This window comes from Pseudoxanthobacter soli DSM 19599 (genome assembly GCF_900148505.1).
GTDB lineage: Bacteria > Pseudomonadota > Alphaproteobacteria > Rhizobiales > Segnochrobactraceae > Pseudoxanthobacter > Pseudoxanthobacter soli.
Window position 1 is genome coordinate 57,672 of record NZ_FRXO01000004.1, and the last position, 114,144, is coordinate 171,815.

Annotated in this window: 100 protein-coding genes (2 of these 100 running past the window's edge); 46 read left to right on the forward strand and 54 right to left on the reverse strand. The window is 66.6% G+C overall.

Features of this window, described 5'->3' with window-relative positions; translation table 11 throughout:
* The 4 genes in view from BUF17_RS10565 to BUF17_RS10580 are tightly spaced (at most 17 nt apart) and all read left to right on the forward strand, a layout consistent with a single transcriptional unit that may run on beyond the window.
* On the forward strand, window positions 1-603 hold the 3' portion of the coding sequence (locus BUF17_RS10565) for a sugar ABC transporter ATP-binding protein (RefSeq protein ID WP_073628458.1). It extends 951 nt beyond the left edge of the window; 603 of the gene's 1,554 nt are visible here — the last part of the coding sequence; its start codon lies off the left edge, out of view; its stop codon occupies window positions 601-603.
* Window positions 603-1,577: an ABC transporter permease gene (locus tag BUF17_RS10570; protein WP_139282494.1), complete on the forward strand. Its 975-nt coding sequence runs from the start codon at window positions 603-605 to the stop codon at window positions 1,575-1,577. The genes BUF17_RS10565 and BUF17_RS10570 overlap by 1 nt, the downstream gene beginning before the upstream one ends.
* Window positions 1,578-1,588: 11 nt before the next feature.
* Window positions 1,589-2,602: an ABC transporter permease gene (locus BUF17_RS10575; RefSeq protein WP_073628462.1), complete on the forward strand. Its 1,014-nt coding sequence runs from the start codon at window positions 1,589-1,591 to the stop codon at window positions 2,600-2,602.
* 17 nt (window positions 2,603-2,619) lie between these two features.
* Window positions 2,620-4,101 (forward strand): NAD-dependent succinate-semialdehyde dehydrogenase, encoded by a 1,482-nt coding sequence (locus BUF17_RS10580; protein ID WP_139282519.1) that lies wholly within the window; start codon window positions 2,620-2,622, stop codon window positions 4,099-4,101.
* A 182-nt stretch (window positions 4,102-4,283) separates the two neighbouring features.
* Here BUF17_RS10580 and BUF17_RS10585 read toward each other — a convergent pair whose 3' ends face one another.
* From BUF17_RS10585 to BUF17_RS10625, 9 genes are all read right to left on the reverse strand, one after another.
* Complete coding sequence (locus BUF17_RS10585) at window positions 4,284-5,159, reverse strand: N-acyl homoserine lactonase family protein (RefSeq protein WP_073628464.1); 876 nt, start codon at window positions 5,157-5,159, stop codon at window positions 4,284-4,286.
* Window positions 5,131-5,634, reverse strand: a complete 504-nt coding sequence (locus tag BUF17_RS10590; RefSeq protein ID WP_139282495.1) for a hypothetical protein — start codon at window positions 5,632-5,634, stop codon at window positions 5,131-5,133. Before BUF17_RS10590 ends, BUF17_RS10585 begins: the two co-directional genes overlap by 29 nt.
* The gene (locus tag BUF17_RS10595; protein WP_073628468.1) at window positions 5,631-7,277 is read right to left on the reverse strand and encodes a GMC family oxidoreductase; all 1,647 of its coding nucleotides are present in this window, start codon (window positions 7,275-7,277) and stop codon (window positions 5,631-5,633) included. The genes BUF17_RS10590 and BUF17_RS10595 overlap by 4 nt, the downstream gene beginning before the upstream one ends.
* A 233-nt stretch (window positions 7,278-7,510) precedes the next feature.
* Window positions 7,511-8,566 (reverse strand): NAD(P)-dependent alcohol dehydrogenase, encoded by a 1,056-nt coding sequence (locus tag BUF17_RS10600; RefSeq protein ID WP_073628470.1) that lies wholly within the window; start codon window positions 8,564-8,566, stop codon window positions 7,511-7,513.
* A gap of 911 nt (window positions 8,567-9,477) precedes the next feature.
* Complete coding sequence (locus BUF17_RS10605; protein ID WP_073628472.1) at window positions 9,478-10,524, reverse strand: LacI family DNA-binding transcriptional regulator; 1,047 nt, start codon at window positions 10,522-10,524, stop codon at window positions 9,478-9,480.
* Between the two features lie 14 nt (window positions 10,525-10,538).
* Complete coding sequence (locus BUF17_RS10610; RefSeq protein ID WP_073629214.1) at window positions 10,539-11,348, reverse strand: ABC transporter permease; 810 nt, start codon at window positions 11,346-11,348, stop codon at window positions 10,539-10,541.
* A gap of 38 nt (window positions 11,349-11,386) precedes the next feature.
* A complete protein-coding gene (locus BUF17_RS10615; RefSeq protein WP_073628474.1) occupies window positions 11,387-12,211 on the reverse strand; it encodes an ABC transporter permease in 825 nt (274 codons plus the stop codon).
* A 201-nt stretch (window positions 12,212-12,412) separates the two neighbouring features.
* On the reverse strand, window positions 12,413-13,573 hold the full coding sequence (locus BUF17_RS10620; protein WP_084564463.1) for an ABC transporter substrate-binding protein: 1,161 nt from the start codon (window positions 13,571-13,573) through the stop codon (window positions 12,413-12,415).
* 59 nt (window positions 13,574-13,632) lie between these two features.
* Window positions 13,633-15,117: an ABC transporter ATP-binding protein gene (locus BUF17_RS10625; RefSeq protein WP_342185937.1), complete on the reverse strand. Its 1,485-nt coding sequence runs from the start codon at window positions 15,115-15,117 to the stop codon at window positions 13,633-13,635.
* Here BUF17_RS10625 and BUF17_RS10630 point away from each other — a divergent pair.
* Window positions 15,085-16,338 (forward strand): NAD(P)/FAD-dependent oxidoreductase, encoded by a 1,254-nt coding sequence (locus BUF17_RS10630; protein ID WP_139282496.1) that lies wholly within the window; start codon window positions 15,085-15,087, stop codon window positions 16,336-16,338. The two genes, BUF17_RS10625 and BUF17_RS10630, sit on opposite strands and share 33 nt — an antisense overlap.
* Before the next feature lie 72 nt (window positions 16,339-16,410).
* Here BUF17_RS10630 and BUF17_RS10635 read toward each other — a convergent pair whose 3' ends face one another.
* Window positions 16,411-16,839: a VOC family protein gene (locus BUF17_RS10635; RefSeq protein ID WP_073628480.1), complete on the reverse strand. Its 429-nt coding sequence runs from the start codon at window positions 16,837-16,839 to the stop codon at window positions 16,411-16,413.
* 147 nt (window positions 16,840-16,986) lie between these two features.
* Between BUF17_RS10635 and BUF17_RS10640 the strand changes: the two genes are divergently transcribed.
* The gene (locus BUF17_RS10640) at window positions 16,987-17,892 is read left to right on the forward strand and encodes a LysR substrate-binding domain-containing protein (RefSeq protein ID WP_073628482.1); all 906 of its coding nucleotides are present in this window, start codon (window positions 16,987-16,989) and stop codon (window positions 17,890-17,892) included.
* A gap of 97 nt (window positions 17,893-17,989) precedes the next feature.
* Here the strand turns inward: BUF17_RS10640 and BUF17_RS10645 are convergent, their stop codons facing one another.
* The 5 genes from BUF17_RS10645 to BUF17_RS10665 all read right to left on the reverse strand — a co-directional run bounded on the left by BUF17_RS10645 (window position 17,990) and on the right by BUF17_RS10665 (window position 23,397).
* Window positions 17,990-18,868, reverse strand: a complete 879-nt coding sequence (locus BUF17_RS10645) for a carbohydrate ABC transporter permease (protein WP_073628484.1) — start codon at window positions 18,866-18,868, stop codon at window positions 17,990-17,992.
* A 123-nt stretch (window positions 18,869-18,991) separates the two neighbouring features.
* Window positions 18,992-20,269: an extracellular solute-binding protein gene (locus tag BUF17_RS10650; RefSeq protein ID WP_073628486.1), complete on the reverse strand. Its 1,278-nt coding sequence runs from the start codon at window positions 20,267-20,269 to the stop codon at window positions 18,992-18,994.
* 73 nt (window positions 20,270-20,342) lie between these two features.
* On the reverse strand, window positions 20,343-21,140 hold the full coding sequence (locus tag BUF17_RS10655) for a carbohydrate ABC transporter permease (protein WP_073628488.1): 798 nt from the start codon (window positions 21,138-21,140) through the stop codon (window positions 20,343-20,345).
* A 22-nt stretch (window positions 21,141-21,162) separates the two neighbouring features.
* A complete protein-coding gene (locus tag BUF17_RS10660) occupies window positions 21,163-22,296 on the reverse strand; it encodes an ABC transporter ATP-binding protein (protein ID WP_073628490.1) in 1,134 nt (377 codons plus the stop codon).
* Window positions 22,297-22,596: 300 nt separating this feature from the next.
* The gene (locus BUF17_RS10665; RefSeq protein ID WP_073628492.1) at window positions 22,597-23,397 is read right to left on the reverse strand and encodes an SDR family NAD(P)-dependent oxidoreductase; all 801 of its coding nucleotides are present in this window, start codon (window positions 23,395-23,397) and stop codon (window positions 22,597-22,599) included.
* Window positions 23,398-23,543: 146 nt separating this feature from the next.
* Between BUF17_RS10665 and BUF17_RS10670 the strand changes: the two genes are divergently transcribed.
* The 4 genes from BUF17_RS10670 to BUF17_RS10685 all read left to right on the forward strand — a co-directional run bounded on the left by BUF17_RS10670 (window position 23,544) and on the right by BUF17_RS10685 (window position 27,544).
* Window positions 23,544-24,395: a DeoR/GlpR family DNA-binding transcription regulator gene (locus BUF17_RS10670; RefSeq protein WP_073628494.1), complete on the forward strand. Its 852-nt coding sequence runs from the start codon at window positions 23,544-23,546 to the stop codon at window positions 24,393-24,395.
* A gap of 77 nt (window positions 24,396-24,472) precedes the next feature.
* Entirely contained in the window at window positions 24,473-25,273 is an 801-nt protein-coding gene (locus BUF17_RS10675) for a BtpA/SgcQ family protein (protein ID WP_073628496.1), read from the forward strand.
* Window positions 25,274-25,301: 28 nt separating this feature from the next.
* Window positions 25,302-26,807 (forward strand): FGGY-family carbohydrate kinase, encoded by a 1,506-nt coding sequence (locus BUF17_RS10680; protein ID WP_073628498.1) that lies wholly within the window; start codon window positions 25,302-25,304, stop codon window positions 26,805-26,807.
* Complete coding sequence (locus BUF17_RS10685; protein ID WP_084564465.1) at window positions 26,804-27,544, forward strand: HAD family hydrolase; 741 nt, start codon at window positions 26,804-26,806, stop codon at window positions 27,542-27,544. The genes BUF17_RS10680 and BUF17_RS10685 overlap by 4 nt, the downstream gene beginning before the upstream one ends.
* 34 nt (window positions 27,545-27,578) lie before the next feature.
* Here the strand turns inward: BUF17_RS10685 and BUF17_RS10690 are convergent, their stop codons facing one another.
* Window positions 27,579-27,767 (reverse strand): DUF3008 family protein, encoded by a 189-nt coding sequence (locus BUF17_RS10690; RefSeq protein WP_073628500.1) that lies wholly within the window; start codon window positions 27,765-27,767, stop codon window positions 27,579-27,581.
* Window positions 27,768-28,055: 288 nt separating this feature from the next.
* On the opposite strand from BUF17_RS10690, the gene BUF17_RS10695 reads away from it, so the two are divergent.
* A complete protein-coding gene (locus BUF17_RS10695; protein WP_073628502.1) occupies window positions 28,056-28,730 on the forward strand; it encodes an HAD family hydrolase in 675 nt (224 codons plus the stop codon).
* 28 nt (window positions 28,731-28,758) lie between these two features.
* Here BUF17_RS10695 and BUF17_RS10700 read toward each other — a convergent pair whose 3' ends face one another.
* Both BUF17_RS10700 and BUF17_RS10705 read right to left on the reverse strand, forming a co-directional pair.
* Window positions 28,759-29,538: a phosphodiesterase gene (locus BUF17_RS10700; RefSeq protein ID WP_073628504.1), complete on the reverse strand. Its 780-nt coding sequence runs from the start codon at window positions 29,536-29,538 to the stop codon at window positions 28,759-28,761.
* 22 nt (window positions 29,539-29,560) lie between these two features.
* Entirely contained in the window at window positions 29,561-30,400 is an 840-nt protein-coding gene (locus tag BUF17_RS10705) for an inositol monophosphatase family protein (protein WP_073628506.1), read from the reverse strand.
* 477 nt (window positions 30,401-30,877) lie between these two features.
* On the opposite strand from BUF17_RS10705, the gene BUF17_RS10710 reads away from it, so the two are divergent.
* Window positions 30,878-31,531, forward strand: a complete 654-nt coding sequence (locus BUF17_RS10710) for an SH3 domain-containing protein (protein WP_073628508.1) — start codon at window positions 30,878-30,880, stop codon at window positions 31,529-31,531.
* Between the two features lie 132 nt (window positions 31,532-31,663).
* On the opposite strand, the gene BUF17_RS10715 is transcribed toward BUF17_RS10710, so the two are convergent.
* The 3 genes from BUF17_RS10715 to BUF17_RS10725 all read right to left on the reverse strand — a co-directional run bounded on the left by BUF17_RS10715 (window position 31,664) and on the right by BUF17_RS10725 (window position 34,440).
* Window positions 31,664-32,044, reverse strand: coding sequence for a rhodanese-like domain-containing protein (locus BUF17_RS10715; RefSeq protein ID WP_073628510.1), 381 nt, complete (start codon window positions 32,042-32,044; stop codon window positions 31,664-31,666).
* A 120-nt stretch (window positions 32,045-32,164) separates the two neighbouring features.
* Window positions 32,165-33,391: an MFS transporter gene (locus tag BUF17_RS10720; protein ID WP_073629217.1), complete on the reverse strand. Its 1,227-nt coding sequence runs from the start codon at window positions 33,389-33,391 to the stop codon at window positions 32,165-32,167.
* Window positions 33,392-33,525: 134 nt separating this feature from the next.
* Window positions 33,526-34,440 (reverse strand): LysR family transcriptional regulator, encoded by a 915-nt coding sequence (locus BUF17_RS10725; protein ID WP_073628512.1) that lies wholly within the window; start codon window positions 34,438-34,440, stop codon window positions 33,526-33,528.
* 177 nt (window positions 34,441-34,617) lie between these two features.
* On the opposite strand from BUF17_RS10725, the gene BUF17_RS10730 reads away from it, so the two are divergent.
* On the forward strand, window positions 34,618-35,793 hold the full coding sequence (locus BUF17_RS10730) for a TDT family transporter (RefSeq protein WP_073628514.1): 1,176 nt from the start codon (window positions 34,618-34,620) through the stop codon (window positions 35,791-35,793).
* Between the two features lie 67 nt (window positions 35,794-35,860).
* On the opposite strand, the gene BUF17_RS10735 is transcribed toward BUF17_RS10730, so the two are convergent.
* Window positions 35,861-36,460, reverse strand: coding sequence for a nitroreductase family protein (locus BUF17_RS10735; protein WP_073628516.1), 600 nt, complete (start codon window positions 36,458-36,460; stop codon window positions 35,861-35,863).
* Between the two features lie 278 nt (window positions 36,461-36,738).
* Here BUF17_RS10735 and BUF17_RS10740 point away from each other — a divergent pair, with 278 nt between their 5' ends.
* From BUF17_RS10740 to zwf, 5 genes are all read left to right on the forward strand, one after another.
* Window positions 36,739-37,611: a DUF6502 family protein gene (locus BUF17_RS10740; RefSeq protein WP_073628518.1), complete on the forward strand. Its 873-nt coding sequence runs from the start codon at window positions 36,739-36,741 to the stop codon at window positions 37,609-37,611.
* Window positions 37,608-38,864 carry a DUF5666 domain-containing protein gene (locus tag BUF17_RS10745; protein ID WP_073628520.1) on the forward strand — a complete coding sequence of 419 codons (1,257 nt, stop codon included), beginning with the start codon at window positions 37,608-37,610 and terminating at the stop codon, window positions 38,862-38,864. The genes BUF17_RS10740 and BUF17_RS10745 overlap by 4 nt, the downstream gene beginning before the upstream one ends.
* 31 nt (window positions 38,865-38,895) lie before the next feature.
* Window positions 38,896-39,336 (forward strand): MaoC family dehydratase, encoded by a 441-nt coding sequence (locus BUF17_RS10750; protein ID WP_073628522.1) that lies wholly within the window; start codon window positions 38,896-38,898, stop codon window positions 39,334-39,336.
* Window positions 39,337-39,552: 216 nt separating this feature from the next.
* A complete protein-coding gene (locus tag BUF17_RS10755) occupies window positions 39,553-43,329 on the forward strand; it encodes a PAS domain S-box protein (RefSeq protein WP_073628524.1) in 3,777 nt (1,258 codons plus the stop codon).
* An 89-nt stretch (window positions 43,330-43,418) separates the two neighbouring features.
* Window positions 43,419-44,978 (forward strand): glucose-6-phosphate dehydrogenase, encoded by a 1,560-nt coding sequence (zwf, locus tag BUF17_RS10760; RefSeq protein ID WP_073628526.1) that lies wholly within the window; start codon window positions 43,419-43,421, stop codon window positions 44,976-44,978.
* A 75-nt stretch (window positions 44,979-45,053) separates the two neighbouring features.
* On the opposite strand, the gene BUF17_RS10765 is transcribed toward zwf, so the two are convergent.
* Together BUF17_RS10765 and BUF17_RS10770 are read right to left on the reverse strand one after the other, a co-directional pair.
* A complete protein-coding gene (locus BUF17_RS10765) occupies window positions 45,054-47,120 on the reverse strand; it encodes a M3 family metallopeptidase (RefSeq protein ID WP_073628528.1) in 2,067 nt (688 codons plus the stop codon).
* A gap of 195 nt (window positions 47,121-47,315) precedes the next feature.
* Window positions 47,316-48,689, reverse strand: a complete 1,374-nt coding sequence (locus tag BUF17_RS10770) for a C2 family cysteine protease (protein ID WP_073628530.1) — start codon at window positions 48,687-48,689, stop codon at window positions 47,316-47,318.
* 424 nt (window positions 48,690-49,113) lie between these two features.
* Here BUF17_RS10770 and BUF17_RS10775 point away from each other — a divergent pair, with 424 nt between their 5' ends.
* Complete coding sequence (locus BUF17_RS10775) at window positions 49,114-49,848, forward strand: SDR family oxidoreductase (RefSeq protein ID WP_073628532.1); 735 nt, start codon at window positions 49,114-49,116, stop codon at window positions 49,846-49,848.
* A gap of 73 nt (window positions 49,849-49,921) precedes the next feature.
* Window positions 49,922-50,764 carry a fumarylacetoacetate hydrolase family protein gene (locus BUF17_RS10780; RefSeq protein ID WP_073628534.1) on the forward strand — a complete coding sequence of 281 codons (843 nt, stop codon included), beginning with the start codon at window positions 49,922-49,924 and terminating at the stop codon, window positions 50,762-50,764.
* A 153-nt stretch (window positions 50,765-50,917) separates the two neighbouring features.
* Here BUF17_RS10780 and BUF17_RS10785 read toward each other — a convergent pair whose 3' ends face one another.
* The 6 genes from BUF17_RS10785 to BUF17_RS10810 form a co-directional block, all read right to left on the reverse strand.
* Window positions 50,918-51,511, reverse strand: a complete 594-nt coding sequence (locus tag BUF17_RS10785) for a copper chaperone PCu(A)C (protein ID WP_073628536.1) — start codon at window positions 51,509-51,511, stop codon at window positions 50,918-50,920.
* 166 nt (window positions 51,512-51,677) lie between these two features.
* A complete protein-coding gene (locus tag BUF17_RS10790) occupies window positions 51,678-52,091 on the reverse strand; it encodes a hypothetical protein (protein ID WP_073628538.1) in 414 nt (137 codons plus the stop codon).
* A 137-nt stretch (window positions 52,092-52,228) separates the two neighbouring features.
* Window positions 52,229-53,161 carry a putative B6 ABC transporter permease subunit 1 gene (locus BUF17_RS10795; protein WP_073629218.1) on the reverse strand — a complete coding sequence of 311 codons (933 nt, stop codon included), beginning with the start codon at window positions 53,159-53,161 and terminating at the stop codon, window positions 52,229-52,231.
* 2 nt (window positions 53,162-53,163) lie between these two features.
* Entirely contained in the window at window positions 53,164-54,276 is a 1,113-nt protein-coding gene (locus BUF17_RS10800; protein ID WP_084564469.1) for a putative B6 ABC transporter permease subunit 2, read from the reverse strand.
* Window positions 54,276-55,811: a putative B6 ABC transporter ATP-binding protein gene (locus tag BUF17_RS10805; protein WP_073628540.1), complete on the reverse strand. Its 1,536-nt coding sequence runs from the start codon at window positions 55,809-55,811 to the stop codon at window positions 54,276-54,278. The genes BUF17_RS10800 and BUF17_RS10805 overlap by 1 nt, the downstream gene beginning before the upstream one ends.
* Window positions 55,808-56,863, reverse strand: coding sequence for a putative B6 ABC transporter substrate-binding protein (locus BUF17_RS10810; RefSeq protein ID WP_244530852.1), 1,056 nt, complete (start codon window positions 56,861-56,863; stop codon window positions 55,808-55,810). Before BUF17_RS10810 ends, BUF17_RS10805 begins: the two co-directional genes overlap by 4 nt.
* A gap of 131 nt (window positions 56,864-56,994) precedes the next feature.
* Between BUF17_RS10810 and BUF17_RS10815 the strand changes: the two genes are divergently transcribed.
* Complete coding sequence (locus BUF17_RS10815; protein ID WP_139282497.1) at window positions 56,995-57,465, forward strand: hypothetical protein; 471 nt, start codon at window positions 56,995-56,997, stop codon at window positions 57,463-57,465.
* A 90-nt stretch (window positions 57,466-57,555) separates the two neighbouring features.
* Here BUF17_RS10815 and BUF17_RS10820 read toward each other — a convergent pair whose 3' ends face one another.
* The 7 genes from BUF17_RS10820 to rutA all read right to left on the reverse strand — a co-directional run bounded on the left by BUF17_RS10820 (window position 57,556) and on the right by rutA (window position 64,821).
* Window positions 57,556-58,605, reverse strand: coding sequence for an enoyl-CoA hydratase/isomerase family protein (locus tag BUF17_RS10820; protein ID WP_073628544.1), 1,050 nt, complete (start codon window positions 58,603-58,605; stop codon window positions 57,556-57,558).
* Window positions 58,606-58,642: 37 nt separating this feature from the next.
* Window positions 58,643-60,865, reverse strand: a complete 2,223-nt coding sequence (locus BUF17_RS10825) for a mechanosensitive ion channel family protein (RefSeq protein ID WP_084564473.1) — start codon at window positions 60,863-60,865, stop codon at window positions 58,643-58,645.
* 75 nt (window positions 60,866-60,940) lie between these two features.
* Window positions 60,941-61,465 carry a flavin reductase gene (locus BUF17_RS10830; protein WP_073628546.1) on the reverse strand — a complete coding sequence of 175 codons (525 nt, stop codon included), beginning with the start codon at window positions 61,463-61,465 and terminating at the stop codon, window positions 60,941-60,943.
* An 86-nt stretch (window positions 61,466-61,551) separates the two neighbouring features.
* Window positions 61,552-62,379, reverse strand: a complete 828-nt coding sequence (gene rutD / locus BUF17_RS10835) for a pyrimidine utilization protein D (RefSeq protein WP_073628548.1) — start codon at window positions 62,377-62,379, stop codon at window positions 61,552-61,554.
* A gap of 150 nt (window positions 62,380-62,529) precedes the next feature.
* Window positions 62,530-62,922, reverse strand: a complete 393-nt coding sequence (gene rutC / locus BUF17_RS10840; protein WP_073628550.1) for a pyrimidine utilization protein C — start codon at window positions 62,920-62,922, stop codon at window positions 62,530-62,532.
* Window positions 62,923-62,965: 43 nt separating this feature from the next.
* Entirely contained in the window at window positions 62,966-63,730 is a 765-nt protein-coding gene (gene rutB / locus BUF17_RS10845; protein ID WP_073628552.1) for a pyrimidine utilization protein B, read from the reverse strand.
* A complete protein-coding gene (gene rutA, locus BUF17_RS10850; RefSeq protein WP_073629221.1) occupies window positions 63,730-64,821 on the reverse strand; it encodes a pyrimidine utilization protein A in 1,092 nt (363 codons plus the stop codon). The genes rutB and rutA overlap by 1 nt, the downstream gene beginning before the upstream one ends.
* A gap of 391 nt (window positions 64,822-65,212) precedes the next feature.
* Here rutA and BUF17_RS10855 point away from each other — a divergent pair, with 391 nt between their 5' ends.
* The 4 genes from BUF17_RS10855 to cysN all read left to right on the forward strand — a co-directional run bounded on the left by BUF17_RS10855 (window position 65,213) and on the right by cysN (window position 71,387).
* Entirely contained in the window at window positions 65,213-67,384 is a 2,172-nt protein-coding gene (locus BUF17_RS10855) for a malate synthase G (RefSeq protein WP_073628554.1), read from the forward strand.
* 273 nt (window positions 67,385-67,657) lie between these two features.
* Window positions 67,658-68,503 (forward strand): 3'(2'),5'-bisphosphate nucleotidase CysQ, encoded by an 846-nt coding sequence (gene cysQ / locus BUF17_RS10860; RefSeq protein WP_073628556.1) that lies wholly within the window; start codon window positions 67,658-67,660, stop codon window positions 68,501-68,503.
* Window positions 68,504-68,571: 68 nt separating this feature from the next.
* Window positions 68,572-69,480 (forward strand): sulfate adenylyltransferase subunit CysD, encoded by a 909-nt coding sequence (cysD, locus tag BUF17_RS10865; protein WP_175563682.1) that lies wholly within the window; start codon window positions 68,572-68,574, stop codon window positions 69,478-69,480.
* Window positions 69,480-71,387 carry a sulfate adenylyltransferase subunit CysN gene (cysN, locus tag BUF17_RS10870; RefSeq protein WP_073628558.1) on the forward strand — a complete coding sequence of 636 codons (1,908 nt, stop codon included), beginning with the start codon at window positions 69,480-69,482 and terminating at the stop codon, window positions 71,385-71,387. Before cysD ends, cysN begins: the two co-directional genes overlap by 1 nt.
* A gap of 69 nt (window positions 71,388-71,456) precedes the next feature.
* Here cysN and hutG read toward each other — a convergent pair whose 3' ends face one another.
* From hutG to hutC, 4 genes are all read right to left on the reverse strand, one after another.
* Complete coding sequence (gene hutG, locus BUF17_RS10875; protein ID WP_073628560.1) at window positions 71,457-72,257, reverse strand: N-formylglutamate deformylase; 801 nt, start codon at window positions 72,255-72,257, stop codon at window positions 71,457-71,459.
* Window positions 72,258-72,382: 125 nt separating this feature from the next.
* Window positions 72,383-72,994, reverse strand: coding sequence for a HutD/Ves family protein (locus tag BUF17_RS10880; protein WP_073628562.1), 612 nt, complete (start codon window positions 72,992-72,994; stop codon window positions 72,383-72,385).
* On the reverse strand, window positions 72,991-74,664 hold the full coding sequence (gene hutU, locus BUF17_RS10885; RefSeq protein ID WP_073628564.1) for a urocanate hydratase: 1,674 nt from the start codon (window positions 74,662-74,664) through the stop codon (window positions 72,991-72,993). Before hutU ends, BUF17_RS10880 begins: the two co-directional genes overlap by 4 nt.
* A gap of 91 nt (window positions 74,665-74,755) precedes the next feature.
* Window positions 74,756-75,499, reverse strand: coding sequence for a histidine utilization transcriptional repressor HutC (gene hutC, locus BUF17_RS10890; RefSeq protein WP_073628566.1), 744 nt, complete (start codon window positions 75,497-75,499; stop codon window positions 74,756-74,758).
* Window positions 75,500-75,606: 107 nt separating this feature from the next.
* Between hutC and hutF the strand changes: the two genes are divergently transcribed.
* The 9 genes from hutF (at window position 75,607) to solA (ending at window position 86,084) form a co-directional block, all read left to right on the forward strand.
* Window positions 75,607-76,986 carry a formimidoylglutamate deiminase gene (gene hutF, locus BUF17_RS10895; RefSeq protein WP_073628568.1) on the forward strand — a complete coding sequence of 460 codons (1,380 nt, stop codon included), beginning with the start codon at window positions 75,607-75,609 and terminating at the stop codon, window positions 76,984-76,986.
* A gap of 145 nt (window positions 76,987-77,131) precedes the next feature.
* Window positions 77,132-77,983 carry a transporter substrate-binding domain-containing protein gene (locus BUF17_RS10900; protein WP_084564475.1) on the forward strand — a complete coding sequence of 284 codons (852 nt, stop codon included), beginning with the start codon at window positions 77,132-77,134 and terminating at the stop codon, window positions 77,981-77,983.
* Window positions 77,984-78,141: 158 nt separating this feature from the next.
* Window positions 78,142-78,864 (forward strand): ABC transporter permease, encoded by a 723-nt coding sequence (locus BUF17_RS10905; RefSeq protein ID WP_073628570.1) that lies wholly within the window; start codon window positions 78,142-78,144, stop codon window positions 78,862-78,864.
* Between the two features lie 2 nt (window positions 78,865-78,866).
* A complete protein-coding gene (locus BUF17_RS10910; RefSeq protein WP_073628572.1) occupies window positions 78,867-79,571 on the forward strand; it encodes an ABC transporter permease in 705 nt (234 codons plus the stop codon).
* Between the two features lie 26 nt (window positions 79,572-79,597).
* Window positions 79,598-80,368 (forward strand): ABC transporter ATP-binding protein, encoded by a 771-nt coding sequence (locus tag BUF17_RS10915; protein WP_073628574.1) that lies wholly within the window; start codon window positions 79,598-79,600, stop codon window positions 80,366-80,368.
* A gap of 57 nt (window positions 80,369-80,425) precedes the next feature.
* Entirely contained in the window at window positions 80,426-81,958 is a 1,533-nt protein-coding gene (locus BUF17_RS10920; protein ID WP_073628576.1) for an HAL/PAL/TAL family ammonia-lyase, read from the forward strand.
* Window positions 81,955-83,169, forward strand: coding sequence for an imidazolonepropionase (gene hutI / locus BUF17_RS10925; RefSeq protein WP_073628578.1), 1,215 nt, complete (start codon window positions 81,955-81,957; stop codon window positions 83,167-83,169). Before BUF17_RS10920 ends, hutI begins: the two co-directional genes overlap by 4 nt.
* Window positions 83,166-84,713, forward strand: coding sequence for a histidine ammonia-lyase (gene hutH / locus BUF17_RS10930; protein WP_073628580.1), 1,548 nt, complete (start codon window positions 83,166-83,168; stop codon window positions 84,711-84,713). Before hutI ends, hutH begins: the two co-directional genes overlap by 4 nt.
* Window positions 84,714-84,800: 87 nt before the next feature.
* Window positions 84,801-86,084 carry an N-methyl-L-tryptophan oxidase gene (solA, locus tag BUF17_RS10935; protein WP_073628582.1) on the forward strand — a complete coding sequence of 428 codons (1,284 nt, stop codon included), beginning with the start codon at window positions 84,801-84,803 and terminating at the stop codon, window positions 86,082-86,084.
* Here the strand turns inward: solA and BUF17_RS10940 are convergent.
* From BUF17_RS10940 to BUF17_RS10980, 9 genes are all read right to left on the reverse strand, one after another.
* Window positions 86,071-86,796 carry an SDR family oxidoreductase gene (locus tag BUF17_RS10940; protein WP_073628584.1) on the reverse strand — a complete coding sequence of 242 codons (726 nt, stop codon included), beginning with the start codon at window positions 86,794-86,796 and terminating at the stop codon, window positions 86,071-86,073. The two genes, solA and BUF17_RS10940, sit on opposite strands and share 14 nt — an antisense overlap.
* Window positions 86,797-86,806: 10 nt before the next feature.
* The gene (locus tag BUF17_RS10945; protein WP_073629224.1) at window positions 86,807-87,580 is read right to left on the reverse strand and encodes an SDR family NAD(P)-dependent oxidoreductase; all 774 of its coding nucleotides are present in this window, start codon (window positions 87,578-87,580) and stop codon (window positions 86,807-86,809) included.
* Window positions 87,581-87,714: 134 nt separating this feature from the next.
* Entirely contained in the window at window positions 87,715-88,782 is a 1,068-nt protein-coding gene (locus BUF17_RS10950; protein ID WP_073628586.1) for an ABC transporter ATP-binding protein, read from the reverse strand.
* A gap of 8 nt (window positions 88,783-88,790) precedes the next feature.
* Entirely contained in the window at window positions 88,791-89,828 is a 1,038-nt protein-coding gene (locus tag BUF17_RS10955; protein ID WP_073628588.1) for an NAD(P)-dependent alcohol dehydrogenase, read from the reverse strand.
* 11 nt (window positions 89,829-89,839) lie between these two features.
* Window positions 89,840-90,064, reverse strand: coding sequence for a DUF2160 family membrane protein (locus BUF17_RS10960; RefSeq protein ID WP_073628590.1), 225 nt, complete (start codon window positions 90,062-90,064; stop codon window positions 89,840-89,842).
* Window positions 90,065-90,069: 5 nt separating this feature from the next.
* The gene (locus tag BUF17_RS10965) at window positions 90,070-90,906 is read right to left on the reverse strand and encodes a carbohydrate ABC transporter permease (RefSeq protein ID WP_073628592.1); all 837 of its coding nucleotides are present in this window, start codon (window positions 90,904-90,906) and stop codon (window positions 90,070-90,072) included.
* Complete coding sequence (locus BUF17_RS10970; RefSeq protein ID WP_073628594.1) at window positions 90,906-91,787, reverse strand: carbohydrate ABC transporter permease; 882 nt, start codon at window positions 91,785-91,787, stop codon at window positions 90,906-90,908. Before BUF17_RS10970 ends, BUF17_RS10965 begins: the two co-directional genes overlap by 1 nt.
* Window positions 91,788-92,056: 269 nt before the next feature.
* Window positions 92,057-93,487 (reverse strand): ABC transporter substrate-binding protein, encoded by a 1,431-nt coding sequence (locus tag BUF17_RS10975; protein WP_073628596.1) that lies wholly within the window; start codon window positions 93,485-93,487, stop codon window positions 92,057-92,059.
* A gap of 378 nt (window positions 93,488-93,865) precedes the next feature.
* The gene (locus BUF17_RS10980; RefSeq protein ID WP_073628598.1) at window positions 93,866-94,786 is read right to left on the reverse strand and encodes an AraC family transcriptional regulator; all 921 of its coding nucleotides are present in this window, start codon (window positions 94,784-94,786) and stop codon (window positions 93,866-93,868) included.
* A 549-nt stretch (window positions 94,787-95,335) separates the two neighbouring features.
* Here BUF17_RS10980 and BUF17_RS10985 point away from each other — a divergent pair.
* On the forward strand, window positions 95,336-96,430 hold the full coding sequence (locus BUF17_RS10985; protein ID WP_073628600.1) for an alcohol dehydrogenase catalytic domain-containing protein: 1,095 nt from the start codon (window positions 95,336-95,338) through the stop codon (window positions 96,428-96,430).
* Window positions 96,431-96,608: 178 nt separating this feature from the next.
* Here BUF17_RS10985 and BUF17_RS10990 read toward each other — a convergent pair whose 3' ends face one another.
* Entirely contained in the window at window positions 96,609-96,932 is a 324-nt protein-coding gene (locus tag BUF17_RS10990) for a hypothetical protein (protein WP_073628602.1), read from the reverse strand.
* Window positions 96,933-97,285: 353 nt separating this feature from the next.
* On the opposite strand from BUF17_RS10990, the gene dps reads away from it, so the two are divergent.
* On the forward strand, window positions 97,286-97,774 hold the full coding sequence (gene dps, locus BUF17_RS10995) for a DNA starvation/stationary phase protection protein Dps (protein WP_073628604.1): 489 nt from the start codon (window positions 97,286-97,288) through the stop codon (window positions 97,772-97,774).
* Window positions 97,775-97,932: 158 nt separating this feature from the next.
* On the opposite strand, the gene mmsB is transcribed toward dps, so the two are convergent.
* The 3 genes from mmsB to chvE form a co-directional block, all read right to left on the reverse strand.
* Window positions 97,933-99,042 (reverse strand): multiple monosaccharide ABC transporter permease, encoded by a 1,110-nt coding sequence (gene mmsB, locus BUF17_RS11000; protein ID WP_244530866.1) that lies wholly within the window; start codon window positions 99,040-99,042, stop codon window positions 97,933-97,935.
* Between the two features lie 101 nt (window positions 99,043-99,143).
* On the reverse strand, window positions 99,144-100,679 hold the full coding sequence (mmsA, locus tag BUF17_RS11005; protein WP_073628606.1) for a multiple monosaccharide ABC transporter ATP-binding protein: 1,536 nt from the start codon (window positions 100,677-100,679) through the stop codon (window positions 99,144-99,146).
* Between the two features lie 239 nt (window positions 100,680-100,918).
* Window positions 100,919-101,938 carry a multiple monosaccharide ABC transporter substrate-binding protein gene (gene chvE, locus BUF17_RS11010; RefSeq protein ID WP_428977648.1) on the reverse strand — a complete coding sequence of 340 codons (1,020 nt, stop codon included), beginning with the start codon at window positions 101,936-101,938 and terminating at the stop codon, window positions 100,919-100,921.
* Window positions 101,939-102,363: 425 nt separating this feature from the next.
* Here chvE and BUF17_RS11015 point away from each other — a divergent pair, with 425 nt between their 5' ends.
* The 10 genes from BUF17_RS11015 to BUF17_RS11060 all read left to right on the forward strand — a co-directional run.
* Window positions 102,364-103,341, forward strand: coding sequence for a LysR family transcriptional regulator (locus BUF17_RS11015; protein WP_073628610.1), 978 nt, complete (start codon window positions 102,364-102,366; stop codon window positions 103,339-103,341).
* A 110-nt stretch (window positions 103,342-103,451) separates the two neighbouring features.
* Window positions 103,452-104,246, forward strand: coding sequence for a GntR family transcriptional regulator (locus tag BUF17_RS11020; protein ID WP_084564481.1), 795 nt, complete (start codon window positions 103,452-103,454; stop codon window positions 104,244-104,246).
* A 158-nt stretch (window positions 104,247-104,404) separates the two neighbouring features.
* Window positions 104,405-105,805, forward strand: a complete 1,401-nt coding sequence (locus BUF17_RS11025; RefSeq protein WP_073628612.1) for a transaminase — start codon at window positions 104,405-104,407, stop codon at window positions 105,803-105,805.
* On the forward strand, window positions 105,802-107,214 hold the full coding sequence (locus tag BUF17_RS11030; RefSeq protein ID WP_073628614.1) for a glutamine synthetase family protein: 1,413 nt from the start codon (window positions 105,802-105,804) through the stop codon (window positions 107,212-107,214). Before BUF17_RS11025 ends, BUF17_RS11030 begins: the two co-directional genes overlap by 4 nt.
* Window positions 107,215-107,350: 136 nt before the next feature.
* Complete coding sequence (locus BUF17_RS11035; protein ID WP_073628616.1) at window positions 107,351-108,376, forward strand: LacI family DNA-binding transcriptional regulator; 1,026 nt, start codon at window positions 107,351-107,353, stop codon at window positions 108,374-108,376.
* Between the two features lie 220 nt (window positions 108,377-108,596).
* On the forward strand, window positions 108,597-110,108 hold the full coding sequence (locus BUF17_RS11040; protein ID WP_073628618.1) for a sugar ABC transporter ATP-binding protein: 1,512 nt from the start codon (window positions 108,597-108,599) through the stop codon (window positions 110,106-110,108).
* Entirely contained in the window at window positions 110,105-111,103 is a 999-nt protein-coding gene (locus BUF17_RS11045; RefSeq protein WP_073628620.1) for an ABC transporter permease, read from the forward strand. Before BUF17_RS11040 ends, BUF17_RS11045 begins: the two co-directional genes overlap by 4 nt.
* A 149-nt stretch (window positions 111,104-111,252) precedes the next feature.
* Window positions 111,253-112,197: an ABC transporter substrate-binding protein gene (locus BUF17_RS11050; protein WP_073628622.1), complete on the forward strand. Its 945-nt coding sequence runs from the start codon at window positions 111,253-111,255 to the stop codon at window positions 112,195-112,197.
* A gap of 293 nt (window positions 112,198-112,490) precedes the next feature.
* Window positions 112,491-113,366, forward strand: coding sequence for a metal ABC transporter solute-binding protein, Zn/Mn family (locus BUF17_RS11055; RefSeq protein WP_210215434.1), 876 nt, complete (start codon window positions 112,491-112,493; stop codon window positions 113,364-113,366).
* Window positions 113,367-113,407: 41 nt separating this feature from the next.
* Window positions 113,408-114,144, forward strand: the 5' portion of a protein-coding gene (locus tag BUF17_RS11060; RefSeq protein WP_073628624.1) for a metal ABC transporter ATP-binding protein. 187 nt of this gene lie beyond the right edge of the window; 737 of the gene's 924 nt are visible here — the first part of the coding sequence; the start codon lies at window positions 113,408-113,410; the stop codon falls past the right edge of the window.

A 114,144-nucleotide genomic window follows, 5' to 3' on the forward strand; every position in this document is an offset into this window, starting at 1 on the left:
GCGGGTGACGGTGGACGCCAGCATGTCGTCGCCGGGCTCGCCGACGCTTCCGCCCAAGGCATCGCCTGGGTCTCCGGCGACCGCAAGCGCGAAGGCATCCTGCCGCAGCAATCCATCTTCGAGAATTTCGCCATCGGCGTCTATCACCGCCGGCTCAAGCCGTTCGGTGTCGTCGACAAGGCGGCAGCTCGCCGGCTCTTCGCACGCGAGATCCAGCGTCTGTCGATCAAGACAGGGCCGGTCATGAACCGGATCACGTCGCTCTCGGGCGGCAACCAGCAGAAGGTGCTGATCAGCCGGGCTTTCGCCAGCGATCCCCGCGTCATCGTCCTCAACGATCCGGCGCGCGGTGTCGACCTCAATACCAAGCGCGATCTCTATCGCGAACTGCAGACCTTTGCGGCGGCGGGTGGCGCCGTCGTCTACCTGTCGAGCGAGATCGAGGAATTCCTGGGCTTCGCTCACCGCGTCGACGTGTTCGTCCAGGGCTCGCTGTTCCGCTCCCTTTCGGGCGATGCAATCGGCGAGGATTCGGTGCTGTCCGCCATGTTCGGACAGGCCGCTGGCACGCACGTCGACATCGATGTTTCGGAGGCTGTCTGATGTCCCGTCCCGCGTCATCCATCGTGAAACTCGGGCCGCTGACCGTGCCGGTCTCGATGTTCGTCGTGCTCGTCGCGGCGGTCGCGATCCGCTCCCCCGGCCTCTACACCACCACCGGCTTCGCCAATGCCGTCCTGGTGGCGGCTCCGCTGATCCTCGCCACGCTGGCATTGACCCCGATCCTGATGGCCGGCCGCGGCGCGGTCGACCTTTCCGTCGGGCCGCTGCTCGGCTTCCTCAACGTCACGCTGATCGCCTGGCTCTCCGGCAACGGCATCACCAATCCGGTCGTGTTCTTCGCCTGGGCGCTCGGCATGGGCGCTGCATGGCAGGTGCTGCAGGCGCTCGTGATCATCCATGTGCGCGTCGCGCCGATCATCGTCTCGCTCGCCGGCTTTCTCACGCTCTCCGGCATCAATCTCCTGATCATGTCACGCCCGGGCGGCGTCGCGCCGGACTGGATGATGAGTTGGGGCGGCGGACTGCAATCGAGTGTGTTCTCGCCGATCTTCTTCCTTGTCGTCGCGGCTCTGGCGCTGTGGGCCGTGGTGTCGCGCACCGGTTTCCACACCCAGCTGCGCATGGTCGGCAGCGACGAGCGAATGGCCTATACCAGCGGCGTCCGGATCGATCTCGTCCGCCTGCTCGCCCACGTGCTCGGCGGCATCTTCGTCGGCCTCGCCGCCATCGCCTACACGGCGCTGATTTCCTCCGGCGATCCGACCCAGGGCTCCACCTACACGCTTCAGGCGGTGACAGCGGTCGTGCTTGGCGGCGCGAGCCTCTCGGGCGGCCGCGGCGGCGCGATCGGGTCTCTGCTCGGCGCGCTCAACATGTTCCTGATCTCCTACCTGCTCGGCACGTTCAATTTCGGCACGATGTCCGGCTTCGTGACGCAGATGGCGTTCGGCCTGATCCTGGTCGCCTCCCTGCTCGTCAACGTGTTCACCGCCGGCCGGCCGGCCACCGCCTGAGGGAGAGCGCAATGTCCATCGCAACCAATGCGGCCGCGGCGCCGCTCGGCCGGCGCGGCGCATCCCTCGACCGGGCGATCGTCATCGGCCTCGCGATGCTCGTGGTTCTGGTGCTTGCCGGCAGCCTGCTCGTGCCGGGCTTCCTGTCCGTGCAGAACACGCGCTCGATCCTGCTGCTCGCGGCGTTCCTCGGCATCGCCTCGCTCGGCCAGACGCTGGTGGCGCTGCTCGGCGCGCTCGATCTTTCGATCCCCTATGTCATCGGCGCGGCGAACATCCTGTTGCCGGCGATGATGGTGGCGGGTCTCCCGCCGGCGGCGGCGATCGCCGTTGTCGCGGCCCTCGGGCTCGCCTGCGGCATGGTCAACGGCCTGCTCAGCTATCGCCTCCAGGGTCAGGCGCTGATCATGTCGCTCGGCTTCGGCTTCGCCGTGGTCGGCGCAGCGCAGATCTGGACGTCGATCGGCTCGCAGTTCGGCGGCACCGTGTTCGCGCAGATCCCTGGCTGGCTACGCAACCTCGCCGCCTTCAACGGCACCACCTTCGGCCTACCGGTCCCGCCGGTCATTCCGATCTGGATCGGCATCGCCGTCATCGCGATCTGGGGCATGGGCAACACCTGGTTCGGCCGTGGCGTCTATGCGCTCGGCGGCAGCCGCGTGGCGGCGTCGCGACTGCAGATCTCGGAACTGCGCACCTGGGTGCTGGTTCATGGCATTTCCGGGCTGATGTCGGCGATCACGGGAATGCTCCTGCTCGGCTTTTCCGGCGGCGGCTTCGTCGGCGTCGGCGATCCCTACCTCTTCACGACGGTCGCGGCCGTGGTCATCGGCGGCACGTCGCTGCTCGGCGGTTCCGGTGGCTACGGCGCGACGGTGCTCGGTGTGCTGGTCCTCACCGTGCTGACCTCGCTGCTCGTCGGGCTCGGGTTGAGTTTCGCCGCCCAACAGGCCGTTATCGGGCTTACAATCGTGCCGATGGTCGCGATCTATGCCCGCGCCCCGCATATCCGTAATCAGATCTAAGGGACACCGCCGTGACTGTGCTCGCCACCCGATCCTTGCTCGACCGCCTGTCCGATCGCACTTTGCTGCGGGATCAGGCGTTCTACGGCGGTGAATGGCGCGATGCCGGAAACGGGGCGCAATTCGATGTCACCAATCCCTCGACCGGCGAAGTGTTGGCGCGCGTCGCCGATACCGGGCTTGAAGACATCCGCCGTGCGATCGATCTCGCGGAGGCGGCGCAGAAGGACTGGGCCGCGGCCACGGGCAAGGAACGCGCCGCAGTGCTGCGCCGCTTCTTCGATCTGGTGATGGCGAATATCGACGATCTCGCCGTGATCCTCACAGCGGAGATGGGAAAGCCGCTTTCCGAGGCGAGAGGCGAGATCGCCTATGGCGCGTCCTATCTCGAATGGTTCGGCGAGGAAGCCAAGCGCGTCTACGGCGATACCATTCCGGGTCACCAGCGCGACAAACGCATCGTCGTCGTGAAGCAGCCCGTTGGTGTCGTCGCGGCGATCACGCCCTGGAACTTCCCGTCCGCGATGCCGTGCCGCAAGTTCGCGCCGGCGCTCGCCGCCGGTTGTGCCATCGTGTTCAAGCCCGCGATGGAAACCCCGCTTTCGGCTCTGGCGCTGGCTCATCTCGGCGAGCAGGCCGGCCTGCCGAAGGGGGTTCTCAGCGTGCTGCCGACATCGCGGTCCCGCGTGTTCGGCGACGAGGTCTGCTCCAACCCGATCGTGAAGAAGCTGACCTTTACGGGCTCGACGGAGGTCGGCCGCACCCTGATGGCCCAGGGCGCGCAGAAGATCATGAAGCTCAGCCTGGAACTCGGCGGCAATGCCCCCTTCATCGTGTTCGATGACGCCGATCTGGACGAGGCGGTTCAGGGCGCCATGATCTCGAAGTTCCGCAACAACGGCCAGACCTGCGTCTGCGCCAATCGAATCTACGCGCAAGCCGGCATCTACGACGCCTTCATCGAGAAGCTGTCGGCCGCGGTCGAGACGCTCAAGGTCGGTGACGGCTTCGACCCCGACACCGCGCTTGGTCCGCTCATCAGCACGCGGGCGAAAGCCAAGCTCGACGACCATATCGCCGATGCGCTGTCGCTCGGCGCCGAGATCGTCGTCGGTGGCGAAGGCCATGAACTCGGTGGCACCTTCGTTCGTCCGACGGTGCTGAAGGGTGTGACCCCGGCCATGAAGGTGGCGCGGGAGGAGACGTTCGCGCCGCTTGCCCCTGTGTTCCGCTTCGAGACGGAAGAGCAGGTCGTCGCCATGGCCAACGATACCGAGTTCGGCCTCGCGGCCTATTTCTACGCCCGCGATATCGCGCAGGTCTGGCGCGTGGCGGAACAGCTCGAATACGGCATGGTCGGCATCAACACGGGCCTGATCTCGACGGAAGTTGCGCCGTTCGGCGGGGTGAAGCAGTCCGGATTCGGCCGCGAGGGTTCGAAATACGGCCTCGATGACTTCCTGTCGCTCAAATATCTCTGCATGGGCGGCGTGCGCTGAGCTTTGCTTCTCGGTCCGGATATCTGCTGTCCCGGACCGCCCGCCAATTCCCCGACTTGTGACTTCGCCGGCCGGACGACCATCCGGCGGGCCTTCCTGCATGTACCCGGAAAATGCAAACGCGGCGCAGCCGGGAAGGCCACGCCGCGCACATGTCGAGCGGGCCGAGGCCCGCGTTTCGATCAGATCCGGGTCGCCTCGCCTTCGGCCAGCGCCACCTCCACGATGTAATGCCCGCGCCCGGTAGTGCGGGACGGATAGACCTCCGCCATCGCGCCCTCGTGCGGGATCAGCACGCGCTTCATGTCGCCCGCGACCTCCTTCAGGATGCGATCCGTGGCGAAGATGATGGTGGTGTAGTTGCCGAAGGAAAGGCCGTTCGGCAGGATCTTCGGATCGCTGGGATCGCCGCCGTGGAAGTTCTCGAATCGGTAGATCAGGTCGCCGGTATAGACATAGCGGTCGTCGCTCGCGGCCTGTCCGTCGTTGCGGATGATGATGTACTGCGAGCCGACGGTATGGCTGTCGCGCACCAGACGGACGTCGATGCCCGGCAGCACGTTGTCCTGATCGCCGTCGATGCCGATCATGCGGCCCTCACGGGCAAGCTGGACCGCGTAGATGATGTCGCCGGGATCGGTCGCGCCCATCAGCCAGCGGAACTTGCGGTCCATGGCCATGACCTCGACCCAGCCGGCGAGTTCCGAGCTCTGGATCATGAACTTGGCGTTGGGGAACAGCTCAAGCCCGCCCATATGGTCGAAATGGGCATGAGAGAGGATCACGTAGTCGATCTCTTCCGGCGTCACGCCGACTTCCGCCAGCACGTCCCGGGGGCTCGCCCAGTTCGACACGTTGTAGCGCTCGACGAACTCCAGGCCGTGCGAGGCCGCGTTCAATCCGCAATCGAGCAGGATGGTATGCTCGCGGCTCTTCAGCAGCGTGTAGGCATAGGGCAGCTTCTCGACGCCGACATTATGGCGTCCGAAGATCAGCGAACTGGTCGCCGCATCGGGCACGCAGGCAAATTCAAGAATCCAGATCGAATAGTCCGACATGCGTTCCTCCCAGGTCGGTCGTGGTGGGTTCCTGCCGGTGCATCGCGCAGCAGGATCGTTTGAAATCGATGGTCTCGAAGCCCGGTAACGCCCGGGATGCGGCCTCCATGTCCGCCCACGCGGCGCGAAGCGGCGGCAGCGGATCGGGCGCGCCGAACCTTCCTGCACGCTCGGCGTCGGCAGCCGCGAAAGCGGCTTCGAGCCGGTCGATGGCACGGCTCAGGTGATGGTGGAAGTGAAGCGCGAGCCCGCTCGGCACGAGGCGGGCGTGGTGCTCCCGCGCCTCGGCGAGCCGGGCATGGGCCGCCTCCCGGCTCGGGAGGTCGAGCAGGTGGCGGGAGCGGCCGAGTTCGGCCGTGATCAGCAGCCCGGCAAGCCGCGTCGCCGCCTCCTGCGCCGCCTCGAAGGCGGGCTGGGCAGCGATCACGTACCGGCGGGACGCCTCGTCGTGGCGCAGCGAGACCATCGCGTTCACGCCGCGCGCGAGTCGGCCGAGGCGGCGCGGCCGAGGATCATGTCTGCGGCCTTTTCCGCGATCATCAGCGTCGAGGCATTGGTGTTTGCCGATGGCATGGACGGCATGATCGAGGCATCGGCAACCCGCAGCCCCTCGATGCCATGCACGCGAAGCTCATGGTCCACCACCGTGCCGGGCTGATCGGCCGGGCCCATCCGCGCCGTGCCGATCATGTGATAGACCGTCGTGCCTTTCTGCCGCGCGAAGGCCAGAAGTTCGTCGTCGCTCTCCAGATCGGGCGTCGGGGAGGTTTCGGCATCCATGTACTTCGCCAGCGGCGATGCCCGGAACAGCCGACGCGCGAGCCTCATGCCGCCGAGCAGGGAACGCCGGTCGGTTTCGTGGGTCAGGTAGTTCGGCTGGATCAGCGGCGGTTCGAACGGATCGCGGCTCTTGACGTGGGCGAAGCCGAGGCTCTCCGGCCGTTCCTGCCAGACGCCGAGGGTCAGGCCCGGGTGCTTGTCGAGAAGTCCGACCACGCCCTCGCGGAAGCTCGCCGGAGCGCAGGCGAATTCGAGATCGGGGCGGTCGAGCGAGGGGTCGGATTTCCAGAAGATGTGGACGAGCGACGGGCTGATGGCGAGCGGGCTCGGCAGACCGAGCAGCCAGCGCATCACCTGGATCGAGAGCGCCGGGCCCTGCACCAGGTTGTTGATCGTCTTGATGCCCTTGATCCGCGAGACCATCCGCACCGCGTAGTGGTCGCGCAGGTTGTTGCCGACCCCTGGCAACGCATGGCGCACGTCGATGCCGGCCCGCTGCAGCACGTCACCCGGCCCGATGCCGGACAGTTGCAGCAGCTTCGGCGTGTTGAGGGCTCCGGCCGCGATAATGACCTCGCTGCGCGCGGAGACGGACTTTCGCACCCCGCCACGGCCACCCTCGATATAGTCCACGCCCGCCGCGCGCCGGCCTTCGAACACGATGCCGGTTGTCTGGCAATTGGTGCGCACCGACACGTTCGGGCGCTTCATTGCCTTGGAGAGGAACGCGCGGGCGGCGCTGATCCGCTTGCCCCTGTGAATGGTGCGCTGGAAGTAGCCGGCGCCGTCCTGCCGTGCGGCGTTGTGGTCGGGATTGCGCGGAATGCCGATCGCGACCGCGGCTTCCACCAGCGCCTCGCTGACGGGGTGATGCCAGTCGAGGTCCGAGATCGGCAACTCTCCCGCGGTCCCGCGATAGCGGCTGTCCGGGGATCCAAGACGTCGCTCGGATCGCTTGAAATAGGGCAGTACATCCGCATAGGACCAGCCGGGATTGCCGGCCTTCGCCCAGTTGTCGTAGTCGACTGCCTGTCCGCGGACGTAGTTCAGGCCGTTGATCGAGCTTGATCCGCCGAGCACACGGCCCTGGGGCAGAGAGAACGAGCGGTTATCCACGCCCGGGCCGGGCTCGGAGACGAAGTTCCACGTCAGCGTCTTCGAATAGATGTTCTTGATATAGCCCGCGGGAATGTGGATCAGCGGGTTGGTGTCTTTCGGGCCCGCCTCCAGCACGCACACCGAATGACCGGCGGCGCTGATCCGCTCGGCCAGCACGCATCCCGCGGTTCCGGCCCCGACGATGATGTAGTCGAACTGTTCTTTTTGCGCGGCAGACATCACCACTGCCTCCTCCCTTATTCTTCTCCCATCGGCATAGCCGTAAACTGATTGTATGACAATCAGTTTTTATGACGCGGATTGGATGGTGGGAGAGGAGTGGCTCGCCGCCGATCTCCCGGGCAGCAGTGATCCCGGTAGGAACATAGGAGTCGGAGAGGGTGGCCGCAAAATACAAACGGGGCGGCGCACCGGATGCGCCGCCCCGCTCGAAGTCTTCGCGTGATGGAAGATCAGGCTGCCTGTTTCAGCGACTGCATGTCGATCACGAAGCGGTACTTCACGTCGCTCTTCAGCATGCGGGTATAGGCCGTTTCGATCTCCTGGATCGGAATGATCTCGATGTCGGAGGTGATGCCGTGCTTGCCGCAGAAATCGAGCATCTCCTGGGTTTCGGCGATACCGCCGATCAGCGAGCCCGAGAAGTTGCGGCGTTTCCAGACCAGGCTGAGCACATAGACCGGCAGCGGTTCTTCCGGCACGCCGACCTGCACCAGCGTGCCGTCGCGCTTGACGAGGCCGAGATAGAGATTGATGTCGTGCTTCGCGGCGACCGCGTCGATGATGAGGTCGAAGCTCTCCGCGTGCGCCGAAACGGCGTCTGGATCGGTCGAAAGCACCACCTCGTCGGCGCCGAGCCGCTTGCCGTCCTCCACCTTGCTCTTGGAGGTGGTGAACAGCACGACATGGGCACCCATGGCGTGGGCGAGCTTCACCGCCATATGGCCGAGGCCGCCGAGGCCGACAACCCCGATCTTCTTGCCGGGACCGGCGTTCCAGCGGCGGAGCGGCGAGTAGGTGGTGATGCCGGCGCAGAGCAGCGGTGCCGCGGCGGCGAGATCAAGGTTGTCGGGGACCTTCAGCACAAAGTCCTCCGTCACGACGATATGGTCGGAATAGCCGCCGAAGGTCATGCCGCCGCTGATCTTGTCGGGGCTGTTGTAGGTGCCGGTGAAGACGTTGTCGCAATATTGCTCGAGACCTTCGCGGCAGCTTGGGCAGGTGCGACAGGAAGCGACCATGCAGCCGACGGCCGCGATGTCGCCGACCTTGAAGCGGGACACCTCGCTGCCGACGGCCGAAACCCGGCCGATGATCTCATGGCCCGGCAGGGCCGGGTAGACGGTGTTCTTCCACTCGTTGCGCACGGTGTGCAGGTCGGAATGGCAGACGCCGCAATAGAGGATTTCGATGGCGACGTCGGACGGACCCGGATCGCGGCGCTCGAATGAGAACGGGGCAAGGGGCGTTTCGGCGGACGATGCCGCGTAACCAGTGCATGTGAACATCGCAATGTCCTCTCTTGAACGACCGGACCGTCGAGGCTCCGGACAGGTTTTATCGCCAGTGTGCGGCGCCGGCGCAATTTTCAGATCAGATGCTTCGTCTGATCGACAGGAAATCGCGCCGGATTCGGGCCTTTCCAGCACATCGTGAACATTCAGATCGCGTCGATCCGCTTTGTATCTGCTGAATGGCGGTCGTACGGTCAGCTTAGGAACTGCCGCCTCATCCAGCCTCCGCGCGGGCGGTGCCCGTTGGACGGACGCGGGATATCGCGAATGCGCGACGGCGCTCCGGCATCGCCGGCTGGAGCGCTTTCCAATCGGATGGACACATCCGGCCGACGGGAATCGCTCCAGACTCAATGGCCTCAGCATATCCTCGCCGTTCAGATGGGTTCGATCTGAATGGGATATGTTTGGCACCTGCTTTTGGCCGTAGATCCGCTGCGTCGCCGGGCTGACCGCATCGAAGCCGTCGTATGGAGCAAGGCCGTGCCATCGGCAACGCGGTCACCCTCATCCGAAGCGTGAGCAGAAAACAACAAATCCGAAGACTAGAGCGCTTTCCGATCTGATGGAGTCATCAGATCGACCAGAAATCGCTCCAGATTCAAAGGGTTGAGCATATCCTTGCCGTTCAGATCGGTTCAATCTGAACGGGATATGCTCTAGGTCTCGGTCGGAATGCCATAGACAAGACGATCCGGCCTCATGCTCCTTGCGAAGCTCCGGTCAAAGCGTTCCTGAATGGCGAGAAGATGTCTACTCTCGATGAGAGTGAAGAAAGCTGACTATGGGGAGTGTCAGCGGAATATCGCGTGACACGTCTATATTGCATGTAATACGGACGATTGTCAAGCTTGCTTGCGGTCGAGGGCACGGGCCGGCACACGCACCGCGGCCGGCGCGTGCCATCATGGCGTGCTCTTATCGTCCTCAAGCGGTTCCATGCTGTCGCGCACCACGAGTGGAGGCGCGATCGTTTCGATCGCCGGCGGCGCGTCCGGCGTCGACTGGCGTCGATCGATCAGCGCCATCGCACGGGCGGCCGTGGCCGCCGGGTCCTGGCGGAACGTGGTAAGTCGGTACGAATCCCACGCAGCCTCGGGGATGTCGTCGAAGCCGATCACCGCAAGGTCGCGCGGAATCTGCCGCCCGTAGCCAAGGCGGGCCGCGTCCATGACACCGAACGCGGTGAGATCGTTGACGCAGAACACGGCCTGCGGCGGCGGAGCACGCGAGAACAGCTGCCGCGCGGCGGCCTGCCCGCCGGCATAGTCCGCATCGCTGCCGTGTGCGACGACGATCTCCGTGCCGAGGAGGGTAGCTTCCTGCACGAACGCGCGTTCGCGCTCGGCCAGCGCCGGCGTTCCGGAGGCCGAGCCAGCGACAGCAAGGCGCTTCAGCCCGCGGCCGACGAACAGGCGCGCCGCGTGGCGGGCCGCGCCTTCGTTGTCGGTGCGAACGTGGTCGCAACCGGGATCGGAACGCCCGATGACGACGAGCGGCTGGCCGTTGCGCTGGGCCTGCTCCACGAACGAAGACGGTGGCGAGCCCGACAGCACGATGACCGCCTCGGCGCGATGGCCGAACAGTGTGCGGTGTGCGGCCTCCATCTCCGCTTCGCTGCGGCCCGTATTGATGACGACCGGAACGCTGCCACGGGCGATGGCGGCGGCGGTCAGCGCCGCCACGAGATGGGCGCGGAACCCGACTTCGGGGCCCGTCACGACGAGCCCGACGAGGCGGCTGCGGTTGGCGAGCAGGCCGCGAGCGAGGTCGTTGACCTGGTAGCCAAGCTCCTCGGCGGCGCGCATCACCTTCGCGCGGGTCTCGGCCGCGATGCTCGCGCCCGGCGTGAACGCTCGCGACACCGCCGAGCGCGACACGCCGGCGCGTTCAGCCACCTGCCTCGCGCTGGCGAAGCCCGGTCCTCCGGGCAGCGTGTCGTCATGGGTCATGGATGCCGCATTCTCTATTTGCCGACCTTCGACAGCACGTCGGCTTTCAGGAACCGCTCCACCACCAGCATGAAGGCGACGGAGGGAACGAGCAGAAGCAGGGCGGTTATCGAAGCGATCTGGTAGTTGCCGCCGCTGCTCGCCGAGTAGAGCAGCAACGGCAGGAGATTCACGTCCGGCGCGCCGACGAAGTAGCTGCCGGTGAATTCGTCGAGGGATTCGAGGAATACGAAGATCGCGCTCGCAAGCAGGCCTGGGGCGGCAAGCGGCAGGGTCACGTCCCGGAACGCCTGCAGTGCGGTTGCCCCTACCGAACGGGCAGCCTGTTCGAGTTCCGCATCGACGCTCGCGAACGCCGCCGTCGCAATCCAGACGGCATAGACAAGGCCGTGGGTGGTGTGGACGAGCACCACGCCCGGCACGGTGCCATTGAGCCCGACCTGATAGAACAGGCGCGCGATATTGACGTAGACGGGGAGATTGGGGAACGCCTGAGGAATGAGGAAGGCCAGCAGGATGACGCCTCGAAGCGACAGTTTCAGGCGCGCCAGCGCGAACCCGGCCGGAATGGCGAAGGCGAGCGACAGCGCGACCGTCAGGAGCGCGACGAAGATGCTGGTCGTCAGCGCGTCGATCGCGTTGCCGCGCGGCGCGAACACCCGCGCCCAATAGCTGAAGCCGTATTGCGCGGGCAGCGCATGAGGAAAATACCAGCGCTCGGCGACGGTCCACAGCACGAGGTTGACCAGCGGGCCGAACACCACGAAGGCGAGCAACCCCAGCACGACGCCGCGCGGCACCCACCAGAGATCGATCCGGGGCATGGCGTGGACGCTGGGCGAGGTCAGCGCCGAGAACATCGTCATCGCCGGTCCGCCACGCCCTGCCGGAGGTAGATGTAGGCAGCAACGCCGGTGATCGCGAGCGAGATCAGCCCGAGGGCATTGGCGACGCCGTAGTCGCGATAGGCGTTGATGCGGAACGCAATGTCGGCCGTGATCATGGTCGGCGACTGGGCGTTGATCATCAGTGGTACAGACAGCACCGACATCATGGTGACGAAGGACAGCACGAGCCCGACCATGAGCGTCGGGGCCGCCTGCGGAACCACGATCTCGAACAAGAGCCTCAGCCGCCGCGCGCCGAGATTGCGTGCTGCCTCAATGGTGGCGCGGTCGATGGAGGCCATCGCGCCCGCCACCATCAGCGCGACGAACGGTGTCTGCTTCCAGACGAAGGCGACGACGATGCCACGCCAGTCGAGCAGGCTTGTTGCCGACGCCGGGTCGAGCAGGCCGGTTGCGACCAGGGTGTTGTTCATCAGGCCGTTCTTGGCAAGGAAGGTGCGCAGCACCTGCGCCGTGACGATGAAGGGGATGAACATCGGCCAGCGGTAAATGAAACGCAGCATCGCCTGGGCCCGAGGGTTCCGGCCGAGCGTGAAATAACCACCGATTGCGATGGAGAAGATGCCGATCAGCGCAGTCGACAGGCCCACGATCACGACCGTGAAGATCATGTCATGGCTGTAGAGCGCGAAGGCCTTCACGAGATTATCGAAGCCGGGCCCCGCGGCCGTTTCGAACACCCCGACGATCGAAGCCGTCAGCGGCACCATGAAGAACAGCACGATCATGAGCAGCGCCGGTGCGACCAGCGCCAGGCCTGCCAGATGGGAACGGGTCATCGCTTCGGACTTTGCTTTCGGGAGCATGACGCTAGAGCATGACCCGTTCAGATCGACCCGATCTGAACGACAAGGATATGCTCAAGCTTTTGAATTTGGAGCGATTTCTTGTCGACCGGATGATTCCATCCGATTGGAAAGCGCTCTGAGCGGAGCCGCACGCGGGGCGCGGCTCCGTCTTGGCGGAAGGGCGTCGTGGCTTTACTGGGCGGCCTGCCGCTCGTAGGCTTCCAGGATCGCATTGTTGTACGGTGCGATCGGGAACGGCTTGCCGTACTTCGCGAGATCTTCGGGCGAGATGTCGGTGAACAGCTTGTTCCAGGTGGCCTCGTCGAGCTCCGGCTTGACGTATTTCGCATCGATGCCCGGATACCAGTTGAAGCGCTTCACGATGCCTTCGGCCTGCACCTTCGGGCTGGTGGCGAGCTCGACGAACTTGCGCGCCAATTCGCCGTTCGGCGCCTTGGCCGGGATCACATAGTGCATCGGCTGGCCGGGCATGCCGGGGGCGGGCAGCACCAGCTTCAGCTCCGGCGGCAGGCGGCCATCGGCTTTCCAGGAATAGAACATGTCGACCCAGACCGGCCCGATGGCGATCTCGCCGCGGCTCAGCATGTCGAGCGTGCCGGCGTTACCGGGCGTGAGCGTCGCGTTTTCGGTGAATGCGCGCAGGCTCTCGAATGCCTTGTCCCACGTCTTGGTCTCGGCCTCGTCGAACGGCCCGTTCATCAGCTTCTCGGCATCGCCGCCGCCGAAGGCATAGACCCAGCCCATGACGAAGCTGACGCCCGACGCGCCGCCCTTGATGCCGTTGTAGCCGAACTGCTTGGGATGGGCCTTGGCCCACTCCACCAGCTCGGCATAGCTCTTCGGCGGGTTCGGCACGAGCGCGGGATTGTAGGCGAAGGCGGTCTGGCTGTTGAACATCGGCATGACGTAGCCGTGGACGTTGGTCCCGAGCGCCATGTCGGCGTTCGACCGGGTCACGAGCTTGCCGGTGGAGATGTCGTCGCGGTACTTGGCGAGGTAGCCCTCCTTCACCATCGGCCCGACGAACTTCTCGTGTACCACCGCGACATCTGTGTCCCAGGTCTCGCTGCCGGCCTTGGACTGCGCCTCGAAGCGCTCGAGGATCTTCTGCGAGCCGGCATCGCCCGGGCCGGTGCCGACAACGCGCACGGTCGTCCCCGGGTTCTGCTGCTCGAACAGCGGGCCGAGATAGTCGTTGACGTAATCGACCATGTTCTGGTCGCCGGCCGTGATCACGGTGAGTTCCGCGGCGTCGGCATCGGATGCCGCAACGCCGAGGACGAGCGCGGAACAGAGCAGGCCCGTCGTCAGGTTGGCGATGAGCGTCTTCATCGATCGGTCTCCTGTGCGGAAGAACTTACGAGGCGATAGGGGGCGTCGGGGCCGCCCGTTCACGCGGCGGCCATGGGCCGGTGGCGGTTCGGCGGAGATGCGGCGCCTGAGGCGGCGAACAGAAACAGGTTCTCGGGCGGAACGAACACGCGCACCGTCTCTCCCGCGCTGAACGGCTGGGGCGCATCGACCTCGACGGCCTCGCCGCCGATCGCGATGCGATGCCGCCACGCGCCGCCGGGATAGCCGACCGAGAGGACGGTGCCGGTCAGTTGAAGGCCCTGCGCAGGCTGCTGCGTATGACCCGAAGTGGCGGCGAGCGCGGCCCCGCCGGCGCGGAAGCGCGCCTCGAGCGGCCCGTTGAGCGGTGCTCTGCCGGCAAGAGCGACGACGCTGGCGGGATTGGCCGCTCCCGGCTCGATCGTCACCAGGTCGGTCTCTGTCCGCCCGGATAGACGCACGCTGTTCTCCGCGCCCATGAAGGCGGCGACGAACGAGGATGCTGGCGCATTGTAGACCTGCTGCGGCGAACCCTGCTGGACGATGTTTCCACCGTCCAGGATCACGATGCGGTCGGCCATCGCCATGGCCTCTTCGCGATCGTGTGTGACATGGATCGCCGTTATGCCGAGCCGTTGCTGCAGCGCGCGGATCTCGCCGCGCAATTGCACGCGGATGCGCGCATCGAGGTTCGAAAGGGGCTCGTCCAGCAGCAGGATCTTCGGATCGATGGCAAGCGCCCGGCCAAGCGCCACGCGCTGGCGCTGCCCACCGGAGAGCGCCGCCGGCTTGCGCTCGCCGAGGCCGGCAAGGCCCAGCATGTCGAGCATCTCGTCGACCCGCCGGGTAATCTCCGCGCGGCTGCGTCCCCTCAGCTTCAGGCCGTAGCCGATGTTGCGCGCGACCGTCATGTGCGGCCACAGCGCATAGGACTGGAACACCATCGCCATCCCACGCCGGTCGGGGGAGAGTGCGGTCACATCCACGCCGCCGACCGAGATGCTTCCGGCGGTTGCCGGCGTGAAGCCGGCGATGGTGCGCAGCAGCGTCGTCTTCCCGCAGCCAGAGGCGCCGAGCAGCGCCACGAACTCGCCTTGCGCCACATCGAGATCAAGACCGTGGAGGATGCGCGTGGCTCCATATCCGGCGCTTACGGTTCGAAGATGCAGGAATGAGATCATGCGCACGTCCTTGCACAGCTGTGCAATCCGGTTCGGCGTACGCATAGGCGAGGCCGTTAACGGTTTGATGACGGGGACGGCCGCGCCGCCGCCCGGTCCGCCGATCGCGCCGGCCGTTGCTCGCGACCGCCTTGGTTTCTCTCCGAATCCTGTCTTTAGAGCGCTTTCCGACCTGACGGAATCGTCAGATCGACAAGAATTCGCTCCAGATTCAAAGGGTTGAGCATATCCTTGTCGTTCAGATCGGTTCGATCTGAACGGGATATGCTCTAGGGAGTAGATTGCAGCGCGGCGCAGTGAATGGCGCCGCCAGGTCTTCGGAGAGCGTTTATGGGCAACATCGTCATCGTCGGAAGCGGTCATGCCGGCTACCAGCTCGCGGCCGCCCTGCGTCATGCCGGCAACGACGACGCCGTTTTCCTCGTCGGCGACGAGCCGCATCTGCCCTACCAGCGGCCGCCGCTATCGAAGGACTATCTGAAGACCGCGATGAAGCCTGAGGACCTGCGCTTCTGGTCGGAAGAACAGTTCGCGGAAAAGGCGATCAAGCGCATCGCCGGCGTGGCGGTCACGGCGATCGATCGTGCCGCTGGTGCCGTGTCCCTTTCGAACGGCCATCGCCTCGGCTTTGATCGTCTGGTGCTTGCAACCGGCACGCGCAATCGCGTGCTTCCCGTGCCGGGCGGCGATCGCGCCGGAATCTACAGCCTGCGCACCGTCGACGATGCCGAGCGCATCCGCGCCGCTCTGGAGAACGCGACAAGCGCGGTCGTGATCGGCGGCGGATTCATCGGACTGGAGATCGCCGCCACCATCGCGGAACGCGGTGTGCCGGTCACGGTGGTCGAGGCCGCCGGCCGCGTCATGGGCCGGGTGGTCGGAGAGGCGGTCTCGCGCCATCATGAACGGGTGCTGGGCGCGCTCGGTGTCGGCTTCCGCTTCCATGCCAAGGTTGCCGGCATCCTCGGCCCGGAGAGCCTCGGCTCGACCGGAAGGGTGGAGGCCGTCCTGCTCGGCGACGGCGAGCGGCTGGAGGCGGACATCGTGATCGTCGGCATCGGGGTGTTGCCGAACCAGGAACTTGCGGTCGCATCGGACCTCGCGGCGGGCGATGGCATTTTGGTCGATGCCGGGCTTGCGACCGCCGATCCGCGAATCTTCGCCATCGGCGATGTGGCCCGTCACCCGAGCCTCTATGCCTCTGCCCCCGTCCGCATCGAATCCGTGCAGAATGCGACCGATCAGGCCCGGCTGGTGGCGGCCCGGCTCGCCGGCAAGCCGGCCGGAGCCTACGGCGCCGTGCCGTGGTTCTGGAGCCATCAGGGCAGCCTCAAGCTCCAGATCGCCGGGCTCGGCCATGAGGCCGACGAGACCGTGCTGCGGGGCCGTCCGGAAGACGGCGCCTTCTCGGCCTTCCGCTTCCGCGCAGGCAGGCTGGTGGCGGTGGAGAGCGTGGATCGTCCGACGGATCATATGGCGGCCCGCCGTCTTCTCGCCGGCGGAACGATGCTGACACCGGGGCAGGCGGCCGACGAGAGCTTCGATCTCAAGGCACTGGCGATGGCGCGGCCGCAAACCGGCTGAGACGAAAGAAGGGCGCGCCGGCGATGCCGGACGCGCCCTCCCGAACCGCCGCGGAGGGGGGAGCTGCAGCGGTCAGGTCGCGAAAAGCTGCGACATGTCCTTGAAGGCCTTGAATTCGAGCGCGTTGCCGGCGGGGTCGAGGAAGAACATCGTGGCCTGCTCGCCGACCTGCCCCTTGAAGCGGATATAGGGCTCGATCACGAACGAGATGCCGGCAGCCTTCAGGCGCTCGGCAAGCGCTTCCCAGTCGGCCATCTCCAGCACCACGCCGAAATGCGGCACCGGCACGTCGTGCCCGTCGACCGGATTGTGGTGTGCACCTTCGGCCCCCTCGGCCTTCGGCTTGTAATGCGCCACGATCTGGTGCCCGAACAGGTCGAAGTCGATCCAGGTATCGGCGCTGCGGCCTTCGGGGCAGCCGAGCACCGTGCCGTAGAAGTGCCGCGCAGCCGGAATGTCGTCGACAGGAAAGGCGATATGAAAAGGCGTGATCTTGGCCATGGTCCGTCCGGAAGGGGTTGCGTGCTCCATCTGGAGCCTTTCGAAAGAACCGGCTTTCGCCTCGCTTGACAATCGAGTTCCTCGCCGCGATCAATGAGTTGAAATCATGGTTCTCGCGCCCGCGAACAGGGCTGAAGGCCCGGATCATTGACGAAAACCCGCCTCCCGTCGCTGAACGCGGTGCGCACCTTCGCGGTGGCCGGCCGTCATCTCAATCTCACGTCGGCGGCGGCGGAACTGGGTGTCACCCAAGGCGCGGTCAGTCGGCTCGTCCAGGCGCTCGAGGCGGATCTCGGTGTCGAACTGTTTCGCCGCAGCGGCCGCTCGGTCGTGCTGACGGCCGAAGGCGCGCGCTATCATCGCGAAGTCGCGGCCGCACTCGCCCGGATCGAGGCGGCAAGCCGGGATCTGCGGGAGAACGCGGCCGGCGCCGGTCTCGTCATCAACGCGATCCCGACGCTGGCGATGCGCTGGCTCATTCCACGACTCGGCGGCTTCCAGGCGCTTCATCCCGAGATCCCGGTCGATGTCCGTGCGGGCGACGGAGCGGTTTCCTTCGCCGACGAACCGGCCGATCTCGTCATCCGTTTCGGTGCGCCGCCGTTCGCCGGGGCGGCGTGTGCGCGGCTGATGGAGGAGGAGATGAGCGTGGTGTGCAGCCCGGCGTTCCTCCGACGGCACGGCGATCTCCGCGCGCCGGCCGCGCTGCTGCGGCACCGGCTGCTGCAGCATTCGACACGTCCCTGGGCGTGGACGGATTATCTCGCCCGGCACCGGCTGGAACTTCCTGCGGACAGTCCATTGCCGTCGTTCGAGCACTTCTTCATGCTCTCCGAAGCGGCCGCGTCCGGGCTTGGCGTGGCGCTGCTGCCGACTTTCCTGATCCGGGAGGAACTTGCGAGCGGCCGCCTCGTCGAACCGCTCGCGGACCGTCTGCGGCCGGAGCAGGCCTATTATCTGCTGTGGCGGCCGGGCAGCGAGCGCCGCCGCCCGGTGCGCGTCTTCAAGACCTGGCTGCTGAAGCAGGCCGCGCAGGACGCCGAGACGACTTAGGTCCGACACATGGCCCCGTGTGTCGATCCGGTCTGAGCAGATGACGCTTAAGCTGGTGATCTTCCAGCGAGAGCCGCAATCTAGCGTGAGGGCCGGCTCAGGACTTGCGCTCGAGGAGTGCGAAGAAGGCGACCGTCATGCCGAGCACGATCACGAGCAGCACGAACGCCGCCGCGGCGCCTTCGTTGAGCGACAGGCCGAGGAAGGCGCGGCGATAGGCGAAGAAGCTCAGCACTTCCGTCGAGGTGCCGGGGCCGCCCTTGGTCAGCACGTAGGGCAGGTCGTAGGTGCGGAATTCGTTGATGAGCTGGATGATGACGGCGATCGCGGCCACGGGGCGCAGCATGGGCAGGGTGATGAACCAGAACTGCTGAAGGCTGGTGGCGCCGTCGACTTCCGCCGCTTCGTAGGGCTCGCGCGGCAGTGCCGCGAGGCCGGCGGCGAGGATCAGCACCACGAACGAGGTCTGCTGCCAGATGTCGATTCCGGCCATGGTCCAGAGCGCGAGATCGGCGTTGCCGAGCCAGTCGATCCGCGGCAGGCCGACGGTTTCCATCAGGTGATTGGCGATGCCGAGATTGGGCTGGAGCAGCATCCGCCAGATGAGCGCGACACTCACCGGAGACATCGCCATGGGAATGGTGAGAATGGCGAAATAGACCGGCTTCATCTTCATCGTCCGGTGCAGCATCAGCGCGATGCCGAGGCCGAACAGGAACTCGCCGGCGACTGTGATGACGGAATACTTCACCGTCAGCCAGAGCGAACCCCAGAACAGCGGGTCGCTCATCACGGTCGCGAAGTTGGCGAAGCCGACCAGCGGCTGAAGCTGAGGCTTCATCAGCGTCAGCGAAGAAATCGAGATCAGGCAGGCATAGACGAGCGGGAAGCCCATCACCACGGCGAGGGTCGCGAGGCCCGGCGCGGCGAACGACCAGCCGATGCGGCGGTCCCGGTCGATGGCAAGCCTGAACATGGTGCGGTCGTTCCGTCGATGAGGGCGATGAGGGCCGGCGCGCCCGCCAGGGGGGAAGAGGGCGGGCGCGCCGGTCTCCCGCGGTCGCTGGGTGACCGCGGAAGAACTCGGCCGAAGCCGGTTTTACTTGTTCAGGAGCTGGGTCAGGCCGTCCGCGGCTGCCTGGAGCGCGGCGTCCGGTTCGGCCTGGCCGCCGGCTGCGAGCGAAAGCTGGGTGCCGAGCACGTCCTCGTACTGCGCCGAATAGGCGAAGATCGGGAACGACTTGCCGGAAGCGACGACGTCGAGAGCCGTCTCATAGAACGGGTACTTCGCGAGAACCGCCGGGTCCTTGTAGACGTCCTCGCGCACCGGGGCATGGCCCTCGAGCGCGCGGGCGACCGAGACCTTCTTGCTCTGCACCCACTCGATGAATTTCCAGGCCGCTTCCTGGCTCTCCTCGGAGGTGTTCTTCGGGATGCCCCAGCCCCAGCCGCCGCTTTCGCCATGGCCACCCGGCATCACCGACAGCGCCAGCTTGCCGGCGACCGCCGGGCACTTTTCCTTGTTGTCGAGCTGCGGCAGCATCCACCAGTAGGTGACCATGCTGAACGCCTGCCCGCTGCACATCAGCCGCATGGTGTCGTCGAGGGTCGCCGACAGCGCGCCCTGCTGGGCGGCGTGCTGGATGTTGTCGACATAGAGGCCGAGTGCGGTCTTGCCGGCATCGCTGTCGAGAACCACCTTGCGGTCCGCGCCGAGATATTCGCCGCCGGCGGAGTAGAGATAGTTCGAGAACTCCATCGCGTTCGGGTCGCCGCGCTGGCCCTGCATCGCCGCGCCGTCGACGCCGCCGTGCTCCTTCATGAACTTCGCGACGGTCACGTAATCAGCCAGCGTCTCCGGCTTGGCGAGTTCCTTGCCGGTGGCGGCCTTGAAGGCTTCCTTGAGCTTCGGATCCGCGAGCAGATCCGTGCGGTAGATCATGCCCATGGAGTAATTGTACATCGGGATCAGCGGCAGCTGGTCCTTGGTGCGGCCGAGCAGGTCGAACATCGCGGGGATGAAGGGCTTCAGGTCGAAGCCGGACTTCTCGACGAACGGGGTCAGGTCGGCCAGCCAGCCGGCCGCCGGGAATTCGCCGGCCCACAGGAAGTCGACCTCGAGCAGGTTGTAGTAGCTCTCCGGCGCCACGAGCTGGGCGACCAGCTTGTCGTGCATGTCGCCGTAGCCGATCTTCTCGAACTCGACCTTGATGCCGGTTTCCTTCTCGAAGTCCGGCAGCATCTTCTCGATGATCTGCGTCTCCGGCACGTCCTCCATCAGGGCGTGGAGGGTGATCGTCTCGGCGAACGCCGGAGAACCGGCGGTCAGCATCGTCGCCCCCAGAAGGGCGGCAAGCGCGGTGCGGTGGAAGGCCATCACGTTCTCCTCTGGTTATCCGTCGGGCAGCCAGGCCCGTCGCCTGCAGTGTCGGCGGCCGTGTGTCGTCCCATTATTTGACGCTGCCGAAAGTAAGCCCCTGGACGATGAAGCGCTGGATGAAGCGCGATGCCACCACCAGGGGAAGGATTGCGAGCACCACGCCGGCCGAGACCTTGGCGATCTGCACGCCGTTCGAGGTCTGCAACGCCGCGAGCGCCACCGGAACCGTCGCCGTGCGCGGCCCCGTCAGCACCAGTGCGAACAGGAACTCGTTCCAGGAGAGGATGAAGCCGAGCACGCCGGCGGCGGCGATGCCGGGCAGCGAGACCGGCAGCACGATCCGCCAGAACGCGCCCCAGGGCGTTGCGCCGTCCGTCTGCGCGGCCCATTCCAGATCGACGGGAATGCCCTCGAAGAAGCCCATCAGGATCCAGGTGAGGAACGGCAGGTTGATCGCCGCGTAGGCGAGCGTCAGGCCCGGCACCGAATTCGTCAGCCCGAACACGCGGAACAGGGCGAAGGCGGGAAGCACGATGGCGACCGGCGGCAGCATCTGCGTCGCCAGCACCAGGAAGCGCGCGGTCCGCCCGCCGGTCTTGAAGCGGGCGAAGGCGTAGCCGGTCATCGCCGCGAACGGCAGCGCGACGATCACGGAACCGAGCGCCACGATCAGGCTGTTCAGGTAGTAGCTGCCGAACCGGTTGTTCGTGAACAGGTCGACATAGTTCTGCGTGGTGAACTGCGGCATCACCTCTGTCGAGTACGACATCGATTCCGGCACGAAGCTGGTGCGAAGCACCCAGAGCGGCGGCAGCAGCACCACGGCGCTGACGAGGATCAATCCGAGGTGGAGTCCGAAGCGCTTCATGGGTGCCGTCCGCCTCCTTCGCTCACTGCGCCGTCAGAGCAATCGCGGGGCGCGGCAGCACTTTGCCGCTCTCCGGGTCGAACAGGTGCATCGGCGCGAGATCGGCATAGAGCATCACCTTCGAACCGATCGGCGCGTGGAAATGGCGGCTCAGCCGGGCGGCGATCTCGACCGGCTTCTCCCCGCCGATCTGGCCGATGAGGATGTTCTCGACCCCGAGCGCCTCCATGGCGACGACGGTGAGCTCAAGCGGCTGCCAGGCCTGGTTCTGCCGCGCCTCGTGAAGGTCCTCCGGGCGCAGGCCGAAAATGATCGGTCTGCCGGCGGCGGAGCGGTAGGAAGCGGCGTGCTGGCCCGGGACCGGGAGCGTCGCGCCGTCGAGCACAACGGCAAGCGCGCCGTCGGCGTCGGCCGAGAGCGTCGCGGGCACGAGGTTCATCGGCGGGGTGGCGAGGAAACGGGCGACGAAGGTGTTCGCCGGGTTGGCATAGACGTCGAGCGGCCGTCCGACCTGCATCACCTCGCCATCGCGCATGATCACGATGCGGTCGCCCATCGTCATCGCCTCGACCTGGTCGTGGGTCACGTGAATGATGGTGCGTCCGAGCCGGCGGTGCAGCTTGACCAGTTCGAGGCGCATCTCCGCGCGCAGCTGCGCGTCGAGGTTCGACAGCGGCTCGTCCAGCAGGAAGGCTTCGGGTTCGCGGACGATCGCGCGACCGAGGGCGACGCGCTGGCGCTGGCCACCGGAAAGAGCGGCTGGCTTGCGGTCGAGATAGCTCGTCAGGCCGAGCAGGCCCGCGGCGTCGCGGATCTTGGCGTCGATCTCGCTTGCCGGGCTGCCACGCATCTTGAGACCGAACGCCATGTTCTGCCGCACCGTCATGTGCGGATAGAGAGCGTAGGACTGGAACACGACGGCGATGTTGCGGTCGCGCGGCGGAACGTGGGTCACGGGGCGGCCGCCGATGCGCAGTTCACCGGCGGTGACGCTTTCAAGGCCCGCGATCATGCGAAGCGTGGTCGACTTGCCGCAGCCCGACGGACCGAGGAAAATCACGAACTCGCCGTCGGCGATCGTCAGATCCACGTCGCGCACGCCATAGGCGCCGTTCGCGTACATCTTGGAAACGTGGTCGAGTTCGATCGACGCCATCGACAATCCCCGAAGCCGCTTCGATACGCGCGGCGGAAATGCAGTGTTCCGGCCCGTCCTGCCCCGCTCGTCCCAGCCGCTTCCGGGGGAAGCGGCGATGACGAACGATCCGGGGCGGCCCGCCCCGGCTTCGGCCCGTGCTCCGGTCCGGGCCGTTCGTTCGCCACGAGAGGGCGACCGGATGGCTGTCAGTGTATGTTCACAAAACCGAACATCGCAATACAAGAAATGATCGTTTTTGTTATTTCTTGGTTCGCGACAGGGTGAAATTTTGTGCGCCTGTGGATGGCGGCCTGCCGCTCAGGTCGTGTAGACGCCGCCGGTCACGTTCACGCCCTGGCCGGTCATGAAGCGGGCCGCGTCGGAGCACAGGAACACCACCACGTCGGCGACGTCCTCGGGCGTCTCCAGGCGTCCGAGCGGCGTCTGGGCGATGTAGTCGGAGATCACGCGCTCCGGCGTGACGCCGCGCAGCGTCGCCTCCCACTCCACTTCGCGTGATTGCATGCCGGTCTTCACGAAGCCGGGGCAAACCGCATTGACGCGGATTCCCTTGCTGGCGAGCTCGCGCGCGAACGCCTGCGTCCAGCCCAGCACGGCGAACTTCGAGGCCGAATAATGGGCGAGCAGCGGCGCGCCGATCTTCGCCGCCAGCGAGGCGGTGTTGACGATGACGCCCTTGCCTTCGGCCACGAAGTGCCGGCCGGCGATCTGATTCGCGAGGAAAATGCCGCGGGTGTTGACGTCGAAGTTGAAGTCCCACTCCTCGTCGGTCAGTTCCAGCGCATGCTGCATCGTCGAGACGCCGGCATTGGCGATCAGGATTTCGCAGCCGCCCATCAGTTTCAGAGCCTCGCCGAACGCGGCCTCGACGGACGCCCGCTTGCGCACGTCGACCTTCACCGCGACCGCGCCGCCGCCGATCTCCGCAGCCGTGCGGGCGGCCGCATCCTCGTCGATATCCGCGATCACGACGCGCACGCCCTGGCGCGCGAGTGCGGCGGAAATCGCCTTTCCGATGCCGACGGCGCCGCCGGTGACGAAGGCGCGGCGGCCGGCGAGGTCCGGGTGGAGAGCGGCGGAGGAGGCGATCGCGGTCATGGGTGTCTCCAAGGCTGAAGGTGCCAGAGGTATATCAACAAAAATCAACATATCAAACGTGATTCATGTTTGAATATGTTCGCATATCGACTATGGTCCAATCAGGCGGTCCCCACGCGGCCGTTCCGTCCAGAGGTGCCCACCGCATGCCTGCCGACGCTCATCCGGTCTCCGATTCGCCCGAAAAGGCGCCTGCAGGCGATCGCCAGCGCGTGCTCGGGCGGGTGCGCCACGAGCGCATCCTTGCGATGCTGCGCGAGGCGGGCTCCGTCACGGTCGGCGAGATCGCGGGCGAACTCGCGGTCTCGGACATGACGGTGCGCCGCGATCTCGTGGAACTGGAGAAGGCAGGCCAGCTCGAGCGCATCCACGGTGGCGCCATTGTCCGGCAGGGCGGCGCGGCGGTCGTGATGGACAGCGAGGAGCCGAGCTTCGCCGCGCGCCTGCGCCAGCGCCGCGAGGCGAAGGAACGGATCGCAGCGCTTGCAGCATCGATCGTCGGCAACCAGCGCACTATCGCGCTCGATGTCGGTACCACCACCTTCCTCCTGGCGGAGCGGCTGAAGGAGGCCCAGCACGCCAAGGTCTTCACCAACAGCCTGCGCATCGCCAACGTGCTGGCGGACGGTGGACCCGAGGTCTACGTGCCGGGCGGCCGGCTGCGCGGCGACGAGATGTCGATCTCGGGGCCGACCGCGCTCGCCCAGTTCGAGGCGCTGTGGTTCGACGTCGCCGTGCTCGGCGTTTCCGGCGTCACGGCCGCAGGGCTGTTCGACTATTCCTTCGAGGATACCGAGATGAAGCGGGTCTACCTGCGCCGCTCGGGCCTCAAGATCGTGCTGTGCGATGCTGCCAAGTTCCGGCGGATGTCGCTGGTGCAGGTTGCCGGCCTCGAAGACGTTTCGATGCTGATCACCGATGCGCCCCCGCCGCCTGACGTCGCCGCGGCTCTTGCCCAGGCGGGCGTGGAACTGCGCGTCGCTGCGTCCGAAAGCTGATCCCTTCCAAAAACGCCCGCGTCGCGGGCCGATCGCTCATGCCCCGGGTGTGGGGCGCTGTCGTCAGGAGTTGAAAGATGATTTTCGAGTTCTTCGGGTCGAAGAAGAAGGCCGTGATCGCAATGGCCCACATCGGCGCGCTGCCGGGCACGCCGCTCTATGACACGAAGGGCGGCATGTCGAAGCTCGTCGACGGCGTTCTCGCGGATGTCGAGAAGCTGCAGGCCGGCGGCGTCGATGCGATCATGTTCGGCAACGAGAACGACCGTCCCTACGTCTTCAAGGCGCCGGCGGAAGGCATCGCCGCCATGACCGCCGTCGTAGAGGCTGTGAAGCCCGCGCTCAAGGTCCCGTTCGGCGTCAACTATCTGTGGGATCCGACCGCCAGCGTCGCGATCGGCGCCTCCACCGGCGCGAAGTTCGTGCGTGAGATCTTCACCGGCCTGTTCGCGTCCGACATGGGCCTGTGGGAGCCGAACTGCGCCGCGGCCTCGCGCCTGCGCCGCAATCTCGGCCGCGAGGACATGAAGCTGCTCTTCAACATCAATGCCGAGTTTGCGCACTCGCTGGATCAGCGGCCGATCGAGCTGCGCGCCAAGAGCGCGGTGTTCTCCTCGCTCGCCGATGCGATCCTGGTGTCCGGCCCGATCACCGGCCAGCCGGCCGACCAGTCGCACCTGCGCAAGGTCGCCGAGACCGTGACCGACGTCCCGGTGTTCGCCAACACGGGCGTCAACATCGACAACGTGCGCGATGTGCTCTCGGTCGCCTCGGGCTGCGTGATCGGCACGCACTTCAAGGTCGACGGCAACACCTGGAACGCCGTGGACGCGGACCGGGTGAAGCGCTTCATGGATGTCGTGCACGGCCTGCGTTGAGGTCGGCGAACTCCCGCGGAATAGCGACATGACCTGTGTTCTCGGCCTCGATATCGGCACTACGTCCACCATCGGCATCCTGATCCGCCTGCCGGATCAGGTGCTCGGCATCGCGTCACGGCCCGTGCGGCTGTCGACGCCCCATGCCGGCTGGGCGGAGGAAGATCCGGCGGAGTGGTGGTCCAATGTCTGCGACATCAGCCGGGAGCTGATTGCAAAGGCGGGCATCGACGGCGCGGAGATCGCGGCGATCGGTGCGGCCGGAATGCTGCCGGCCGTCGTGCTGCTCGATGAAGAAGGGCGCGTGCTGCGCCCGAGCATCCAGCAGAGCGACGGCCGATGCGGCGCGGAAGTCGCCGAACTCCGCGCCGAATATGACGAGGCAGCCTTCATCGCGAAGGCCGGCAACGGCATCAACCAGCAGCTCGTCACCGCCAAGCTGCGCTGGATCGCCCGCCACGAGCCGGACGTGTTCGCCCGAATCGCGACGGTGTTCGGCTCCTACGACTACGTGAACTGGCGGTTGACCGGCGAACGGGCGGTCGAGCAGAACTGGGCGCTTGAAGCCGGCTTCGTCGATGTCGGCCGGGGCGTGATCGACGACGAACTCGTCGCGCTCGCCCGGGTGCCGCGCGGCGCCGTGCCGCGTAAGATCGCGTCCCACGAGATTCTCGGCCGCGTCACCACCGAGGCGGCTGCCGCCACCGGGCTTGCCGCCGGAACCCCCGTGGTCGGTGGCGCCGCGGACATGATCGCCTCCGCGCTCGGCGCCGGCGTGGTCTCGGCTGGCGATGTCCTCCTCAAGTTCGGCGGCGCGGTCGACATCCTGACCGCGACGGACAAGGTGCAGCCCGATCCGCGCCTCTATCTCGACTATCACCTGATTCCCGGCCTGTTCATGCCGAACGGCTGCATGTCCACCGGCGGTTCGGTTCTGAACTGGTTCGTTCGCACGCTCGCGGGCGGCGAGGCGGCGGCCGCCGCGGCGGCGGGTGTCGGCCTGCACCAGCATCTCGATCGGCTGGCGGCCGAGAAGCCGGCGGGCGCCGAAGGGCTGACGGTGCTGCCCTATTTCCTCGGCGAGAAGACGCCGCTTCACGACCCCGCCGCGCGCGGCGTGTTCGAGGGGCTGACGCTCTCGCACGATATCGGCCACCTGTGGCGGGCGCTGCTCGAAGCCTATGCCTATGCGATCGTGCATCACGTCGAGGTTCTGCGCGACATGGGACACCGGGCCGAGCGGTTCGTGGTGTCGGATGGCGGATCCGCAAGCCGGGTTTGGATGCAGATCGTCGCCGACGTCCTGCAGCAACCCGTGCAGCGCCTGACGGGGCACCCCGGATCGTGCCTAGGTGCCGCTTGGACCGCCGCCATCGGCGCCGGCCTCACCAACGACTGGTCCGCCGTGTCGCGGTTCGTCGAGTTCGGAGACCGCCTCGAACCCAATGCCGCCAACGAAGCGGCCTATTCTGCCGGCTATAGCTGCTTCCGCGATCTCTACTGCCGGCTCTACGCCCCGGAGGCGCAGCCATGACCGATCAGCCCTTCCTGCAGGACGACGGATTGCCGTCCGCGAGCGAAATCGGCGGAAGTGCCTTTTCGACGCGCTCGGCGTCGGTTTGCGCTGTTCGCGATCTCGGCATTGAGGCGATCGCCTGGGATATCGACGGCACGCTCGTCGACAGCGAACCGTTGCATCACGAGGCGCTTGTCGCCGTGTGTGCCGACCTCGGGGTCGATGTGTCCGATCTCTCCCCCGATGTGTTCCGCGGCGTGCACATGGTCGACGTCTGGGCTGCGCTGCTGCCGCGCATGCCGAAACACGCCACCATGGAAGGCTGGATCGCGGCGACGGTCGATTATTACGTCGCCGCCCGCCATCGACTGGCGGCGATCGAGGGTGCGGTCGAGACCATCGAGGCGCTGGCCGCGATGGGCATTCCGCAGGTCTGCGTCTCCAATTCGAACCGTGCCGTGGTCGATGCCAATATCGCCGCCCTCGGCATCGCGCCGGCGCTGCGTTTTTCCATCAGCCTCGACGATGTGGCCGCCGGCAAGCCCGATCCGGAACCCTATCTCACCGCCGCGGTCCGTCTCGGTCTGCATCCCTCGCAGGTTCTCGCGGTTGAAGACAGCCGCTCGGGCGCGATGTCCGCACGCGCAGCGGGATTGCGGCTCGCCGCCTTCATCCCCGGCGGTCTCGATGCCGGTGAAATCGGCGAGGCCGATCTCGTCGCCTCGCGAATCTCCCGCGTCCTCGACCTGTTCTGAGAGATCCTGAACCGTCCGCCTCGCCCGGCGGTGGTCAGGATTTCTTCGTCCGCGTCGGCTTTCCCTTGCGCGACGTGGATGCCATGTCGTGCAGTTCCTTTTCCGTCATCGATTTTTCCATGCTCCGCGACGCGCCCTTCAGGCTGCTTTCGGAGCGTTCGCCGCGCTTTGCGGCCAGGGCGGCGCCTGCCGCCTTCTGCTGGGCCTGCGATTTCGCCGGCATGTGATCTCTCCTTCCGGATCGAATGCGAGCCCCCGTCACCCGCGATTGGAACGGGCGGCGCCCTGAATGGTTGCATGATCGGGTCGCCCGCGGGCGTGTTCCCGCGCCGGCGAGTGCCGGTCATCGACGGTCACAGGCTCAAGCCGTTGAATCCGGCGCCCTTTGCTGTCTGTCGGCTCGTTCCATCCGGTCCGAAAGGGCTCTAATCTCGGACCGTGGCCGTCAAGCTGCCGCGCCGGCCGGACGAGGCGTCCGACGGACAAGAAATCGCTCAAGGGAGATCCAACGATGCGCGCCCAGTCGTCCTTCATCTTCGACCTCGATGGGACTCTCGTCGACAGCGTCTACCAGCACGTTCTCTCCTGGAAGGAAGCGCTGGACGAGGAGAACATCGATCTCGCAGTGTGGCGCATCCATCGAAAGATCGGCATGAGCGGAGGCCTGTTCACCAACCAGCTCCTGCGCGAAACCGGCTATGAACTCGACCCTGAGAAGATCGACCGGCTGCGGATACTCCATGCCCGGGCCTACACGCGCTATGGCCAGTCGGTCAGGCCGTTGCCCGGCGCGAAGGCGCTGCTCGCCGCGCTAACCGACAACGGCATTCCCTGGGCGATCGCGACGAGCGGGCGCATGGAGACCGCGGCCATCAATCTCGCGAGCCTCGGCATCGATCCAGACAAGGTGACGGTGATCACCCGCGACCTCGTCAAGTACGCCAAGCCCGAGCCGGACCTGTTCCTGGCGGCAGCGGATCGCCTCGGCATCCCCATCGAATCCTCGGTCGTGGTCGGCGACAGCATCTGGGACATGCTGGCGGCAGCCCGCTGCCGGGCCCTCGGTATCGGCCTGCTATGCGGCGGATATGGTGCCGCGGAACTGCAGGCGGCCCATGCCTATCGCGTGTTCGATGATCCGCAGGACCTGCTCGATCATCTCGACGAGGTTGGCGGCAGGCGCTGACGCCGGCCCATTCCCTGCGACGCCGGCATCACGAGCGCGGCGGCGGCAGCGGAAATTCCCGCATGTGCAACATGAGGCCGGCGGCGTCGATAACGGCGATGCCGTAGGCCGGCGCCTCGTAGGACACGCCTGCGCGTGCGCCCGTCATCTCCAGCCCCATCTGGTGGTTGGTTCCCCGCAGCACGCTGACGGGGATACCGTGCCACGACCCGAAGATCGGCCGGTGGACGTGGCCGGCGAACACATGCCGGACGCCTCCATGCGCCTTCAGGCGGTGCGCGAGCGCATCGGCGTCCGCTTCCGCCAACCGGCAGGCGTCGATGGCGGGGATGTGGACGGCGAACGGCGGATGGTGCAGGAAGACATATACCGTGCGCTCCGCAGCCTCCTCAAGACGGGCGTCGAGCCACGCGAGTCGGGCGGCACAGAGCCGGCCCCCGACATGGCCGGGATCGAGCGAGTCGAGGAAGATCAGCCGCCCCGTCGGCCAATCGAGCACGGACTGCACGAATCCGTTTTCATCGACCTCCGCATCCGGAAAGGCGCCGCGGAATGCCGGCCGATCGTCATGGTTGCCGAGCAGCAGCCGAACGGGAATGGGGAATGCCCGCAACCGCTCGGCGAGCGCCGCATAGGCCTCCGGTTGGCCGTCATTGGTGAGATCGCCTGTCAGCACGCAGACGGCGGCATCGGCATGGTGGCGGAGGATGTCGACAAGGCAGGCGTCGAGCCCCGCATAGGGATCGAGGCCTGCGACGGTCTCGCCCGGGCGGGCGAGATGCAGGTCGGTCACCTGGACGATCTTCATCGGAGCGCCTTTCCGCGATTCGTCAGGAAGACGGGGCGCTGGCCGCCAGCAGGGCTTCGAGCGGCTCGCGAACGTGGGGGGCGCCCGCCAGCAGCGGGGCGCGGTGCGTCGTCGCCGGGTCCTCGGGGAAGGCCGACGTCCAGCCGCCCGCCTCGCGGATCAGGCAAAGACCCGCGGCGCAGTCCCAAAGATTGATCGACTGTTCCTGATAGGCGATCAGACGCCCACAAGAGACGTGGGCCAGCGTCAGCGCGCCCGATCCGTTGCGCATGAACATCCCGCCTGCATCCAGCAGCGTGGTGATGAAGCCGCCGATGGCCGCGCCGGGAACCTTGTGATTGCCGCCGACGCCGACGAGCCCGGTGGAGATGTCGTAACGGCTGTCGACGGAGATCGCGCGACCGTTCAGCGTCACGCCCCGCCCGGCAAGGGCGGCGAACAGCTCGTCCGCGTTCGGATCGTAGATCAGCCCGAAAAGCGTGGTGCCGCCGGAGCACAGCGCGACGGAGACGCACCAGGTGGTCACGCCGTGCAGGAAGCAGCTCGTGCCGTCGATGGGGTCCACCACCCACACATAAGGCGCGTCGCCGGCAGCGAGGCCGTCTTCCTCGCCGAGGAAGCCGTCCTCGGGAAAGGCGGCGGCGACACGGGCGCGGATCAGGGCCTCGACCTCTCGGTCCGCGGACGTCGCCACGTCCTGGCCGTTGAACTTCACGTCGACCGATAGGGTCTCGATCTCGCCGAAGCGCACACGCGCCAGCCGGCCGGCCTCGGTGATGATGTCGCGCGCGGCGGCGAAACGGGCTTCGAGGGCGGGAAGGGCGGCTGTCACGAGGGACGCGGCCAGAGTGTGGGACGACATGGAGGTCTCCAGGGGGCCACCGGCCGGAATGCCGGCGTCTCGTCGAACGGTCTCGCCGCCGCCGGGGGAGGAGCAACGGCGCTAGGGCGCCGGCCCGCGACGGGGCGCCGCGGATCGGGTTTAGCGTTCGTTCTCGCCCGTGGAAAGCCGTTTCGGGCAAACCGTTGCCTGCTGGGTGTCCTGTCGTGCTGCTCGTGGAACATGGCTGGCAAACCCTGCCGCTGTTCGGGAAACACCTGCCTCACCGCCCTTTGGGGAAACGAACAGCGGCGAGCGGCGTTCTTCTGCCGGTCATCGGCCCGCGGGGCCTCAGGTCACGCCGCCGAAGGCCGATTTACGAACGGCTCACGCGGCCGTGATAGCAATGGCATTCCTTCATGCGTCGGCATGGCGGGCGCCGGCCGCTTTGATAACGAAGGCGGGAAATGCTGGCGCCTGGGGTCAACCCGGCGGCGGTGGCAGGCAAGGAGTTCTGGAATGTTGAATCTGCTCAGGAAATCCGTCCGGCTGGCGGGTGCGGCCATTGTGGCGATCAGCCTCGCCGGCGCGGTGGGCCTCATCTCCGCGCAGCCCTCGGCCGCAGCTTCGGCCGCGGTCGCCACCACCAACGTGAACCTCCGCGCGGGACCGGGTACGAACTATCCGGTCGTCACGTCGATGCCGCGCGGAGCGTCGCTTGCGGTCTATGGCTGCCTTGCAGGCTACACGTGGTGCGATGTGTCGTGGGGGCAGAGCCGCGGCTGGGTCGCCGCCAACTACGTTCAGGTGGTCTACCAGGGCCGCCCGGTCGTGCTCACGCCAGCCCTCGCGCCGGCCATCGGCCTCACGGTGGTCGCGTTCAATCAGGCCTACTGGAACACGTATTATGCCAACAGGCCGTGGTACGGCCAGTGGAACCGCTACTACGCTCCGCCGCGCGGCGGCTATCACGCGGGGGCCACGGGCTGCGTCCGCGGACCGAATGGCGCTGGTTGCGGTCATGCCGGAACGACGGTCGGGCCGAACGGCGGCTATCACAGCGGCCGGACGGGATGCGTGCGCGGTCCGAACGGCGGCGGTTGCGGTCACGTCGGCACCACGACCGGCCCGTGGGGCAACACCGTGACACGCGGCGGAGGCGTCCGTTACTGATCCGCGTCGGGCTTTGATGCCCGCGCATGATCCCGCGGAGCGCATCGCCAGTATGGAAGCATCAGGACCGCACCATGTCGCCGGTGCGGTCCTTCGCGTTCTGGGTTCCGACGGCGCGTCGGTAAAGCTCACTCAGGCGTCGGCCACCCTGTGCGCGGAGCCGTTCGCCGGATCGATGGAAATGTAGGGCAGGCCGGCGGCCCGCCACGCCATGAAGCCGCCGTCCATGTGGATCAGCGACGTGACGCCGAGCGCCGCACAGGCCTCCGCCACGGCGCGGGACCGCTTCCCCGACCCGCAATGCAGGACCACCGGCTTGTCGCCGGCCATCGGCAGGTCGGCCGCCGGTACGGAGGCCATCGGCGCAAGCAGCGCACCCTCGATGTGGCCCTGGACGTACTCGCCCGGTGTGCGCACGTCGATCAGGGTGATCTCGTGCCGGTCGAGCGCGGCCTTCACTTCTTCCGGCGCCCAGTTCTCCAGAACGGCCTCGCCGATTGTTTCAGAGTGCATTTGATCCATCTCCGGTCTGCTGAAGCCGCTCAGGTCGGCGCGACATGAGACGGCGGGATTATGTCGTGCTTGTGGGCGAGCGGCCTGCTTGATCGAGACCCGCCCGCGCGGAAGCAATCTCTAAATCGACTTCGGAGCCGCGCGGTGCCTCAGTCCCGCCACCAGCAGGAGCGGCACGAGGATGACCGCGACGGCGGGAAACACGAACAGATTGATGGTCTGCCAGCCCGCCGCATTGAGCAGCGTGCCCGACAGGAACGAGGCCGCCGCGACGGCCCCGAACATCAGGAAATCGTTGGCGCCCTGCACTTTGGCGCGCTCCTGCGGGGTGTGGCAGTCCGTGATCATCGCGGTCGCGCCGATGAAGCCGAAGTTCCAGCCGACGCCGAGCAGAACGAGCGACAGCCAGAACGCCGTCAGGTCGAGCCCGCCGAGCGCGACGATCGCCGCGGCCGCGATCAGGGCGAGCCCGGCGGCCGTCACGACCTCCTTGCCGAACCGGGCGATCAGCCGGCCGGTGAAGAAGCTCGGACCGAACATCGCCAGCACGTGCCACTGGATTCCGAGCGCGGCCTCGCCGACGCTGTGGCCGCAATCCACCATGGCGATGGGCGCGGCGGTCATGATGAACGTCATCAGCCCGTAGGAAACGATGCCGGCGGCAAGCGCCAGCAGGAAGCGCGGCGACCGCAGGATGACGCCGAGCGGGCGGCCGCCGCCCTGCCGAAGCACCGTGACCGGCGGCGTGCGCAGCATGGCGAGGATCGGCAGCGCCATCAGCGCGACGGCGGCCTGGCTCAGGAAACTGCCGGCGAACGGCAGGCCCGGCAGCATGTCACGGGTCCAGATCACGAGTTGCGGGCCGATCACCGCGGCAGCGAGGCCGCCGATCATCACCCGCGAGATCGCAACTCCGCGCATGTCGTGGGGAACCGCGTCTGCGGCGGCAAAGCGGTAGCTCTGAACGTAGGCCGCGTAGAAGCCCGCGACCATCGTGCCGATGCAGAACAGCCAGAACAGGCCGGCCACGATACCGCTTGCCGCCAGCAGGCCCGCCACGGCGCCGAACACCGCACCGAGAAGGTAGCCGTTCCGCCGGCCGAACCGCCGCATCACCAGAGCCGCCGGCAGCGTGCCGAGCGCAAGGCCGAGATTGAACAGGCTGACCGGCAGGGTCACCAGGGCCGCGCTCGGCGCCAGCATCTGGCCGACCAGGCCGCCGAGCGAAACCACGATGGAGGGACTTGCGCCGCCCAAGGCCTGCGCGGCCATCAGCACCCGAACGTTGCGGCGGCCAAGCCGGCCTTCGGCATCGACGGAGACGGGCCGGGCAGTGTCGTCGGTCATGATGAGGCCGTTGATTCCGAGGCGAACATCGCTCTCGATAGCGAAGCGGCGGGGATTGGGCAATACTGCAGGAAAGTCTCTGAAGTCGCTATAAAGAATAGATTTTGCCTATGCTGCCCCACGTTGGCCGAGAGCTATCCGGCTTTCTTCCGGCGGCGCTCGCCACCGCTCGGGGGCAGAAGTGCTGCCAGCAGGGCGCCGCCGGCGCGGCTTGGCTCGCGGTCGCGATGGTGCAGCACGTGGAAGGCGCGTGTGGGAAGCGGAAAGTCGACCGCCGCAATCAGGCCGGCTTCCAATCCAGCCGCCGCGACCGAACCGGAGATCGCCGCTGCCCCCGCACCGGCTTCCACTGCCGCCCGCACCGCCTCGTTCGACGGCAGTTCAAGCGCGACGGGCAGGCGTTCGGGCTCGATCCCCCGCGCCGCCAGGGCGGTCTCAAACGCGGAGCGCGTGCCCGAGCCCGATTCCCGCATCACCCAGGCGCTTTGCGGCAGATCTTCTGGTGCGATGGCCCGGCCGCTCGCCCACGGATGATCGGGGGCCACGATCACCACGAGCTGGTCGAGAGCGACCCTTCGCGCCACGAGCGCGGGATTGTCGACGGCTCCTTCGACGAAGCCGAGTTCGGCACTCCGGCTCTCGACGGCATCGGCCACCTCCGCCGTGTTGCCGACCTTCAGGTCGATCCGGATCTGGGGATGCTCCCGGCGAAACGCGACGAGGCGCGGCGGCAGCCAGTAGCCCGCGATCGTCTGGCTGGCGTGAAGGCTGATCGAGCCGCGTGCCAGCGCGCCGAAATCGCTCAGGACCTGCTCTGCCGCTTCCGCCCGTGCCAGCACCGCCCGGGCTTCGACCAGGAACGCGCGTCCGGTCTCCGTCAGCGCGATGCCGCGACCGACGCGGTCGAACAGGCGGGTATCGTGGCGGCTTTCCAGCGCGGCGATCGCATTGCTCGCCGCGGACTGCGCGAGGTTGAGTGCCCTCGCGGCGCGCGTGACATGCTGGCGTTCGGCCACGGCCACGAAAATTCGAAGCTGTTCCAGTGTCATGGCTGCTCCAGGGTCACGCCGCCGTTGCATCGGGACGCTAGCTTCTCCGTAGCGGAGGGCGGGCGCATGGCGCGGACAATCAATCTTAAAATCGGATTGTATAAACCGAAATCATATATTGGATAAATCGATTTCGCGGCGCTACTTTTCTGCCAGTCAAGTCAAGGGGTCACGACAATGGGTTACGACAGAGGCGCTGCGCTGCCGGGGCTGGGTGCACGGCTCGGCCTGCGAATGCGCGAAACGATCCGCCAGTTCACGCCGAACTGGTTCACGGTCACCATGGGAACGGGTGTTCTCGCGCTGGCGCTCAATCAGTTCCCGTTCGCATTCACCGGCCAGCACGAGATCGGCCGTGCGCTTTGGATGCTGGATATCTGCCTGTTCGTGCTGTTCAGCCTGCTCTACGCCGCCCGCTGGATTATCTTCTTCGATGGCGCCCGGCGCATCTTCGGCCACTCGGTGGTGTCGATGTTCTTCGGTGCGATCCCGATGGGTCTCGCGACCATCATCAACGGCTTCCTCGCCTTCGGCATCCCCATGTGGGGCGAAGGGGTCGTGCCGGTCGCGCTCGGGCTCTGGTGGCTGGACGTGGCGATGGCCGTCGCGTGCGGCGTGCTCATCCCCTACATGATGTTCACGCGCCAGGAGCATTCCATCGGCAAGATGACCGCGGTGTGGCTGCTGCCGGTGGTCGCCGCCGAGGTCGCCGCGGTGAGCGGTGCCCAGCTCCTGCCTCATCTCGCGGGAGAAGAGGCCTTCCGGACGCTGGTGCTGAGCTACGTTCTTTGGGCGTTCTCGGTGCCGCTCGCCATGAGCATCCTGGTGATCCTCGTGCTTCGCCTCGCTCTGCACAAGCTGCCGAGCCGGGACATGGCGGCTTCGGGCTGGCTGGCGCTCGGCCCCATCGGCACCGGTGCTCTCGGGCTCGTGCTGCTCGGCAGCAATTCCGGCCCGGTATTCGCCGCGGCCGGTCTGCCGGAGGTCGGTACCGTCGCCCTCGGCATCGGCATCGTCGGCGGCATCATGCTGTGGGGATACGGTGTGTGGTGGCTGCTGCTCGCCGTGCTCAAGACCGCCCGCTACGTTCGCGAGGGCATGCCGTTCAACATCGGCTGGTGGGGCTTCACCTTCCCGCTCGGCGTCTACTCGCTCGCCACGCTGGCGCTTGGCCGGGCGACCCACCTCGACGCCTTCGCCGCGATCGGCGCCGGCCTCATCGTCTGCCTCGCGGCTTTCTGGGTGACGGTCGCGGTGCGCACCCTCCACGGTGCATGGCTCGGCTACCTGTTCGTCTCGCCCTGCCTGCTGACGACGAGTTCCGATACCCGCGTTGAAGCGGACTTCGTCTGACAACGAAAAACGGCGGCGCACCCCCTCAGGATGCGCCGCCCTTCGTTCGTTTGTTCGTCCGCCCGGTTCAGGCCGCCGGGAAGCTGCCCTCGAAGGCGATCTCGGAGAGCGGCTTGCGCGGGCTCGGCTGCTCGCGGGCCTGCAGGCCTTCTGGCAGGATCGACTTGTCGCCGAGCTTGCCGATCGCGACCGCCGCTTCGATCCGGTAGACCTCGGGAATGGCAAGGTCCGCGTGGGCCTTGTCGAAGTCGACGCCCGTCATCGCGTGGACGTGCCAGCCCGACTTGACGGCCTGGTGCGCCAGGGCAGACCACGCGGCACCCGCATCGAACGAGTGGCTGTAGGACGGCGTGTCGTGATCGGCGCCCGGCGTGCGGACCATGGAGCTCGACAGCACGACGACGAGCGCGGATGCGTTCTTGGCCCAGCTCTGGTTGAACGGGTTGAGCACGCCGAGCACCTTGTCCCAGAACGGCGTGCCGCGGCGGGCGTAGATGAACCGCCAGGGCTGGATGTTGAAAGCCGAGGGCGCCCAGCGGGCGGCCTCGAGCAGCGTCAGCAGCTCTTCCTCGGAAATCTCGGCGCCCGACATGGCACGCGGCGACCAGCGCTCGAGAAAGACCGTATCGATCGGGTGGTCCGCTTGCCGCGAGTTGGCGTATGTCATCTGGAACTCCGGGTTCGCGCCTTCGACCGCGAGGGAGGCCGGGCCGGGCAGGCGCTGCGATGTGACGGTTCGGCAACGGGCGGGCGCGGCTCGGGGGGCGCACACGCTCATCGCGGACGGAACGTCCGCTGCCGTGCGGACTTTTGCCGAGGCCCGGCCGGTTGTCCATAGCCTTCGCCGTTGCGAACCGGGAACAGTGCGTCGCCGTCTGGCCGCAACTCGCCGGGTACGATTTTGTGGGATTGTCTCCCACATGCCTGGTCCGCTATGCTTGAGTCATGTCCGGACCGCCGTCGACAGAACCGTCTTCGCCACCGCCCGATGCGTCGAGGCTGCATGCGCCCCTGGCGCGCGTGCTGCGTCCGCTCGTGCGTCTGATGATCCGAAGCGGCGTCACCTTCCCGGCGCTCGTCGACCTGTTGCGCGAACTCTATGTGAACGTCGCCGAATACGACTTCGCGCTGCCGGGAAAGGAACAGACCGACAGCCGCGTGAGCCTGCTGACGGGCATTCACCGCAAGGAGGTGCGCCGCCTGCGCGGCGCCGGCGCGCCGGTGCAGACCGTGCCGACGAGCCTGTCGCGGACGAGCCGCATCATCGCGCGCTGGCTCGCGGAGCCGGGCTATATCGATGCCGCCGGCCATCCCCTGCCGCTCCCGCGGACCGCGCCGGAAGGCCAGCCGTCGTTCGATGCCCTGGTGTCTGCGGTCACGCGGGATGTGCGCCCCCGCGCGGTCCTGGACGAGTGGCTCGACAGCAAGATCGTCGTGCTCGATGACGAGGAGCGCATCGTGCTCACCGAGGCGGCCTTCATCCCCCGCGGTGATGACGACCGGAAGCTGCATTATTTCAGCCGCAACCTCCACGACCACGCCGAAGCGGCCGTCAGCAACATCCTCAGCCCGCAGCCCCGCTTCATGGAGCGCTCGGTGCATTACGACAGGCTTTCGGCGCCGCTGGCACGCGATCTCGCCGCCCGCTCGCGGGCGCTGGCGATGGAGGCATTGCAGGCCGCCAACCGCGAGGCCCATGCCGCCTGCCAGAGCGACCCAGGCGGCAGCAGCCGCTGGAATTTCGGCGTCTATGTCTATGTCGAGGATGGCGAGGCGGCGCCGCCGCCGGAGCCCGGCCATCGAGAGGTGGAACCGTGAGCGGCCGTTTGACATGGACCCGCAGGGGGCTGCTGCGCGCGCTCGGCAGTGCCGCGCTCGCCATCCCCGCACTTGCGCAGGCCGCGTCCGGCCCGCGCGCGTCAGGCGCGGCCCTTCCCTCCGGCGGCGACGAGGATCGCGGCATCGGCGGCACCGGCATTGTCGGCACGATCCAGAAATTCGGCAGCATTTTCGTCAACGATGTCCGTGTCGCCTATCCGAAGGACGCCGCGGTCACCATCGACGGTCTTGCCACAGACACCGCAGCGCTTCGTATCGGTCAGGTCGTGCATCTCGTCGCCAGTCCCACCGGTACCGGACTGGACACGACGAGGATCGCGATCGTCAGCGAAGTCGTCGGCCCGATCGAAGAGGTGACGGCGCAGGGCCTCGTCGTCCTCGGCCAGCGGGTGGACACGACCCGGGTGGAGAACCGTCATGGAGCATGGCGTGTCGGGGAGCGCGTCGCCGTCAGCGGCCTGCGTATGCCCGGCGGAACCATTGCTGCGACATTGCTGGCTCGCCCCGCGGGCCGGACGGATCTCGTTCGCGGCCTCCTCTCGGTCGACGGGCGGGCGAACCGCATCGGGGGCCTCGATCTTCTCGGACTCCCCGTGCAACCCGCGCCGGCCGTGCTGGACGGACGCCGCGTCGTCGCCCGGGGCTGGATGACGGACCGCGGCTTCATGGCGGCGTCGCTAGAGCCTGACGCCATCCTTCCCTCGTATACGGGTGGTCGCTGGCTGATCGAGGCCTATGTGCAACGCTCCGGAGCCGGTCTCGAAGTCGGCAACGGCCTCGTCGTCTCCGATCCCGGCGGCGCATTGCAGGACACCGTGACGACGCAGCCCGAGCACACCGTCGTCGACGTCACTGCTCAGTCAAACGGCGCCCTCGGCATTGCCGCTCTCGGCGGCGGATGGCAGGGCATCGGAACCACGCCCGAGCGTGCCTTCATCAATGTGATCAGCCAGTTGGACGGGACGGTGAGTTTCACAGGCATGCGCCTCGACGGCGGTGGTTCGGTCCAGATCGGTTCATCCGGTCTGTTCGGCGGGGGCGGCACGGGCGGCTTTACGGGCGGAGCTTTGCACGGTGGAAGCTTCCCCGCGGGCGGCCTGCAGGGCATGTCAGCGCCAGGGATGACGGGTCCGTCCGGCCTGTTCGGTGGCCGCGCCTCGATGCCGGCCGGCTTCGGTGGGCTGGGCCACGGGCCGTTCGGAGCGGGGATGCCGTCGAACTTCAGGCGCTGATTTCGAGACGAGAATATCGGGAGGGCTCCGAATGGTGATCGGGCACAAGGTGGAAGACCTGCCGTTCTCGCTTGGTGACAGCTTCGGCAAGAGCCATCACTTCGATGTCGAATCCGTTGGCCTGTTCGCGACGCTGGCTGGCGACGACAACCCGCTACACCATGATGCCAAGGCAGCCGCGGCATCGCGCTTCGGCGGGCTGATCGTCAGCGGGGCCCAGATCATCGCCGTCATGATCGGATGCGCAGCGTCCTACTTCAATGCGCGGGGAAGGGCCCTCGGCCTCGGCATGAACGTGTCGTTCCGCCGAGCCGTGAACGCCGGAACGACGGCGACGATCGAGTGGACCATCGACTCGATCGCGTGGAAGGAAAGCCTCGGCGGGCATGTGATCACGACCACCGGCACCCTGAAGACTCTGGAGGGCGCGACCGCCGCGTCCGCCGTCGCAAGCTGCGTCTTCTTCGGTTGAAGAGGAGAGCGGGTTGTTCCGAGCGCACCGGATTTCCGGTGCCTGATTTAGTGCGGCGTGGACAAAAGGTCTCGCTCGAAGCCGGACTGCCGGAAGATTGGCGTCGCCCCCGTATTCAACAGAGCCACGAGCGTCTTAAGATGGCATCCGGATGGATGTTACGTCTTATCGTGACACCTCCCGAATCCGGCAGGCGTCAGAGTGGCGGGCGTAAATGTGACGCAAGATGCGGACGGCGGGATCTCTGACGGTGGACGCACGCGCGACGAAACCGGCGGCCGGCCCGTTCTTGTCGGTCTGCTTGTCGCGCTCGTGTATTTCCTGCTGGGCGCATTGTCCGTCTATCTCGCCCGACACTACAGGATGTCCCTGAGCATCTGGCTGCCGAGCGCTGTCGCCGTCGCTATACTCATCCGCCTTCGGCCCCCCGCGATCTGGCCATCCCTGGCAGGCGTTCTTGCGGCCGCGCTCGCCATCCAGGTTCTCCTGCAGCGGGAACCCTTGTTCGCCAGCCTTATTTCGGTGGGCGGGGTGATCAATGTCGGTGTCGCGGCCATGGTCATCCTGCGGACCACACGGCCGAATGCGACCCCGACGCTGCTGTCTTCCCTCTGGGTTCTGTTTGCAGCCGGTTTCATTGGGCCGGTGGTCGCGTCCTGCCTGTCCGTGCCGGCGCTTGCGGTCTTCACCGGCAGGCCGTGGCAGGAAGCGTGGATTCTTTATCTCGCAACGACAGCCTGGGCCGTCGGCCTCGTGATCCCGGTCGCCCTGACGGTCGACCGTAAGGCCTTGAGGCGCCTCGTGAAGGGTCGTTCGGCGCTGGTCTTTCTGGTAGCGCTCGTCACCGGCCTTGTGGTCACGGCCCTGACAGCGAGTTCCATCCACTACCCCTTTGCCGTCCTGGCCGTGCCGATCCTTCTCGCGGCCCTGTGGTTCGATGCATTTCGAACGGCGATCTTCGGCACCACGATGGTCGCGGTCGTTGTCGTCTTGCAGGCCATCAACCTCACCGCCGCCCCGGACGCTGTTGTGCGCTACATCTCCGCCGCGATGATGAGCGTTCTGCCGTTCCTGATCGCCCTGCAGCGCGACACCGTTCGGGAAAGCGAGCAGGCCGTGCGCCGCAGCGAAGCGCGCTTCAGGCATGCGATGATGGATTCGGCCATCGGTATGGCGATCGTTGGACTCGATGGCCGCCTGCAGCAGTGGAACGCGGCCTTGTCAGGGATGCTCGGCTATCCCGATGCGGAGTTGCGCGGACTGTCGTTCCGCCAGCTTACCTATCCCGCAGATCTGGCGCGCGATCTGGAGATCTTCCACAAAATGGTCGCGGGCGAGCGCGCTACCTACCGCGTCGAGAAGCGCTACGTTCGCCGGGATGGCCGAGTCATATGGGCCTTGCTGACCGCCTCCATGGTTCGGGACGATGTGACTGGCGAGCCGCAATATTTCCTGTCGCAGATCGAAGACATCGATGAGCGCAAGCGTGCGGTCGAATTGTTGTCGGCGAGCGAAAGCCGCTGGCAGTTCGCGCTCGAAGGCGCAGGACAAGGCGTGTGGGACCGTGAGGAAACCACCGGTCGCACCTACTATTCCCGCATCTGGAAGAACATGCTCGGCTACGAGGACGCCGAACTGGAGGACGGCTCGTTCGATTGGGAGGGACTGGTTCACCCGGATGACATCGAACATGTTCGCGCCGTGAGGGAACCCGTTCTGACGCGGGGACCCGACCGCTTCGAGCTCGAATTCCGCATGCGGCACAAATCGGGGAACTGGGTCTGGATCCTGGATCGTGGCCGCGTGCTGGAACGCGACGGGACCGGCCGGGCGAAACGGACCATCGGTACGCACACGGATATTACCCAGCGCCACCGCACCGAGGAGTCGGTGCGCAATCTCTCCGAACGCATCCAGCTTGCAGCATCCGCCGCCGAACTCGGCATCTTCGAGGTGGATTTGACCACGCGGCGTATCGTCTGGGACGAGCGCATGTGCGAGCTCTACGGCACCACGGCTGACCGTTTCACGGGCGGGGTGGAAGACTGGGAACGCCGGGTGCTGCCGGAGGATCTCGATCGGGCCAAGTTGGAAATCCGGAGCTTGTTCGAAGGAGCCCATCGGATTACGTCCGAGTATCGGATCGTCCGCGACGACGGAGTCGTCCGTCACGTCCGCACCATGGCGCGGATCGTGCCCGGCAGAGCCGGCCAGCCCGCCAAGGTCGTCGGCGCCCAATGGGATACCACCGACCAGCACGCGCTGACCGATGCGCTTCACGAGGAGAAAGAGCGCCTTCGCATCACCCTCATGTCGATCGGCGATGCGGTGATCTGCACCGATGCCGATGCCCGTGTGACGTTTATGAACCCGGTCGCGGAACAACTGACCGGATGGTCTCAGGCGGATGCGGTCGGCAGGCCGTCGACCGACATCTTCTCGATCGTCAACGAGATGACCGACGAGCCGGCGTCCGATCCCGTGATGGCGAGCCTGCAGCACAAGATGCCGGCATCCGCTCCGGAAGGTTCGCTTCTCGTTAGTCGCAATGGCGAGCGGTTTTCCGTGCACGATTCCTCCGCGCCGGTCTGCACCGCGAACGGAGAGATCATCGGTGCCGTGCTGATCTTCCAGGACGTGACCGTTGCCCGCACGCTGCAGCGGGAACTCACCCACGCCGCGGCTCACGATGCCTTGACGGGATTGCCGAACCGCGCCGCGTTCGAGACCGTGCTGCATGAGGCCTCCGCCAGCGCTGCCGCCGGCGGACGTTGCCACGCCGTGGGCTATATCGACCTCGACCGCTTCAAGATCGTGAACGATACCGCCGGGCACGCCGCGGGCGACATGCTGCTGCGCGAAGTCGGCAGGCTCCTCAGGGAGGCCCTGCGGCCCGACGACGTCGTCGCTCGCTTCGGAGGCGACGAGTTCGCCGTTCTCTTGCATGACTGCACCCTCGTTGAGGCCGAGGCCGTCTGCCAGCGGGCTATCGACGCCATCCGCGTGGTGCGCTTTCCGTGGGAAGGCAAGGTCTACGATATCGGCGCGAGCATCGGGCTCACCGAGATCGGTCCGACGTCGGCGCCCCCTGACGAACTCATGAAGCAGGTCGACGTCGCCTGCTATGCGGCGAAGGCGGGCGGACGCAACCGCGTGGCGGCCTACTCTGCCGAGGCGGGTGACGCACGCCGCTATTACCAGGAAATTCAGATCGCTGCCGGCATACGCGCGGCCATCGATGAAGGGCGATTCAAGCTGTTCGCGCAGGAAATCCGGGCCATCGACCCCGACAGGGGCCATGATCGGCACTATGAGATCCTCCTGCGCATGGTCGACGAGAGCGGCGCACTCATTCCTCCGGGCAGCTTCATTCCGGCGGCGGAGCGCTATGACCTGATGGGCATCATCGACCGCTGGGTAATATCGACGTTGCTGCGTGCGCACCGGGACGACATGCGCTTGAACCGGGGTCTGTCGTTCAGCGTCAACCTGTCTGCCAATTCACTCAACGATCCGCACCTCTGGGCTTTCGTTCAGAATGAGATGCTGATCTCCGGCATAAGGCCGGGACGGCTGCAGTTCGAGATCACCGAAACCGCACTCATCAACAATTTCAGCACAGCCAAGGAATTCGTGTCGGCCGCACGCGCGACGGGTGCGAAAGTGGGCCTCGACGACTTCGGCGCTGGACTGAGCTCCTTTTCTTACCTCAAACAATTTCAGGTCGATTGCATCAAGATCGACGGTGCCTTCATCCGTCATGTCGACGATAACCTGGTCGACAGGCGTATCGTTGAATCGATCAACGATATCGGCCACGCACTGGGCATGGTGACCGTCGCCGAGTTCGTAGAGACCGAGGCGATCCTCAACACCGTGCGCGAGATCGGGATCGACATGGCGCAGGGCTATTTCCTTGGTAAGCCGATGCCGTTGACCGAGGTCTTCGACAGGCACCTTCTGGCGCAGGCGCGGGATGCCGCGTCCGGCTGATCGGGCGGGCAGGACGTTGACATGGCTGTCAACGGCATGCGCTACAGGGAAGGGCGGACGACGCGAGAAACGAACGGGAGAAGGCGACCATGACGGCTGTGGGCGGTACGCTGGTGGCGGAGCGGTCGGGCGAGGCCGATATCGCGCCTCCGGCCACGATGTTCATCTTCGGCGCTTCCGGAGATCTGACGAAGCGGCTGCTGATGCCGGCGCTCTACAATCTCGCGGTGGAGAAGCTGCTCAACGCGCACTTCTCCGTCGTCGGGGTGGACCATATCGCTCGCAGCGAACAGGACTATCGCGACTATCTCGATTCCACCGTGCCCGGCTTGATCGCGGGCCACAGCAACGCGCCGGAGAAGATCGACAGCGCGGCCTGGTCGTGGCTTGTGGAGCGCTGCGGCTACGTCTCCGGCGATTTCGAGGATGAGGACACCTACCGGCGCCTCGCCGATCGCATCGCAGCCATCGCGGCCGCTGACGGCCATGCCAATGCCGTGTTCTATCTCGCCGTTGCTCCGCGCTTCTTCGGACCGGTCGTCGATCATCTGGGCAAGGCCGGTCTGCTGAAGGAGACGCCGGACGGCTTCCGCCGCATCGTCATCGAGAAGCCGTTCGGCACCGACCTCACGTCGGCGCAGGCGCTCGACGCCGCGCTGCTGCGGGACACGACGGAGAAGCAGATCTACCGGATCGACCATTTCCTCGGCAAGGAAACGGTCCAGAACGTGATGGCGCTGCGGTTCGGCAACGGCATCTTCGAGCCGATCTGGAACCGCGAATATATCGACCACGTCCAGATCACAGCAGCGGAGACCGTCACCGTCGAGGCGCGCGGCCGGTTCTACGATGCGACCGGCGCTCTCAGGGACATGGTGCCGAACCATATGTTCCAGCTGCTTTCCATGGTCGCGATGGAGCCGCCGAACTCTTTCGACGCCGACGCTGTCCGAACCGAGAAAGCGAAGGTCGTCGAGGCGATCCGCCGCTACAGCCCCGAAGAGGCGCTGAAGTGGTCCGTACGCGGGCAATATCGGGCCGGTGACATCGACGGTCGCGTCGTTTCAGATTTCACGTCGGAGCCGGATGTCTCGCCGGACAGCACGACGGAAACCTATGTCGCGCTGAAATACATGATCGACAACTGGCGCTGGTCCGGCGTGCCGTTCTATATCCGGACCGGCAAGGCGCTGTCGGTGCGGCGCACCGAAATCGCGATCCAGTTCAAGCGCGCGCCGAGCGTGCTGTTCCGAGACACGCCGACAGGTACGCTGGAGCCGAACCTGCTCGTCATTCACGTGCAGCCGGACGAGGGCATCTCGCTGCGGTTCGCCGCCAAGGTCCCCGGCCGGAAGGTAAAGCTCTCCAAGGTGGATATGGATTTCCGCTACTCGGACTATTTCCGCGCGGAACCGTCGACCGGCTACGAGACGCTGATCTACGACTGCCTGATCGGCGATGCCACGCTGTTCCAGCGGGCCGACAATATCGAGGCTGGCTGGGCAGCGGTGCAGTCGCTGATCGATGCGACCGCCGGCGGTCATGGCGATATCCATCCCTATGCGGCCGGATCGAGCGGGCCCGAAGCAGCCGACGAACTGATCGGCCGCGACGGGTTCTCGTGGTTGCCGCTTCGCGGGAGAATCTAGAGAAGATTATTCAAGAACATTAAGTTATCGGAATTTTCCGAGAAGTTGCGGGAGGCGTTATGCCTCCCGCATGCGTCACTCCGCAGCGACCGGAGCGGCGGCGAGACCGCGCTTTTCCAGAAGCGCGGACGGGTCGGGGTCGCGGCCCCGGAAGCCACGATAGGCCTCCTCCGGCGGGCGCCTGTTGCCGGCCGAGTAGACGAAATCGCGCAGCCGCTTCGCCACTGCCGGGTCGAACGGATCGCCGGACTCCTTGAAGGCGCGGAAGCCGTCGGCGTCGAGCACCTCGGACCACAGATAGCTGTAATAGGCTGAAGAATAGCCGTCGCCGGCGAAGACGTGCTGGAAATGTGCCGGTCGATGGCGCATGACCATCGCATCCGGCATCCCGATTTCGTCGAGAACTTTCTTTTCGAACGTGTCGGAATCGAAGCCTTCCGTGGACGACAGGATGTGCATTTCGAGGTCGACGAGCGCCGAGGCGACGTATTCGACCGTGGCGAAGCCCTGGTTGAACGTGCGGCTTGCGGTCAACCGCGCGAGAAGATCGGCGGGCATCGGCTCGCCGGTGCGGTAATGCACGGCAAAGCGCCTCAGCACCTCCGGCTGTTCCAGCCAGTGTTCGTAAAGCTGCGACGGGAACTCCACGAAATCGCGGTCCACCCCTGTGCCGGCAATCGAGGGATAGGTCACGTTGGACAACAGCCCGTGCAGACCGTGGCCGAACTCGTGGAACAGCGTGCGCGCCTCGTCGAACGACAGAAGAGTGGGCTCGCCATCGGCCGCCTTGGCGAAGTTCATCACGTTGATGATGATCGGGCGGATGTCGCCCACCAGTTTCTGCTGGCCGCGGAATGCGCTCATCCAGGCGCCGCTGCGCTTTGACGGTCGGGCGAAATAATCGCCGATGAAGAGACCCACCGGGCTGCCGTCGGCATCCTTCACCTCGAACGCGCGGGCATCCGGGTGGTGGAGCACGAGGTCGGGTCGCTCGGTGAAGCTGAGGCCGAACAGACGGGTGGCGGTGTCGAAGGCCGCCGCGATGATATTGTCCAGCGACAGGAAGGGCTTAAGGGCGCTTTCGTCGAGATCGAATTCGGCCTTGCGGCGGCGTTCGGAGTAGAACCGCCAATCCCAGGGGGCGAGGTCGAAATTGCCGCCTTCGGCCTGAACCAGATCCTGGAGTGCCGCACGCTCCTCCGTGGCGCGCCTGCGCGCCGGTTCCCAGACCGAGCGCAGCAGAGCTCCGGCCGCCTCCGGGCTCTTCGCCATGGCGTCCGACAGCCGATAATCGGCATAGCTCGCGTAACCGAGCAAGCGCGCTTTTTCGGCGCGCAATGCAACGGTTTCGGCGATGATTGCGCGGTTATCGCTCGCTCCGCCGTTGGCGCCGCGCGCAGCCCACGCCTTGAACGCCTGCTCGCGCAGATTGCGACGGGTGGAGAACTGCAGGAACGGCTCGATCGAGGAACGCGATAGCGTGATGACCCAGCGTCCGGCGAGGCCGCGGTCCTCGGCGGTCTTCGCAGCAGCGGCCACGACGAAGTCGGGCAGGCCGGCGAGATCGGCCTCGTTCTCGATCACCAGCGTCCAGGCCTTCTCGTCGCCGAGCACGTTCTGGCCGAAGGTGGTGCCGAGAACGGCGAGGCGCTCCGAGATCGCCGCCAGCCGTGCCTTGGTCTCGGCCGGCCGGCCGGCGCCGCTGCGAAGGAAGCCGGTGTGATAGCGCTCGAGAACGCGGGCCTGCTCCTCGGTGAGGCCGTCGACCCCGCGTCTGAACACGGCGTCGACGCGCGCGAACAGGTCATCGTCGAGATAGATCGCGTTGTAGTGGCGCGAGAGCACGGGGGCGATCTCGCGCTCGATCGCCTGCAGCGCATCGCTGGTATCGGCGCTGGCGAGATTGAAGAACACCGACGAGACCCGCCGAAGCGTCCGCCCGCTCGCCTCGAAGGCGGCGATGGTGTTGTCGAAATCGGGCGCGGCGGGATCGGCGACGATGGCGGCGATCTCGCGGCGGTGCTCCTCGATCCCCCGCTCGAAGGCCGGGCGGAAATCAGCAGGCGCGATTGCGGCGAACGGCGGCAGTTCGAAGGGGCCGGTCCAGTCGGACAGAAGCGGATTGGGCAAGGATTGGGTCAAGGCGGGCGAACCTCATCGGGGCAGGACGGTACCCGGGTGGTCTCGACAGGACACGGGCGGCCGTTGCGGAGCTTCCGCATGGTAAGACGGCAATGGTGACATGGGAGTTCGTCCGGCGCGAGGCAAGACGGCCGCGTTCCCGGTCGATGCCGTGCCAGGCGGCGGGACCCCTCGCGCGATATGCGCGCCGGTTCCCTACCCGCCGGTATATTCCGTCGCCATGATCTGCGTGAAATTTTTCACAAAGTCCGACAGTTCGACCGGAAAGACATCGGGGCTGACATTGACGCTTTTAGGTAACCCGAGATCGGAGGCTTCGTCGGTCTCCTCGGACGACAGCAGCGTGGTCTCCCGGGTCTGCCCGAAGATATCCTTGTATGAGCGCTTCACTGGGACGTATTTGGGGAAATGAACGCCCCAGGGATGGCGCAGCATCAGGAACCGGCAGACCTGAGTTTCCCGTCCGATGAGTTGAAGGTCTTCCTTCACGGTGACCACCTGATAGGCGTGCCTTCCCACGAAGCCGTTACTTGGGTTCTGGACGCTGGCGACCGTGACGATCTTCTTCTTCAGAAGAGCTTCCTTGATCTCGTTGAACTGGGACATTTCATCAAAGGAATAGCAACCGGTTCCAAGTTGGCCCGAGAAGTTCGATTTGATATAACAGCAAAGCGAGGCCATGGTTATATTGTTGACGGGATCCGTCATGTCGTAAAGTAGATTCGCCATCATGAATTCAAGGATATCGTCAGAAGTGACATTCGCTCCTTCCTGAAATCGATCCTCGAAAAGGCCTTTCAGTTTCTTCTTTTCGCCGGGCTTCCAGCCCACAAGCTTCGTGTTCGAGGCCTGCGTCATCTTGATGAAGTCGACGACATGATCGCTTATGCCGAAGACCTTTTGTTTCATCGTCAAGAATTTTTCTTCGTTTCGTTCCTTCCATTGAGCGATCGTGCCGCCGTTCAGATCGATCGCCATCATGTCCCGTAGAAAGGCAAATGAACTCGACTGACTGGACAGGTCTTTGCTTTTCTTGAAGGCGATTTCCGCCGTTTTTGTATTTCCGCGAATAACGCTGATCGCTTCATGTGTATGGCCGCGGCGAATGACGTCATCGTAATATATACTGTCGCTTTGTTTTGTTGATATTCTATAATAAACGAAAGCCTTCTCTATCATATGAACCCAAGGGGCCCTATGAAACTGGACCGGGTCGTTCTCGCCCTCAAGCTGTGTCTTCTCGACTCTGTAATATTGAGGCGTAATTCCATTCAAATAAAGCCTTACGACGACATGACCATGGCGAAGGTCTTTTATCATGCCGGTGATTATTTTCGGATCCTGTTCGACAAGAGCTTGCAGCGCTGCCAGCAGGTAGCAGTCGCCGAGGCCGCCTTGTTTGATATCGGTCGCGGCCGGTGGATTTTCAAACAAGTTTTTCTTGGAGGACGAAAAAAAGCTGCTTATGTTTGCAAAATTATGACGTGATTTTAGCTTAAATTGGCTGTCGTCTATTATTATGATCTTGTAGTTTTCCGGTAATATTAGCTCTCCGTCCTTGTCGTGCATGACGTCGTCTCCCGGCCGGCAGGGTGAGTGTCTCCTAAATGCTATCGGTTCAAGCTTGCGAGAGGCTGGATTCCTCATTTATTCGCGTTCAAATACTTTCGGGATGCGTCAATCGTGGTCATGCGCAAGTATTGCGATCTGCAATCTCTGCGTGTCTTGAGTGCGCATCCGCCATAACCTGTACGGGCGGCCCGTTCCCGGTCCACGCTGACGGGCTGAGATGCCGGCGCAAAATCGGCGAATCGGCCGTTTCACGGCCATGGCGGGTTCACCGGCCGGAATATTCGCGATAAAAGCCAACTCGCGCCCGCCGATTCAGGTCCGGCGTGTTCCCGGCCGGGCGGCTGCCTCGTGTTGCGAAGCGGTGCGGCGTCGGCCGGAGCGACGCGGACGGTCGAGCGGCGAGGAAACACGGATCAAAGAGATGGCTCATTCACTTCAGGGAAAGACCGTGCTGATCACGGCCGCCGCTCAGGGCATCGGCCGGTCGTCGGTCGAAGCCTTCGCGAAGGCGGGCGCGCGCGTCTGGGCGACGGACATCAACGAGGCGAAGCTCGCCGAACTTCAGGGTATCGAGGGTGTGACGCCCCGCCGGCTCGACGTGCTCGATTCCGATGCGGTGAATGCGCTGGTCGCCGAAATCGGGGCGGTCGACGTGCTGTTCAACTGCGCGGGCTATGTCCACGGCGGCACCATCCTCGAGATGACGGATGCCGATTTCGATTTCGCGGTGAACATCAACGTCCGCGCCATGATCCGCACCATCAAGGCGGTGCTGCCGGGCATGCTGGAGCGCGGCGACGGTTCGATCATCAACATGTCGTCGGTGGCGAGCAGCGTGAAGGGCGTGCCGAACCGCTTCGTCTACGGCGTCACCAAGGCGGCCGTGATCGGCCTCACCAAGGCGGTCGCGGCGGACTATGTCTCGAAGGGCATCCGCGTCAACGCGATCTGCCCCGGCACCGTCGACAGCCCTTCGCTGCAGCAGCGCCTGCGCGAGCAGGGCGATTACGAAGCCGCCCGCGCGGCCTTCGTCGCCCGCCAGCCGATCGGCCGCATCGGTTCCCCCGAGGAAATCGCCGACCTCGCGCTCTATCTCGCGACGGCGACCTACACCACCGGCCAGATCCATGTCATCGACGGCGGCTGGGTGAACTGAGGTTCCTCGTCTGCCGCTTCCACTGGGCTCGCCCGCGCGGCCCACTCCGACACGCACCGAGAAAGACAACCGCATGAAACTGCTGCGTTACGGCCCGCTGGGCCAGGAAAAGCCGGGTATTCTCGCCGCTGACGGCACCATCCGCGACCTGTCCGCCCACGTCGCCGACATCGCCGGCGACGCGATCCTGCCGGAAGGGCTTGCCCGCCTTGCCGCCATCGATCCGGCCACGCTGCCGGTGGTCGAGGGCTCGCCGCGCCTCGGCGCCGCCGTCGGCGGCACCGGCAAGTTCATCTGCATCGGCCTCAACTATTCCGACCACGCCGCCGAGACCGGCGCGACCGTGCCGCCCGAGCCGATCATCTTCATGAAGGCGACCTCGGCGATCTGCGGCCCGAACGACAATGTCGAGATTCCGCGCGGCTCGCAGAAGACCGACTGGGAAGTCGAACTCGGCGTCGTCATCGGCAAGACCGCCAAATATGTCAGCGAAGACGAGGCGATGGATCACGTCGCCGGCTACGTCCTGGTCAACGACGTTTCCGAGCGCGCCTTCCAGACCGAGCACCACGGCCAGTGGACCAAGGGCAAGAGCGCCGACACCTTCGGCCCGACCGGCCCGTGGCTCGTGACCCGGGACGAAGTGCCGGACCCGCAGAACCTGAAGATGTGGCTCGACGTCAACGGCAAGCGCGTCCAGGACGGCTCCAGCAAGACCATGGTCTACGGGGTGAAGTTCCTGGTGTCCTATCTGTCGCGCTTCATGAGCCTGCGTCCGGGCGACATCATCTCCACCGGCACCCCGCCCGGCGTCGGCCTCGGCATGAAGCCGCCGGTGTTCCTGAAGGCGGGCGACGTGGTCGAACTCGGCATCGAGGGCCTCGGCACCCAGCGTCAGGTGTTCGTGCAGGCCTGAGGCCGGCTCATCCGGACGTGGCAACGCGCGAAGCGGGTGCCACGTGCCCGGACCGACATTTTTCCCGGCGGGAGCGAACCATCGCTCCCGCCGGTTTCGTCAGAGGACCTTCCTCAGGACGCCACCGGTCCGGGGGAAGCGACCGGCCACGGCTCACTGAGCGTTGCCGTGATCCATCTGCATGCCGTCGCTGCCATGATCCATGGTCATGCCGTCCGGCATTGCCATCTCGCTCGGCGTGGTCGTGCCGATCGGCTCGACGGAGAACTTGACCTTCACCGTTCCTGCCTTCTCGAACGTCAGCGTTCCAGAGAAGGACTCGCCGGCCTTCAGCGGCTGCTTCAGCTCCATCAGCATCAGGTGATAGCCGCCGGGCTTGAGGGCGACTTCGCCGTGGGCGGGGATCTCCACGCCCTCGTTCATCGGCCGCATGGTCATGACGCCGTCTGTCACCGCCATTTCGTGAATTTCCGTGCGCCCGGCGACATCGGCGGTTGCGGAGATCAGGCGATCCGCGGTGCCGCCGGTGTTCTCGATGGTGACATAGCCGCCGCCGACCTTGGCGCCGGGGGGCGTCGCGCGCGCCCACGGATGGGCGAGTTCCAGATCGCCCACCTTGAAGCCATGGGCGGCGGCGGGGCCGGCGAGCGGAACCGCCATCACAGCCGACAGCGGGGCGACGAGGAGCGCTGCGACGACGGTGGCGCGCAGGCGGGAGCGAACGTTTGAAAGGGTCTGTGCAGACATGATGTGACAATCGGTGTTTGGCCGCTTCGCCGGTGCACCCGGCTGCCGTCGGCACAGACCGTTCCGGCTGGAACGGCAGTGACGTCAGCCATGCGAGCGTGTGGTCGGAAGATCGGCCCGGATTCTCTTCGAGGTGAAAGCAACGTCGCCGGCGATGCCGGCCTAATCATGCCGCGACGGGCGGGGCGCGGGGTTGCTTGGCGAACAGGCGCGGCGTCACGCCCGGCGTGGGCGAGACCGACCACCGCGCGACGAAGGCGAAGCCGTGCCGGACGAGGGCGGACGGCGGCGCCGCGGGCGGCATCGCGGCCGGCGCGAACATCGGACAGCCGATCGTGCAGCAGGCGGGCAGGAAATCGTGGCCCGACCGATGCGGGCTGCCCGCATCGTCGGCATCGTGCAGGCAGAGCACGCCGTAGCCGGGTTCGGCCTGGGCAAGCCGGGTCGCTGCATCCACCGCGCCGGCTGGTTGCGGGCCGAAGCCCAGCGCGAGGCCGACCCAGAGACCGTTCAGGAACAGCGTCGCCGCGAGTGCGACGGCGATCCATGGCAGTCCGGGCTGGCGACGACCCACGCGCACCGGCGATGTCCTCCAAGCGTGTCCGCTGTTCCGCGGTCGGAGCGAACCTAGAGCATAATCCGTTCGGATCGAAGCGGTCTGAACGACCGGCGCAGGCTTCCGGTCCCACAGCTCGGGCGACGGTCCCGGTTCGGCCTTCAACGCTCGCCCCTGAAATAGGGCAGCCCGAGCGCGGCAGGCAGGCCGGCCCGGCGGCCGAACAGCATGAGCGCGATCATGACGGCCGCGAACGGCAGCATCTGCACGATGTCGGTCGGGACGTCGACGCCGGCGACCTGGAGGGCGGTCGTCAGCGACAGGCAGGCGCCGAACAGGAGCGCGCCCGCCAGCACCCACAGCGGCCGGCCGCGCGCCAGCATCGCCAGCACGATGCCGATGAAGCCGGCGCCGTTGGTGATGAACGGCACGAAGATGCCGGCCCCGACCTCCGCGAGAACGGCGCCGCCGAGGCCGGACAGCGCCCCCGTGCACAGCACCGCGACGCAGCGCGTTCCCGTCACGTCGACACCGGCGACATCGAGCGCGGCCGGGGCGTCGCCGGCTGCCTGAAGCGCGAGGCCAAAATGGGTGCGGCGATAGACGAACGCCAGCACGGCCACCATGGCGAGCGCGAGATAGGTGACCGGCGGCTGGGTGAAGACCGCCGGGCCGAGGACGGGGAGGCGGGAGAGAAGGGGGACCGCGAGCGCGTCCGGCGCGGGCAGGCGCGGGTAGCTTTGGCTGAACTGCGCATGATGCATGAGCGCGGTCAGCCCCTCGGCGCCGAGGGTGAGCGCGATGCCGACCACGATCTGGTTCATGCCGAGCCGCACGGCGAACAGCGCCATCAGCGCCGCGACCGCCATGCCGGCCATCAGCCCGGCCAGGAAGCCGAGCCAGAGCGATCCGCTTTCGAACGCCGCCAGGAAGCCGGCATAGGCACCAGCCAGCATCATGCCTTCGATGCCGATATTGAGCACCCCGGCCTTCTGCGACATCTGCTCGCCGAGACCGGCGAGCAGCAGCGGCACCCCGGCAGTGATGGCGCCGAGGACGAGCGCGGTGACGAAGGCTTCGGTGAACAGCGCCATCGTCACGCCCCCGCCCGCTTCTGCCTGCGCTGCTGCAGGCGTTCGGCCAGCGCGAGCGTGACGAGCACGATGGCGGCGACGACGAGCGTGAGGTCGTTCGGGACGCCGAGCCGCCGGGCGGCGCTTTCGCCGCCGATGGAGAGCACCGAGAACAGGAACACGAACACGATGGCGGCCAATCCGTTCAGGCGAGCGAGGAAGACGAGCGGCACCACGACGAGGCCATAGGCCGGGTTCCAGTCCGCCCGCATGTTGCCCTCGACGCCGAGGACCTGAACGGCACCCGCAAGCCCGGCGAGCCCGGCTGAGAGCGCGAAGACGGCGATGACGAGCCGCGGCACGTCGAGCCCGGCATGGACGGCCGCCCGCGTGCTGGCGCCCGTGACGCGCAGCCGGAAGCCGAACGCGGTGTATCGCAGGACGAGATGAACGGCGACGAGCGCGACGAGCCCGATGAGGAGGCCGCTGGACACCGTGGTGCCGAACAGCCGCGGCAGCCGGTCCGCGACGGCAAGCGTGCGGGTCTGGGGCACGGTGGTGGCGGGATCGAGGAACACGAGCTTGACCAGCGCATTGGCGAGCGACACGCCGAGGAACGTCATCATCAGCGTCGTGACGATCTCGTTGAGGCCCTGATAGGCCTTGAGCAGGGCCGGGGCGAGCGACCACAGCGCGCCGACCGCGAACCCGAGCGCCAGCCCGAGAGCGAGCGCCAACCAGGGCGGCAGCACGAGGGCGAGCGCCGGGCCGGCTGCGGCGGCGGCCGTTGCGCCGAGCAGGAACTGGCCGTCGCCACCGAGATTCCACACGCCCGAGCGGAAGGCGACGATCTGGCTGGCGGCGATGAGAAGCAGCGGTGCCATGTGGGTGAGCGTGCTCTGAAGGCCAGAGGGCGAGAGCACGCCGCGCGCGACGACATAGCCATAATAGGCGAGGGGATCGACGCCGAACGCGGCGAGCAGCGCCCCTGAGAGCAGAAGGGCGACGAGAACGGGGACGAGGCTCGCAGCGAGCGCGCCGGCGATGGTCTGGGCGAGATGGTTCGGGGTGAGATGGCGGCGTTGGACGTGCGCGCCGGCTTCCTCCGGCCCGTGCCCTGCTTTCGGCGCTTCCATCATGCCGCGACGCCGCTGACGAGATCGGCGACCCGCACGCGGGCCGCGCCATCGTTCGCGACGATGGCGATGAGACGGCCGCGGGACATCACGGCGATGCGATCGCTGAGTTCGAGAAGCTCGTCGAGGTCGGTCGAGAACAGCAGCACGGCCGTTCCCCGGTCGGCCGCCTCGCGGATGCGGCGGCGGACGGCGCGGGCGTTCACCACGTCGAGCCCGTTGGTGGGCTTGGCGAAGATCACCGCCCGCGCCACGCCGTCGAGTTCGCGGGCGAGGATGACCTTCTGGATGTTGCCGCCGGAGAGCCGGCCCGCCGGTGTATCGATGCCGGGCGTGCGCACGTCGAAGGCCGCGACCAGCGCGCGGGCGTGACGGTCGATCTCGGCGCGGCGTTCCAGGCCCCGGCGCCAGAACGGCGGCCGGCCGATGTCCTTGACGACGAGGTTGTCGGAGACGGCCATGGTGGAGACGATGCCTTCGCCGAGGCGGTCGTCGGTGACGTAGCGCAGGCCGAGGGCGCGGCGGTCGTCGACGGAGAGAGCGTCGAGCGGACGGCCGTCGAGCCGGATCCGGCCGGCGGCGGCCGGGCGCTGCCCGGCGAGCGCCTCGGCGAGCTGCCGCTGGCCGTTGCCGTCGATGCCGGCGACGCCGAGGATCTCGCCTCCGGCGATGGCGACCGTGATGTCCGTCACCGGCATCGCGGGGTCGTCCACGGCGAGCGATGCGATGTCGAGGACGGGCGATGCCGTGGCAGGCGCTGCGCGGCGGGGGGGCGGTGTGGCCTCCTCGGTGGCCGCTTCGCCGAACATCAGCCGGAGCGCTTCGCGGGCGACCGCTGCGCGGTCGAGCGTGGCGAGGCGCGCGGGCGCGATCTCGCCGGTCTTGCGGCCCCGGCAGAGCACGGTGATGCGGTCGCCCCACGCCTCAGCCTCGGCGAGCTTGTGGGTGATGAAGAGAACGGCGAAGCCCTGCGCCACCAGACGGCGCATCAGCGCGCCGAGGTCGGCGGCACCGCGCGGCGTCAGCATCGCGGTCGCCTCGTCGAGCACGACGACGCGGCCGCCCCGCATCAGCGCGCGCAGGATCTCGGCCTGCTGGCGTTCGCCAAGGGAGAGCGTGCCGGCGACGGCATCGGGATCGACGGCGATGCCGAGTTCGGCGGCAAGCGCAGCGATGCGCCGCCGCAGGCCGGCGCGATCCGGTGCGGCCCACCAGCGTCCGCCGAGGGCGACGTTCTCGGCGACCGTCAGGCTCGGCACCAGCATGGAATGCTGGAACACCGTGCCGATGCCGAGGGCGAGCGCGCGCCGGGGGGAGGCGAGGCGTGCGGGCTTGCCGGCGATGCGGATCGCGCCCGCGTCCGGCTGCTGCAGGCCCGACAGGATGGCCACCAGCGTGGACTTGCCGGCGCCGTTCTCGCCGAGGACGACATGCACCTCGCCCGGCATGAGGGCGAGGTCGAGCCCGTCGAGCGCCGTCACGCCCGGAAAGCGTCTGGTGATGCCTTCCAGGGAGACGAGCGCGGCGTCGGTCACTGCGCTTTCGCCGGCAGTTCGCTGACGACCTGATGCACGGCAGCGGGATCGTAGGACGGCGTGACCTTGATCTTGCCGTCGACGATCTGCTGGCGGATGGCCATCAGGTCGTCCCACACCTGCGGCGGGATGTGATCGGTCTTGAGCAGCGCGACCGAATTGTCGGCAAGGCCGATCTGGTAGTTGTGGGTGCCGAAGCGGTCGTTCTTCACGTCCTCGATCATCGCCGTGAACACCGGCGTGAGGTTCCAGACCACGGAGCTGAGCAGGTTGCCCTTGTCGAGGCTCGACTTGTCGCCGATGACGTCGATGAAATAGACCTTGCCGCCGTCGACCGCCTTCGCGGTCTCGACGGCCTGCAGCATGCCGAAGCTCGAACCGTTGCCCTGGCCGAACACCACGTCGGCACCGGCGGCGATGACGGCCTCGGTGACGCGCTTGCCGCCGGCGGCATCCGAATAGGCGGCCGGGCCGATCACGGCGTAGCGGATGACGACCTTGGGGTTCTCCGCCTTGACGCCTTCGGCGAAGGCCTTCGACTGCGCGTTCCAGGCCGGAGGCTCGGCGGACACGACGATGCCGACGGTGCCGGTGCGCGTCATCTTCGCCGCAAGGCGACCGGCGAGATAGGCGCCCTCGTGGCCGCTCAGGGTATAGTCGGCGACCTTGCCCGGAACGGCGGCATCCGGACGGTCGGTGATCGCGACGGGCACGCCGGTCTCGGCGCCGATCTCGGGGGCGGCGGTGTTGTAGCCGCTGGCGTGGGCGATCATCAGGTTGGCGCCGTCCTCGGCGAGTTCGCGCAGGGTCGGCCGGACGTCGCCGTAGCCGAGATTCTCCGCGACGATGACCTGCACACCCTCCTTCGCGCCGGCAGCCCGGGCGGCGGCGATACCCTGCTGGTTCCAGCCGAAATCCGTGCCCTGTTCCGGCGTGAGGATGGCGATCGTCTTCACCTCGGCGGCGAAGGCCGGAACGCCGGCGAACGCCACGCCCGCGAGCGCGGCGAAAGCGAGGGAACGGACAACCAACTTCAGGGATCCGGTCGACACGTCTCGGTTCTCCTCTGGCGATCCTGTGGCCGCGAAAGGCGGCGATTTCGCCTGCATTGGGGGGCGGACCTTTATTTACCAAGAACGCCGGCTGATCTAGTCATTGCCGCGGAAATCGCGCCGAGGGCATCATGAAAGCCACACCGCAACGAGCCGCCGGGACATGGATTGCGCGCGGCGCGATCGCGATGCTCGGATTGGTGGCGGCGCTCTGCGCGCGCGCCGGCGAGGGGCTGCCGGCAGCGACGGGATCGGACGGGCTCGCACCGCTGCCGCTGACTGTTTCGAACGAGACCGGCGCAGCCATCGCCTGCGGCGCGACGCTGGCGCACTGGTATGCGGCCGATCTCGGCACCGCAGAGCCGAGCGGGCGGATCGCCATCGCGCTCTGGACCGATCCGGCGACCGGAGAGGTCTTCCTTCTCAACGGGCGCGGTGATCGGATGCCCGTGCAGACGCTCTGGTGCGGGCTCGATGGCCGGTCATGGGAAACCCGGGCGACCATCGGGCTCGACCGCCGCGCCGGAGCGGTGCCGAAGCCGGTCGATCTCACCTGTGCGGCCTTGGCGGGCGGGCATGTCGCGTGCCGTCAGGTGAAGTGACGGGTTATAATCCAGCTATAAATATCTGTTTCGGAAATAAAAAAAGGATCATATCCGTCGGAAAGAGGCGAGGGGATGCCGCCTCCGGCTTCAGCCGTCGACCTCGGCGAACAGCGCCCGGATCGATGCCGGGTCCACGTCCTCGGTGCGCGCGGGCTGCCAGCGCGGGCGGCGGTCCTTGTCGACCAGCGCGGCGCGGACGCCTTCGACGAAGTCGTGGGAGCGGACGACGGTGCGGGTCAGGGCCAGTTCTATCGCCGTCGCGCCCGCAAGGTCGAGCGATGCGCCGCGGGTGACGGTCTCGAAGGTGACGGCGAGGCTCGTCGGCGACAGCCCGCGCAGGCTTTCAAGCGCCGCGTTCGCAAACGGCGAGCCGGATGTGGTGAGCCGGTCGATCAGGTCGGGCAGCGAGACCGCGTTTCCGAAGGTGGCGGCGATCTCCGCCTCAGCCGTTGCGATGGGGCGCGGTTCCGGTGCCGGGGCGGAAAGCCGCGCGACAGCCGACGTCGCGTCCTCGCCATCGACGAGCGCGGCTTCGAGCGCGGCCAGCCGGTCGCGGGGAACATAGGCGCGGCCGAGGCCGAGAGCGACCGCGTCGCCCGGCCCGATGCGCGCGCCGGTCAGGCCGAGATAGAGCCCGGCTCCCTTCGCCAGCCGCGACAGGAACCAGGTGGCGCCGACATCGGGGAAGAAGCCGATCAGCGTTTCCGGCATCGCCATCAGCGCGCCGTCGCTGACGATGCAGTGGCTGCCATGGACCGAGACGCCCATGCCGCCGCCCATGCAGATGCCGTCGACGAGCGCCACATAGGGCTTCGGATAGGCGGCGATCCGGCGGTTGAGAGCGTATTCCTCGGCGAAGAACGCCTCGATGTCGGAAAAGCGCCCGTCGAGGCTCGCCGCCCGCACGGCGCGGATGTCGCCGCCGGAACAGAACGCTTTGGGATGGTCCGAGCGCACCACGACCGCACGCACTGCCGTATCGGCCTCGAAGGCCGTGAGCGCATCGTCGATACCGCGGATCATGGCGAGGTCGAGCGCGTTGAGCGCGGCCGGCCGGTCGAGCGTGATCACGCCGCTTGCACCGCGAATATCGCTGCGAATGCCCGTCGTGGCCTTGGCGCCGCCGTCATCTGCCATGGTGGCCTCCTTCGTGCCCGCTCTCGATCGTTCGCCGTCAGGCCCCCGCAGCCGGGGCGTTGGCCTGCTGGACGGCAAGCGCCGTCTGTGCGACGGCGGCATCCGCCGTATCGCCACCGGCCACCTGCACGCGCGGCACGGCGAAGCTGATGCCGTTGTCGTCGAACGTCTTTTTAATCGCGGCCAGCAGCTTGCGGCGCGCGATGAACTGGCCGCCGGGCCGCGCAACAAGCTTGATGCGGATCTGGATGCCGTAATCCCCGAACTGCTGCACGCCCTGCATCTTCGGCGGCTCGATGAGATCCGGCCCGAGTTCCGGGTCGGCGGCGAGATCCGTGCCAACGCGCTTGATCAGCTTGCGGGCCTTTTCGAGATCGGTGTCATACGTCACGACGATGGGCAGCTTCTCGATCACCCAGTCGCGGCTCATGTTCTGCACCGCGCCGAGTTCACCGAAGGGCACGGTGTAGACCGGGCCGCGGTGATGGCGCAGCTTGACGGAACGCAGGCTGAACGACTCGACGGTACCCTTGTAGCTTCCGCTCTGGATGTATTCTCCGACGCGGAAGGCGTCGTCGAGCAGGAAGAACATGCCGCTGATGATGTCCTTCACCAGCGTCTGCGCGCCGAAGCCGACGGCGACACCGACGACACCGGCACCGGCGACGAGCGGCGCGATGTCGATGCCGAACGCCGACAGTTCCATCAGCACCGCGACCACCAGCACCACGATGAACAGCACGTTGCGCAGGATCGGCAGGAGGGTCCGCAGTCTGGCCTGACGGCGGGCGAACTCGTCCCTGTCGCCGCCGGGCGCGACTTCGCGAATGTCGCCGATGCGGGCATCGATGGCGGCCTTCGAGAGCTGCCAGATCAGGTCGGCGCCGAGATAGATCACGACCGCGCTCATCAGCGAACGGACGACGCGGGTCAGCACCGAATCGGAATCCGAGAGATCGCCCAGGTCGATGCCCCAGGCGCGCGCCACGAGCACGATGGCCGCGATGATGAGCACGCTGCGGATGCCGCGTGCGATGAACACCGCCGTGACCCCGAGCGGAATGGTCTGGTCCGGAGACGACTTGCGGGCGACGTTCGCCACGGTCGCGCCGACGATGCGGATCGCGAACGGCAGGGCGACCACGATCAGAAGGGTGGTGAACAGCTGCAGCGCCTCGCCGACCCAGAGCACCCAGAGCGCGATGGCGGCGACGGTGAGCAGCAAGGACGCGAGCCGCCGTGCGATGCGGCTGCCCTCCGGGCGGGACGGCCGCCGCCAGATCGCTTCGATCGCGATCGCGAGCAGGCCGAGGCCGAGCACATAGGCATCGAGCTGCTGGGACGCGAACGGCACACCGGCGGTGTGCAGCGCGCCGAGCGTGACGATGCCGAACACGAGCCAGCCGACGAACACGACGATGCGCCGCTGCCAGAACAGGGCGCTGGCGTCGTCGACCGGCACGACGCGGGCAGCGCCCTGCGCCGGGTCTGGGCTGAGCAGCATCTCGGTCAGCGCCAGCGTGAAGCGCACCACCACCACGGCACCGAAATAGCCCGACAGGATGCTTTCCAGCACATGGGGCGGATCGGTGAGGACGAAGGTGAGCATGCCGGCGAGGGTGAACAGGATCAGCCCGCCGATGCGCCGCATAAGCCTGAGGGCGACCGACAGCCAGCGATCGAGGTCGCTACCCGACCGGGCGATGGAGTCCGTGTCGATTCGGTACCGGGTCAGGACCAGCCGTGCGACGGCTTCCGCGATCGCGCCAGCGGCGAACGGCGTGACCACGATGAGGAAGAGCATGAGCGGCCCGACGCGGGCGGCGGCCGACGAGATCACCAGGAGCCCGGCCGCGATATCGCGCGGCCACGTATCGACGGCGCTGGAGATCGCCAGATAGTGCAGGCGAAGCCGCCGCAGGCGCTCGGACACCAGGTCACCGACGGGGGATTCCTGCGCGGCCGGCTGTACGACGGTTGCGGGCGTCGCGGCGACCGTCTGTTCGATCCAGGCTTTTACCTTGGGATCGGCGAGAAGCCGCATCAGTTCGGTGACTTCCTGCGGTGGCTCGGTCGCCGTTGCCGGCTGCGCTGGCGCCGCGCTGGCGGAATCGGCCAGCTGGATCGCGGCATCGGCCGCGAGCGCCGGCCTCAGGCCGAAGAAAGCCAGCATCGCGACCGTGAAGACGGCCAGCACCAGTCCGGTAAGATGGAATCGCGCCGGCACTTCCCCGCCCCCGTCGGACTTTTCGATCCGCATGAAAATCCTTGAGCGTGATAGCGGATCCGGGGTGCCTGCGGTAGTGGCGGCGCCTGTGGCACAAGCGCAGCGCCGTCAGGCGCCGTGGTGCAGCGGGTGATAGCGCCGGCCGAAATAGACGAGGCCGGACGCGGCCGGGCTGTGGCGGATGGCGAGAACCTCCGCGAACAGCACGCGGTGGGTGCCGACGTCCGACATCGAGGCGACCCGGCAATCGAACGAGACGGCTGCGTCGTCGAGTGCCGGCGCGCCGGTGACGAGCCGCGACCATGAACCGGCCGAGAAGCGTTGTTCCGCCGGCACCTTGCCGCCGAACACGGCGGACAGCGCCTCATGCTCGTGGGTGAGGGTGTTGACGCACAGCACCCCGTTGGCGGCAATCGCCGGGAAAGCGGAGGACGACCGGTTGAGGCAGACGAGGAGGGTCGGCGGCGTGTCCGTCACGCTGCACACAGCCGAGGCCGTGAAGCCCGCGCGACCGTGGGGACCGTCCGTCGTGACGATGCTGACAGCCGCGCCGAGGCTCGCCATCGCGTCACGGAACGCCTCCCTGCCGACGGTCTCGGCCGGCTGAAACCCGTGGGGCATGGGCATGTTCATCGTCGCCTCCTGGAGGGAAGGTAAGCGGTCTGTTGCGGCGTCTTTCAGATTAAAACTTTTATAAATCAATATATTGAACCAGAAATCTACATCGATTTATCAGGTGCGGAAAGCCTGTTCGCAACGCGTTCGCTCAGCAGGAAATCGAGCACGGCTTCATTGAAGGGGGCGGGATCGACGACGGAAAAGCCGTGGCCGCCCTCTGCCACCACCTCGAGGCGGGCGTTCGGCAGGCCGGCGGCCAGCCGCTCCGAGCACAGCCATGGCACCAGCACGTCGTCGCGCGCGGCCATGACGAGGCACGGCGTTTCGATCTCGCCGAGGCGGTCCGAGACATCGAACGACATCAGTGCGTCGATGCGCTTCAGGATGGTGTCCGTGCCCTGGAAATGCGCGATGCCGTGGGCTTCCTCCTCGGCGACGCGCGCGGCGTTTCGGGAGAGCCACCAGGACGGATAGAGGAAGATCGGCTGCGCGGCGACATAGGCTTCGATTCCGGATTTCAGCAGCAGCTCCCGGCGCGCCGCGAAGCAGCGGCCGGTGTGCGCATCGGCCTTCGCCCAGGCGTTGACGAGCACGAGGCCGGAGACCCGCCCGGGCGCCTTCAGCGCCAGATCGAGCCCGACGAGGCCACCGAGCGCATGGCCGAGAACCGCGGCGCGTTCGATGCCGGCGTCGTCGAGGATCGCCAGCACGTCGTCGGCCATGTCACCGATGCGGTAGCCGGCGGCGAGCGGGCGCGCGTTGGACCCGGTGCCGGCATGGTCGTAGACGATGACCCGAAGCCGCCCGGCCAGCGCCTCGATCTGCGGCTTCCAGAACGCGGCGGTGCCGCCGAGGCCGGCTGACAGGACGACCGTGCCCGCATCCGAATGGTCCGCCCCGAGGACGGTGTAGCTGAGGCAGGCGGACATGGCGTGTCGTTCTCCCGGCGCGTGGGCGGAGCGTTTCAGCGAAACGGCATGCGGGGCGCCTTGGGCGGATGCTGGATCGGGCTTTGGATTTCAGGCGGCGTGCCTTCTGCCGGACGATGCCGGGCGGCGAGCCCGGCACGCCGCGGAGGATCAGGCCTTCGTCCCGACGTGGGCGATGGTGGCGATCTCGACCAGCGCGTCGGGCTTCACGAGGCCGCACTGGATGCAGAACCGGGCGGGCTTGTCGCCGGGGAAATAGTCGGCATAGGCCTTGTTGACCGCGCCGTAGTTCGCCCAGTCGGTGATGAAGATGGAGTTGAAGGTGACGTCGGCCATGGTGCCGCCGGCCGCCTCGATCACGCCCTTGATGGTTTCGAGGACGTGGCGCGTCTGTGCCTCGGCGTCGCCGACGTGAACGACGTTGTTCTCCTTGTCGAACGGCAGCGTGCCGGCGACGTAGACGATGCCGTCGGCGAGGGCGCCGGGGGAATAGGGCGCGAGCGGCTTGCCGGAGCCCGGCGGAATGATCGGGGTGAAAGGCATGGGACTGTTCCGTCGTTCTTGAGGGGCGAGGCGAGGAGGAAGGTCAGGCCTTGTCGGTCGGCGAGGCTTCCGCTGGCGGGCGCTGCGAGATGGTCCCGCAGAAATCCGCGACGGTGGAGACCCAGCCGAAGAACGTCTCGATATTGTAGATGGCGGCCTGCTGGGCGAAGGGCGGACCGGCCTGATGGGTGGCGTCTTCCAGCACCACGCCGAAATATTCGAGGTGGAAGGCGTCGCGCAGCGAGGATTCCACGCAGACATTGGTGGCGATGCCGACAAACACCAGATTGCGGATGCCGCGGGCGCGCAGGAAGCTGTCGATGCCGGTGTTGAAGAAGCCGCTGTACCGTATCTTGGGAATGAGGAAATCGCCCTCCTGAGGGGCGAGTTCGTCGACCAGCGCGTAATCCCATCCGCCCTTGGACAGGAGCGAGCCGGCAAGTTCCGGCCGCTTGCGCATCGTCTTCAGCGCGTTGGACTTGTAGTAGTTCGGAGAACCCGGCCCGCCGGCCTCGGCATAGTTCCTGTCCCAGCCGTTCTGGAAGAAGATGACCGGAATGCCGGCGGCGCGGGCGGCTTCGATCGTGGTCCGGATGTTGGCGATCACGGACTTGGCGCCGGAGATGTCGAAACCGGCGATGTCGAGATAGCCGCCTTCGGAGGCATAGGCGTTCTGCATGTCGACGACGATGACCGCCGTCTCGGACGGGTTGAGCCGGAGCGGTTCCGGACGAGCGGGCAGGGTGACGGCGGCGCCCTCGGGGCCGGCCGGGGCGTAGCCGGAAACGGCGATCTCGGCTTCGGCCATCACACCACCTCCTGCAGGGACGCGAAGATGTGGCGGCGGGACTTCATCAGGGGCTGGATGCGCCAGCCGAAATCCTCCACGCCCTTGACGAAGTCGTCGAACGTCAGGAGCACGCCGCCGGTGCCCGGGACGGTGGCGACCTCGTCCAGCATCCGTGCCACGCTCTCGTAGGAACCGACCAGCGTCGCCATGTTGAGGTTCACGGCCGAGGTCGGGTTCGACATGTGCCGGACGTTGGTGTCGGATCCCGAGCGGGTGTCGGCGGCGCTCTGCTCGGTCAGCCAGGCGAGAGCCTCCTGATCGGCGCCGGACTTGTAGAGGTCCCATTTCGCGAATGCGGCCTCGTCGGTCTCGTCGGCGATGATCATGAACAGCACATAGGACGAGACGTCCCGGCCCGTCTTGGCGGTCTCGGCCTGCAGGCGCTCGGTGATCGGCGCGAACGCGGTCGGCGTGTTCACGCCCTTGCCGAAGCAGAAATTGTAGTCCGCCCACTTGGCGGTGAAGGCGAGGCCGGCATTGGACTGGCCGGCGCAGATCACCTCGATATTGGCCTGCGGCTTCGGCAGCACGCGGCAATCGTCCATCTGGAAGAACTCGCCCTTCAGGTCCGAAGCGCCGGTCTCCCAAAGCTCGCGCAGGATCTGGACATATTCGGACAGGAAGTCGTAGCGGCGCGAGAAATAGTCGTCGCCGGGCCACAGACCCATCTGCGAATATTCCGGCCGCTGCCAGCCGGTGACCACGTTGAGGCCGAAGCGGCCGTTGGAAATGGAATCGATGGTGGAGACCATCCGCGCGACGATGGCCGGCGGCATCGTCAGCGTGGCGGCGGTGCCGAACAGCTTGATGCGGGACGTGACGGCGGCAAGGCCGGCCATCAGCGTGAAGGATTCAAGATTGTAGTCCCAGAACTGCGTCTTGCCGCCGAAGCCGCGCAGCTTGATCATCGAGAGCGCGAAATCGAAGCCATATTGCTCCGCCTTCAGCACGATCTCCTTGTTGAGCTCGAAGGTCGGCTTGTATTGCGGCGCCGTCTCGGAAATCAGCCAGCCGTTGTTTCCGATCGGGATGAACACGCCGATGTTCAGAACGTCGCTCATGGCTGACCTCCGGTCATGTGTTGTTTCGACCCCGGCCAGCCCCGCTTCGGGTGGCCGGATTTATAAATGCATGCGTCGTGCCAACGTCAATTCTATTGAAATTACAAAGGCATGGATGGAGACGCATCCGCCTCTCAACATCAATCAGTGCATATTTTGACCAGATGATCAAATCCATGCTCTTCAGAGAGGCAGCAAGGACCAACGCGATGCACAAGGACCGAGCGTTCCGGTCCCACCACTTTCTCCAGTGCGGAAACAATCTTCCCGCATTCCGTGCGGTTCTGCATCGGCCATTTCTCCCGTATGCAATGCGCGCATTCTAACCGATGCTGGGGCCGGCCGCAGGGCGGATCGGACGAGAGCGGGAGCGGACAACATGGATACGGTGCGTGCGAGCGGGTTGACGATCGATCGCGGCCTGTTCGATTTCGTGGCCGGCGAGGTCGTGCCGGGCACCGGCCTCACGCCGGAGGCATTCTGGGAGGGCTTCGCCGCGATCGTGCGCGACCTGGCGCCGCGCACGCGGTCGCTGCTGGCGACCCGCGACGATCTCCAGTCCCGCATCGATGCCTGGCACCGGGCCCATCCGGGGGCGCCGTCTGACCAGGCCGCCTACGAGGCGTTCCTGACCGAGATCGGCTATCTGCGTCCCGCGCCGGCCGCCTTCCAGATCCGCACGGTGAACGTCGATGCCGAGATCGCCGGGATCGCCGGGCCGCAGCTCGTCGTGCCGGCCTCCAACGCACGGTACGCGCTGAACGCGGCCAACGCGCGCTGGGGCAGCCTCTATGACGCGCTTTACGGCACGGACGCCATTCCCGTCGAGCCCGGCACCCGCAAGGCCGGCTATGATCCGGAGCGCGGCGCGGCGGTGATCGCCCGCGCCAACCAGTTCCTCGACGAGGCGGTCCCGCTCGCCGGCGCCAGCCACGCCGATGCCACGGGCTATCGGGTCGTCGAGGGCGAACTCGTGGTCGATCTTGCCGGCGGCGGTACCGCCGGCCTCGTCCACGTCGCCCAGTTCGCGGGCTATACCGGCACGGCGGACGCGCCGTCGTCGGTGCTGCTGGCGCACAACGGCCTGCACATCGAGATCGTGATCGACCGCACCAGCCGGATCGGCCGCGACCGCCCGTCCGGCGTCAGCGACGTCGTGATCGAGGCGGCGATCACCGCCATCGTCGATCTGGAGGATTCGGTCGCCGCCGTCGACGCGAGCGACAAGATCGAGGTCTACCGCAACTGGCTGGGCCTGATGAAGGGCGATCTGGAGGCGTCGTTCGAGAAGGGCGGCAGGACGGAAGTCCGCACGCTCCACCCCGACCGCACCTATCACACCGGCTCCGGCGGAACGCTGACCTTGCCCGGCCGCAGCCTGATGCTGATCCGCAATGTCGGCCATCACATGATGACGGACGCGGTGCGCGACGAGGACGGCCGGGACATTCCGGAAGGCATCCTCGATGCCGCCGTCACCTCGCTGATCGCGCTGCACGACCTGCGGGGCAACGGACGCTACCGCAACAGCCGCGAGGGCTCCGTCTACATCGTCAAGCCGAAGATGCACGGCCCCGACGAGGTTGCGCTCACCAACGAGCTGTTCGGCCGGGTGGAAGACCTGATCGGCGCGCCGCGCTTCACGCTGAAGCTCGGCATCATGGACGAGGAAAGGCGGACGTCCGCGAACCTCGCCGCCTGCATCGCGGCGGCGGCGGACAGGGTCGTGTTCATCAACACCGGCTTCCTCGACCGCACCGGCGACGAGATCCACACCTCGATGGAAGCCGGCCCGGTGGTGCGCAAGAACGACATGAAGTCGACCACCTGGATCGACGCCTACGAGCGCAACAATGTCGATGTCGGCCTTGCCTGCGGGCTGCCCGGCCGCGCCCAGATCGGCAAGGGCATGTGGGCGGCGCCCGATCTGATGGCGGACATGCTGAAGGCCAAGATCGGCCACCCCAATGCCGGCGCCAACACCGCCTGGGTGCCGTCGCCGACGGCGGCGACGCTGCACGCCACCCATTATCATCAGGTCGACGTGCGCGCCCGGCAGAAGGAGATCGCCTCCCGCGCGCCGGCCCGGCTTTCCGACATCCTGACCATCCCGCTCGCGCAGTCGAACTTCGCGCCCGCCGACGTCCAGCAGGAACTCGACAACAATCTGCAGGGGCTGCTCGGCTACGTCGTCCGCTGGATCGACCAGGGCGTCGGCTGCTCGAAGATCCCGGATATCCACGATGTCGGGCTGATGGAGGACCGCGCGACGCTGCGTATTTCGAGCCAGCACGTCGCGAACTGGCTGCGCCACGGCGTCGTGACCCGCGAGCAGGTCGCGGCGACGCTGCGCAGGATGGCCGAAGTGGTCGATCGCCAGAATGCGGGCGATCCGCTATATGTGCCAATGGCGCCCGGCTTCGACGGACCGGCGTTCCACGCCGCAGAGGATCTGGTGTTCGAGGGCTGCGCCCAGCCGAACGGCTACACCGAGTTCATCCTGCATGCGCGCCGCCGCGAGGCGAAGGCCAAGGCCGGCGCCGCCGCCTGAGGCTCGACCGTCTCTTTTTCAGCTTCTGCGCCTGATAGCGCCGCCGCATTCGTTGCGGCGGCGCGCCTGTTTCCGGCCTGCCGCGAGCCGACGGTGCAATCGGCGGAAAGGGATGCTCCAATCCGGCGTTTCAACGGAATGATATTGCTTCATTCGCAAGTGCGGCTGCTCTACAGACGTGCGCTGCAGATTGCATTTATTAGAATGCGATTGCGCGCCATCGCGGTATGAGTCGATTTTCGTCTCGTGCCGGTGCAAGGAACCCCGCCGATCATGTCGCAAGTCCGCGTCGATGCCGCAGCCATCCTGCCGCAACTGCTCGATCTGTCGTTGCAGGCGGGACGGGAAATTCTGGACGTCTACGCCAAGGGATGCTCGGTCAGCCACAAGGCGGATTCCTCGCCGGTGACAATTGCGGACCAGCGCGCCGAGGCCGTGATCCTCGCGGGTCTCGCGAAGATCGCGCCGGACGTTCCGGTGGTCGCTGAAGAGGAGTGCGCCGCCGGGCGCATGCCGCCCCATGGCGCGCTGTTCTTCCTGGTCGACCCGCTCGACGGCACCAAGGAATTCCTGTCGCGCAACGGCGAGTTCACCGTGAACATCGCGCTGGTGGACGCGGGCGTGCCAGTCGCCGGCGTGGTCTATGCGCCGGTGATCGGCGTGATCTACGCGGGCTACGGGCACGGCGACGAGGCGGTTGCCTTCAAGGCGAAGGTCGAAGGCGGCGTGATCGGACCGCAGAGCCCGATCGCGGTGCGGTCGGCCCCGGCCGAAGGCCTCGCTGCCATCGGCAGCCGGTCCCATGGTGCCAAGGAAACCGGAGACTGGCTCGAGCGCTTCCGGGTCGACACGTTCGTTTCCGCCGGATCGTCGCTGAAGTTCTGCCTCGTCGCCGAGGGCAAAGCGGACATCTATCCGCGCCTTGGCCGCACGATGGAGTGGGATACGGCGGCCGGCGACGCCGTGCTGCGCGCGGCGGGCGGGCTCGTGACCACCCTCGACGGACGTCCGCTCGTCTACGGCAAGCGCGAGCAGTCGGCGGATTCGCCCTATGCGAACCCGCATTTCGTCGCCTACGGCGACCGGCACCTGATCGCCGCGGCGGGCGAGGCCGCGTGACGATGCCGCTTTCCATTCGCCCGCTTCCCTCAAGCCATGCCCGTGCGGCGCGTTGAAGAGGTTCCGGCATGTCGGTTGATCGTCTGACGCACCTCAAGCGTCTCGAAGCGGAATCGATCCACATCATCCGCGAGGTCGCGGCCGAGTTCAAAAACCCGGTCATGCTCTATTCCATCGGCAAGGATTCGGCGGTGATGCTTCACCTCGCGGTGAAGGCGTTCTACCCCTCCAAGCCGCCGTTTCCGCTGATGCACATCGATACGACGTGGAAGTTCCGCGAGATGATCGCCTTCCGCGACGAGACGGCGAAGCGGCTCGGCTTCGATCTGATCGTGCACACCAATCAGGCCGGCGTCGCCCAGGGCATCAACCCGTTCGACCACGGCTCGTCGTTCTACACAAACGTCATGAAGACCGAGGCGCTGAAGGAGGCGCTGACGAAGCACGGCTTCGACGCGGCCTTCGGCGGCGCACGCCGCGACGAGGAAAAGAGCCGGGCCAAGGAGCGCGTGTTTTCGTTCCGCACCGCCAACCACGGCTGGGACCCCAAGAACCAGCGGCCGGAGCTGTGGAACCTCTACAACGCGCGGGTGAAGCCGGGTGAATCGATCCGGGTGTTCCCGCTGTCGAACTGGACCGAACTCGACATCTGGCAATATATCCTCGCCGAACGCATCCCGATCGTACCGCTCTATTTCGCCGCCAAGCGCCCGATCGTGTGGCGCGACGGCCAGATGATCATGGTCGACGATGCGCGGATGCCGCTCCATCCCGGCGAAGTGCCCGAGGAGCGCATGATCCGCTTCCGCACGCTCGGCTGCTATCCGCTCACGGCCGCCATCGACAGCGATGCGACGACGCTCGAGGAAATCGTCCGCGAGATGCTGATCGCGCGCACCTCCGAGCGTTCGGGCCGGCTGATCGACCACGACGAGGCCGCCTCGATGGAAAAGAAGAAGCGCGAGGGATATTTCTGATGAGCCTTGTCGCCCAGTCCGCCCTCGATGCCGAAGCGTTCGCCGACTATCTCACGGTGCACGAGAACAAGAGCCTGCTGCGGTTCCTGACCTGCGGCAGCGTCGACGACGGCAAGTCGACGCTGATCGGCCGGCTGCTCTATGACACCAAGCTCCTGTTCGAGGACCAGCTCGCGACACTTTCGAGCGATTCCCGCAAGCACGGCACGACGGGCGAGGATCTCGATTTCGCGCTTCTCGTCGACGGGCTTGCCGCCGAGCGCGAACAGGGCATCACCATCGATGTCGCCTATCGCTTCTTCACCACGGAGAAGCGCAAGTTCATCGTGGCCGATACGCCCGGCCACGAGCAGTACACCCGCAACATGGCGACCGGGGCCTCGAACTCCGACCTCGCGGTGATCCTGGTCGATGCGCGCCAGGGCATCCTGACCCAGACCCGGCGGCATTCCTTCATCGTGTCGCTGCTCGGCATCCGTCATGTCGTGCTGGCGGTGAACAAGATCGACCTCGTCGGCTTCTCGCAGGCGCGGTTCGACGAGATCGTGGCGGAATATCGCGCGTTCGCGGCGGATTTCGGCTTCGAGACGCTGGTGGCGGTGCCGCTTTCCGCCCGCTTCGGCGACAACGTGCTGGAGCCGAGCGCCAACACGCCATGGTACGACGGCCCGACTCTGGTGCAGCACCTGGAGACCGTCGAGGTCGAGGACCGCGCCATCCGCGCGCCGTTCCGGATGCCGGTGCAGTGGGTGAACCGGCCGAACCTCGATTTCCGCGGCTTCTCCGGCACCATCGCCGGCGGCACCGTGCGGCCGGGCGACGCCGTGGTGGTGGCGTCCTCCGGGCGGACCTCGAAGGTGCGCGCCATCGTGACCGCCGACGGCGCCCTCGCGCAGGCCGGGGCGGGCGAGGCGGTGACGCTGACGCTCGAGGACGAGGTCGACATCTCCCGCGGCGACATCATCGCCGCCGCCGACGCACGGCCGGAGGTTTCCGACCAGTTCGCCGCCCACCTGATCTGGATGGTCGACGAGCCGCTGCTTCCGGGCCGTCCCTACCTGATCAAGGCCGGCACCCGCACCGTCGCGGCGACCTTCACCGAGATCAAGCACAAGATCGACGTCAACACGTTCCAGAAGCTGGCAGCCAAGACGCTGGCGCTGAACGAGGTGGCGGTCGTCAACGTCTCGACCCAGGACCCGATCGCGTTCGACCGCTTCTCGGACCTGCCCGCGACTGGCGCCTTCATCGTGATCGACCGCATGACCAATGCCACGGTCGGCGCGGGCATGATCGATTTCGGCCTGCGGCGCGCGACCAACGTGCACTGGCAGGCGCTGGAGGTGACCAAGGCCTCGCGGGCGGAAATGAAGCGGCAGAAGCCGGTCGTTCTCTGGTTCACGGGATTGTCGGGCGCCGGCAAGTCGACCATCGCCAATCTGGTCGAGAAGAAGCTCCACGAGCTGTCGCGCCACACCTACATGCTCGACGGCGACAACGTGCGCCACGGCCTCAACCGCGACCTCGGCTTCACCGAGGCGGACCGGGTGGAGAACATCCGTCGCGTTGCGGAAACGGCGAAGCTGTTCGTCGATGCCGGCCTGATCGTGCTGGTGTCGTTCATCTCGCCGTTCCGCGCCGAGCGGCGCATGGCGCGCGAACTGGTCGAGGCGGGCGAGTTCGTCGAGATCTTCGTCGACACGCCGCTGGCGGTCGCGGAGGAGCGCGACGTGAAGGGGCTCTACAAGCGCGCCCGCAAGGGTGAGATCAAGAACTTCACCGGCATCGACAGCCCCTACGAGGCGCCGGAGTCGCCGGAAATCCACCTTCACGCCGCCGAACAATCCGCCGCCGAGGCCGCCGAGCGGATCGTCGCCTACATGCTCGACAACGGCTATCTGGGCTGATCGGCACGCGAAGAATCGGGACAAGAAGGGGGAGGCATCCGCGCCGCCCCCTTTTTCACGACCGGGATATCACGCCATGGCGGCGGCGCGGTCGCGCAGGCTGGTCAGGAGATCGGTGAGGAACAGGCGCATCGGCGTCGCGACGGCGGGGTCGTAGATCGGCGTTCCCTCCTCGGTCTCGTCGATATAGCCGCGGCAGGCGATTTCCATCTGCACGGCATGGACGCCGGCAGCCGGGTTGCCGAGGCTGCGGGTGATCCAGCCGCCCTTGAAGCGGCCATTGAGGACGTGGGACACCGACGAGCCCGCGCACGCCTCGACCACGAGGCGCTCGATCTCCGGTGCCGCGCTCAGCCCGCCATTGGTGCCGATATTGAGGATCGGCAGCTCGCCGTCGAACAGCCGCGGCACGAACGAACGGATGGAGTGGCAGTCGTAGACGACGATGGCGGGATGCGCCTCGCGCAGGCGGGACACCTCCCGCGAAAGCGCGTCGTGGTAGGGCGTGAAATAGGTCTGCTTGCGTCGCTCGATCTCGCCCAAATCCGGCTCGCGACCGGGGCGGTAGAGCGGGCGGCCGTCGAACGTCGTGACCGGGCAGAGACCGGTGGTCGCCTGGCCGGGATAGAGCGAGGCGCCGGACGGGTCGCGGTTGACGTCGATGACGGTGCGCGAGACCGCGGTATGGACAACGGTCGCGCCGAGACCGGCGGCGAAGTCGTAAAGGCGGTCGATCCACCAGTCGGTGTCGTGGAGGGCGAGCTCCCGCGAGACGAGATCGTTCTCGATCCCGTCCGGCAGCGTGGTGCCGGTGTGGGGCATGCTCACCAGCAGCGGTGCATCGCCGCGCGTGACGGTCAGCCAGGTCAAGGTGTCTGCTCCCGGGGCATATTCCGTCCGGACCGGAGCGGCCGGAACGACGGCAATATGCGCAAGCTCTTGAATCCGGAGCGGCTTCTTCCCGGCCGGAGCTTTCCAGCCGATCGAAGGGCGCCCTAGACGGTGTTGACGTGAACGGCGACCAGCACTCCGCTGCCTGCGAACGTGACGGGACAGGCCGCATCGCGATCGAGTTCGAGAAGGTCGCCCGCGGCGAGCGGGCGATCCGGCAGCAGCGATGCCGCGAACGCGCCCTGCACGACGAAATAGCATCGCAGGGCTGCCGGCGACACGTCCTCGAAGTTGCCGTCGCGGCGCGACACCACGGCCCGGGCGACGGCGCGGTCCACCATCACGTTGAAGTCCCGCGAGGGGCCGTCGACCTTCGTGGCCGCTACATCGTCGTCGCCCGAGAAGGCGAGGGGCTCGCCGAACGCCACGGGCACGACGCGGCCGTTGACCGAGAGCGTGAAGCCCTGGCCGTCGATCAGGGTGAGATGCCGGTCGATGCCCGGCAGGGGCGAGAAGGCGCCGGGCTCCACCACGTCCGCCACCGACAGGCGGCAGAACAGCCGGCCGTCCGGCGTCTCGCGCCGCAAGAGTTCGCGCGTGACGCCACGGCCGTTGGCCCACGGCATCACCTTCGCGTCGGCGAGCGACGACAGCCGGGCCCCCGCCGGCAGGGTGGCCGCGCCGGCCGGGGCGTGGTCGCCGGTCGCCGCGATCATGCGCCGAGCATGGGCAGGTTGAGGCCCTTCTCGCGCGCGCAATCGATGGCGATCTCGTAACCGGCATCGGCATGGCGCATCACGCCGGTCGCGGGATCGTTGGTCAGGACGCGCTCCAGCCGCCGCTCGGCGGCGTCCGTGCCGTCGGCGACGATCACCATGCCGGCATGCTGCGAGAAGCCCATGCCGACGCCGCCGCCATGATGCAGCGAAACCCACGTCGCGCCGGACGCGCAGTTGAGGAGGGCGTTCAGGAGCGGCCAGTCGGAGACGGCGTCCGAGCCGTCGCGCATCGCCTCGGTCTCGCGGTTGGGCGAGGCGACGGAGCCGGAATCGAGGTGGTCACGGCCGATCACGATCGGAGCCTTGAGTTCGCCGCTGCGCACCATCTCGTTGAAGGCGAGGCCGAGCTTGGCACGGTCGCCGAGACCCACCCAGCAGATCCGGGCGGGCAGGCCCTGGAAGCTGATGCGCTCCCGCGCCATGTCGAGCCAGCGGTGCAGGTGGGTGTTGTCGGGAAGAAGCTCCTTCACCTTGGCGTCGGTGCGGTAGATGTCCTCCGGGTCGCCGGAGAGTGCGGCCCACCGGAACGGGCCGATGCCGCGGCAGAACAGCGGTCGGATATAGGCCGGCACGAAGCCCGGGAAGTCGAAGGCGTTCTCGACGCCCATCTCCTTCGCCATCTGGCGGATATTGTTGCCGTAATCGACGGTCGGCACGCCCATCGCATGGAAATCCAGCATGGCGCGGACATGAACCGCCATGGATTCCTTCGCCGCGCGGGTGGTGCCGGCCGGGTCGAGGCGGGCGCGCTCGCGGTATTCATCCCATGTCCAGCCGATCGGCAGGTAGCCGTTCAGGGGATCGTGGGCGGAGGTCTGGTCGGTGACGATGTCCGGACGCACGCCGCGGCGGACGAGCTCGGGCACGATCTCGGCGGCATTGCCGAGGAGCGCGACCGACAGTGCCTTCTTCTCGGCGCAGGCGCGCCCGATCATCGCCAGTGCCTCGTCGAGGTCGGCGGCCTGCACGTCGACATAGCGGGTGCGGAGGCGGAAATCGATGCCGGCCTGGCGGCATTCGATGTTGAGGGAGGCGGCACCGGCGAAGCTCGCGGCGAGCGGCTGGGCGCCGCCCATGCCGCCGAGGCCGGCGGTGAGGATCCAGCGGCCGGCGAGATCGCCGCCATAGTGCCGTCTGCCGGCTTCGGCGAAGGTTTCGTAGGTGCCCTGCACGATGCCCTGGCTGCCGATATAGATCCATGAGCCCGCGGTCATCTGGCCGTACATCATCAGCCCCTCGCGATCGAGGGCGTTGAAGTGCTCCCAGTCGGCCCAGTGCGGCACGATGTTCGAGTTCGCGATCAGCACGCGGGGCGCGTCGGCATGGGTACGGAAGACGCCGACCGGCTTGCCGGACTGCACCAGCAGGGTCTCGTCATCGGAAAGCGTCTTCAGCGTGGCGACGATCCTGTCGAAGCACGCCCAGTCGCGGGCGGCCCGCCCGATGCCGCCATAGACGACGAGTTCCTTCGGGTTCTCGGCGACGTCGGGATCGAGATTGTTCATCAGCATGCGCATCGGCGCTTCGGTGAGCCAGCTTTTCGCGGAGAGCTCGCTGCCGCGCGGCGCACGGATTTCGATGTCGCGGTAACGGGTGTTGCTGGTCATCGTCGATTCCCTGACCCAATCGCCAACTTGTATATACAGGCTAGGCAAGCGCGTGATGGCTGTCAATCGGGTTCAGGGCGTGCGACGGACGTCAGCGGGCGATCTGGCGCCCCTGCAGTTTGTACCGGCCACCCGGAATGAGGATGCGGACGGCGGTCACCACCTGGTCGGCGCGCCATGTCTTGCGGCGCATCAGCAGGCACGGATCGGCGCGGCCGATGGAGAGAAGCCGCGCTTCCCAGGCGGCGGGCAGCACGGCCTCGATCTCCTGTTCCGCCTCGGTCCACGGCGCGACATCGGTGAGGAAGCGGTTGGGGGTGATGGTGGTGAAATCCTGGTCGATATAGGCCGGCGCGACGGCGGCATTGACGTAGCGATCCTCGAGTTGGACCGGTATATCGTCCTCTAGATGAACGATGACGGAATGATAGACGGGATCGCCGATTGAAATAGAAAGAGATTCAGCGATTTCAGGCGATGCCTTACCGCTGTCGATGCTGATGATACGCGCGAGATGGTCATGGCCGCGCTCGGCAATCTCGTCGGCGATATTGCGCACTTCGAAGATGCTGGACTGGCCTTTGCCTTGCGCGACGAAGGTGCCGAGCCCCTGGACGCGCACCAGCTTGCCTTCCGCGGCGAGCTCCCGCAGCGCCCGGTTGATGGTCATGCGGCTGACGCCGAGCTGGGCGACGAGCTCGTTTTCCGAGGGGATCCGGAAGCGCGGCGGCCACTCGCCGCTGACGATGCGGGCATCGATCATGCGCTTCACGCCCTCGTAGAGCGAGGTGCCGGGACCGCGTTCGGACGGAATGACGGGGTCTATAGTGCTCATTTTCCAGTCAGTTTCCGTGTCTGCCCGGTTTCTTGCCAAACCGTCTTGCATCGCTGGCGATTCTGAATATCATACTTGTATAGGCAACTTTATCGAGTCCGGCCGCGATGATCGAGTCTTATGCCGCCCGCCTTCATGCCGAAAGGGCCCTTCTTCCGGAAGGGTGGGCGGAGCATGTCACGATCGCCATCGCCGAGGACGGCACGATCGCGGACGTCTCCGTCGGTGGTGACGGGGCGGGGGCGGAAAAGGTCGCCGGGCCGCTGGTTCCGGCGATGCCGAACCTGCACAGCCACGCCTTCCAGCGCGCCATGGCCGGCCTTGCCGAGGTCGCCTCCGGCGGGGCCGACAGCTTCTGGTCCTGGCGGGACACGATGTATCGCATCGTCGGCGCAATCGGGCCTGACGATGTCGAGGCCATCGCGGCCAAGCTGTTCGTCGAGCTTCTGAAGGGCGGCTTCGGCTCCATTGCCGAGTTTCATTATCTCCATCATGCCCCAGGCGGCGCGTTCTATGCCGACCGCGGCGAACTCGCCCGCCGCATTCTCGCGGCGTCGTCGCGCGCGGGCATCGGCATGACGCTGCTGCCGGTGTTCTATGCCCACGCCGATTTCGGCGGCGTGCCGCCGAATGCCGGGCAGGCGCGGTTCGTCCACGGCGTCGACGACTATCTGCGGCTGGTGGGTTCGCTGGAGCGCGACGTCGCCGATGCCGGCGCGCGGCTCGGCGTCGCGATCCATTCGCTGCGGGCGGCGACGCCGGACGAAATGGACGCCGTGCTCGCCGACCGGACGGGCAAGGGGCCGATCCACATCCACATCGCCGAACAGCCGCGCGAGGTGGAAAGCTGCCTTGCCTGGAGCGGTCGGCGTCCCGTCGAGTTCCTGTTCGACCGCTTCGCCGTCGATGCCGACTGGTGCCTTGTCCACGCCACCCACATCGACGCGGTTGAATGCGCCGCCATCGCCACCTCCGGTGCGATCGCGGGTCTTTGCCCGGCGACGGAGGCCAATCTCGGCGACGGCCTCTTTCCGGCGACGGACTATCGCGACCGCGGCGGTGCCTTCGGGATCGGCACCGACAGCCATGTCGCGACCACCGTCGCGGAGGAACTGCGCACACTGGAATATGGTCAGCGGCTGCGCGACCTGCAGCGCAACCGCCTTGCGGACGGCCCTGGCCGCTCGGTCGGGCGCAGCCTGTTCGATGCGGCGACGGCGGGTGGCGCGCGGGCGCTCGGCCGGCCGGGCGCCGCCATCGCACCGGGCCTTCCGGCGGATCTCGTCGTGCTCGACGGCGCCAATCCGTTCATCGCGACCTCGCGCGGCGATGCGGTTCTGGATCGCTGGATGTTCGCTCTCGGCGACCGCGCGGTGCGCGACGTGATGGTGGGCGGTGCCTGGCAGATCCGGGAGGGTCGCCACGCCCGCGACGAAGAGATCGATCGCGCCTTCGCCGGCGTGCTCGAACGGCTGGCGTCCATCTGAGGGAGACATCGGCCGCCTGGGAAAAGACCACGGCTTTCGCCGGGGTCGGAATGAGTGACGAGGGCGAAGCCATCGCCCCGGCAGCGCGATACGGCGCTCACGAACAACACCGCAAACGACGGACCAGACAGAAGGGGATCTGAAGATGACCAACCGCAGGCATTTCCTCAACGCCATCGCCGCGATCGGCCTCGGCGTGCTCGCGCTTCCGGGCGTTGCCGCCGCGAAGGAATGGAAGACCGTCACGATCGCGCTCGAGGGCGCCTATGCGCCGTGGAACCTGACCAATCCCGACGGCAGCCTGGACGGCTTCGAGCCGGAACTCGCCAAATATCTCTGCGCCCACGCCAAGCTCGACTGCAAGCTGATCCCGCAGGATTGGGACGGCATGATCGCGGCCCTGAACGCCGGCAAGTTCGACGTCATCATGGACGCGCTGTCGATCACCGACGAGCGCAAGCAGGTGATCGATTTCTCGATCCCCTACGCCGCCACCCACGCCGCCTTCGCCGCCACCAAGGACAGCGCCTTCGCCAATGCCGCCGGCACGGGCACGGTGGTGAAGTTCACCCCGGAACTGACCGACGCCAAGCCGACCATCGAGGCGCTGCGCCAGAAGTTCAAGGGCGCGACCATCGGCATCCAGGCCGCGACGGTCTACGCGAAGTTCATCTATGACAACTTCGGCGATATCGCCACGGTGCGCGAATACAAGACCGGCGGCGAGCGCGATCTCGACCTGGAGACGGGGCGTCTCGATCTCGCGTTCGACGACGCGGTCTACCTGCTCTCGGCCTTCGAGAAGGCCAATGGCTCCCTCGCCTTCACCGGTCCTGAAGTCGGCGGCACCATCTTCGGCGTCGGCGAGGGCCTCGGCCTGCGCAAGTCCGATCCCGAGCTGAAGGCCAAGTTCGACGAGGCCATCAAGGCCGCGCTCGCCGATGGCACGATCAAGACGCTGTCGATGAAGTGGTTCAAGACCGACGTCACGCCCTGAGGCCAGCGACCGCCGCCCGCCCGGACCGGATCCGGGCGGGTGGTGAAAAGAGCGGTTGAATCCGGCGTGAAGTCCGGAAAGCTGGACGCCGGCCCGGCGAGCCCGTCGGCCGCAGGCAAGTCGAACGCGCTCCATGTTCGCGCGCAGAGGGGGAGGCGATGTCGATCCTGGATTTGCTGGGGTTCGGCCCCAAGGGATGGGGCGGGCTTCTGCTCGTCGCGGCCCTGACGACGCTCGCCGTGACCCTGACGGCGCTCGCGATCGGTGCGGTCATCGGCACGCTCGTGACGGCGATGAAGCTTGCCCGCTCGCGGGTGCTGCGCGTCGTCGCCACCGCCTACACGACCGTGTTCCGCGGCGTGCCGGAACTTCTGGTGATCTATCTCATCTATTTCGGCGGTTCGAGCGCGGTGACGGCGGCGGGCCACTGGCTGGGCGTCGAGGGCTTTCTCGGGATGCCGTCCTTCATCGCCGGTGCACTTGCGGTCGGCCTGATCGCCGGCGCCTACGAGGCGGAAGTGTTCCGCGGGGCCTATCTCGCGATCCCGCTCGGCGAAATCGAGGCGGCGAAGGCCGTCGGCATGCCGACCTTCATGCGGCTTCGGCGCATTATCCTGCCTCAGGTGCTGCGCACGGCGATCCCGGGCCTCGGCAATGTCTGGCAGCTGAGCCTGAAGGACAGCGCGCTGGTGTCCGTGACCGGCCTTGCGGATCTCATGCGGACGAGCCAGGTCGCCGCCGGCTCCACCCGGCAATATTTCCTGTTCTTCATCGTGGGCGGCGCGCTCTACCTCATTCTCACCAGCCTGTCGGATCGCATCTTCACGGGCGCTGAAAAGCGCACCCAGAAGAGCATGGCCGGCGATCTCGGACGGGTGTGACCATGGATGTCGCCTTCCTTCTCTCGACCATGGGCACCCTGATCGCGGCGGTGCCGACGACGCTCGGCCTGTTCGTGCTCTCGATCGTTTTCGGTTGCATGCTGGCACTGGTCGTCGTGTGGATGCGGGTGGCCGGCGGGCCGGTGCTGAGCCGCTTCGCACGCGTCTACGTGTTCGTGTTCCGCGGCTCGCCGCTGCTGATTCAGATGTTCCTGGTTTTCTACGGCCTCGGCCAGTTCGCGGTGATCCGGCAGTCGCCGCTGTGGCCGGCGCTGCGCGAGCCGTTCTTCTGCGCGGTGCTGTCGCTGGCGCTGTGCAATGCCGGCTATTCGGCGGAGATCTTCCGCGCCGGGCTGAAGGCAGTCTCGCCGCGCGAGATCGCGGCCGGCCGCGCCATCGGCATGTCGGGCTTCCTGCTGGTGCGCCGGATCATCGCCCCCATCGCGCTGCGCCACGCGCTGCCGGCCTATTCGACCGAGATCGTGCTGATGGTGAAATCCACCGCGCTCGCGAGCCTCGTGACGGTGTGGGAAGTGACCGGCGTCGCCCAGCGGCTGATCTCGCACACCTACCGCACCATGGAGGTGTTCCTCTGTGCGGCGGCGATCTACCTCATCCTCAACTTCGTCCTTCTTCAGGCGATGGCCTATCTCGAATACCGGCTCTCGGCCCATCGCCGCGCGCCGGCCATCGCCACCGGGCATTGAGCGCACCATTTCCGCAGGAGGCTTCCATGTCCCGTCCCACCCGCCTTTCGATCTCCGGCCTCCGCAAATCCTTCGGCAACCACGAGGTGCTGCGCGGCATTTCGTTCGACGCCCACGACGGGGACGTGATCTCGCTGCTCGGCTCCTCCGGCTCCGGAAAGTCGACCCTGCTTCGATGCATCAACCTGCTCGAGATTCCGGATGCCGGCGACATCACCGTCGACGGGGAGCTGATCCGGCTCGAGAAGCGCCGGGGCCGCACGGTGCCGTCGAGCCAGCGGCAGGTCGACCGCATCCGCACCGAACTCGGCATGGTGTTCCAGTCGTTCAATCTCTGGTCGCACATGACGATCCTTCAGAACGTCATCGAGGGGCCGGTGCACGTGCTGAAGCGCCCGCGGGCGGAGTGCATCGCCGAAGCCGAGGCGCTTCTGGAGAAGGTCGGCCTTGCGGACCGGCGCGACTATTACCCGGCGCATCTCTCCGGCGGCCAGCAGCAGCGCGCCGCGATCGCGCGGGCGCTTGCGATGAAGCCGAAGGCGATGCTGTTCGACGAGCCGACCTCCGCGCTCGACCCGGAGCTGGTCGGCGAGGTGCTGCGCGTCATGCGCGGCCTCGCGGAGGAGGGCATGACCATGCTGGTCGTGACCCACGAGATGAACTTCGCCCGCAACGTCTCGAACCGAGTGATCTATCTGAACGACGGATCCGTGGACTGCGAGGGCACGCCGGACGAGGTCTTCGGCGACGGCGCCTCGCCGCGCTTCCGCCAGTTCATCGGCACGGTTCACGCGTGAGAGGAGAGCCGCCGGGGCCGCCGGGGACCGGGGGCATTGGAACCGGGGGCGCTGGACATGACGATCACCCTTGATAACGCACTCGGCTGGCGGGACGTCGCGGCGGTCGCCCGCGGAAGCGCGCTTGCGCTGTCGCCGGCCGCCTGGACGCGGATCGCGAACGCGAACACGCTCGTTGCCGCCATCGTGGAGCGCGGCATTCGCGCCTACGGCGTCAACACCGGCGTCGGCGCGCTGTCCGACACCGTGGTCGACCGCCCGCAGCAGCGGCGCCTGTCGCGGAACCTGCTGATGAGCCATGCCTGCGGTGTCGGCGAGCCGCTCGGTGCCGAGGCGGTGCGGGCGATCATCGCGGCCGAGATCAACAATTTCGCCCACGGCCGCTCCGGGGTTCGAACCGAGGTGGTGGCGACGCTCGCCGGGCTTCTCGAACACGGCATCGTGCCGGAGGTGCCGGCACGAGGATCCGTCGGCTACCTGACCCACGCCGCCCATATCGGCCTCGTCCTGATCGGCGAGGGCAGGGCGGTGGTCGGCGGCGACACGGTCGCCGGTGGCGATGCCCTGGCCGCGGCGGGTTTAGCGCCGCTGGTGCTGGAGGCGAAGGAGGGGCTCAGCCTCGTCAACGGCACACCGTGCTCGACGGGGCTCGCCTGCCTCGCCCTGGCGCGGACGGAGCGGTTGCTGCTCGTCGCCGATGCGGTGGCGGCTCTCAGTCTGGAGGCGCTCGGCGCGCAGATGGCGGCGTTCGAGGCGGACGTGCTGGCCGCCCGGGTGTCGCCGGGCCTCAAAGAGTCCGGGGAGGTGATCCGGACGTTGCTTACCGGCAGCCGGATCATCCAGGCGGCCCAGGGCGCACGTACACAGGATGCGCTGAGCCTGCGTGCTGTACCGCATGTGCATGGTGCCGCGCGGGATACATTCGAAAACGCCTGTACGGTCGTCGATCGCGAGTTGCAGTCTGTCACGGACAACCCGATCCTGTCCGGCACACCGGAGGCGCCGGTGGTGTCGTCCGAGGCCCATGCGGTCGCTCCCGCACTGGCCCACGCGATGGATTCCCTCGCAATTGCGGTGGCGCAGGTCGCAGCCATGGCCGAACGGCGCCTCGACCGGTTGGTGAACCCGCTGGTCAGTCGTCTGCCGCCTTTTCTGGCAGCGGATGCCGGTTCCTGTTCCGGTTATATGATCGCTCAATATACCGCTGCGGCGCTCGTCGGCGAGAATCGCCGGCTTGCCGCGCCGGCGAGCCTCGACGGCGGCATCACCTCCGCGCTGCAGGAGGATTTTCTCGCCCACCCGACGGCGGCGGCGACGAAGATCCAGACGATCATCGACAATTGCGAGCGCATCCTCGGCATCGAACTGCTCGCGGCGGTCGATGCCGGCGATCTGAGGGGCGATGCTGCGGACTGCGCGCCGGGAACGGCTGCGCTTCGCGCTCAGGTTCGCGCCGTCGCCGCACCCTATCGCGATGACCGGCCGATGGCCGACCATCTTGCCCGGGGTTTCGACCTCGTGCGCGGCGGGCTTTCAATCGCCCGACCCTCGACAGGCCAGCCCCCGATTGCCAGCGGAGCCTCCTCATGACGCGGTTCGTCGACACGCTCTGGACCGGTGCCCGGCTCGCGACGCTCGATCCTCAAAGGCCGGGGCTCGGGATCGTCGAGGACGGCGCGATCGCCGCCAGGGACGGCCGCATCGTCTTCGCCGGGCCGCACGGCGACCTGCCGGGCGACATCGACGCCGCTGTCTGCGAGGATCTGGACGGCCGCTGGGTGACGCCGGGCCTGATCGATTGCCACACCCATCTCGTCCACGGCGGCGACCGGGCGATGGAATTCGAGATGCGTTTGGCCGGCGAGAGCTACGAGGCGATCGCGGCCGCGGGCGGCGGCATTCTCTCCACCGTCAACGCCACCCGCCGCGCGAGCGAGGCCGATCTGGTGGCCTCCGCGCTGCCGCGGCTCGACGCGCTGCTTGCCGAGGGCGTCACGACGGTCGAGGTGAAATCGGGCTACGGCCTCGATGAGGCGGCCGAGCGCAGGATGCTCGGGGCGGCCCGCGATCTCGCCGGAGCACGCCGCGTCCGGGTGGCGACCACCTATCTCGGCGCCCACGCCGTGCCGCCGGAGTTCAAGCAGGATCGCGCCGGCTATCTCGATCTCGTCTGCGAGCGGATGATCCCGGCGCTGGCTGCGGAGGGGCTCGCGGACGCGGTCGACGGCTTCTGCGAGGGTATCGCCTTCCAGCCCGACGAGATCGCGCGGGTGTTCACCGCGGCCCAGGCCGCAGGCCTGCCGGTCAAGCTTCATGCGGACCAGTTGTCCGATCTCTCGGGCGCGGCGCTTGCCGCGCGCTTCGGCGCGCTGTCGGCCGATCATCTGGAATATACGAGCGAGGCCGGCGCTGAGGCGATGGCCGCGGCGGGGACGGTCGCGGTGATCCTGCCGGGGGCGTTCTACGTGCTGCGCGAGCGGCAGGCGCCGCCGATCGAAGCCTTCCGCCGCCATGGCGTGCCGATGGCGGTCGCCACCGACTGCAATCCCGGCACGGCGCCGATCACGTCGCTGCTGACCACCATGAACATGGCCGCGACGCTGTTCCGAATGACGGTCGGAGAATGCCTCGCCGGCGTGACCCGCGAGGCGGCCCGCGCCCTCGGCCGCGCCGACGAGGTCGGCACCATCGAAGCGGGCAAGGCATGCGACCTTGCCATCTGGAACATCGAGCGGCCGGCTGAACTCGTCTACCGCATCGGCTTCAATCCGCTCCATCGCAGGATATTTGCAGGATCATGACCACGCTCGTCCTGAATGCGGGGGATGTCCCGCTGGCAACCTGGCGCGCCCTCTATTTCGGCGCCCGCCCGATGCTCGATCCGGCGTGCCGGCCGGCGGTGGAACGCGCAGCGGAAACCGTCGCGGCCATCGTCGCCAAGGGCGACCCGGTCTACGGGATCAACACGGGCTTCGGGAAACTCGCGAGCGTGCGCATTCCCGATGCCGATCTCGCGCGGCTCCAGCGCAACATCGTCATCTCCCATGCCGCGGGCGTGGGCGAGCCGCTGCCGGCCGCGGTCGTGAGGCTCGTGCTTGCGCTGAAGCTCGCGAGCCTCGCGCAGGGGGCATCCGGCGTGCGGTGGGCGGTGATCGAGCGGCTTTCGACCTGTCTCGATGCCGACCTGCTGCCGCTGATCCCGGCCCAGGGCTCCGTCGGCGCCTCGGGTGACCTCGCGCCCTTGTCGCACCTCGCGGCAGCGTTGATGCTGGGCGTGGGCGAAGCATCGCTCAAGGGCGAGACGATGCCGGCCTCCGAGGCGCTTCTGCGCGCGGGGCTGAAGCCGCTCGATCTCGGTGCCAAGGAAGGCCTCGCCCTTCTCAACGGCACTCAGGTCTCGACCGGGCTCGCGCTCGCCGGGCTGTTCGAGGCTGAGCAGGTGTTCCAGGCGGCGCTCGTCACCGGCGCGCTGGCGACCGATGCCGCGCGCGGTTCCGACGGGCCGTTCGACCCGCGCATCCACGCCGTGCGGCGGCATCACGGGCAGATCGCGGTGGCGGACGCACTGCGCCACCTGATGGCGGGAAGCCCGATCCGCGCCTCCCATCTCGTTGGCGACGAGCGCGTTCAGGACCCCTATTGTGTGCGCTGCCAGCCGCAGGTGATGGGAGCCTGTCTCGATCTTTTGCGACAGGCCGCGACGACGCTCGGCGTGGAGGCGAACGCGGTCTCCGACAATCCGCTGGTGTTTCCGGACGAGGGCGACGTCATCTCCGGCGGCAATTTCCATGCCGAGCCGGTGGCGTTCGCCGCCGACATGATCGCGCTGGCGCTGTGCGAAATCGGCTCCATCACCGAGCGGCGGATCGCGATGCTGGTCGACCCGGCGCTTTCCGGCCTGCCAGCGTTCCTGACGCCACAGCCGGGGCTGAATTCCGGCTTCATGATCCCGCAGGTCACCGCGGCGGCACTCGTCTCGGAGAACAAGCAGAAGGCTCATCCCGCGAGCGTCGATTCCATCCCGACCTCCGCGAACCAGGAAGACCATGTTTCCATGGCGACCCACGGCGCACGGCGCCTGCTGCCGATGGCGGAGAACGTGGTGCAGGTCGTCGCCATCGAACTGCTCGCCGCAGCGCAGGGTTGCGATTTCCACGCACCGCTCGCATCGAGTCCGGCGCTGGAGCGTGTGCGGGATGCGGTGAGAGAGGTGGTGCCGACGCTGATCGAGGACCGGTTCTTCGCGCCCGACATCGCTTCGGCGGCGGGGCTGGTGCGCTCCGGCAGGCTCAATCTGGCGACGGGCCTCGCGCTGCCAGGCGTCGCGCTGCCGGGACTTGGCTGACAGCAGCAAGCCGGGGCAAACCCGAGCTCGCGGCGGTTGAAGCGGACAATTCGCCCGGTCGGGACCGATGCGGGCAGGAGACAGGATATGACGGCTCAGTTCGATGTCGCGGTGATCGGCCTCGGCGCGATGGGGGCGGCGGCCGCCGCCCATATCGCCGCGCGCGGCCAGAGTGTGGTCGGCATCGAGGCGTTCTACCCGGCGCACGAACTCGGCTCGTCTCACGGCGATAGCCGCATCATCCGGCTCGGCTATTTCGAGGATCCGGCCTATGTGCCGCTGTTGCGCCGCGCCTATGCCAACTGGCGCGCGCTGGAGGCGCGGGTGCGGGAGGACCTGCTGACGGTCACCGGCGTGCTGCAGCTCGGCCGGCCGGACAGCCCGATCGTCAGCGGCTCGCGGCAGGCCTGCGAACTGCACGGCCTTCCGTTCACCGTCTTCGAGCCGGACGAGGTGCGCGCCCGCTTTCCGGCGTTCGCCCTCGACGACGACGAGGTGGCGCTGCTGGAGCCGGAAGGCGGCTACCTGCGCCCGGAAGCTGCCGTGATGGCGCACCTGAAGTGCGCGGCGCGGGACGGCGCCGTGCTGCGGTTCGGCGAGCGTGTCACCGCGATCGAGCCGGGTGATGCCGGCGTTACCATCGTGTCCGATCTCGGCCGCGTCAGGGCCCGCAAGGTCGTCGTCGCCACAGGTCCGTGGATCGCGGAACTGGTGCCGTCGCTGAAGGGCGTGGCGAAGCCGATCAAGCAGGTGGTCGCCTGGTTCCAGCCGCGGGACAGCTTCGCGACCGCGCTCGGCCGGATGCCGGTGTTCCTCCGCGACGAGAGCATATTCCGTTCAGATCGAAGCGATCTGGACGATAAGAATATGCTCCCGCATTCGAATCTGGAGCGATTTCTTGTCGATCAGATGGTTCCATCTGATCGGAAAGCGCTCGAGGGCGAGGCCGGCTCGTTCTTCGGCTTCCCGGTCATCGGCCGCGACGCCGTGAAGGTCGGCAAGCACTGCCACTTCTTCGAAGAGATCGATCCGGACCGGCCGAACCCGGCGGTCGACGACCGCGACACGGCGGTGCTGGAGGACTTCGTCGCCCGTCGCGTGCCGGGCGCGGCCGGCGTGCGCGTCGCCACCTCGACCTGCCGCTACACGCTTCTGCCCGGGGAGAACTTCCTGCTCGACCATGTGCCCGGCGAGCCCAACATCGTCGCGGCCTCGCCGTGCTCGGGCCACGGCTACAAGTTCGCCAGCGTGATCGGCGAGATCCTTGCGGACCTCGCCCTCGATGGCGGCACGGCGCTGCCCGTGGCGTTGTTCTCGTTCGAGGCCCTGCAGCGCACGATCGGGCAGACGCCCGCCATCAATCCGACATGAAGCCGCCGTCGACCGGCATCGTGACGCCGTTCACCATCGCGGCGCCATCGCCCAGCAGATAGAGGATCACTTCGGCTACCTCATCCGGCTCGGCGAACCGGCCGAGCGGAATGCGCGAGAGCATGCCGCCGGCCTTGTCGGGATCGCTCCACGCCTTGACGGCCATCGGCGTCAGCGTGACCGTCGGGTTGACGGCATTGACGCGGATGCCCTTGCGGCCGAGTTCGTTGGCCATAACCCGGGTCATCGCATCGAGCGCGCCCTTGGAGGCGCAATAGGCGGCGTGGTCGGCGAAGCCGATGAACGAGGAGATCGACGACACGTTGACGATGGCGCCGCCGAGACCCTTGGCGATGCGATCCTTGGCATATTCCTGCGCCAGGATCAGCGGGGCGCGGGTGTTGACGGCATAGAGGAGATCGAAGGTCTCGGCGCTGACGTCGAGCACGGAATCGAGCGCCGTCGTGCCGGCATTGTTGACGAGATAATCGACCGGCATCGCCTCACGCGCGGCCGCCCGGGTCGCCGCCGCATCCGAGAGATCGACCACGATGGAGCGGCAGCCGATTTCGGCTTCCAGGCTTTCGAGATCAGCCGCAGTGCGTGTCATCGCCACGACGGAGGCGCCGCGGGCGGCGGCGAGTTTCGCGATCGCACGGCCGATGCCCTTGCCGGCACCCGTGACGAGAATGGTCTTGCCCGTAAAATCCATGTTCGTTTCCTCACCAGCACGTAAAGCCGCCGTCCGCGACGACGACCGAGCCCGTCATCAGGCTCGCCGCGTCGGAGACGAGGAATTGCACGACGGACGCAATCTCGTCCGGCTGGCCGAGGCGTCCCATGGGGGTGTCGCGCAGCCAGACGTCCACCATGCCCGGCGTTTCCTTGGCATAGATGGTGAGCGGCGTCTCGATATAGGTCGGCGCGACCGCGTTGACCCGCACGCCGCGGCCGGCCCATTCGGCGGCAAGCGAACGCGTCAGGTGATGAACGGCCGCCTTGGAGGCATTGTAGTGCGATTGCATCTGCGGCCGGTTGATGATGAAGCCGGAGATCGACCCGATATTGACGATGGCGCCGCGGCCGGCCGCGAGCATGTGGCGACCGAAGGCTCGGTTGCACCAGAACACGCCATTATAGTTGACGTTGTTGACGCGCAGCCAATCCTCGTCGGTCGTGTCTTCAGCGCCCGCTCCGGCGCCGCCGATGCCGGCATTGGCGACGAGAATGTCGATGCGCCCGTGACGGGCGGCGATCTCGTCGGCGGCCGCGGTCACGGCCTTCGAGTTCGTGACATCGAGCGTGACGCTGTCGGCCGCGTGCCCCTTGGCCGCCAGAGCGGCAAGCCCCTTTTCCGCCGTCGCGGGGTTGATGTCGGCGATGACGACCTTCGCGCCGGTCTCCGCCAGTGCCTCCGCGCAGGCGAGGCCGATACCCTGGCCGCCGCCGGTGACGACCGCGATACGGCCGTCGAGCCTCAATTTGTCCCAGTACAACGCCGTTTCCTCCATTCGGGTCTTGTTCAGCGGCGAGACCGCATCTGACCGGCCGGATGCGTCGATCCGGACGGCGGACGCGTGTCCAGGGTGACGGGAAAGCGTCGACGGCGACGCCCGCCCGGCCCCGGCTTTCAGAGCCGCTGGCCCGTTGCCTTGTCGAAGATGTGCGCCTGGGCCGTGTCCGGCAGCACGCCGAGCGCGCTGCCCGGCGCGACGCTGATGCGGTCCCGGAACACGCCGACAATGTCGGCGGCGCCGAGCTTCATGAAGACCTGGGTCTCCGATCCAGTCGGCTCCAGCACCGAGACGGTCGCCTGGATGCCGCCGGGATCGAGCACGAGATGCTCGGGGCGGATTCCGTAGACCACGGCCTGTCCATCCTTGCCGCCGGCGGGCACCTTCGGCAGCGGCAGACGCAGCCCGTCGCCTGCCACGAACGCCGGTGCGCCGCCGTCGAGCGCCAGCCGCCCCTCGATGAAGTTCATCGCGGGCGAGCCGATGAAGCCGGCGACGAACAGGTTCGCCGGGCGGTCGTAGAGTTCGAGCGGGGCGCCGATCTGCTCCACGATGCCGTCGTGCATCACGACGATCTTGTCGGCCATGGTCATGGCCTCGATCTGGTCGTGGGTGACGTAGATCGTGGTGGTCTTGAGCCGCTGGTGCAGTTCCTTGATCTCGACGCGCATCTGCACGCGCAGCTTGGCGTCGAGGTTCGAGAGGGGCTCGTCGAACAGGAAGACCTGCGGATCGCGCACGATGGCGCGACCCATGGCGACGCGCTGGCGCTGGCCGCCGGAGAGCTGGCGCGGATAGCGGTCCAGCAGCTTGTCGAGCGCCAGGATGGAGGCGGCGCGCTTGACCTTCGTCTCAATTTCCGGCTTCGGCGTGCCCTTGAGGCGCAGCGAGAAGCTCATATTGTCGGCGACGGTCATGTGCGGGTAAAGCGCGTAGTTCTGGAACACCATGGCGATGTCCCGGTCCTTCGGCGGCTTGTCGTTCACGACCTTGCCGCCGATGCTGACGGTGCCCGACGATATCTCCTCCAGCCCCGCGATCATGCGCAGGAGCGTGGACTTGCCGCAGCCGGAGGGGCCGACCAGGATCACGAACTCGCCGTCTTCGATATCGACGGAGACGCCGTGGATGACGTCGACGGTGCCGTAGCGCTTCTTGACGTCCTTGATGGTAACGGGGGCCATGGCGTTCCTCAGTCCGGCATCTCGATTTGGACCTTCACCTGCCCGCTCGGCGACGAAGCGGCGAACTCGAACGCCTCGATGCTGCTGGAGAACGGGAAGGTGCGGGTGATGAGCGGCGTCACGTCGATCGATCCGCTCGCCAGCATGGCGACGCAGCGCGGGAAGACGTGGGCATAGCGGAACACGTGCTCGACGCGCGCTTCCTTGATCTGCCCCGCCGCCACGTCATAGCGGATCGGCTCCAGCGGAATGCCGACATAGACGACGACACCGCCGGGGCAGAGCGGCGCGAACACATCCGCCGCCGCGCGCTCGTTGCCGGAGCATTCGAGCACGATGTCGGCGCCCCAGTTCTCCGTCTCCGCCATCACCGCCTCGGCAAGCGAGCGGGAGCGGACATTGACGGGCGTGACGGCGCCGAGCTTCTCGGCGATGCCGAGCTTCACGTCGTCGACATCGGAGACGATTACCCGGGCGCACCCGGCGGCGAGCGCCGCGAGCACGGTGACGAGGCCGATGGGACCGGCGCCGATGACGACGGCGACATCGCCCGGCTTCACCCGCGCCTTGGTGACCGCGTGCACGCCGACGGCGAGCGGCTCCACCATGGCGGCGGCGGCGAACGAGACATTGTCCGGCAGCTTGAAGGTGAAGTCGGCCGGGTGGACGACCGACGGCCGCAGCACGCCGTGGACCGGCGGCGTTGCCCAGAACTGCACGGCGGGATCGAGATTGTAGAGCCCGAGGCGGGTGGCGCGGCTGGCCGGATCCGGGATGCCCGGTTCCATGCAGACGCGGTCGCCGACCTTGAACTCGCTGACCTCCGCGCCGACTTCCGTGACGACACCGGCCGCCTCGTGGCCGAGGATCATCGGCGCGCGCACCACGAACGGACCGATGGCGCCGTGGGTGTAGTAATGCACGTCGCTGCCGCAGACGCCGACGACCTTCGGCGCGATGCGCACGTCGCGCGGGCCGAGCGTCTCCTCGATCGGGAAATCACGCAGCGACAGCCGGCCTTTTTCTTCGAGGACCAATGCTTCCATGAGACGAAATCCTAGCCCCGCGCGACGATGAAGACGCCGAGGATAACAGAGAGAACGGTGCCGACGGTCAGCGGGATGTTGGCCTCGAGGAACCGCATCCACAACAGGTTGATCGCTACGAACACGATGACGGCGATGAAGACGCGGTCGAAGGCATTGGTGTGGATCGGCAGGAAGCCCTGGCGCTGCGGCTTCGCAACCGGGGCGTCCACGGGATCGGGCATGTGCTCGGTCATGGCGGTCACTCCTTTACGGCGCCGAAGGTGAGACCGGCCACGATGTGGCGCTGCACAAGCCCGAGCACGAGCAGGGCCGGCACCAGCGTGAGCATCGCGGTCGCCGCCATCTGGCCCCAGTTGGTGCCGGTGACGGTCACGAACTCGGCGAGGCCGGTCGTGATCGTGCGCGCGTGGACCGAGGTGAGGGTGGCGGCGAACAGGTATTCGTTCCACGCGAACACCCAGGTGAGGATGCCGGTGACGGCGATGCCGGGCTTGGCGAGCGGGATCACCACGCGCGTCAGCACCTGCCACGTCGACGCGCCGTCCATGTAGGCAGCCTCGTCGAGTTCCTTAGGGATGCCATCGATGATGTTGCGCAGCGTCCAGATGGCGAACGGCAGGTTGAACACGCAATAGAGCAGGATGAGCCCGATCCGGGTGTCGAACATCCGGAAGTCGCCGATCACGAACACCTGGGTGTAGAGCAGGAACAGCGGCAGCAGGAACACCGCGGGCGGCGCCATGCGGTTGGTGATCGTCCAGAAGAAGATGTTCTCCTTGCCGGCGAGCTTGTACCGCGACAGCGCATAGGTCGCGAGGACTGCGAGGGTGGTGACGAGAACGGCATTGCACGTCGCGACGATGATCGAATTCAGCATGTAGCGCTGGAAATTCGGGTTCGTCAGGACGGTGATGTAGTTCTCGCTGAAGAAGCCCTTGATGATCAGGCTGGGCGCGCCGAACAGCTCGACGCGGCTCTTGGCCGAAACGGCGAACATCCAGTAGATCGGAATGAGCGTGATCAGGCTGGAGATCGTCCAGAACGCGATGGAGAGCAGGGGGCGCTTGCGGTGCATTATTCGGGCCTCCTGAGATCGCGCCGGGCAACGAGAGCGGCGTAGAGCAGCCAGCACATGACGATGGTGAGATAGAGCGTGATCAGCGACATCGCAGAACCGTAACCGTAATCGGTCTTGGGAAAGACGACGCGCCAGATATAGAGGCCGATATAGCGAGTCGCGGAGCCGGGACCGCCGCCGGTGAGCATCCAGATCTCGTCGACGGTGCGCAGCGCGTCCATGAGGCGGATGAACACGGTGGCGAGGATCGCCGGCTTCAGCAGCGGCAGCGTGACATGCCAGAACACCTGGAAGCGGTTGGCGCCATCGATCTGGGCCTGCTCGAACGGCTCCTTCGGCATGGCGGCGAGGGCGGCCAGCAGCGTGAGCGTCACCAGCGGCGTCCAGTGCCAGATATCCATGATCACCGTGATGGTGAACGCCTGGGTCGGGTAGCGGCTGATGTTGAAGTCGTAGCCGAACCAGCGGTCGAAATAGTAGGCGAGCGGGCCGAGGCCGGGCACCGTCAGCAGGCGCCACGTCGCGCCGACCGCGATCGGGGCCACCACCAGCGGTAAGGTGTGCAGGGTGCGGAAGAAGCCCTTGCCCGGGAAGTCGCGCATGAAGAGCTGCGCGAGGAAGTAGCCGAGCACGACCTCGCCGAGGACCGCGAAGATCGCGAACTTCAGGGTCAGCCAGAGCGAGCGCAGGAACTGCTCGTCGAACACCAGCCGGCGGAAGTTCTCCCCCCAGATGAAATGGATCGACGGGTCGGCTGCGAACGAGTTCCACTGCGTGAAGCCGATGACCAGCACGTAGAGGAACGGCACGACGCCGAAGACGAAGAGTATGAGGAAAGTCGGGGCCAGAAACAGCCAGCCGACCGATGATGAGCGCATGAAACTAGCTCCGTCGAACCGGGTCGGGCATCGGGCGCGGCAGCCGCATAAGCCTCACCGTGGCGGATCGAGAGGATCCGGCGTGCGTAAGCTCAGGCGTCTATCCGGGGCGCGCGGTCTTGAGGGAAGGGGGCCTGATGACCGCCTGCCCGGTAAAGCGATGGCGGAACCTCGGGCTCTGTCCGGGTTCCGCCGCCGCCTCGCGGCAATGGTGCAGAAGCGTTACCGCGGCGCTCTTGCCGCGGTAACGGACGAACCGGGACGTCCGGTTACTTCTGGTAGCCGAGGTTCTTCAGCTCGGCGTCGACAGCGGCGGCCGCCTTGTCCAGGGCCTCGCCCGCCTGCAGTTCGCCGGTGATGGCCTGATAGATGAAGGGCGCCATCGCCTCGCGGGCCTGGTTGTGGAACGGGTAGGGCGGGGCGCCGCGGAACAGCTTGCCCTTGTCGCGCATCAGCGTGTAGTAGCCGTCGACCTTCTTGTCCTGCTCGATGATCTTCGGATCGTCGTAGGTCGCGGTGTGGGTGATGCGGCTGCCGGCGAGTGCCCAGTCCGCCTGCACTTCATCCTGGCCGATATATTCCAGGAACAGGACGGCCGCTTCCTTGTTCTTGGAGGAATGCGGGATGCCGAAGGCGCCGCCGTCATAGTAGCCGATATAGCCGGCGCCGGACTCGGCTTCTTCCATCACGCCCGGCTCGACCGGGGGCAGCGCAACGCCGACCTTGCCGACGACGGTGGACTTCTCGGGGTTGGTCGCGATCCAGGCGGCGTTCTCGCCGTAGACGAGACCCTGGGCCGCGCGGCCCGCGGCGAACGTGGCGGCGACTTCGTCCCACGTGCTGGAGGTCGATTCCGGCGGGGCGTAGGCCAGGTTGCCGATCCACCAAGCCAGCGCCTTCTTGGCGGTGTCGCTGTTCATCTTGCCGCCCTTGTCAACCGAGGCGACGTAGGTCTTCGGATCGATGCCCCAGTTGTAGATGCCGTAGGTCGGCAGGATGCTCTCGACGAACTCGTAGACCGAGGCCGGATGGCCCGACGCCGCCTGGACGGTTGTGCCCCAGAGCTGCAGGTCGTTCGACTTGCCGTAGTCGGTGAAGAACTCGGCGATCTGGGTGTATTCGGCGTGATCCTTCGCGGGCGCCAGGTCGCGGCCGTACTTGGCCTTGAAGTCGGCCTGCACCTTCGGATCGCTGAACAGATCCTTGCGATACAGATAGACCTTGATGAAGGCTTCCATCGGCACGCCGAACAGGTCGCCGTTGTCGCCCTTGAAGTTGTCGATGAAGCTGGTGAAGTGCGAGATGTCGAACGACGGAGCCTTCAGCGACGGGTTCTTGTCGAGGAACTCCGTCAGATCCACCAGGAACTTGCGGGAGAGATAGCTGTAGATGATGTCCTGCTCGATATAGACGAAGTCATAGATGCCGGTGTTGGCCTCCATGTCCTTGATCGCCTTGTCGTACATCTGGTCCCAGGACGTGCCCTCGAACTCGACCTTGATGCCCGTGGCCTTGCTGAAGGCCGGCGCCAGCACGTCCTTCACATAGTTGGACGGCGGCGTGCTTTCGGAAATGCCGCGGATGGTGACGCCCTGAAGATCCTTCGCGGCGTCGGACCAGAAGTCCGCGAACGCCGGGGCCGTGCTCGACAGCAGCGTTGCGGTGAACGCGGCGGCGACCCAGTTTCTCATATGTTTCATCGTGCTCTCCTCCCCATGACGCGCATTCTCGGATGCGGTCTATGCCCTCCGGGTTCATCCGCGCCGCGGTGGAAGCGGCCACGGTGCCCGGCTGTTCTTTCTCGTTGCCGCCATCGACACTCGTCGTGGCAACCGATGCCCGGCTCGACCATGTTTCATGCCGAGCGGGATACGTAGTCGTCCAGGAAATTGCCCCTCCCGGACTTTGAAACTTATCGAAAATTCCGAACTTAAATTCGAATAGACTATCTGCTGCCCGATACGATCAGCCTCGAACACGCTACTGATTGTTATTGTTGGCAGCCACGCCTACTTTTTTGGTGTCCGATACTTTTTTGCTCCGCAAGGCAACGGAGGGCCTTCCGCAGGCACACGCCATTACATCGGCGCGTGAAAGACCCCTGCGAAGGGAACGGGCGTAGCGACCATGCGCGTGCGCCGGCGATAGGCGGACGGGGTCTGGTCGCAGAACTTCGAGAACTGACGGTTGAAGTTCGCGATGTTGTTGAAGCCGACCTCGAAACAGATGTCGGTGATAGGCTGATCCGTCTCCATCAGCCGTGTGCAGGCTGAATACACACGGGTTCGATTGACGAACTTCGCAAAAGTATGGCCGGTCTGCTTCTTGAACCACCGGGAGAATGCTGTCGGCTCCATCCCGCACAGCTCGGCGACCGTGGAAAGACGAATGTCGGCGACGTAGTTCTCGCGGATATATTCCAGTGCGATCTCGATGCGCTCCTCCACCTGCGAACGCGCCGGCGTCGGCAGCCGGCGCGACAAGCTGCGGCGTTCGGACGGGCGCGCCGCCAGCAAGGCGAGCAGGTCGAGGAAGAGAACGAGGCGCGTCGCGCCGATGGCCGGGCCGATCTGGCGCAGAAGTTCGGCGCCCTCGCGCGCCGTGCGGCCGGAAAACACGAGCCCGAACGCGGCCTCATCGAACAGCGTGCGGACTTCCTCGAACTCCACGAAGGACGCGCAGAGCCGGTCTGCGAACTGCGGCGTGAACTGCACCAGCATGTCGCGATTCGGCACCACGACCCCGGCCGGAACGTCGCTCATCCAGTTGTGCGGAACGTGAGGCCCCGTCAGCACGAGGCACCCCTCTGTGAACGGCTCGACATGGTCGCCGACCATCATCGTCCCGCTCGAAGCCTGGATCAGGTGCAGTTCATATTCCGGATGATGATGCCATTTTGCGAGATGATGCGGATAATCGTGCACGTTCCAGCGAAATGACTCCGACGGACGGTAGACGATCACCTCGTGATCGGGCGCAAGTCTGCGATCCACACCCATGTCGACCTCCCACTCTCATTGTTAAGGGCCGCTCTTCGGCAGCTCCTTCAGCCACTTCGCCCCGTTTCGACCGAGCGGCCAGCGCTCACTCCCCTTGCCGAGAACACGGGCGATCACTTCGATTCAGTTCGGCGGATTTCCGACGTCGACCTGTCGGCTCTCTCCGGCGACGATTGGTCCCGGCGCGTGAAACGCGCCTCTCTCCCTCCCATCTCGAACAAGACGCGGCCAGCCTTTGCTGAGCCTTTGGCGACGGCGCCATGCCCCTGGCACCGCCGCGGAGCGGGTCCGCTCCCGCACCCGTTCACCCGGCTCTGAGGATCGTTCCTCAATCCCGCCGCTGCCGCAAATCGTATGTGCGGCTTGCGGTGGTGGCTATCCCCGTTTCCGGCGCGACTTGTATTATTTTGGCACACGAAGCCGAGAAAGTATGGATGAGCCCGCACGATCACGATAGCGGCCCGCGCCGGCATTGATAGCCTTTCCGCAGAACGTCCGCACCGGACCCGCCGTGCCGGCGGCGCAAACAACCACAAGCGGGAGGAAACCATGCTGAAAAACGCGATCGAACTGCCGAAGACGATGGCCTCTGTCGTTTGCTTCGGTCCGAAAGACTATCGCCTCGAAGAAATTCCGGTGCCGAAGGCCGGTCCCGGAGAAGTTTTGGTAAAGGTGAAATCCGCCGGAATATGCGCCAGCGATCTCAAGTGCTATCTCGGCGCACCGCTTTTCTGGGGTGATTCGACTCGGAAGGGCTATTGCCAGCCGCCGATCACGCCCGGACACGAGTTCGTGGGCGAGGTGGTGGCCCTCGGCGAGGGGGCGGGGGAAAAGTACGGACTGGAGATCGGCGACCTCGCCGTTTCCGAGCAGATCGTGCCCTGCTGGGACTGCCGGTTCTGCCGGACCGGCAAGTACTGGATGTGCCAGCGCCACGACATCTACGGATTCCGGCAGTCCACCCCGGGTGCGATGGCGGAATTCATGTGCTTCCCGGTCGGCGCGCTGAACCACAAGGTTCCCCGCTCGATGCCCGCCCATCATGCCGTCTTCATCGAGCCGCTGGCGTGTTCGGTCCATGCCGTGCAGCGCGGCAACATCGAGTTCCAGGACGTCGTCGTGATCGCCGGCGCGGGCCCGCTCGGCCTCGGCATGTTCGCCGCGGCGCGCATGAAGCAGCCTGCGCTGCTGATCGCCATCGATCTCAACGACCAGCGGCTTGAGATGGCCAAGCGCTGTGGCGCGGACATCGGCCTCAATCCCACCCAGGTCGACGTCGTGGCGGAGGTGCTGCGGCTCACGGGCGGCTACGGCTGCGATGTCTACATCGAGGCGAGCGGACATCCCCAGGCGGTGGTCGACGGGCTTGCGATGATTCGCAAGCTCGGCACCTTCGTCGAGTTCTCGGTGATGCGCGAGCCGGTGACGGTCGACTGGACGATCATCGGCGACACCAAGGAACTCAACATCCACGGCGCGCATCTCAGCCCCGACACCTACCCGGTCGCGATCCGGATGCTGGAGCAGGGCTTGCTGCCGATCGACGAAATCGTCACCCACCGGCTGCCGCTCAAAGACTTCCAGGCCGGCATCGACCTCGTCGCCTCCGGCAAGTCGTCCATCAAGGTGACGCTGGAACCCTGAGCCTGCCGCCGGCGTCCGATTCCGGCCGGGCGGCCCGTTCGATTCGGGCCGCCCGGTCTGCCTCATAGCGCCTTCCAATCTGATCGCAGCATCGGATCGACAGGAAATCGCTTCAGGTTCAGAGGGCTGAGCTTATGCTTTCCGCTCTGATCGGCCGAGCGGGATATGCTCCAGCCGCTCAGGACTTCTTCGTGCACTGGTCGGCGATGATCTCGCCGTCGCCCTGATAGTCGTTCGCCGCGGACAGCCAGGTGTGGCACGCCTGACGGGTCTTGAAGCAGGCCTCGACAGCCTTGCCGGAATAGTCGCGGGTGCCCTTCACGACATAGCGTGCGGTCCAGATGTTCTGGGTCTTGCCGCAGGAAGCCTCGTCGCGCTGGGTCTCCACATAGGGGCTCTTGGTCTGGTTCAGCGCGATCTCCGACGGGCTCTGCACGCAACCCGCCAGCATGAGAACGGCGCAGCTGCCGGCCGCCACCATCGAGGATATGTTCTTCATCATTCGGTTCTCTCCTTGTTGGGTGATCGTCGCCCACGGCCGGGAGAGGATAGCCCGGCCTTTCGCGCCGGGGCACTGCAAATGAGGCCGCCCTGCCATATTTCGGGCGAGACGGGGGCATTTACGGGCGTTTCACAATCGCCCGAAGAAATCGGCCCGGCGGTGTCCTGCCGGCTCGTATCGGCTTGAATTGCGCATAAGCGCTGCCCACTATTCCAACGCAGGGAAGGGCCGGCGGAACCGGTGCCGCAATCCGCATGTTATTTTCGCCGTGCTAGTCTCGCCCGAGAGGGCAACGCATACCTCCACGGTCCGTTCAGGGCCGATGTGATTCAACCAGGAAAAGGTACCGTCCGATGACCGTCCACTCGACACGGAACGATCTTCCGTCCAACACCAAAACGGTTGTTATCGACCTTCTCAACAGGACGCTGGCCTCGACCATCGATCTGGCGCTCGCCACGAAGCAGGCGCACTGGAACCTGAAGGGCCCGCAGTTCATCGCCGTTCACGAGATGCTCGACGGTTTCCGTGGCGATCTCGACGGCCATTCTGACACGATCGCCGAGCGTGTCGCCCAGCTCGGCGGCACCGCGTTCGGCAGCCTCCAGACCGTTGCGTCCGGCACCAGCCTGCCGCCGTATCCCACGGACATCTACTCCGTGCACGATCACCTCGCTGCCCTGATCGAGCGCTACGGCATCGTCGCCAACGCGGTTCGCAAGGCGATCGACGAGGCCGACGAGGCCGGCGATCCGAACACGGCTGACATCTTTACCGCCGCCTCCCGTTCGCTCGACAAGGACCTCTGGTTCCTCGAGGCGCACGTGCAGGAGAAGAACTGACGCGACCGGCTGCGGCCGCGTCACGGTCCCGCCGGGCACTGATCTGGCGGGACTTCCATCCGGAGACGAAAAAAGCGCGCCCGACCGGTCGGGCGCGCTTTGTTTTTCGATCGCGGAGGAACGGTACCGGGAAGGGGCCCTCCGCCGGCACCGGGCCGTCACTTGTTCTTGTTGTAGACGTCGATGAACACGGCGGCGAGCAGCACCAGGCCCTTGATGACCTGCTGGTAGTCGATGCCGATGCCGAGGATCGACATGCCGTTGTTCATCACGCCCATGATGAACGCGCCGATCACGGCGCCAACCACCGTGCCGACGCCGCCATAGGCCGAGGCACCGCCGATGAAGCAGGCCGCAATCACGTCGAGCTCGAAGCCGACGCCGGCCTTCGGGGTCGCGGTGTTCAGGCGGGCCGCGAAGATGAGACCGGCGAGCGCGGCCAGCATGCCCATGTTGACGAAGGTGAAGAAGGTCAGCCGGTCGGTCTTCACACCGGAGAGCTTCGCGGCCTTCTCGTTGCCGCCGAGAGCATAGATGCGCCGGCCGATGATCGTGCGATTTGTCACGAACGCGTAGATGGCGATCAGCGCGAACATGATGATGAGGACGTTCGGCAGGCCCTTGTAGGTGGAGAGCAGGTACGTGAAGTACAGGATGACCGCGGCGCCGATGCCGTTCTTCAGGAGGAAGAAGCCGAACGGCTCGGTCTCGACGCCGTGGTGAACCTGCTTCTGGCGGTTGCCGTAATTCACCCAGATCAGGATCGCGGCCACCGCCACGCCCAGGATCATCGACGTGATGCGCAGGCCGGGCTCGCTGCTGAAGTCGGGAATGAAGCCCGACGAAAGCCGCTGGAACGCCTGGGGGAACGGACCGACCGACTGACCGGCGAGCAGGGCAAGCGTCAAGCCCTTGAACACAAGCATGCCCGCGAGGGTGACGATGAACGACGGGATGCGGAAGAACGCGACCCAATAGCCCTGTGCCGCACCGATCACGCCGCCGGCCACGAGGCAGACGATGGTCGTCGGCAGCGCCGGAACGCCCCATTGCACCATCATCACCGCCGCGAGCGCGCCGATGAAGCCGGCGACCGAACCGACCGAAAGGTCGATGTGGCCGGCGACGATCACCAAAAGCATGCCCAGCGCCATGATGACGATGTAGCTGTTCTGCAGCACCAGATTGGTGAGGTTGAGCGGGCGCAGCAGGGTGCCGTTGGTCACGATCTCGAAGAAGACCATGATCGCGAACAGCGACAGCAGCATTCCGTATTCGCGCAGGTTCGACTTCAGAAAGCCGGCGCCGGACTTGCCCGGAGGAGTGGTCTTGGAGGGCGCCGTCTTGCCGGCCGTGGAATCGGTTGTTGTCATTGCAGCTTATCCCCAGCCTTCATGATCGAGCGCATGATGATCTCCTGCGACGCTTCCGCCGTCGGGAATTCGCCGACGAAAGCTCCCTCGTTCATGACGTAGATACGGTCGGTGATGCCGAGCAGCTCGGGCATTTCCGACGAGATGACGATCACGCCCTTACCTTCGTCGGCGAGCTCGTTGATGATGCCATAAATTTCGTACTTCGCCCCGACGTCGATGCCCCGGGTCGGCTCGTCCAGGATCAACACTTCGGGTCCGGCGAACAGCCACTTGCTGAGCACGACCTTCTGCTGGTTGCCGCCCGAGAGATTGACCGTCTGCTGGTAGACGCTGGAGCAGCGGATGCGCAGCTTCTGGCGGAACGAACTCGCGACCGTCAGCTCGCGCATGTCGTCGATGACGGGCCCGCGCGAAACACCCGGCAGGTTGGCGAGCGTGACGTTCTTGCGGATGTCCTCGCCGAGCACGAGGCCATAGTGCTTGCGGTCTTCCGTGGCGTAGGCGAGGCCGTTCTGGACCGCCTTGCCGATGGTGCTGACGTCGATCTTGCGGCCGTTGAGGGTGACGTCGCCCGAAATCTTCTGCCCATAGGAGCGGCCGAACACGCTCATGGCGAACTCGGTGCGTCCGGAGCCCATCAGGCCGGCGATGCCGACGACCTCGCCACGTCGCACGTGGAAGTCGACGTTCTTGATGATCTGCCGCTCGGAATGGATCGGGTGGTACACCGACCAGTTCTTCACCTCGAAGATCGGCTCTCCGATCTTCGGCACGCGCTTCGGGTAGCGGTCGGCCATCTCGCGCCCGACCATCCCCTTGATGATGCGGTCTTCGCTGATCGCCGTGGCATGACAGTCGAGCGTCTCGATGGTGGCACCGTCGCGCAGCACCGTGATCGAATCCGCCACCCGCGAAATCTCGTTGAGCTTGTGGGAGATCAGGATCGAGGTGATGCCCTGCTCGCGGAAGCCTTCGAGCAGCGTGAGCAACGCCGCACTGTCGCTTTCGTTGAGGCTCGCCGTCGGCTCGTCGAGGATCAGCAGCTTCACCTTCTTCGAAAGCGCCTTGGCGATTTCCACGAGCTGCTGCTTGCCGACGCCGATATTGGTGATGAGCGTGTCGGGAGATTCGTCGAGCCCGACGGTCTTCAGCAGTTCCTGCGTGCGCCGGAACACCGAGGAGCGATCGATCACCCCGAAACGCGCGGGCTCGTTGCCGAGAAAGATGTTCTCGGCAATCGAGAGCAGCGGAACCAGCGCCAGTTCCTGATGGATGATGATGATGCCCAGCTCTTCGCTGTCGGCAATGTCGCGGAACTGCCGCGTCTCGCCCTGGTAGACGATATCGCCTTCATAGGTGCCGTGCGGGTAAACGCCGCTCAGCACCTTCATCAGCGTCGACTTGCCGGCGCCGTTCTCTCCGACGAGGGCATGGATCTCACCGGCGCGGACGACAAGGTTAACGTCGTTCAGCGCCTTGACCCCTGGAAAGGTCTTGGTGATCCCTCGCATTTCCAGGATGGCATTCATCGCTTGACCTCAAATCGCCTCCGGCTGACCGAACCTTCCGGTTAAGGGGGAGCCGGATGAGCCCGGAGCGCCCGCGTGGCGCGGGCCGGACCGGGTGACCGATACAGAAACAGGGCCGGCAGACCTTGCGGCGATGCCGGCCCTAGGACCTTAAGTCGTGCCCCGGTCGTCCATGAGCCACCGGTCCACGCCCCGCGTCGGGGGCGTTTTCCGGCCGCGCCTGACGACGCCGGTCGAGATTACTGGATCTGATCGAGCGTGTAGTACTTGCTACCGATCAGGATCGGCTCCCAGTTGCTCTTGTCCACCGAGACCGGCTTCAGCAGGAAGGACGGAACGACCTTGATGCCGTTGTTATAGGTCTTGGTGTCGTTGATTTCCGGCTGCGAGCCGCTCAGGAGAGCGTCAACCATGCCGGCCGTGACCTTGGCAAGCTCACGGGTATCCTTGAACACCGTCTGGCTCTGCTCGCCGGCGATGATCGACTTCACCGACTGGATTTCGGCGTCCTGGCCGGTGATGACCGGCATCGGCTGGTCGGAACCACCGTAGCCGACGCCCTTCAGCGACGAGATGATGCCGATGCTGAGACCGTCATAGGGCGACAGGACCGCATCGACGCGCTTGTCGGTGTAATAGGCGCTGAGCAGGTTGTCCATGCGAGCCTGAGCGACGGCCGGATCCCAACGCAGGGTCGAGACCTTGTCCATGCCCATCTGGCCGCTCTGCACGACGAGCTTGCCGCTGTCGATGTAGGGCTGCAGCACGGAGAGCGCGCCGTTGTAGAAGAAGTAGGCGTTGTTGTCGTCCGGCGAGCCGCCGAACAGCTCGATATTGAACGGACCCTTGCCCTGGTCGAGGCCGAGCGCCTTGATGATGTAGCTTCCCTGCAGCACGCCGACCTGGAAGTTGTCGAACGTGGCGTAGTAGTCGACGTTCGGGGATTCGCGGATCAGACGATCATAGGCGATGGTCTTCACGCCCTTGTCGGCGGCCTGCTGCAGGACGTCCGAAAGCGTGGTGCCGTCGATCGAGGCGATCACGAGCACCTTGGCGCCCTTGGTGACCATGTTCTCGATCTGGGAGAGCTGGTTCGGAATGTCGTCGTCGGCATACTGCAGATCGACGGTGTAGCCCTTCTCCTCAAGGACCTTCTTCATGTTGTCGCCGTCCGCGATCCAGCGGGCGGAAGACTTGGTCGGCATCGCGACGCCGATGATGCCCTTGTCCGCGGCGAACGACGGCGCCGCAAAGGCCATCGAGCCGACGACGAGCCCTGCGAGGATGGAGGTCAGTGCCCTCATGCTTTTCTTCTCCCAGCGTTGTGGTTGTTGTCATCGGGAGGGCTCGACGTGCCGTCCGCCGGCCGGCCTGGCGGCCAACCGTCGCTTGCCCTCTCTGAGCCGGGCTTTCCCCCCAGCCGCGTTTCGAACTCTCCCGGTACCGGAGGCACCTCCCGCTCGGAATGATGGGCGCCCCTCAGATTGGCAGACGTTGATGCGATTTCCGTATAACTTTCAAGTGCAATTTTTCGCATGAGACATATCAGAAATGATATATCTCATGCCAAACGGTGTATCGCAAGCCGCCAAAATGAGGGGTCAGACGTCCGGAGAGGGCCTCGGGCGAGCGTGAGGAACGAGGGACGAACCGCATGAAAGACTTCAGTTCCGGGAAAGTCGGGATGCGGGCGACCGCTTCCGCCGGTGCCGTCGTGGCCCCTCGCGAACCCGTGCAGATCGATAGGTTGCTGCGAGCAGGGCTGAAGCTTCGCCATCTGCAATTGCTGATCGCGCTCGACGACGAGCGGAAGCTCCAGCAGGCCGCCGCGTCGCTCAACATCTCCCAGCCGGCGGCATCGAAGATGCTGAACGACGTCGAGAAGATCGTGGGCGTCACGCTGTTCGACCGGCTAGCGCGCGGCATCGAGCCCAACCTCTACGGCGAGGCGCTGATTCGTCGCACGCGGACGATGCTGGCCGAACTCGGTCATGCGGAATCCGAGATCGCCGCGCTCAAGGGCGGAGAGGGTGGCGTCGTGTCCGTCGGCGCCGTGATGGCGCCCGCCATCGAGGCGCTGGTGACGGCGATCGAGTCGGTGCGCCGCCGCCTACCGCGGCTTGAGATCTTCGCGCAGGTGGAGACGAGCGACGTTCTTTCCGAGGCCCTGCTCGCCTCCCGGCTCGATTTTGTGATCGCCCGCATTCCGTTCTTCGCCGATCCGGCGCCGTTCGACTACCGCGAGGTCGGGGCAGAGGAGGCGTGCCTCGTCGTGCGGGCCGGTCATCCGCTGGCCTCGCTGGAGGCGGTTACCCCGCGCGACCTGGAGAACCGCGACTGGGTTCTGCAGCCGCGCGGCTCGCTGCTGCGCCGCAGCCTCGAAGCCATGATGGTGCGCAACGGTGTCGCTCCTCCCGACCGTATCGTCACGACCGGCTCGTTCCTGATGACGATGGTGATGGCCGCGAAGACCGATTCCATCGCGCCGATGGCGACCTCGGTCGCGGATCTGATGATGTCGGCGGGACAGTTCTGCAAGCTGCCCTTGACGGAGCGGGTCATGGTCGAACCGTTCGGGCTGATCAAGGCGAAGGGAAGAAAGCTCTCGCCCGCAGCGGAGGTGCTCTATCAGGCCGTCGCGGCGCAATTGATGCCCGGATAGCTTGATATCGACGATTGAAAGCCCAGATCAAAAGACGTTCTTATTGTCGGCAAGCTTCGTCGCATGCAGGCCGAGTGTGTCGGACGGGTGGAACGCGGCGGGCAAGTGACATGAAGCAGGCATATCCCCGGGACGGAGAGACCGAAGGCGATCCTGGACGGAGACGGTCCTCGCGCCTGCTGCGGGCGTCGCCGCGCGGGCGCGCAGGTCCGGTCAGCGGTGACACGCAGGAACAGGGGTTCAGCCTCGACGGCATCGCGGTCGATCCGTCTCTGCCGGAGGAGGACCGCCTCTACGCCGCCATCCGGGACGGTCTGTCGGCCGGGCGCCTGATGCCTGGTCAAGGCATCGGCATTCGCACGCTCGCCGAAGCCTTCGGCATCGGCCCGGGCGCCGCGCGGGAGGCCGCAAGGCGGCTTGCCGCCGAGGACGCGGTCCTGCTGACGGACAGCCGCATCGAGGTGCCTCCGCTGTCGCTGGATTGCTTCGAGGAACTGATGCAGGCCCGGCTGTTGCTGGAACCGGCCTGCGCCGTGCGGGCGATGCCCTATGTCGACCGCGGCCTTCTCGGCCGCGTGCACGATTACGACGCGGTGGCGCGGCGGGCGGCCATCAGCGGCGATGCCGAAATCGGCATGATGGCGAACCATCGGTTCCACTTCGAAATCTACCGGGCCGCGCCCTCCCATGTGCTCGTTCCGCTCGTCGAGCGCATCTGGATGCGCTTCGGACCGTTCATGCGCGCGGTCTACGGCATGGCGGGAACGCCGGAGCCGCCGCTGCAGCATGCCGCCATCATCGCCGCCATCAAGCGCCGCGATCCAGAGGCTCTGAAGGCTTCGGTGGCGGAGGACATACGGTCCGGGCTGTCGGTCTTCGACAGCGCGATGTCGGCACGACGCTGAACCGCGTTCCGGCGGCGGGGGTGGTGCCGTTGAACCGCCACGATCGCGGGGTCGCCCGCTATGCTTCCGCCTCGAAATCGGATTTGATCGGCGCGCTTTAACCGTGGTTCGGCGCATTCGTGCGGTCCGGACGACCCATAGCCTGCCGAACGGACATCATGTCTTCCCAACCCGATTCTTCCGCTTCGAGTTTCCGTGCCTTCGAAAGCGCCGCGGCGGCGCTCTATGCCAGGGAGGCCGCGGTCTATGCCGAGCGGAGGCCCCGGTCCTCGGCGGCGTGCCGCGACCACGGCGCCGGTTTCGTCTCCAACGTGCCGCTGCACTGGATGCTGGACTGGCCGATGCCGTTTCCCATGGTGGTGGCCGAGGCGCAGGGCGTTCATATCGCCGACATCGACGGCAACCGGCTGACGGATTTCTGCCTCGGTGACACCGGCGCCATGTTCGGCCACGCTCCGCCGCCTGTCGTGCGGGCGCTCGCCGGGCTTGCGACGCGGGGCTTCACCTTCATGCTGCCGTCGGCCGATGCCTTCGCCGCCGGCGACCTGCTGGCCGCGCGCTTCGGGCTGCCGCATTGGCAGGTGGCGACCACGGCGAGCGATGCCAACCGGTTCGCCATTCGCGCCGCGCGCGCCGTGACGCGCCGCCCCAAGGTCCTGGTTTTCGACGGCTGCTATCACGGCACCGTCGAGGACACCCTGGTCGATCTCGTCGACGGCCGCACGATCGCGCGCCGCAGCCTGATCGGCCAGGTCGCGGACCTGTCGCAGACGACGGTCGCGATCCCGTTCAACGATGTCGACGCGCTGCGGCAGGCGCTTGCTGCCGGAGACGTCGCCTGCATCATCGCCGAGCCGGTGATGACGAACTGCAGCATGATCCTGCCGGAACCCGGCTTCCACGAGGCGCTGCGCGCGCTGACCCGTGCCGCCGGAACGCTGCTGCTGATCGACGAGACCCACACCCTGTCCACGGGGCCGGGAGGCTACACGCGCGTTCACGGGCTGGAACCCGACCTGATGGTGATGGGCAAGCCGATCGCCGGTGGTGTTCCGGCGGCGGTCTGGGGCATGACGGCAGCGGTCGCCGAGGCGTTCGCGGCGGCGCGCGATCGCGACGAGCATGGCCACTCCGGCATCGGCACCACGCTTTCGGGGAGCGCTCTGCAACTCGCCTGTCTGAGGGCCTGCCTTGAAGAGGTCATGACCGAGGAGGCCTATGCCGCGATGCTCGATCGCGCCGCCGAGATCGAGGCGGGGCTGGCGTCCGTCATCCGCTCGTTCGGACTGCCGTGGCACGTCGCCCGGGTCGGTGCGCGGCTCGAGGTCGTGTTCCGGTCGGCGCCGCTGCGCAATGCCGCCGAGGCGCGTGCCGCGGCGATGCCGGAGACCGAGCGGGCGCTGCACATGATGCTGCTCAACCGCGGCTTCCTGCTGACCCCGTTCCACAACATGGTGCTCGTCGGCCCCGGCGTGACGAACGCGGAGGCGGCAGCGTTCGTCGCCGCGTTCGCGGATGCGGTGGCGGAGCTTTCTTCGTCCGCGGAGGCGATCCAATGAACATCCAGGCCCCCGATGCCGAGGCCGTCCGCCCTCGCGGCGCGGCGCCCGTGGAGGAAGCGCAGGAATTCCTCGACGCTCATCCGGAAATCGTGGCGATCGATCTCGTCCTCGTCGACGCCAACGGCATCGGGCGGGGCAAGATCGTGCGCCGCCACGAGCTGATGGCGATCTACCGCAACGGCCGCCACCTGCCGGGTTCGATCCTCGGCCTCGACGTGACCGGCGAGGACGTGGAGGAAACCGGCCTCGTCTGGTCGGACGGCGATGCGGACCGCCGCGCGTGGCCGGTTCCGGGGTCGCTCGTCGCCATGCCGTGGACATCGCCGCCGCGGGCACAGGTGCAACTCACGCTCCATGAACTCGACGGCTCCCCGATGATGGCCGATCCGCGCCATGTGCTGGCGTGGCAGGACGAGCGCCTGAGGCGCCAGGGGCGCCGGCCGGTGCTCGCCTTCGAGCTTGAGTTCTATCTGCTCGACCGGGAGCCGTGCGCCGACGGAACGCCGAGGCCGGCACGGCTGCCGGTGACGGGCGAGCGACCCGAGACGATCCAGGTCTATGGCGTGCAGGAGCTCGACAGGCTCGAGCCGTTCATCGACGCGGTCTACCGTGCCGCGGAGGCCCAGCGGCTGCCGGTGGAGACCATGATCTCCGAATATGCGCCCGGCCAGTACGAGCTGACCCTGCGCCACCGCGACGACGCGCTGCGCGCCGCCGACGACCTCGCGATGCTGAAGCGGCTGCTGCGCGGCCTCGCCGCCCGCCACGGCATGATCGCGAGCTTCATGGCGAAGCCCTTCGCCGACCGGGCCGGTTCCGGCATGCACCTCCATGCGAGCCTCGCCGACGAGACCGGCGCCAATCTGTTCGCCGATCGCGAGGGACAGGTGGTGCCGCTCCTCGCACACGCGGTCGCGGGCCTCCTCGACACCATGGCCGATGGAATGTTGGTGTTCGCACCTCATCAGAATTCCTGGCGTCGTTTCTCCGCCGGGAGCTACTCGCCGATCGCCCCGAACTGGGGCACCAACAACCGCAGCGTCGCCGTCCGACTGCCGGCGGGGCCGGCGCCGACCCGTCACCTCGAACAGCGCGTCGCGGGTGTGGATGCCAATCCGTACCTCGTGGGGGCGGCGATTCTGGCCGGCATCCGACAGGGCATCGAGCGCGCCCTCGATCCCGGCGAGCCGGTGTCGGGGAATGGATATGCCACTGCAAAGACAAGCGAAATTCCGTCGAGCTGGCACGCTGCCATCGGGCGCGCGGCCGGTTCCGCCTTCCTGAGGGACGAGGCGCTCGGGCCCGTGATGCACGACGTCTTCCTGGCGTTGAAGCGTGCGGAATATGCCCGGTTCGCGCGGGATATCTCGCCGTTCGAATATCGCACCTATCTCGAAACCGTGTGAGCGGTGGAGGGGCGGCCCGTGGCCGCCCTTTCCCGTCCGGACGCGACGTTGTGAGGGAAACGCAGGCGGCAGCCGTCAAAATGACTTGCGTACATCAGCCGCGATCAATATAGCGGTTGCAGGGAGGTTGGCTCTCATGGGCAAAATGACACTGGAAGATGTCGCCCGAGAAGCCGGTGTAAGCCTTGCGACCGTGGACCGGGTGGTGAACGGGCGCGCCGGCGTACATGCGCGCACCATCGAGCGGGTTCAGACAGCGATAAAGCAGCTCGACTTCCGGCCGGACCGGCATGCCTCGCGGCTTGCCCGGGGACGCGATTACGATTTTCGCATCATCCTGCCGACGGGCGAGAACGACTTCATGAAGATCCTGGAGGCCGAGTTCCGCGCCACGGGGGAGCGCATGGTGCGCGAGCGCGTTCGGCTGGACATTTCCCAGGTCGACGTGTTCGACGGCGCCGCGCTGGCCCGCGCGCTGGAGAACCTTCCTTCCGGCGTCGATGGCGTGGCGCTGGTGGCGCTCGACCATCCGGCGGTGGCGGAGGCGGTGAACGCGCTCACCGATTCCGGCGTGACGGTGCTGACGCTCGTTTCGGATCTGCCGGCCACGCGGCGGGCAAGGTTCGTCGGCATTGACAATTTCGCCGCGGGCCGCACGGCGGCGTCCCTCGTCGGCCGACTGGCAGGCCGGCGTTCTGGAAAAGTGGGACTTATCGCCGGCTCGATGTCGCTGCGCGACCATATCGAGCGCCACTACGGCTTCGAGCAGGTCATGGCGCTCGAATATCCGAACCTCGAAGTGCTGCCGGTGCGCGAGGGGCGCGACGAGAACGCGCGTGCCGAGGCCGCCGCGAGGGCGCTTCTCGCCGATCATCCCGATCTCGTCGCGATCTACAATGTCGGCGGCGGCCAGCTCGGCGTGGTCAACGCGCTGGAGGAAAGCGGGCGGTCCCAGGAGGTCGTGTTCGTCGCGCACGAACTGACCGCGCTGGCGCGGCGCCAGCTCGTGCGCGGCACCATCGACGCCATCATCAATCAGGACGCCGGCCACATGGCGCGCAGCGCCGCGCGGATCCTGCTGGCGTTGCGGGAAGGCGATCCCATCATCGCCGCCCAGGAGCGGATCCGCATCGAGATCTTCCTGCGCGACAACGTGCCTTGAACGTGATCGAGCGGGCGGCGCAGGCTTGCCCGCGCCGGTCCATCGACTGACCGGATTGACCGCCAGCGGACGAACGAAGCCGCAGCGGCATTCGACCGCCGACGCCGCCGAAGAGCGACGTGGCAGGGAGGCGACGACAGTGACCATCGTAACGGATCCGCCGTATGCGGCGGAGCAGGGCAGGCCGGGTCGTTCTCCGGGTTCGGAGGCAGCCGCCCCCGTGCTCCAGGCGCGCGGCATCTCCAAGTCCTTCGGCCCGGTCGAGGTCTTGAGCGGCATCGACCTGTCGCTCGAGGCCGGCACCGTTCATGCGGTGATCGGTGAGAACGGCGCCGGCAAGTCGACGCTGATGAAGGTCCTTTCCGGCCATCTCGCGCCGACCGAGGGGACCATCGCAATGGACGGAAAGCCGGTCCCGCTCAACGGTCCGGTGGACGCGGAGCGCCACGGCATCGTTCTGGTGCATCAGGAGATATTGCTCGCGCCACATCTGACGGTCGCGCAGAACATCTTCATGGGCCGCGAGCTGCGCCGGGGGCTCGTGCTCGACGACCGGCGCATGAACGCGCTCGCAGCCGAGGCGGTCCACAATCTCGGCGCCGACATCGCGCCGACGACGGTGGTCTCGCGGCTGTCGATCGCCCAGCGCCAGCTCGTGCAGATCGCCCGCGCGTTGCAGGTGCCCCATCGCGTCGTGATCTTCGACGAGCCGACGGCCTCCCTTACGCCGGTCGAGACCGAGGCGCTGATCGCCGTCATCCTCGACCTGAAGGCCAAAGGCGTGGCGGTGCTCTATATCTCGCACCGCCTCCCCGAGGTCGCGGCCATCGCCGACGAGGTCACGGTCCTCAGGGACGGCAAGCGCATCGCGACACGCCCGGCCGACGGCATCTCGCCGGAAGAGATGGCGCGCCTGATGGTCGGCCGCGACATGGCGAACCTTTATCCGCACCGCCCGGACGAGGATGCCTCTGCGCCGGCCGTGCTCGCGGTGCGGAACCTGACCGTGCCGGGCTGGGCATCCGACGCGACGTTCGAACTGCGGCAGGGCGAGATCCTCGGCTTCGCCGGACTGATCGGTGCCGGCAGGACCGAGTTGATGGAGGGCCTCGTCGGCCTGCGGCCGACACATGGCGAAATCCAGGTCGACGGCAAGCCGGTCCATTTCGCGGATGCCCGCGATAGCATGAAGGCCGGCATCGTCTATCTCAGCGAGGACCGCAAGGGGAAAGGGCTGCTGCTCGGCCAGCGGCTCGGCGTCAACCTCACGCTTGCCGCGCTCGACCGCTTCCGGAAGGGCTTCCTGATCGACCGGTCGAAGGAAGAATCCGGCCTCACTCAGGCGATCAAGGCCTTCGACATCCGCGCGAAGCGACGCGAGATGCTGGCCGGCCAGCTTTCCGGCGGCAACCAGCAGAAATTGCTGCTCGCCAAGATGATGCTGCTGGAGCCGCGGATCGTGATCATCGACGAGCCGACGCGCGGCATCGACATCGGCACCAAGCAGCAGATCTACCGCTTCATCGCCGACCTGGCCGCGGGCGGAAAAGCCGTGATCGTGGTCTCGTCTGAGATGCAGGAACTGATCGGTCTCTGCCACCGCATCGTGGTGATGCGCGGTGGCCGGATCGTGGGAGAGGTCTCCGGCGAGGCGATGACCGAGGACGAGATCGTCGTCTACGCCACCGGCGTCAGGACGCAGGACAACCCAACAGCCGAGGCCCGAGCATGAGCGACGTCGCCACTTCCAAGCCCTGGCGGAAATGGGCCGATCTCGATCTGCGCGCCGTCGCCCCGTTTGCCGCACTCGCGGTGCTGATGGTGCTCGGCACGCTGGTGAACCCGAGCTTTCTCGGCATCGAGAACCTGACGAACGTGCTGACGCGGTCGGCCTTCATCGCCATCATCGCCGTCGGGGCGACCTTCGTGATCGCGTCCGGCGGACTGGACCTTTCGGTCGGATCGATGTCGGCGCTGGTCGCCGGCACCATGATCCTGTTCATGAACGCGGGCTTCGTCGACGGCGGCATCGGTGCGATTGCCACGGCGATGGCATTCGCGCTGGTCGTCGGCGCGGTCTGCGGGCTGGCGAACGGGCTGACGATCACCATCGGACGTATCGAGCCGTTCATCGTCACGCTCGGCACGATGGGCATCTACCGTGCGCTCACGATCTATCTCGCCGAGGGCGGTTCCATCGCGATGAAGTCGCAGGAACTGCGCGCGCTGTATCGCCCGGTCTATTTCGGATCGGTGTTCGGAATTCCGATCCCGGTGCTGGTGATCGTTGCGGTGGGAATCGTCGGGGCTTTCCTGCTCTATCGCACGGCGTTCGGCCGGCATGTGGTGGCAGTGGGTTCCAATGAGGATGTGGCGCGCTATTCCGGCATTCCCGTCAACCGGGTGCGGACGCTGACCTATGTGATCCAGGGCATCTGCGTGGCCATCGCCGTGCTGGTCTATGTGCCGCGCCTCGGCGCCGCCACGCCGACGACCGGGCTTTTGTGGGAATTGCAGGCGATCACGGCCGTCGTCATCGGCGGCACGGCGCTGAAGGGCGGCGTCGGCCGGATCTGGGGCACGATCTGCGGGGCCGTCATCCTGGAGGTCGTCGGCAACATCATGGTGCTGTCGGATCTCGTCAGCGAGTACCTGATCGGCGCGGTGCAGGGCGCGATCATCATCATCGCCATGCTTGTGCAGCGCTCGCTGTCGCGGCGGCCATAGCACGGGAGAAAATCCGCGCGCGGAACGGGGCGGCCGCGCGGGGCGCTGACAAGCCTCGAAGACCGAAGACCGAAGACCGAAAACCACACAATGAGCGGGCGGGTCGGGGCAATCCGCGGCAGCCGTCCGCCGAACGGGGAGAAAGCGAAATGCGCAAGTTGGTTCTTGGCCTTGCGGCGGCAGCTCTGCTGGCGGCCGGCGGTGCGGCCGGTGCTCAGGAGAAGAGCGTCACGATGGCGGTCTCCATTCCCGCCGCCGACCACGGCTGGACGGGCGGCGTCGTCTTCCATGCGGAGCGCGCCAAGAAGATCCTCGAGGAGCGCTATCCGGGCCTGAAGATCATCGTCAAGACGTCGCCGGACGGGGCGTCCCAGGCGAACGCACTGGAAGACCTCACGACTCAGGGCATCGATGCCCTCGTGACCCTGCCGCACAATTCAGACGAGCTGACCGACCCGATCCGTCAGGTGAAGGACAAGGGTGTGTTCGTCACGGTGGTCGACCGTGCGCTGTCCGATCCGACGATCCAGGACCTCTACGTCGCCGGCAACAACCCGGAACTCGGCCGCGTGGCCGGCGAGTACATCAAGGAGAAGCTCGGCTCGGGCGACGTCGTGGTGATCCGCGGCCTGCCGATCGTGATCGACGAGGAACGCCAGAAGGGCTTCGACGAGGCGATCGCCGGCAGCAACATCAAGGTTCTCGACCGGCAGTTCGGCAACTGGTCCCGCGACGACGCCTTCAAGGTGATGCAGGACTACCTTTCCAAGTACCCGAAGATCGACGCGGTGTGGTGCCAGGACGACGACATGGCCGTCGGCGTGCTGGAGGCGATCAAGCAGGCGAACCGCACCGACATCAAGTTCGTCGTCGGCGGCGCCGGCATGAAGGACATGATCAAGCGCGTCGCCGACGGCGACACGATGATCCCGGTCGACGTGCTCTATCCGCCGGCGATGATCGCAACCGCCATGGAGCTGACGGCGTCCAATTTCTACGATCACATCCCGACCCGTGGCCGCTACATCCTGGATGCGACCCTGGTGACGAAGGACAATGCGGCCGAGTTCTATTTCCCGGATTCGCCGTTCTGATCCCCAGCGCCGGCGCAAGCCGGCACGACTCAAGTCCGACGATGAAAGCGAGGCTCCGGTTCGTCCCGGGGCCTCGTTCCGTTCCGGAGGGTCGATTTGGCTGTGTTGACGAGTGTTATATTATAACATAACAATCGCGGCCGCGGCATGAGCCCACCCGTGCGGACGTTGGCGTTGCGCAGGGAACACGGGCTCCAGCATCTGGAGTGGCATTCGGTCGGGCGCCGGCACCCGACCGGAATCCCATCCAGGCCGTTCCGATGAACCGACATCGAAGACAAGGGTCTGCGAACATGAGAAAACTGCTTCTGGCGGCGGCTGCCGCCACGGCCTTGGCCGCGCTTTCCGGCAACGCTCTGGCCGCGGAGAAGATCAGCGTCGTCGCCGCCGAGAACTTCTACGGCGACATCGCCAAGGAAGTCGGCGGCTCTCATGTGGACGTGACGAGCATCATCTCGAACCCGGACGACGATCCGCACCTGTTCGAGGCCAGTCCCTCCACCGCGCGTGCGCTCGCCGACGCCGCCATCGTGGTCTATAACGGGGCGGACTACGATCCGTGGATGGGCAAGCTCTTGTCGGCTTCGCCGAACCCGGAACGCGCCGACATCGTCGCCGCCAAGCTCACCGGACACAAGGACGGCGACAACCCGCACCTCTGGTATGATCCGGCGACGGCGCCGGCCGTCGCCGCGGCGATCGCGGCGGCGCTGGAGAAGAAGGATCCCGAGCACGCCGCCGACTACGCGGCCGGCCTTGCCCGCTTCGACGGTTCGCTGACGCCGGTCAAGGCGAAGATCGAGGAGATCAAGTCGCGCTACAAGGGCGTGGCCGTGACCGCGACCGAGCCGGTGTTCGGCTACATGGCGGAAGCACTCGGCTTCGAGATGCGCAACATGGCCTTCCAGAACGCCGTGATGAACGATGCAGAGCCGACGCCTTCGCAGGTCGCGGCGTTCGAGAACGACCTGAAGAGCGGTGCGGTCAAGATTCTGTTCTACAATTCCCAGGTGACGGACAGCGCGACGGAGCGTCTGCTCGCCATCGCCAAGCAGGGCGGCGTTCCGGTGGTCGGCGTGACCGAGACGGCACCCGCCGGCAAGACTTTCGCCGCGTGGATGCTCGGCGAACTCGATGCGGTCGAGGCCGCCCTGAAGCACAGTTCGTGACCGGGGGCTGTCGAGGCCGCGAGCAAGATGGACGTTCGTGAATGAGTGCCGTCGTTTTCCGCGATGTGGCTCTCGATCAGGGGGGGCGCCGGGTTCTGTCCGGCGTCTCCTTTGTCGTTGAGCCCGGACAGTTCGTCGGTGTGCTCGGCCCGAATGGGTCGGGCAAGACGACGGTGATGCGCGCCATCGTCGGCCTGCTGCCGGTGACGGCGGGGTCGATTTCCGTGTGCGGCGCCCCGGTGCGCCGGGGCAACCCGGCCATCGGCTACGCCCCGCAGCTGAGGCGCACGCTGGCCGATGCCCGGTTCACCGGGTTTGAAGTCGTCCTGTCCGGCGCCGGTGGCGAGCGATGGGGCTGGCCCTGGGCCAGCAAGCGCGACCGGGCTGCAGCCTGGTCTGCCCTCGAGCGCGTTGGCGGGCTGGACCTTGCCGGCCGGCCGGTCGGAGAGATGTCGGGCGGTGAGCGGCAGCGCCTCATGATCGCGCAGGCGCTTCTCGGCGAGCCGCGCCTGCTTCTGCTCGACGAGCCTCTCGTCAGCCTGGATCCGGCGCGCCAGGCCGACATCGTGGCCCTCGTGGCCTCGATTGCGCGCGAGCGCAACATCGCCGTGCTGTTCAGCGCCCACGAGGTCAATCCGCTGGTCGGAGCCATAGACCGGGTGCTTTATCTCGCGCGCGGTCATGCCGCGACGGGAACAATCGACGAGGTCGTGACCGGGCCGGTGCTGTCGCGGCTCTACGGTTCGTCGATCGATGTCGTCCGGGTCGACGGCCGGAT

What these genes read in the sequence shown, in the direction of transcription:
- BUF17_RS10990 (WP_073628602.1), bottom strand. Translation starts at nt 96,932, where the DNA reads ATGATGAAGAACATATCCTCGATGGTGGCGGCCGGCAGCTGCGCCGTT.
- BUF17_RS10740 (WP_073628518.1), top strand. Translation starts at nt 36,739, where the DNA reads ATGTCCGGACCGCCGTCGACAGAACCGTCTTCGCCACCGCCCGATGCG.
- BUF17_RS10630 (WP_139282496.1), top strand. Translation starts at nt 15,085, where the DNA reads ATGGGCAACATCGTCATCGTCGGAAGCGGTCATGCCGGCTACCAGCTC.
- hutU (WP_073628564.1), bottom strand. Translation starts at nt 74,664, where the DNA reads ATGACCAGCAACACCCGTTACCGCGACATCGAAATCCGTGCGCCGCGC.
- BUF17_RS10635 (WP_073628480.1), bottom strand. Translation starts at nt 16,839, where the DNA reads ATGGCCAAGATCACGCCTTTTCATATCGCCTTTCCTGTCGACGACATT.
- BUF17_RS11050 (WP_073628622.1), top strand. Translation starts at nt 111,253, where the DNA reads ATGCGCAAGTTGGTTCTTGGCCTTGCGGCGGCAGCTCTGCTGGCGGCC.
- BUF17_RS10685 (WP_084564465.1), top strand. Translation starts at nt 26,804, where the DNA reads ATGACCGATCAGCCCTTCCTGCAGGACGACGGATTGCCGTCCGCGAGC.
- mmsA (WP_073628606.1), bottom strand. Translation starts at nt 100,679, where the DNA reads ATGAATGCCATCCTGGAAATGCGAGGGATCACCAAGACCTTTCCAGGG.
- BUF17_RS10750 (WP_073628522.1), top strand. Translation starts at nt 38,896, where the DNA reads ATGGTGATCGGGCACAAGGTGGAAGACCTGCCGTTCTCGCTTGGTGAC.
- BUF17_RS10855 (WP_073628554.1), top strand. Translation starts at nt 65,213, where the DNA reads ATGGATACGGTGCGTGCGAGCGGGTTGACGATCGATCGCGGCCTGTTC.
- mmsB (WP_244530866.1), bottom strand. Translation starts at nt 99,042, where the DNA reads ATGCTGCTGTCGCTGTTCGCGATCATGGTCTTCTTCGAGATCGTGACC.
- BUF17_RS10820 (WP_073628544.1), bottom strand. Translation starts at nt 58,605, where the DNA reads ATGGCAGATGACGGCGGCGCCAAGGCCACGACGGGCATTCGCAGCGAT.
- BUF17_RS10600 (WP_073628470.1), bottom strand. Translation starts at nt 8,566, where the DNA reads ATGTTCACATGCACTGGTTACGCGGCATCGTCCGCCGAAACGCCCCTT.
- BUF17_RS11015 (WP_073628610.1), top strand. Translation starts at nt 102,364, where the DNA reads ATGCGGGCGACCGCTTCCGCCGGTGCCGTCGTGGCCCCTCGCGAACCC.
- BUF17_RS10910 (WP_073628572.1), top strand. Translation starts at nt 78,867, where the DNA reads ATGGATGTCGCCTTCCTTCTCTCGACCATGGGCACCCTGATCGCGGCG.
- BUF17_RS10900 (WP_084564475.1), top strand. Translation starts at nt 77,132, where the DNA reads ATGACCAACCGCAGGCATTTCCTCAACGCCATCGCCGCGATCGGCCTC.
- BUF17_RS10915 (WP_073628574.1), top strand. Translation starts at nt 79,598, where the DNA reads ATGTCCCGTCCCACCCGCCTTTCGATCTCCGGCCTCCGCAAATCCTTC.
- BUF17_RS10970 (WP_073628594.1), bottom strand. Translation starts at nt 91,787, where the DNA reads ATGCGCTCATCATCGGTCGGCTGGCTGTTTCTGGCCCCGACTTTCCTC.
- chvE (WP_428977648.1), bottom strand. Translation starts at nt 101,938, where the DNA reads ATGGCCTTTGCGGCGCCGTCGTTCGCCGCGGACAAGGGCATCATCGGC.
- BUF17_RS10695 (WP_073628502.1), top strand. Translation starts at nt 28,056, where the DNA reads ATGCGCGCCCAGTCGTCCTTCATCTTCGACCTCGATGGGACTCTCGTC.
- hutC (WP_073628566.1), bottom strand. Translation starts at nt 75,499, where the DNA reads ATGAGCACTATAGACCCCGTCATTCCGTCCGAACGCGGTCCCGGCACC.
- dps (WP_073628604.1), top strand. Translation starts at nt 97,286, where the DNA reads ATGACCGTCCACTCGACACGGAACGATCTTCCGTCCAACACCAAAACG.
- BUF17_RS10775 (WP_073628532.1), top strand. Translation starts at nt 49,114, where the DNA reads ATGGCTCATTCACTTCAGGGAAAGACCGTGCTGATCACGGCCGCCGCT.
- BUF17_RS10715 (WP_073628510.1), bottom strand. Translation starts at nt 32,044, where the DNA reads ATGCACTCTGAAACAATCGGCGAGGCCGTTCTGGAGAACTGGGCGCCG.
- cysN (WP_073628558.1), top strand. Translation starts at nt 69,480, where the DNA reads ATGAGCCTTGTCGCCCAGTCCGCCCTCGATGCCGAAGCGTTCGCCGAC.
- BUF17_RS10670 (WP_073628494.1), top strand. Translation starts at nt 23,544, where the DNA reads ATGCCTGCCGACGCTCATCCGGTCTCCGATTCGCCCGAAAAGGCGCCT.
- BUF17_RS11045 (WP_073628620.1), top strand. Translation starts at nt 110,105, where the DNA reads ATGAGCGACGTCGCCACTTCCAAGCCCTGGCGGAAATGGGCCGATCTC.
- BUF17_RS10710 (WP_073628508.1), top strand. Translation starts at nt 30,878, where the DNA reads ATGTTGAATCTGCTCAGGAAATCCGTCCGGCTGGCGGGTGCGGCCATT.
- BUF17_RS10625 (WP_342185937.1), bottom strand. Translation starts at nt 15,117, where the DNA reads ATGACCGCTTCCGACGATGACGATGTTGCCCATAAACGCTCTCCGAAG.
- BUF17_RS10735 (WP_073628516.1), bottom strand. Translation starts at nt 36,460, where the DNA reads ATGACATACGCCAACTCGCGGCAAGCGGACCACCCGATCGATACGGTC.
- cysD (WP_175563682.1), top strand. Translation starts at nt 68,572, where the DNA reads ATGTCGGTTGATCGTCTGACGCACCTCAAGCGTCTCGAAGCGGAATCG.
- BUF17_RS11035 (WP_073628616.1), top strand. Translation starts at nt 107,351, where the DNA reads ATGGGCAAAATGACACTGGAAGATGTCGCCCGAGAAGCCGGTGTAAGC.
- hutI (WP_073628578.1), top strand. Translation starts at nt 81,955, where the DNA reads ATGACGCGGTTCGTCGACACGCTCTGGACCGGTGCCCGGCTCGCGACG.
- hutF (WP_073628568.1), top strand. Translation starts at nt 75,607, where the DNA reads ATGATCGAGTCTTATGCCGCCCGCCTTCATGCCGAAAGGGCCCTTCTT.
- BUF17_RS10595 (WP_073628468.1), bottom strand. Translation starts at nt 7,277, where the DNA reads ATGTCTGCCGCGCAAAAAGAACAGTTCGACTACATCATCGTCGGGGCC.
- BUF17_RS10795 (WP_073629218.1), bottom strand. Translation starts at nt 53,161, where the DNA reads ATGGCGCTGTTCACCGAAGCCTTCGTCACCGCGCTCGTCCTCGGCGCC.
- BUF17_RS10920 (WP_073628576.1), top strand. Translation starts at nt 80,426, where the DNA reads ATGACGATCACCCTTGATAACGCACTCGGCTGGCGGGACGTCGCGGCG.
- BUF17_RS10980 (WP_073628598.1), bottom strand. Translation starts at nt 94,786, where the DNA reads ATGGGTGTGGATCGCAGACTTGCGCCCGATCACGAGGTGATCGTCTAC.
- BUF17_RS10950 (WP_073628586.1), bottom strand. Translation starts at nt 88,782, where the DNA reads ATGGCCCCCGTTACCATCAAGGACGTCAAGAAGCGCTACGGCACCGTC.
- BUF17_RS10960 (WP_073628590.1), bottom strand. Translation starts at nt 90,064, where the DNA reads ATGACCGAGCACATGCCCGATCCCGTGGACGCCCCGGTTGCGAAGCCG.
- BUF17_RS10680 (WP_073628498.1), top strand. Translation starts at nt 25,302, where the DNA reads ATGACCTGTGTTCTCGGCCTCGATATCGGCACTACGTCCACCATCGGC.
- BUF17_RS10675 (WP_073628496.1), top strand. Translation starts at nt 24,473, where the DNA reads ATGATTTTCGAGTTCTTCGGGTCGAAGAAGAAGGCCGTGATCGCAATG.
- BUF17_RS10770 (WP_073628530.1), bottom strand. Translation starts at nt 48,689, where the DNA reads ATGCACGACAAGGACGGAGAGCTAATATTACCGGAAAACTACAAGATC.
- BUF17_RS10570 (WP_139282494.1), top strand. Translation starts at nt 603, where the DNA reads ATGTCCCGTCCCGCGTCATCCATCGTGAAACTCGGGCCGCTGACCGTG.
- BUF17_RS10650 (WP_073628486.1), bottom strand. Translation starts at nt 20,269, where the DNA reads ATGGCCTTCCACCGCACCGCGCTTGCCGCCCTTCTGGGGGCGACGATG.
- BUF17_RS11030 (WP_073628614.1), top strand. Translation starts at nt 105,802, where the DNA reads ATGAACATCCAGGCCCCCGATGCCGAGGCCGTCCGCCCTCGCGGCGCG.
- BUF17_RS10955 (WP_073628588.1), bottom strand. Translation starts at nt 89,828, where the DNA reads ATGGAAGCATTGGTCCTCGAAGAAAAAGGCCGGCTGTCGCTGCGTGAT.
- cysQ (WP_073628556.1), top strand. Translation starts at nt 67,658, where the DNA reads ATGTCGCAAGTCCGCGTCGATGCCGCAGCCATCCTGCCGCAACTGCTC.
- BUF17_RS10655 (WP_073628488.1), bottom strand. Translation starts at nt 21,140, where the DNA reads ATGAAGCGCTTCGGACTCCACCTCGGATTGATCCTCGTCAGCGCCGTG.
- BUF17_RS10985 (WP_073628600.1), top strand. Translation starts at nt 95,336, where the DNA reads ATGCTGAAAAACGCGATCGAACTGCCGAAGACGATGGCCTCTGTCGTT.
- solA (WP_073628582.1), top strand. Translation starts at nt 84,801, where the DNA reads ATGACGGCTCAGTTCGATGTCGCGGTGATCGGCCTCGGCGCGATGGGG.
- rutB (WP_073628552.1), bottom strand. Translation starts at nt 63,730, where the DNA reads ATGGCCGAAGCCGAGATCGCCGTTTCCGGCTACGCCCCGGCCGGCCCC.
- zwf (WP_073628526.1), top strand. Translation starts at nt 43,419, where the DNA reads ATGACGGCTGTGGGCGGTACGCTGGTGGCGGAGCGGTCGGGCGAGGCC.
- BUF17_RS10660 (WP_073628490.1), bottom strand. Translation starts at nt 22,296, where the DNA reads ATGGCGTCGATCGAACTCGACCACGTTTCCAAGATGTACGCGAACGGC.
- BUF17_RS10940 (WP_073628584.1), bottom strand. Translation starts at nt 86,796, where the DNA reads ATGGATTTTACGGGCAAGACCATTCTCGTCACGGGTGCCGGCAAGGGC.
- BUF17_RS10705 (WP_073628506.1), bottom strand. Translation starts at nt 30,400, where the DNA reads ATGTCGTCCCACACTCTGGCCGCGTCCCTCGTGACAGCCGCCCTTCCC.
- BUF17_RS11055 (WP_210215434.1), top strand. Translation starts at nt 112,491, where the DNA reads ATGAGAAAACTGCTTCTGGCGGCGGCTGCCGCCACGGCCTTGGCCGCG.
- BUF17_RS10690 (WP_073628500.1), bottom strand. Translation starts at nt 27,767, where the DNA reads ATGCCGGCGAAATCGCAGGCCCAGCAGAAGGCGGCAGGCGCCGCCCTG.
- BUF17_RS11020 (WP_084564481.1), top strand. Translation starts at nt 103,452, where the DNA reads ATGAAGCAGGCATATCCCCGGGACGGAGAGACCGAAGGCGATCCTGGA.
- BUF17_RS10605 (WP_073628472.1), bottom strand. Translation starts at nt 10,524, where the DNA reads ATGACCCATGACGACACGCTGCCCGGAGGACCGGGCTTCGCCAGCGCG.
- BUF17_RS10785 (WP_073628536.1), bottom strand. Translation starts at nt 51,511, where the DNA reads ATGTCTGCACAGACCCTTTCAAACGTTCGCTCCCGCCTGCGCGCCACC.
- BUF17_RS10725 (WP_073628512.1), bottom strand. Translation starts at nt 34,440, where the DNA reads ATGACACTGGAACAGCTTCGAATTTTCGTGGCCGTGGCCGAACGCCAG.
- BUF17_RS10965 (WP_073628592.1), bottom strand. Translation starts at nt 90,906, where the DNA reads ATGCACCGCAAGCGCCCCCTGCTCTCCATCGCGTTCTGGACGATCTCC.
- BUF17_RS10615 (WP_073628474.1), bottom strand. Translation starts at nt 12,211, where the DNA reads ATGACCCGTTCCCATCTGGCAGGCCTGGCGCTGGTCGCACCGGCGCTG.
- hutH (WP_073628580.1), top strand. Translation starts at nt 83,166, where the DNA reads ATGACCACGCTCGTCCTGAATGCGGGGGATGTCCCGCTGGCAACCTGG.
- BUF17_RS10830 (WP_073628546.1), bottom strand. Translation starts at nt 61,465, where the DNA reads ATGAACATGCCCATGCCCCACGGGTTTCAGCCGGCCGAGACCGTCGGC.
- BUF17_RS10720 (WP_073629217.1), bottom strand. Translation starts at nt 33,391, where the DNA reads ATGACCGACGACACTGCCCGGCCCGTCTCCGTCGATGCCGAAGGCCGG.
- BUF17_RS10780 (WP_073628534.1), top strand. Translation starts at nt 49,922, where the DNA reads ATGAAACTGCTGCGTTACGGCCCGCTGGGCCAGGAAAAGCCGGGTATT.
- BUF17_RS10620 (WP_084564463.1), bottom strand. Translation starts at nt 13,573, where the DNA reads ATGAAGACGCTCATCGCCAACCTGACGACGGGCCTGCTCTGTTCCGCG.
- BUF17_RS10700 (WP_073628504.1), bottom strand. Translation starts at nt 29,538, where the DNA reads ATGAAGATCGTCCAGGTGACCGACCTGCATCTCGCCCGCCCGGGCGAG.
- BUF17_RS11025 (WP_073628612.1), top strand. Translation starts at nt 104,405, where the DNA reads ATGTCTTCCCAACCCGATTCTTCCGCTTCGAGTTTCCGTGCCTTCGAA.
- BUF17_RS10730 (WP_073628514.1), top strand. Translation starts at nt 34,618, where the DNA reads ATGGGTTACGACAGAGGCGCTGCGCTGCCGGGGCTGGGTGCACGGCTC.
- rutD (WP_073628548.1), bottom strand. Translation starts at nt 62,379, where the DNA reads ATGTCCGCCTGCCTCAGCTACACCGTCCTCGGGGCGGACCATTCGGAT.
- BUF17_RS10575 (WP_073628462.1), top strand. Translation starts at nt 1,589, where the DNA reads ATGTCCATCGCAACCAATGCGGCCGCGGCGCCGCTCGGCCGGCGCGGC.
- BUF17_RS10610 (WP_073629214.1), bottom strand. Translation starts at nt 11,348, where the DNA reads ATGCCCCGGATCGATCTCTGGTGGGTGCCGCGCGGCGTCGTGCTGGGG.
- BUF17_RS10815 (WP_139282497.1), top strand. Translation starts at nt 56,995, where the DNA reads ATGAAAGCCACACCGCAACGAGCCGCCGGGACATGGATTGCGCGCGGC.
- BUF17_RS10975 (WP_073628596.1), bottom strand. Translation starts at nt 93,487, where the DNA reads ATGAAACATATGAGAAACTGGGTCGCCGCCGCGTTCACCGCAACGCTG.
- BUF17_RS10585 (WP_073628464.1), bottom strand. Translation starts at nt 5,159, where the DNA reads ATGTCGGACTATTCGATCTGGATTCTTGAATTTGCCTGCGTGCCCGAT.
- BUF17_RS10645 (WP_073628484.1), bottom strand. Translation starts at nt 18,868, where the DNA reads ATGTTCAGGCTTGCCATCGACCGGGACCGCCGCATCGGCTGGTCGTTC.
- BUF17_RS10905 (WP_073628570.1), top strand. Translation starts at nt 78,142, where the DNA reads ATGTCGATCCTGGATTTGCTGGGGTTCGGCCCCAAGGGATGGGGCGGG.
- BUF17_RS10825 (WP_084564473.1), bottom strand. Translation starts at nt 60,865, where the DNA reads ATGCGGATCGAAAAGTCCGACGGGGGCGGGGAAGTGCCGGCGCGATTC.
- BUF17_RS10665 (WP_073628492.1), bottom strand. Translation starts at nt 23,397, where the DNA reads ATGACCGCGATCGCCTCCTCCGCCGCTCTCCACCCGGACCTCGCCGGC.
- BUF17_RS10800 (WP_084564469.1), bottom strand. Translation starts at nt 54,276, where the DNA reads ATGGAAGCGCCGAAAGCAGGGCACGGGCCGGAGGAAGCCGGCGCGCAC.
- BUF17_RS10880 (WP_073628562.1), bottom strand. Translation starts at nt 72,994, where the DNA reads ATGATCGCGGCGACCGGCGACCACGCCCCGGCCGGCGCGGCCACCCTG.
- rutC (WP_073628550.1), bottom strand. Translation starts at nt 62,922, where the DNA reads ATGCCTTTCACCCCGATCATTCCGCCGGGCTCCGGCAAGCCGCTCGCG.